Below are 112,596 nucleotides of genomic sequence, written 5' to 3'. Positions count from 1 at the left end.
ACGCCGCAGGGGCGGGGCAGGGGGCGGCTGATCTTTGTGCTGGCGCTGGACCGCATGGCGATCGAGGAGGCGGGCCCGAACTGCGTGCGCCTCGCCGCCGAAATTCACGACCAGCTGCGGCACAAAGGCGGCGAGGTTCCGGTCGCCGCCATAGCCGCCGCGCTTGACGTAGTCGAGATCAAGGAAGCCCCGTTAAAGGGTTTCGAGGGCGCGCTGATCGCGCCCGACGACCGCAACTTTGGCGCTATCCTCATCAACAGCAACTCGTCGCTGAGCCGGCGACGGTTCACGCTCGCACATGAACTCGGGCATTTCCTTAATTGCTGGCACAGGCCAGAGGACCCCGCGGGGCGGTTCGCCTGCTCGCGAGCGGATTTGGCGACGAGGCGCCCAAAGTCGTCCGCTTCCGCCCCGCGCCGCGTCGTGCAGGAAGCCGAAGCCAACCGTTTCGCCATCGAACTGCTCGCCCCGCCGCGGTTGATTCGCCCCTATCTGCGCGGCGTTCCCGATCTCGCGAAGGTGCTTACTCTGTCGGATGAGCTCGGCCTCAGCCGCGAGGCCGGCGCCCGCCGTTACGTCGAGCTTCACGCCCAACCGTCCGTTTTGGTGTTCAGCGCCGCTGGCGTGGTCCGCTACGTCGAGAGGAGCCCCGCCTTTCCGTTCGTTTCGTGTCGTCCGGGGCAGCGATTGCCCCAGCTCCCGTCCCCGGCCGATGCGAGCGGCCTCTCCGCCCACGAGGAGGCCGACTCCCTCGATTGGTTGGCGCGACCCGGTCGCGGCGCCTTGATCGTTCAGACGCTGAGCCAGCGCAACGGCTACGCGATTACGCTGCTCGCCTTTGATGCGGCCGAATCCGGCGATGATGAGGAAGAGATCTGAGCCTTGGCCCTTGGGGCCGCAGCGCGTTCCTTTTTATCGCCGGCTCCGCCGTCGAACTCCAAACGGTCGTCATTCGCTGCGCATTCGCTGAAAACGCCGATCGCGTCCCTGTTGGGCCATTGTCTTTCCCTGATTGGCGCAAATTAATTCCCTGCTCCGTCGAGTAGGGAATTTGTCGAACAACGCCATGATTTTGCTAAGAAAAAGGACGATCGAATCCGTCGTCGCAAGGGCTGATTTCGACAATATCCCTGTATTTTCCCTGTAAACCAGGACCGGGTCGGCTGAGACCGGTTCGCACAGGACTGCGTCGTCCGCCACTTATAATACATAACTTATTGATTTTACACAAATAACGCTTCATTAATTAAGATTCAACCCACATTATATCCCACAGTCTGAATTGGATCTTATCGACTGTTGCGGTGATCGTATCCTGTTTCCTAAACCGTAGGTCAGGGGTTCGAATCCCTTCCGGGACGCCAATATTTTCAATGGGTTATACGATTTATTTTGCCGAAAGCGGATCGCCACATCGCAGCGAAAGCCACAACGTGTCAGACCGAAGCATGTTGCCGGCATCCTAAGATCGCGAATTCATTCATGCGTGATCGGGCTCATCTTCGATGCTATTTCCACAACGCGTTCAATGGGCGGGCTGTCCCGTTTTTTGTGACTGCACATAGTTCATAAACTGAGCAAAGGCCTTTTCCCGATCAAGCGGCGACAAGGTCTTAAGACGTGACGTTGCAGCATAATTTTCGATGAATCGCTCGAACGCCGCCTTCAGTTCTTCAGAAGAGTGGTTGGCTGACACTCCGTCGGTCTGCAAAGAGGCGACACTTTGATGCGCCGCCAGCCAGTCGGCCGCCGGCTTGAACCGCGTCCAGCTGGGAATTTCGGCGGAAAGGTTAATTTCGCTCCACTTAGGATGTCTGGCGGCGCTGTGGAACTGATCAATCTTCCCGAAGAACTCCTGCACGAATTTGGCGAGTTTTTTATACCGCTGGGAATCTTCCGGCCATGCATAGGCCACGAGCAACGCTCGATTCGCGACAGTCGGTACGGACTGCCCCTCGGCAATCAAATTCGGATACTCTTCATGCGTCAGCTCAGCCGGCAGATAATAGGAGGCTATCGCACTTAGATCATGATCAGGCAGGCTCTCATGGTCGAGGGACAGAAAGTGAAACTTGTCCTCCTTCTTTACTTTTGCCAAAGCGGCCTGCGGCGCGCCCGACAAAACAATCATTGCGGCGATGTCGCCGTCTTCCAATTTCTTGATCGCCTCATCGTTATCATAATTTGTCCGTTCAACATCGATTTTCAACGCATTGAAAATGACTTCGGCGCTGACCTCCGTCTGGCTCGCCCTGAGATTGAAATTTACCTTTTTGCCCCGCAAATCGTCATAGCTTCTTATCTCGTCCCTTGCGAGCACATGAAATTCCGAGTTGTAAAGTTTGGTGATATACTGAATCCGCTTCTCTATGTTCGCATACAGATACGGATCTTTTTTCTTAACCAGGCGGAGATTGTCTTCATCGACCACGCCCATGTCGATCCCCTTCAGAAACAACACATCGTCTACATTCTGAAGTCCACCGACGCCCAGGACCGGCAAAACGCGTAAACCGTTGGGCCGCAAATCGTTCACGACATTGCGTATGTCCTCTGCAAAGCGGGCGCATGTGCAGGAGAGACCAGAAACGACGACCGTGACTGCGATATCATTTGTCTCGCGCTTTTTTTGTTCATCGCCAACAAATCCTTTTTCGGCTTGTGCGCACTGGAATGGCGCCAGCAAAAAAAATAGACATATCAACGCATTTCTTGCCGATTTCCGCGCGACGTTCATTACGTTTTCCTCGCCTTGGCGATGTACAGGACTTCGTGAAATTTAATCTGCTTGCGACGCCGGTCGATCTGTCCTCGAACTGAAAGTGCCAAGACACGCGCCGCAGAGCATGTCACTCCGGTTTCCTCGCAAGCATTTCTAATCTTTGCGACGCATCCCGCGACCCGAGTGCTTTGGCTTTCTCATACCAGTGGCGAGCCATGGCTATGTCTGGAGATAAGCCATGCAATGAGAGTTTCTTCAGCGTTTCGGGATCGTAGGTCCCAGCGAGCGCCAAGGCTGCACGCTCATCTCCAGCCTCGGCTGCGCGCTGCAGAACCAATCGCGCTGCCGCAAAATCGCCGCTGGAGATCAAATCATTTCCCCGTTTGATCAACGCAGCGATTTCTTGGGGAGCGATTTGATGGATCGACGCACTTTGGGGGTTAGGCTCCGAGCCTTGCGCTTGGCTTTGCACACTAGAGCTCGGGACCTTTGCCTCCACCCATTTGAAGGGCAATCGCCGAGTCTCCGCTAAGTTTTGAATCAACGCCACAGTGACGACCATTGTCCCAACAAAATGAGGGGGGGGTAGAATAAGGGCATTTTCGATATCTCCCGCGTAGAGCCACCATTTGCCATCGCTTATCGGACGGCCGGTCGACAAGGTCGTTCCTTCCACTAGGCCTTCAATTATCAATATGGTGGATTCATCAGAATTGCGAACGGACACGCCCAGCGGAATGGCGGCGTCCATCGGCCGGGGGGGCGCCTCATTAACGAGTAGCTCTGGCGTCGCGACATTTACAGGCGCAGCCATTGCGCTACTCAAGAACAGCGACGAGACAATGCTCAATTCGCCGTTACTCTTGTTCGCCCCACTCGAGCACATCGCCCCGGGGTTGCCGACAAAAAGGAACGCAAGTCCCGCCGTCACCGCTATAGCCATCGTCGGACGCCCCAGAATCCCGAAGGGCGATCGAGCTCCCGGTTCAGGCAAAGTCTTCGAAGTGCGTATCGGCGCCAATGGACTCGGCTTACGAAAGCTTTCAAACGCCAAAATTTCACTGGAAGGGATGATATGTTGTTTGATCTTGTAAGGCGGATCGCCATGGAATTTGTCTGATCCTGTCAAGCGCGTATCCTACCCTGTTTCCCGAACGGTTTTCTCATTCCAATCGGGCGCATTAAACGAACGCTCGTCAGGGTCGATTGGTCGATTCCGTGTGCATTTTCTTAAGCGCTTTCAAATAGCCTAGGAATAGCTCTCTGATTGAATAGCCTTTTGCTTATTATAGATTATTACGGATATCCGGCACACCGCTTTCCCTAATTCCGGAAGCGCGGGGGGGCTAGCTCCCCTTAGTCACCTTGTCTTTGGTCACTTTGTACCATACGCCGAAAGTGGGCAGGAGGTATAAACAGCGCCAGACGACCAACTTGATGGCAACGCGGTCAAGCCGGTCTGCGCGCTCGACTCGCTCTTACAGCCAGAAGACCCATCGCGAAAGCGCAAGAGTCCACTATTCGTTCCCATAATTGCGATCCAATAGGGTTGGCCCGCAGATACTATCGCGCCTGGAATTGAAACAGCGTTCCAGGTTGCCGCTTTAAGCGCGGTGGCGCTACCTTGTGCAATCAACGCCCCGGGGTGACCTGCGGAATCGGCATAAAGCCCGGCAACCAATTTTGTCGCGGTTGATGAGGCGTCGAGATAGATCGAAAGAGATCCTACGGTTCCAGAAGCAATCGCTGTGGTCTGGAACGCCTCAGCCGTGCCCAAGCTATTGTCGTCAAGCTGAGACTCGACCTGCTGATCCCCCATGAGCACGTTAGGCGGCGGCGGCGGCGGCGAGGTTGATCCCTGCGCAAAAGCGCGGACGGTGCCGCCATCCGAAGCTCCAAAACCGTTCCAAGAGGCCGTATAAAGAACGCCATTTGCCACCATCGGCGCGACGAAGGTGGCGCCGCCGGCGATCGCGGAGCCGCTGTTCCAGATCTCACTCCCGCTTGTTGCGTCGTAAGCGTGGATGCTGCCATTGAGCCCCGATCCAACGAACACCACGCCATTGGCGACCGTTGGTGGCGACGGCGGCTGATTATCCGCTGTCAAAACATTAGTCCCGTCAACGCTCCAGGCCGCTTGAAGATTGCAACTCGGCGGTGAGCTTATAGTTAGGCCGACAACGCCTGCATTGATATGATGGCCCGCGCTGTCCGTGATGCCTGGCCCTCCGTCGGTAACGAACAGCATGTTCCCCGATGGCCAATAAGCCGGGACACCGGTTATGCCGCCCTTGCCGGGGCCGTCAAAGGCATCGTTGAGCGCGAGAGTCTGAAGGGGTGCAGCGTGTGCAAGCGTTTCGCTGTTCCTGGTTGAGAGGTCATCGGCCGTTAACAAATGGACATGTCCGTCTTTATTAACGGCCGCGGCGAGGGTCGGGCAGCCAGGCGGCTGATAAATTATGGGAGTTGCGCCAAAATCCATGTCGCAGGGACCAGGGTCTCCCGGACATGGGGATGGATGAGGCGGCTCAAACGAGCCGTTAAGCGCTAGACTGCTGCTTAAGGATAACATGCGGGCGGCGTAGGGCGTGTACCCTTCCGTAAGGTCCACCGCTGAAGTGGCCGCAAAGACGCGCCCCGTGGAGGGATCGACGGATACTCCGCCGTAGCCCCAAATTCCGCCTCCGCCATTTGGTACTTGAATGCTCGGCACCACCTTGAAAATATTCGCTATGACGGGCGGAACGGACGCCGTTGATTTCGATACATCAACCTGTATGACCCGTCCCCACCAAGGCTGTGTATCCGGCCCGTCGCTGGCTGTCACAATGTACAAATTGCTGCCAACCAAATTAAGTCCGCCCCAAACCCTGTTTGTTGCCACATTATCCGTGATCACCTGGACAGCGGGGCTGGCTGTCGTGCCGTCGGCGAGAGATAGAGTCCTGAGGGCGCCGTTGTCGGTCACGGCGTAAATGCGGCCAGCCACCCGATCGATCACGGGCGTTCCATTAATCCCAAAGCCGCCGGGAATACTTCCGGGGTTTGAGGGCGCTCCAAAATTCATTCTCCATAGCTGGGCGCCATTGCTTGCATCGAGCGCGTAGATCGAATTGCCGGCGGTCGCTACAACGATGAGATCATGCATCGCCCCAACAACCCGCGCCGCACTGACAAAAACAGGCTGCGCAGTCACCTTGCCGTCGACGACTGCCGACCATTGCAACGCAAGATTTTTTACGCTGGCAGGCGTGATAAGCGTCTCACCCGCTGCATTGCCACTGCGTTGCGGATCGTGACCGTAAGTTAGCCAGTCGCTGCCTGCAGGCGGCGGCGTTGATGAGTTCACGCTGAATGTTACCGGGACCGTTACGGGCGAACCTTGCGCGCCTGCTGCAGCGATCGTGATGTTTCCTGAGTAAGAGCCTGCCGCCAGTGCGCCAACTTTAGCAGAAACGAGCGTCGTCGCTGACGGAGGAGCCGATCCGCTGCCAGGAGAGATCGAAAGCCAGGCTGAATCGGATGTTGCAGAAAAAGTCAGGGCTCCGATGCCGGTATTATTGATGGTCAGAGATGTCGGTAGCGGATCGGAGCCTCCCGCAACCGCGGTAAAAATGAGCCCTGAAGGGGATACTGACAACACTGGCTGGCTAGCCGCCGCGCTGGACCCATATGCAGAAGCCGGCGAGCTGCTCCACACATTACCGGTGGACCACGTCAACGGTAATGTGGTGAGGTTCCTTTGGCTGCTGCTTTCAGATCGGCGGCCATTTTCGCCGCTGTCACGGAACGCCAGCGTCCCTGAACCTGATGGACCGAGAATTGCGATCCAATACGTGACGCCCGCGGTCACACTGGCGTTCGCCACAGGGATCGTGTTCCAGGTCGACGCCACCGGCGATGAAAGGGTCCCTTGTGTTAGCAGATTTCCAGGCGTCCCGTTTTTGTCAGCATAAAGTCCCACAACGATGTTTTTAGATTTCGAGATTGCATCGACGTAAACGGTAAGCGAAACGACAGTCCCCGACACAGAGGCCGTGACCATGAAAGCTTCCGCGGTGCCCGACGTGTTGGAATCGATCGACAACGCCGTCTGTTGTGCGCCAATCAGAATTGTCCCTGCCGCATGGACAGGCGACACGGCTATATTAATCAACGTTGCCGCTATGAGGAGAATAAAGCTTCCGCTGCCCGTTACAGGCCGCTTCGTCGATAACCACGACCATTTCATATCATCCCCCCTTCGGATTGGCTGATCCAGGGCCTCAGCCGTCCGCTAGTTGGACTAGGTCTTGAAGAGTTCTAAACTACAAATATGTCGCCGACAGATTTGAGGTTGGCGCGAGTCACAAGTATTCTGCGACTGTTTCAGTCTCCTGACAAGCCCATGAATTGATGGTGGTGTGCATGAAGGCTCACAAATATACGCTGTTATCGGACATATAAAGTTTATTTCTAATATTTCTACAATGCACCCTGGTGCTCAAGCGTTCTTATCCGTCTGACGCACGCCCATTCCAACGCCTTTTTTCGCTGTTAAACCTTAAGATTCAATCCTTGGCTGTTTATTGGCTTTTATCACCCTATAAACACTCGCCACACCAATTCCAAGCTTATCCGCTATAGCTTCTTTGGTAAGACCATCCGTGACCAGCGCACAAACTTCCGCAGCCTTTGCCCTAGCCGTAGGCTTTCGACCCAAATATTTTCCCGACGCTTTGGCTTTGACGATTCCTTCTCGTTGTCTTTCGAGCATAATCTCCCGCTCGAATTGAGCGATTGAGCCCAAAAGGTTGAGCATCAGCTTGCCCGTTGGCGTCGCGGTGTCCAACCCGAGGCCGAGGATGCGAAGCGCGACCTCCTTCTTTTTAAGCTTGGCTACGATCAGGCCGAGGTGCGCGACGGATCGAGCCAAGCGATCGAGTTTGGTTAAGCCTTGCGGCCACCCGTCCTTCATGATCCCATGGCTCCTGTTCCGACTGGAACGTGATCCAATTCGGGCGTTTGCGAAGGTGGTCGCCGCCATGCCGTCCGCGGAAGGGCCGCCGGTCAAGGCGCCCCGCGGGGCTCAATCCGTTGGGCCTCCTGCCGACAGCGCGCGGCTATTACCGCTACGCCGGGTCGTTGACTACGCCGCCCTGCAGCGAGACGGTCGAATGGATGATTCTGAAGCAGCCCCTCGAAGTCGACGCGCAGGACATCGAAGCCTTTGCCAAGCTCTATCCTCACAATGCGCGGCCGGTGCAGAAAATCAACCGCCGCTTCGTGCTCCGATTTGTTTGATGCACAACCGGTCGGCGCAACGTCAGGCAATTACAGTAGCGGGAGCCAGTTCCAACCACTTCAGTTTTCGAACAGCCGCGTGGGTTCGCCTGCGCGGCTTTTTTTTAGTCGGCCGGCGGCGGTCAGGCGGACGTTTCAGCATTGCCAGAAGCGCGAAACGGTTCCAGATTGGATTGAATAGACTGCCATCGGGGTATGACGGTTGAGATAATCTAAAATCCTTCGGGCTGAATTATTCCAGGGGGGCACTGTTATGGCCGATGACGATAACGACACCGATCCGCCGGTCGGCAAGATTTGGATCGACGAAAACACACCCACGAATCCGCCCGAGAGCGTTAAACGGTACGTAACGGTCGCTAGGCGAGGGAACGTCTCGACGCCGCAGCAGGATTACCCGGGCGAGGTGTCGACCAGTTTTCAGTTCGGTCTTCTGTGCAAGCTCTGGTCGTGGACGCCAATCATCGACAGCGCCGGCACGAAGGGCAAGCCGATCAAATATTTCAATTGCGCAATGGACCAAACCCGGCTGATTCCCGCACGCTGGAACCCGCAAAAGCCTCTGCCGGACAATGTGTTGGTGGGTCCCTACCTTGAGCAGATTCACGTGCGCATGGGCTTCTCCGATCCGCGCGCGATTTTGGCGGAAAGCCAGCCCGATACCGACCGGATCGGCGGATCTATATCTAGTTCAATTAGCCGCAGCTTCAGCGGCGGCTTCTTCGGGTACATCCCGACCGCCAGCGTCTCGGGGACTGTGTCGCACTCATCGACGGTTAGCATGCGGGATTTTGCGGTCACGAACAATTCGCTCCAGCATCACAGCGATCACATTGTCAGGCTGTCGATGCTGATTGGGCCGCAAGCCGGTCCCTACAAGGACTGGAGCAGCGTTCAAACCGGGGGCTGGTCATGGAACGCCAGCAACGACTCGCTGCCTGCGCTGGCGACCAGCGACGTTCCGTTGAACATGCAGGGCTTGTGGGAGTTACCTGGAGATTCGAACGACGTGCTGGACTTCGAGGTCTTGGTGGACTGCACCTTCGTCATGCTCCCGAACTGCCGGGAGGGCTGGGCGATCACATCGCCCGCCACTCGGTCGCCGCCGAGCGAAGTCGCGCAGCAGGCACAGAACCGATGGGGGGATCCCGATACTGTTCTCGACGTAAAAACGGAGTTTGACTGCCAATGGAGCCGGGTGATCAGCGTCCCCTTAAAGAATGCCGATCCGCGCTGAAAATCGCTAACGAAAAATGACAGGAGGCCGTCATGGGACACATCCCCGCCAGCGCCATTCTTCATCAATTGCATCTCGCCCGAGAAAGAGATCCGAACTTTGGCTTTCGGGAGGTGCCGGCGACCCGCTCAGGCGAGTATGAAATCTTCTGCTCGACCTTGGATCCCATGAACGGGACCCGGACGTTGACGGAAATAAAGACGACAGACCGCAACCCTCAGACGAGAGAGCCGATGTTCCTCGCATCCACCGTCCAGAAGTTCTTCCTGGATGCCAAGGTTGCGGTCGAGCCAGACTTCTTGAAGCTCTTGCTGAGCGAGGTCGCGAGGGGTGACCCCAACGGCGTGGATCCGTACGCCAATCCCTATGACCCAGAAGAGCCGCCGACCTTTTGGGCGCCGGATCCGCCGGGCGACGGGCAGGTCAATTTGGCAATCCCGCGCGAAAAACCGTAAGGATTTTGGAAATGATCGCGCGGCTCTCTGACCGTCGCGACTTCGGCGCCCAACCAAAAGCGCGCTGTGTTTTCGTGCGGTGCGGCGCAGGCGGATGACGCTGCGGAATGCGGTCACGAACGGCGGCTCCGGCCGCCTGCGGTCCGTGAAAGCGGGGTCGCTGAAGAACGAGAATTCGGAACGGGCGGTCCCGCTGCATCCCGCGATCATCGAAAGCGGCTTCTTGCGATTTCTGAACGCAGCACGCTCGGGGCCCATGTTCCCCGGCCTTGCTGCTGATCGATTTGGAAACCGCGGCGGCAATGGGACGAAGGTCATTGGGCGATGGGTGCGGGGTCTCGGCTTGACCGACGAACGGCTTTCGCCGAGCCATTCCTGGCGACATCGGTTCAAGACCCACCGATTATGAAGCAACCGTATTTCAAGGCGCCCGAGCTTAATCACCGCAACGCGCCCGCCCATGCCATAAACAGAACGGCCGTTTACCAAATGGAGGCCCGGTAGCGGACCGTCGCAAAACCACCCGTTTGAGACCTTCGAGGCAGCCAATCCGCTCGTATATCGCGATCTTCTGCGAACTGCTGTGCCTCACCGTCTATGTCGTTAATAGGGCAAAAGTGTATAGAGGTCACACTGTGGAGCGTCTCGTCGGGTGCCGAGTTTGCTCGAATACGAGATCCAACCAAAACACTTGGATTTGATTTTGCGTTCATTTTTGACAAAGTCTTTTAACAAATAGCGTCTTGCGGCTTTGAGATTCGCTTTCAAGGTCCTATTCCGAACATCTAGCTTTCTCCAGATCGCTTGAAGTTGAGGGGCGATTGAAAAAAATTTATTAGCGTAAGCCGGGTCAATTATGAGGACAGCATGTATGTGTGGGCAGGCCTCAGGGTGATCCACATAGAATCTAGCTCTTTTCCTTTTAAATCGGGTCGAAGGTAGGTCCAGAGAAAAGCAATCGTATGCGGACGATACTTCCACTTCCCAGGTCGGTCCAAATTGTTAATCAACTTACGGCACAGCATAGAGTAAAATTTTTCAAACTTTTTTAAACAGTCCTCCGGACGTGTTGATCGTCGGCGATGCACAATTTTGAATTGCATAACCATCGCGCGATAGGCCGCGAAAAATGAATTTTCGTCTCGCTTGAAAAGAATTGGGCATTACGCTATAAAATAGCACAAAAATACAGGTCTCCGCACCCCAAGACGTGGACGTTCTTGTAACACTTCTGGCGAAAAGGGAGCCCAAGATGGCGAGTTATTTGCAGACGTATGATGCGACGCCGGCAGCCGAGCGTTGGCGTCTCGTTCGCGGTTGGATGCATAACGAGCCATGGGCCTTCTATGCCGAGCTTCGCAAAGATCGTCCCATCCTCGTTATGCCGGAAGTGACGCTCGCGACCCGGTTCGACGATTGCGCCGAGATCCTCCGCCGGCATGATGTTTTCAGTGTCGCTCTGTATAAGCCGAAACAGGGCGATTACTTCATGGCCCAGGACGATACGGCGGTCCATTGGCGCGAAAAATCGATCATGCGCGCCATTCTCGATTTCGAAGACATTCCAGCGATACGGACCTTCGTAGCCAGTAAAGCCGCAGAGCTCCTGGCGAGCGCCGGCGGCTCGATGGAAGCGGTCGCCGGCCTCACCCGAGCCGTGCCCCTGGCGCTCGTTCAGGAATGGTTTGGCTTCGAACATGTCGATCCGGCGAAATTGTGCAAATGGTCCTACTGGAGTCAGATCGACACTTTCTGGAACCAGCCCTTTGACGCGATTGCATGGTCCGATCCGGCCAAGGTCATCGCCGAGCGCGAAGCCGCGGGAAAGGAAATGGTCGTTTATCTGATCGAACTGGTTGCGATCAGGGAGGGCAAGCTAAAACTCGGTCTTGGCGGCCACGATCCCGTCACGCGGCTGCTGGAGCTGTCATCGTCCGGGGCGGTCAAATTCGACTTGCGGCGGGTCATCGAAAATGTCGCAGGATTGCTGATTGGCGCGGTGGAGACAACCTCGCACGCCGTCGTCAATGCGCTCGATTTTCTGATCAGTCGTCCCGACGACCTCGCCAAGGCTCGCGCCGCCGCGCTCGGCGAGAATACGGCGGCCGTTGACGGCTATGTCTTCGAAGCAATCCGGTTCAGGCCTGCATTTCCTTATTTTTTCCGCACGTGTGAAGAGGACGCCGTCCTTGGGCGTGGCGAAGCCTACGAAACCGCCGTCCCGAAGGGAACAACTGTCCTGGCTGTAACCCAATCAGGCATGTTCGATCCGAAAGCGATGTCTCACCCCGATGAATTCGACGCCGGCAGAGGGTTGGGCAATCAATTTCATTTCGGCCTTGGTCTACATGAATGCCTCGGGCGCGCGATCGGGCGCGTGATGATCCCGGAAATCGTGGCGCAAAGCCTGCGGCTTTCCGAACTCACTGTAGGCTCCGTTGATCGCAAGGGCGGACCAGTGCCGGAATCCTGGGATTGGCGCTGGAAGAATTGATATTCTTGCGGCGCATTCGTCTGCTGGAAACATTTCGGTCATCGTCAATTCTTGATGGGTTGCTCTCTCTGCCCGTTGGGGAGAAGGGCTGACAGAGAGGCGCTCATCCGCAGCTTTTGATCGAGGCCGGCAAAAATGCATTTCAAACTCGGGGGGACTGAAATGAGAAAGCAGTGCTTGTTGCTTGTGTCGCTTCTCACGACCTGCTTCGCGTGGACGGGGCCGTCGGCGGGAGACGAAATCGTAAATGTTGAACAGGGCTGGAGCCCTGCTGATAAAGCGGCGTGGTATCGCTTGACGCAGGGATCCCGGCTGTTGCCGTTGAGCTGGTTGCGGGCCCTCGAACAGCCTGAGTCTGAAAAGCCGTTTCTCGATGCGGAATTTATGGCGGCCTTCCGCTATATCGGCGGCTCGGGCGCATCGGATTTGCCGATGGGCTTCGTGATCGACGATCAAGACGATTCACAGCTGACGACCACCAGGCTTCGCTGGAGGGAAGGGCAGACGGCGAGAGAGCCGTGGGTCGGAATGAATTGCTCCGCCTGCCATTCGAACGAGATCACCTACAACGGCAAGCGGCTGCGGATCGAAGGCGCGCCGACGCTCGCCGATTTTCAATCCTTCCGCGAGGCGCTCTATAAGTCGCTGGATCAGACGTGGGTCGATGACCGAAAGTTCGCCCGCTTCGCCAAGAAAGTCCTTGGCGACGAAAGCGGGAATTCGGACCTGTTGCGTGGGGAATTGGCGAAACTTGTCGACGCCGAAGCGAAACTGCGATCGGCGAATTCAACGCCGCTGCGCTACGGATACGGACGCCTCGACGCTATTGGAAACATATTCAACAAGGTCGCGACGATCGCCAACGCGCAGGCGCAGACCTTTCACGCCTCCGACGCTCCTGTGAGTTATCCATTTTTATGGAACATCGCCCAGATGAATCTGGTGCAATGGAACGCGTCCGCGCCCAACGGACCTGTGCTGGGCGGCGTCGATCTCGGCGCCCTTGGCCGCAATGGCGGAGAAGTGATCGGCGTTTTTGGCGACGTTCAAATCAAACCTTATCCGATCGCGTTGCTGCAGCCGGGGTATATAACCAGCATCAATTTTTCCAACCTCGATCAACTCGAGGAACTCGTGCGGCGTCTGAAGCCTCCCGCTTGGCCAGCCGTATTTCCCGCAATCGACGAGACCAAGCGGGCTTCTGGCCAGAAAATTTTCGTCCAGCAATGCGCCAAGTGCCATTCGCATCTTGATCGCGAGGACATTTCGACGCCGATCAAGGTTGGCACGACCTTGCTGAAGGGGGCCGATCCCATCGGAACCGATCCCTGGATGGCGTGCAACGCCTATGCGAACACCGCAAAGACCGGAGCGATGTTTCTGACTCCGCGAGGTTACCTCACGCCGCCGGGCCAGCCGACGCTGATTCTCGGACGCGCGGCGCCTGAGTTCGACATGCTCGCCACGGCCGTTGTCGGCTCCATCGTCGGCTATGCCGGGCGATACAGGGACCTTGTCATGCAGGTCGGACAGAAGGTGGCTGTTGAAATGTTTGATCGCAAATCGACGCCTCGTGATTTCGCGATGCCGGAAATCAATCTGAAGAATCTCGTGCCCCAGATCGCGCCCGCCACGATTGATCGCGACAAGAGGGACATGCTGAAGCGGTGTCTTGCGGACGACAGTCCCATTCTCGGCTACAAATACCGGCCATTGACGGGTATTTGGGCGACGCCTCCCTACCTCCACAATGGCTCGGTTCCAACGCTCTATGATTTGCTTCTGCCGCCGAGCGAACGGCCAAAAAGCTTCAATGTGGGAACGCGGGAATACGATCCGATGAAAGTCGGTTTCAAGACTGAACCCTCGTCCGAAAACAGTTTCGTCTTCCAGGCGTTCGACGAAGAAGGGAAGCCGATCCAGGGTAATCTCAATACGGGCCACGATTACAACAACGCGGGTTTGTCGGACGCCGACCGTCAAGCTCTTGTGGAATATATGAAGGGTCTGTGACGACCGGGCGGGCGGGCGCCGGCCGAAAGCGAATGGTTTTGTCTGGCGCGCCGGACGGTCGCCGGCATAGCTCGCGGGGGTCTCAGGGACGCAGAACGCTCCGGCGCGCGGTCTATGACGATCGCGGCGCCGCTGCTTGGCGCTTGATCGCAAAAGAGCCGCGGCGGCGCTCGATCGCAAATGGCCGGCCGATTTGTAAGCCGCCGAGGCTTGGAAGGCGGCGGTTTTTGTGCGATACACAAAAACTGAACCGAGGCCGCAGGCGGAGCCGGATTTGGCTCTCGCGGCTGCGGCGCGGCCGAACCCTCGCGAAGCCGAGCCTCCAGGAACTCGAACGAAAAAGCGGGTTCAGAAAAGTTTTCCATGACAGGTTCCAGACCCATCATGCTCAAATCGCATGTCCGCTCCGGGAGACCCCCATTCGAGCGGATCGCGCTTCTCCTTCAGGGCGGCGGCGCTTTGGGCTCCTATCAGGGCGGGGTCTATCAGGCCTTGGCGGAAGCGAATATCGAACTGGACTGGGTGGCGGGCATTTCGATCGGGGCCATCAATTCGGCTCTGATCGCCGGCAACCCGGCCGAAAGACGCGTCGAGCGGCTGCGCGAGTTCTGGGAGATCGTCAGCACCTCTCCCATCGGTCTGCCCAGCTCAAAATCGATCGCGGTCAAGGGCGAGTTCGCGCGGCGCATCGCCGGCCAATTGTGCTCGCTCGGCGTCGTTCTCGACGGCGCGCCCGGCTTCTTCAAGCTGCGGTTTCCGCCGCCATATCTGTTACCGTCGGGAGCCGAAGAGGCGCTGAGCTATTATGACGTCACGCCGCTGAAGGAGACTCTCGAGCGCCTGGTCGATTTCGACCTCATCAACGCGCAATCCATTCAGCTCAGCGTTGGCGTGACGAATGTCCAGAGCGGAAACTTCGTCTATTTTGACAATACGACCCAGAAAATCCGGCCGGAGCACATCATGGCGAGCGCCGCGCTCCCACCGGGTTTTCCGCCGATTGAAATCGAAGGCGAATATTATTGGGATGGCGGCATCGTCTCAAACACGCCATTGCAATGGGTGCTCGACGGGTCGCCGAGGAAAGACACTCTCGCGTTTCAGGTCGATTTATGGAGCGCCCGCGGCGACCTCCCGCGCGATCTCGTCGAGGTTGAACTGCGGCAGAAGGAAATCCGCTTCTCCAGCCGGACGCGGCAGGGGACCGACGGTTTCAAGAAAGCCCAAATCCTGCGCCGCGCCGTAGGGCGGCTTCTGCAGCAGATCCCGGGAGAACGGCGCAACGAGCTCGAATTGCAAATTCTGGAGCGGGAAGCGGACGAAAAAGTCTACAATATCGTTCATCTCATTTATCGCGCCCAAAACTCCGAAGGTCCGGCCAAGGACATCGAATTCTCCCGCCCGACGATGGAGGAGCATTGGCGCGCGGGTTATAACGACACTGTCCGCACGCTGCGCCATCCGGAGGTGCTGGAGCGCCCCCAGAGCGAGGATGGCGTTTCAACGTTTGATTTGTCGAGAGACGGACGCGACTGATTCATTCAGCGCGGAACTGCGCTTCCTTGGTCTTGGCAAAGGCCAGCGAAAACGTTTGGGCGGGGTCGGGAGGGGTCATGAAAGAGAACGAAGTCCGCAGCCGGGCGTTTGCGATGCCGCTGACGAGTCCGGCCTATCCGATTGGCCCGTACCGTTTCGTCAATCGCGAGTTTCTCATCATCACCTACAGGACCGATCCGCAGAAACTGCGCGAACTGGTTCCCGAACCGCTTCAGGTCGAGGAGCCGCTGGTCAAGTTCGAATTCATCCGGATGCCGGATTCGACCGGATTTGGCGATTATACAGAGAGCGGCCAGGTCATTCCGGTGTCCTTCCAGGGGCGCAAGGGCGGCTATAGCCATTGCATGTTCCTCAACGATCATCCGCCGATCGCGGGCGGGCGCGAATTGTGGGGTTTTCCGAAGAAACTCGGAACGCCCAGCCTGAAAAAGGACATCGACACCCTCGTCGGAACCCTCGACTACGGCTCGCTGCGGATCGCCACGGCGACCATGGGATACAAGCACGCGCAGGCCGACCTCGCGGCGGTGAAGGCGTCGTTGCTCGCGCCAAATTATTTGCTGAAGATCATGCCCTGCGTCGACGGCTCGCCGCGCATCTGCGAGATCGTCGAATATTATCTCACCGACGTCGACCTGAAGGGCGCCTGGACAGGCCCGGGCGCGCTCACGCTGACCTCGCACGCTTTGGCGCCGCTGGCCGAACTGCCGGTCCTCGAAATCGTGTCCGCGACCCATATTCTGGCCGACCTCACGCTCGCGCTCGGCAAGGTCGTGCACGATTATCTGGCCTGACCCCCGACCTGATTTTTAAAAAGGACAGCCCATGCGTTTGAAGGATAAAGTCGCCGTCGTCACCGGCGCCGCCAGCGGCATCGGCAAGGAAATCGCCATTGTGTTCGCCCGCGAGGGTGCGAAGATCGCCATCGCCGATCTCAATCTAGGCGCGGCCGACGCCACCGCGAAGGAACTCGATCCCACGGGCGAGCGCGCGATTGGCGTCGGGATGGACGTCTCCAACGAGGCGGAGGTGGATTCCGGAATCGCCAAAGTGATCGAAAAATTCGGCGCGCTCGACATTCTCGTCAGCAATGCCGGCATTCAGATCGTCGCGCCGATCGTCGATTTCGAATTCGCCAAATGGAAGAAGCTGCTCGCCATCCATCTCGACGGCGCCTTCCTCACCACGCGGGCCTCGCTGCGCCAGATGTACAAGCAGAAAAGCGGCTGCATCATTTACATGGGCTCGGTCCATTCCAAGGAAGCCTCGGTCCTCAAGGCGCCCTATGTCACCGCCAAGCACGGCCTGATCGGCCTCTCCAAGGTCGTCGCCAAGGAAGGCGCGGCGCATGGCGTGCGCTCAAACGTGATCTGTCCAGGGTTCGTCCGTACGCCGCTCGTCGACAAGCAGATCCCGGAACAGGCGAAGGAACTCGGCATCACCGAGGATCAGGTGATCAAGAACGTCATGCTGAAGGAAACCGTCGACGGCCAGTTCACCACCGTTGAGGATGTCGCCGAGGCGGCGCTGTTCTTCGCCTCGTTCCCCTCGAATGCGCTGACGGGGCAATCCCTGGTGGTCAGCCACGGCTGGTTCATGGAATAAGAGGTTCGAACGCCGGGGATCGGCCGTTTCGCGAAGGAAACATCACGTTGAACCGCAAGCGCCTCGCCGCCCTGATGTTCTGCCTTGCTCTCGGAGCCGCATCCAGCGCCGGGGCGGGGCCATGCGGGAAGGCCATCGCGACGTTCGAGGCGCAAGTTCGCGCCGCGCAAACCACTCCCGGCGCGGGTCCGGGAGGTGTTCAGTCGCTCGCGGCCGATGAGGAACATCAGCCGACGCCTGAATCCTTGAAACGCGCCGAAGCGAAGGCGCAGCGCGGCTTCGAGGCGGTGCTGGCCCGCGCCAAAAAACTGGACGCCGAGGGCAAAAAGACCTGCGCGGAGGCTCTGACCGACGCCCGGCTGATCTATTTCCAGTGAGCCTGCGTTGATTCGATTACGGCGGGCGGCTCGATTTCGGAGGAGCGCTCATCTCCGGGAAAGAGGAAGTTGTCCCCGCGGGCTCGTTCCGTGTATCGGCAGGTTCAACGGTCAGTTCGACCGTATGCAAGGTCTCGTTCCAGTCCCCCTCCTCGCCTGAGGTCGCAAACGAAAAAACGTATTGACCGGGAACCAATTTGACAATCGGACACAAAAAATCGGCTTTATGGGAACCTTTTGGAAGAGTAATCGGATATATAATCTCATGCAAAGGCAACACGAACTCGCCGACAATATTCTTGTTTTCTATAACTAATATTAATGATATTTGAATATCACGTTTCAATTTCTTATAGCTCGCTGTAAATTCAACTCCTAAGCTTCGATTAGCAGAACAACAATCTGTAACTTTAGAATTAATAGCCTTTTCTTTTTGGTCGCAAGCGTTGTCGTTGTTTTGTCGACAAGCGTTGTCATTTTTGTTTTGTAGATAGGAACCGTTCCAACGCCGAAGGCGCCCAGCTATAATTGCTCCATCGCGAAAATAACTGTTAAGATCACTATATTGAAAGCATTCATTCTCTTTTATTTCAGGACTAGAATAAAAGTCGCCGAAATTTCCTGTACTAGATTTGTGCGCAGATATAAGAAGGCGCCAAGCCTCATGTTCAAGAGATTCCCACAGTGGATAATCGCCCGGTGGTCCTAAGTCGTCTATTTCTTTTCGAATCGAATTATTGTTAGATTCATTCTTAGGAGGTTCTTGCTTAGGAGGTTCTTGCAACACATCGAAAACAATAAGAGCGGCTCTCGCGGCATCAAAACCGCAAGCGATACTTAACGATTCGCACGCGAGATTTCTTATTTGATTGATACTTAATAGCGCAAAAGCTCCGACGACGAGACCAAATATGGCGACGCAGAGCGTCAGGATGTTGGCCCCAAAAGAGAGCCACGCGGCGAGTAGCGCCGACTTTTCCCGGTCCATCAACCCATTCCCGTAACCAGCCCCGCCTTCTCCTTAAGGGGCACTCTTGGGGCGTGCTTCACAAAGGGAAACTGGCGCGGATGACCTCGTCTTCCGCTAAAAAGTCTGCATCAACCTTAGGTTTTTGACAAGCAACAGGCGTCGTAAGTGGAGTTCCGCAGGTTACGGCGAGCCGAAAAATCTCCGATCCTCAACATGCGGAGACGTTTCCGTCATCAAGGCACACATCTCCCTATGATTTCAAACGAACGCGTGACAGAGGGTCGTGGGAGGCGCTTGGGAACAGCCGTGACCGCGTGCGCGGCAATGGCGCTTTGCTTCAATTCGGCGTAAGACGCAGGTTCAAGCTCGGGGCGCAGGCTTTTTGCGTCCTTCCACGGCTATGGCCGCGCTGTCACCGAAACAAAGGCATTCCTCAACTTGACCATTCTCTCCGCAAGCCCTGCGCTCGCGCGCGCTCTCGAGGAGCGCAATTATCACGACGCGACGCCGGTGCAGGAGGCGGTGCTTGAATCCGGCGCCGCCGAACGCGATCTCCTGGTCTCGGCGCAGACCGGCTCCGGCAAGACGGTCGCCTACGGGCTGGCGCTCGCCGCGACCTTGCTCGGCGACGCCGAAACGCTTCCGCCGGGCGCCGAGCCGCTGGCGCTTGTCGTCGCGCCGACGCGCGAGCTTGCGCTTCAGGTCCAGCGCGAAATCGAATGGCTTTATCAATATGCCGGCGCCCGCGTCATGTCCTGCGTCGGCGGCATGGAGCCGCGCCGGGAGCGCCGCGAACTGGCGGCGGGCGCGCATATCGTGATCGGGACGCCGGGACGCCTGCGCGATCATCTGGAGCGCGGGGCCCTGGATGTGACCAAGCTCAAGGCCGTCGTGCTCGACGAAGCCGACGAAATGCTGGACCTCGGGTTTCGCGAGGACCTCGAATTCATTCTCGAATCGACCCCGAAAGAACGCCGAACCCTCCTCTTTTCGGCGACGATGCCGAAGGCGATCGCGACGCTCGCGAGGCGCTACCAGCGTGAGGCGATGCGGATCGAGGTCGCAGGCGGCGAGAGCGGCCACGCCGATATCGAATACCGCGCCATCCGCGTCGCTCCGAATGAAATCGAAAGCGTCGTGGTCAATCTGCTGCGCGTCGCCGAGGCGCCGAGCGCGCTGGTGTTCTGCAATACGCGCGAAGCCGTGCGCCATCTCCACGCCACCTTGCAGGAACGCGGATTTTCCGCCGTTCTCCTGTCCGGCGAGTTGAGCCAGAACGAGCGCAACCACGCGCTTCAGGCCCTTCGCGACGGGCGCGCGCGGGTCTGCATCGCCACCGACGTCGCCGCGCGAGGGATCGACCTTCCGAGCCTCGCCCTGGTTATTCACGCCGAACTGCCGCACGATGCCGAGATCCTCCAGCATCGCAGCGGCCGCACGGGGCGGGCGGGCCGCAAGGGCGTCAGCGCTCTGCTCGTTCCCAATTCCCGCAAGCGGCGGGCGGAGCAATTGCTGGCGGGCGCAGGGGTTCAGGTCGCCTGGAGCGGCCCGCCGACCGCGGAGGAAATCTGCACACTCGATCAGGAGCGTCTGCTTCAAGATCCGTTGCTAACGGGCGACGGCAACGAAGACGATCTCGTCATGGCGCGGGCGCTTCTCGCCGAGCGCAGCGCCGAGGATATCGCCAGCGCCCTCGTGCGCGTCTACCGCTCGCGGCTTCCGCTTCCGGAGGACGTGCAGGATCCCGGGTTTGGCCGCGACCGCGCCGCGCCTGAGGCGGGCAAACGCGCGCCCAGGGAGACTAGGGACTCGCCGCGGGCGCGGGGGGTCGCCGGAGGAGGCGTCTGGTTCCGCCTCGACATCGGCAGAAAGAAGAACGCCGACCCGAAATGGCTGCTGCCGATGATCTGCCGGCGCGGCAAGATCACCAAGCAGGACATTGGCGCGATCCGCATCTTCGAGCGCGAGACGACGTTCGAGGTGTCGGCGGCCGCCGCGGGGCAATTCGCCAAAAATGTCCGCCGTCCCGACGGCGATCCCATCCTGATCGAGCCCGTCGGAGCGGCGCCTGCCCCCGGACAGACGGCCCATGCGGAACCCCGGCGCCAGCATTCGTCCGGGGAGCGGCCCCTGCGCGCCGAGAACGCCGCCGGAAAGAAGCGCAAGGCGCGGTAAGGGCGCCCGTGCGAAGCGGCCAGAGTGAGCGCATGACAGGCGGCGCCAGAGCAATCTGCCTCTATATTGACGCGGACGCCTGCCCGGTGAAGGGCGAGGCCTACCGGGTCGCCGAACGGCGCGGCGTCAAAACCTTCGTCGTGGCGAACAGTCCGATCCTCGCGCCCAAACATCCTTTAATCGAACGGATCGTCGTCCCAAGCGGTCCCGACGCGGCCGACGACTGGATCGCCGGGCGGGTCGCGCGGGGCGATATCGTGGTGACCGCCGACGTTCCTCTCGCCGACCGCTGCGTCAAGGCGGGGGCGGATGTGATCGCGCCGAACGGACGGGCGTTCACGGAAGCCTCGATCGGGATGGCTCTCGCGACCCGCAATTTGCTCGACGGCCTCAGATCTCAGGGCGAGACCACCGGCGGCCCAAAACCGTTTTCGCCCCGCGACCGCTCGGCCTTTCTGCAGGCTCTCGATCTCGCGATCGTCCGATTGCAAAGAGCTGGGTTCGGATCTTGCTAGAGCATATTCCGATTGGTGAGAATCAATCCAAACGAGAAGAATATGCTCAAGCTTTGACTCTGGAGCGATTTCTGATCGATCGCATGACTTCATGCGATCGGAAAGCGCTCAAGCATATTCCGATTGGAGTGAATCAATCCAAACGAGAAGAATATGCTCAAGCTTTGACTCTGGAGCGATTTCTGATCGATCGCATGACTTCATGCGATCGGAAAGCGCTCAAGCATATTCCGATTGGAGTGAATCAATCCAAACGAGAAGAATATGCTCAAGCTTTGACTCTGGAGCGATTTCTGATCGATCGCATGACTTCATGCGATCGGAAAGCGCTCCAGGCCCAACCGAACAAGAAAATCGCAATCCATATCGGTAATCGCGTCTCACCTATGGAGTTTCTGGCCGATGCAGGACTTGACGCCCGAAGGGCTGCGGCTGTTGGATGGCGTCGCTCAGCGCCATGGGGTAAGCCGCGAGGCGGTCGTAACCTTGCTTCGGGCGCTCGCGCAAGGCGGCGGATATCAGGCCCAGTTCAATCATCCCGATCTCGGCGGAATGGGACAATGGTCCCAGGGCGGGATGATCATGGTTGGCGACATGTTCAATCAGGGGCTCAAATACCGCGTCGATCAGCTCTGTGGCGAATTGTCGACGCTCCTGCGCAATCAGCCGATGTTCAGCGTCGCGCCGGGAAGTTCGCAAACGCAAAGTCAGGGCGCCGCCGGTGTCAGTCTGTTCGTGCCGGGGCCGAACTCGTCCTCGGGCCAATGGTGGCCGGGCGATCTTGGCGCGCCGTCGTCGACCGGCGCCCAAAACGATTTACGCTACGCCTGCTTTCCGGGTTCGCGCCGCCTCGCCATCCGGCAGGGCGACCGGGTCAGCGTCTACGACACCGGCGACCATATCGTCAGCGGCTTCTCCCAGCAGCAGGGCGGCGATCAATCTCTGACGTTCACGAGCCAATACGGGCTGGTGCGCGTCGCCGATCTGCCTTTGGCGTCTCCCGCGAGCGTCCATGCGCCGGAACCTCCCGCGTCCGGTTTGGCCGAGGCTGCTCCCTTGCCAAAATCCGCTCCCGTTCCGCCTGATTTCGAACCGACTGCGGTCGCCGCCCCACTCGCCGCCGCAAGACCGCCGGAACCGCAACAGAGTTCAGCCGACGACATTCTGACGACCATCGAACGGCTCGCGGACCTTCGCCAGAAAAACATCCTGACCGAAGAGGAATTTGCGGCGAAAAAGGCGGCGCTCCTCGCCCGTCTCTGAGCGGCCGCCGCTTGGCGGGATTTGCCGCCGCTTCGGCGCCGGGATAAAAGTCCGGCGGCCCGGCAGTCCTCAAGGACCGTTGTTCGGAGCCCCAACCGGGAGGAGACATGAGCGACGGCGCGCAGTTCCGCACGCCCGCGTCTGACGCGCGGCAAATCTCCCCGACGCGGCGGAGCTTTGTTCTCGGCGGTTTCTGCCTCTGCTGCCTGCCGGGCGCCGGCCCCGGCGCGTTCGCGGCGGAAGGCCCCTGGCCCACCGAGGAGATCGCGGAGGGGATTCATGTCCGGCGCGGCGTCGACGAAGACGCGACAAAGGCGAACGCCGACGCCATCGCCAATATCGGCTTCATCATTGGCCGCGACGGCGTGCTCGTCACGGATCCGGGCGGAAGTCTGACGGACGGCGAGCGTTTGCGCTCCGCGATCCGGGCGAAGACCAGCCTTCCGATCCGTTATGTCGTGATGAGCCACATCCATCCGGACCATATCTTCGGCGCAAGCGCGTTCAGCGGCGACGATCCGGTCTTTATCGGGCATTACCGTCTTGCCGAAGCGCTGCAACAACGGGGGGCCTATTATCGCGGCGTTCTTGCGGAAATTCTCGGCGAGGATCGGGTCGGCTCCATCGTCGCGCCAAAGATGGAGGCGCGCGGAAAAAGCGAGATCGACCTTGGCGACCGCGTCATCGAGATCAGCGCCCATTCTCCGGCTCACACGTCGACCGACCTTAGTCTGCTCGATCGGAAAACCGGGACGCTGTTTCCCGCGGATCTGCTTTTTGTGGGGCGCGCGCCCTCGCTCGACGGCAGCCTCCAGGGCTGGCGCGACGTCCTCGCCGATCTGAAGCAAACAGGCGTCCCGCGCGCCGTTCCCGGACATGGTCCGGCGTCAGTCGCCTGGCCTCAGGGCGCCGCCGCGCTCGATGGCTACCTCGCCGTGTTGCAACGCGAAACAGAGGCGGCGGTCGAAAAAAATATCGGCATCGACGCGGCGGCGAAAAGCGTCGCCCAATCGGAACGCGCCGCATGGAAACTTTTTGACGACTACAATGGACGCAACGTCATCGAAGCCTATAAGGAAATCGAGTGGCGATGAGTTCGCCCGGCGAGAGGAGTCGCGAATGACACGATTTTGTTTGGCGCTGGTCCTCTTCGCCGCGATTGCGCCTGCGGCGATGGCGGCGGACGACGAGACCGCCAGGGCCGAACGCTGGAACGATCTGCGCCAGAGCTTTTTCGGTCAAAGGCCAATCCTCGAAGGATCGGATAAAATCAGTCTGGACGCGCCCGACCGCGCCATGGACGCGGCGCTCGTTCCTGTGACGATCAATGTGGCGAATCCCTCGCAGGTCAAGGCCGTCTATCTTCTGATCGACGACAATCCGGCTCCTCTTGCGGCTCATGTCGCATTCGGGCCCGCCGGCGATCCGCGCAGTCTGAAGCTGCGCGTGCGCGTCAATCAATACACCTACATCCACGCTGTCGAGGAAACCTTGACGGGCGAACTTTTCGCGACCCGCCGGTTTGTGAAGGCCGCCGGCGGATGTTCGGCGCCGGCGGGATCCTACGATCCGGCGGCTCTCGCCGACATCGGCAGGATGAAACTGCGCGCCTCTGAGCAATCGTCCGGCGATGGTTCGGTAGAGGCGCAACTTCTCGTCCGCCACCCGAATTTCAACGGCATGCAGATGGACCAGGTTACAAGACTCTACACGCCGGCGCGTTTCCTCAAGACGATCGAGGCGACCTACAACAACGAAATTGTCTTCCGCCTCGAAACCGATATCTCCATGGCGACGGATCCCGCCATCACGTTCGGAGTCAGGACGAGTCAAAAGGGAAAGCTCGCCGTCAGCGCGCGCGACAGTTCGGGGGCGCTGTTCGAAAGCAGTTTCGATCTGGGTCCGCAGGGAAGCTGATGACCATTCGCAAGTTCGAATCCCTTGCCTCTGTGGCGGCGCTGCTGACGTTCTGCGCGGCCGCCTTCGCCGCGGCGCCCGAACCAAACGATTACTGGTCCGGACCCATGCAAGGCGAGACGCCGGCGACCCTGACGGGCGGCCGCGTCCTGCAAACACAAGACATGGCTGCGCTGATCGCGGCCGGAGGCCTCGCTCTGATCGACGTCGCGGAAGCTCCGCGCCGACCCGACACTCGTGCCCCCGGCAGTGTCTGGACTCCTCCGCCGCATCGCAATATTGCGGGAAGCATCTGGATTCCGGGGGCGGGAGCGGCGCAGCTGGATCCGCGGATGAACGAGTTCTTCCGGCTGCGGCTGGCCAAGGCGGCTGACGGCGATCTCGATCGTCCGCTGGTTTTTTATTGTCATCTGCGATGCTGGGGAAGCTGGAATGCGGCGAAGCGCGCGATCGGCTACGGCCACCGCGCCGTCTATTGGTATCCCGAAGGCGTGGAAGGATGGCAGGACAGCGGCCGCACGCTGGCGCCCGCGGAACCCGAGACGCCCCTTTTGTGACCGAGCGGCATGGACTATATGTCCTCCGACAAACCGGCTGCGGCGTCAGCCTCAACAAAAGAAAAATTGAAAAATGGAGACGTCATGACGCTCTCCTCCGCTCAAGGATCCGATATGAACCGCAAACTGTTCTTCTGCGCCGCTCTCCTTGTTGGAGTCGCCGCGACGCCGGTCAAGGCCGACGCGAGCAAAACGGAGGCCGCCACGACGGCGTTTCTTTCGGCTCTGACGGCTCTTGACGATGCGATCCAGCATTTCAGGGATCTTGTCAAAGAGACGAAGCTCCTCCCGCAGGACATCGATCCCATTTGCATGGCGCTGAACCCTGACCCTAACGAGCCCGCGAACGAGGACCAGCCGACGCTTTCCGATTTGCTGGGCAAGAGCAATTTGCCTAACGCCAAGGCCAAGGAAATCTGCGCCGCGCTGACGGCGGAGCGGGGATTTATCGAAAAGGCCAGGGCGGCGAATATCGGAGCCGCCACCGAATGCGCCACCGACCGCATTCCGGCCTGCGACAAGATCAACGAAGTTCTCGCGGCGCAGTCTCGCAAGCGCGCCGAGGAGCAGTCGTCCGCGCAGCCTTAACCCGACGCCCTCTTTCAGATGGTCTTGTCCGCGTCGGGCTGGTGCTCCGGCGCGGCGGACGCGAACGCCGCGACCTCCCGCGCCGCCGCGTCGACATCGACGATGCGCGGGTAGGGCGAAAGATCGAGACCGAACCGGCGCGCATTATAGACCTGGGGCGTCAGGCATATGTCGGCGAGGGTGATTTGGTCGCCGATCGCGTGCCGGCCGGCTATCGCCGTCAACCGCGCCTCGATGGACGGGAAACCGCGCGCAATCCAGCGCCTGGCCCAGGCGACGCGGGCGCCGCTGTCCACGCCGTAATCCTTGGCCAGAGTTTCGAGCACGCCGACATTGCCGAGCGGATGAATGTCGCAGGCGATCGTATAGGCGATCTCGCGGCAGACCGCCCGTAATCTCAGGTCGGCCGGCATGAGCGGCGGATCGGGATAGGCCTCGTCGAGATATTCGATAATGGCGAGCGACTGGGACAGCGTGAACCCGTCCGGATCGCGCCAGACCGGGACGAGACCAGCCGGATTGAGCGCCCGGAACGCCGCGTCATGCTGGGCGTCCTCGCGCAGATGCACGAAAGCCCGCCGGGCGGTGATCTCCTTGAGGTTCAGCGCGATCCGCACTCTGTAGGACGCGCTCGATCGCCAATATTCAGAGAGTACGGAGTCCGTCATATCGCCTCGCTCAGGACGCTGATGGATGAACGGTCTGTTCGATGGCCCCGAAGATGGATTGTCCATCGAAATCCTTCATTTCGATACGAACGCAATCGCCGGAGCGCAGGAAGGGCGTCTTGACCGCGCCCTCCGTCAAGATTTCGAAGGTGCGCAGTTCGGCGAGGCAGGAATAGCCGCGCCCGCCCTGGCCGACCGGCCGGCCCGGACCGCCCTTGGCGTCCCTGTTTGAGACCGTTCCCGAACCGATGATCGTTCCCGCACAGAGCGGTCTTGTCTTCGCCGCATGGGCGATGAGAGCCGGGAAGTCGAAGGTCATGTCGAGGCCAGCGTCCGCAAGGCCGAACGGCCTTCCGTTGAGGCTGACGAGCAGGGGCAGATGGACGCGCCGCCCGTCCCAGGCCGGTCCCAGTTCGTCTGGCGTCACGGCGACCGGAGAAAACGCGGAGGAGGGTTTCGACTGCACAAACCCGAACCCCTTGGCGAGTTCGTCCGGGATCAGGTTGCGCAAGGAGACGTCGTTCGCCAGCATGACGAGCGCGATGGCGGATTTCGCAGCAGCAGCGCTCGCGCCGGTAGCGACATCGCCGGTGATGACCGCAACCTCTCCCTCGAAATCAAGTCCCCAGGCCTCGTTTGCGAGCGGCATCGGCGCCCGGGGAGCGAGGAACGAATCCGAGCCGCCCTGGTACATCAGCGGATCGGTCCAGAACCGCTCGGGCATCTCGGCGCCGCGCGCCTTGCGCACCAGTTCGACGTGGTTCACATAGGCGGAGCCGTCGAGCCATTGGTAGGCTCGGGGAAGCGGCGACAGCGCGTCGTGCTCGTGAAAGCGAAAGTCCGGGATCGCGCGAAGCTCGAGTTCGGCGGCCAGAGCCCGCAGCCGGGGTTCCGCATCGGACCAATTGTCGAGCGCATGTTGCAGCGTTGGCGCAATCGCGCGCGCGAGCGTCGCGCGGGTGAGGTCGCGGGAGACGACGGCGAGCGAGCCGTCGCGGCCCTCGGCCTTGAGACTCGCCAGTTTCATGTCGGCTCCCGCTTTGCCGGGTCAAAATGTTTTTCGAGGCCGCTCCAGCAGTCCGGGTAATCGGGCTGCAGGGTTTCGAGTTCGGCGGCGTAGCGGGTCAGGTGCTGCGGAAATCTCGTCTCGAACATGAAGGCGAGCGTATTCGTCAGTTTGACCGGCGCCAGCGCGGCTGTCGAGGCCGCCTCGAACGCCTGTGTGTCGGGACCATGCGGCAGCATGCAATTGTGCAGCGACATTCCGCCCGGCGCGAAGCCTTCCGCCTTGGCGTCATATCGCCCGTAGATCAGGCCCATGAACTCGCTCATGATATTCATATGATACCACGGCGGCCGGAACGAATGTTCGGCGACGAGCCAGCGTTCCGGGAAGATCACGAAATCGACGTTCGCCGTCCCGGCCTCGCCCGAGGGCGCGGTCAGCACCGTGAAGATCGACGGATCAGGGTGGTCGAACAGGATCGCGCCGACCGGCGAGAATGTGCGCAGATCATATTTGCAGGGCGCGTAATTGCCGTGCCAAGCGACGACGTCGAGCGGAGAATGATCGATCTGCGTTTGATGAAAACCGCCGCACCATTTGACCGTGATGCGGCAGGGCGTCTCCTTGTCCTCGTAGGCCGCGACCGGAATCTTGAAATCGCGAGGATTGGCGAGGCAATTGGCGCCGATTGGCCCGCGTTCGGGAAGCCGGAATTTGGCGCCGTAGTTCTCGCAGACATAGCCGCGCGAAGGTCCGTCAACGGGCGCGGCCTTGAACTTCACCCCGCGCGGAATGAGCGCGATATCGCCGGGGCCGGCTTCGATGAGGCCGAATTCGGTGGCGATGGACAGGCCGCCGGTTTCGGGAACGATCAGCAATTCGCCGTCGGCGTTGTAGAAATATTCGTCCGTCATCGGTTGCGTCGCGGCATAGACATGCGCCGCCATCCCGGTCTGGGTGTTGACGTCGCCGCAGGTGGTCATGGTTTTGAGGCCGGTGAGGAAGGTCAGCGCCTCAGTGGGAATCGGCGAGGGATTCCAGCGCAATTGCCCCAGCGGCAGGGCGTGATCGACGTGATGGGGCGCCGTTTTCCAATAGGGCAGGTCGATCTTGTGGAAGCGGCCGACATGCCGGACCGAGGGGCGCATCCGGTAAAGCCAGGAGCGCTCGTTCTGGCCGCGCGGCGCGGTGAAGGGCGAGCCGGACAATTGCTCGGCATAGAGGCCGTAAGGGCAGCGTTGAGGCGAGTTCTGCCCCTGCGGCAGAGCGCCTGGCAAAGCCTCGGTCTCGAAATCGTTGCCGAAGCCGGACATATAGGCGGGAGATTTCATAGCCTCAGGCATGGCGCGCCTCTTTTGAGGAGCAGGATAAAGCATTTTGCCGGATGGTCGACTCACGGCGTCGGCCCGCATTTCTCACTGGGAGACCGGCGGAGGTAGCTCGAAAAAAAATCAGTGCCGGGGCTGCGTCGATACGCCAGGATTTCGTCGCGCAGACGTCTTTCCGGGAGGTGCCGGACGCGATTCTCCGGGATCACAAGGAAGAGCGACGCGTACATGCCGTCTAACATATTTTTTGTTCTTGAGCGGTCCGCTACGCCGTCAACACTCCCCTTCGAATCTGATCCTCCTCGATCGATTCGAACAATGCCTTGAAATTCCCTTCACCGAAGCCTTCGTCGCCCTTGCGCTGGATGAATTCGAAGAAGATCGGCCCGATGACGGTGGTCGAGAAAATCTGCAACAGCAGCTTCGGCTTTTCGCCCTCAACCACTTCGCCGTCGAGCAACAACCCGCTCGCGCGCAACTCCTCCAGCGGTTCGCCGTGGTGGGGCAGGCGCTCGGCGAGCTTGTCATAATAGGCTTGGGGCGGGGGCGGCATGAAGGCCAAACCTTTCGCGGCGAGGCTCCTGACCGTTTTGTAAGCGTCGTCGCTGCCGCAGGCGATGTGTTGGATGCCTTCACCCTTGTAGGCGCGCAGAAATTCCTCGATCTGGCTTTTGTCGTCGGCGGACTCGTTGATGGGAATCCGGATGCGTCCGCACGGCGAGGTCAGCGCGCGTGAGAACAGGCCGGTCTTTCGTCCCTCGATGTCGAAAAAACGAATCTGGCGGAAATTGAACGCGAATTTGTAGAACTCGCTCCAGCGGTCCATTTGGCCGCGATGGACGTTATGGGTCAGATGGTCGATGTAGGTCAGTCCGGCCCCGGTTGGCGTCGGATCCGGCTCGCCGATCCAGTCGAACTCATCCGCATAGGGCGAACCTTTGACGCCGAATCGATCGATGAAATAAATAAGGCTTCCGCCGACGCCGACAATCGCGGGCGCGTCGATGGTCTTTTCGCCGCGCTCGCCAAGATAGGACCGCGCGCCATGGGCGATGGCGTGAGCGAAAGCGTGGTCCGCGTCGACAACTCGCCACGCCATGGCGGGGGCGCAAGGCCCGTGCTGTCTGACGAATTGTCCGGCGAAACCATGCTCATCGGCGTTGAGGAGATAATTGACTCCGCCCTGACGGTAGAGGTCCACGGGGCGCGACCTGTGCCGGGCCACACGGGCGAATCCCATGCGCTCGAACAGGGATTTCAGTGCGTCGGGATTGGCGTCGGCGAACTCCACGAATTCAAAGCCGTCCGTGCCGGCCGGGTTGTCTGCGCTGATTCTGGCGGGCGGCGCGTCGTGCGGAAACGGACCCATTGCTCAGCTCCCTGGACGGGACCGAATAGCCCAGCCTCAATGGCGTGAAAATGAACTGGGCGACTAAAATCATATGGCCGCCCGTTCCGATTTTAAAAGAGGCCGCAAACACCAACCGCCTATTGTCGTCCCGCCACCTCGTCGATGTGGTTCAGCATGTCGGCGGGATCCTCATAGACCCGGTAGGCCCCCGCGCCCTGTAGTTCTTCCTGGCCGTAGCCGCCCGACAGCAATCCGATTCCCAAAGCTCGGGCGCGCCGGCTCGCCAGCATGTCCCAGACGCTGTCGCCGACGACCGTGGCCGTCGCGATATCGACGTTCAGCCGCTCGGCCGCGGTCAGGAACAGGTCGGGGTCTGGCTTGGCGTATTTGACCTGATCGCGGGTGACGACGGGAACGCGGTCGAGATCGACGCCGAGGCGCTCCAGGACCGGTCCGGCCGTCTCCAGACGCCCGCTGGTCGCGATGGCCCAGGGAATATCGGCCCTGGTCAGGTAGGTGAGCAGATCCCGGGCGCCGGGCAGGGGCTGCACGTCGGCGGAACGGACCTTGTAGGCTTTCGAATGGAGAGCCTGCAGGCGCGCGATGCGTTCGGCGCTGATTTCGATCCCGGTTTCGCGCAGCAGCATATGAGTCATCAGGCCGCCGCTCATGCCGACCTTGCGGTGGATCCGCCAGATGGAGAGATTGATGTTTTCGGCCTCGAGCGCTTCCCGCCAGGCCAGCACGTGATGGTAGACGCTGTCGACCAGGGTTCCGTCGAGGTCGAACAGAAAGGACGATTGCGAGCGCCGCAAAGGCGGGACGACCTCCACGCCCGCTACCACGGTAAATCCTCGCCCTTGTAGTTGAGGTATGCGTGGGATTTCGAACCCCAGCGGGCCTCGATGACGTCGACGATTCCCGTGGCGCTGGTGGCGACGTCGAGCGGCGCGGCGTCGCCACCCATGTCCGTGCGCACCCATCCCGGATGAATGGAGAGAACGGTGACGCCCGTATCTTTTAATGTAATGGCGAAGCTCCGGGTCAAGGTGTTGAGCGCCGCCTTGCTGGCGCGGTAAAGATCGTATCCGCCCGAGGTGTTGCCCGCCACGCTGCCGAGCTGCGAGGTCATGAAGGCGATGGTTCCGCCGGGCGCGACCTGGGCGGAAAAGCGCTTTGCTATTTTCACGGGCGCGATGGAATTGGTGTAGACGAGCCGCCCGATGTCCTCAGCCGTCGCCTCGTCCACGGATTGATGCGCGGGCCCGAAAATTCCGGCGTTGAGGAAGATCAGGTCGAATTTCTGCCCCGCCAGCCGGGCCGCCAGCGTCTCGACGGCGTTGGCGTCGTTCACGTCGAGAGTCTCGATTCTGATTCCGGTCGGATTGTCCTTTTCAAGCTGGACGAGACTCGCGGCTTTGGCGCGGTCCCGCACTGTCGGGGTCACGCGCCAGCCGCGCGAGGCGAGTTCCCGGACGAGGCCGAGGCCAAGGCCGCGAGACGCGCCGATGACGAGAGCGGATCTTGGCATGTGAAGTCTCCAAGGTGGAAGGCGGATGCACAAGGTGGAAGGCGACGCGACGGCGTGGCCATACTTATAATTCCGCGTCGCGAAAGAGGTTCATTGGTTGCAGACGAACCGATGCGGCCGCGCCCATCCTGTCGTTATGTTGGTCATGGTGGGCGCTTTCGTCGACATGCTTACAGCGAATGAGTGATGATAAGACCGATAGCGACGCCCGCGAGCGCGGCCGAGACGCCGATCAAAACTGTTTCTATCACCGTTCGCCCAACGGGCTTGCGTCCGATCCTTGCGCGCCCGACGCCAAGGCTGATCAGCAGCGCTAGAGTTATTCCCGACGAGATCCAGCGGGCGTTATGAACCGGCGTCAGGGCGAAAGGCACGATCGGAATCGCCGCAGACAGGAAATCGGCGACGAGCATCCAGAGCGCATGCGCAAGCGGACTTTGAACGGCGGTCGCCGCGGGGCTGGTCATCGCCGCCGCCACGCCTCGCAAAAGGGCCGGCTCGGAGCGCACAAAAGCGACAATGTCCGCGGTCTCGACGTCGTTCATCCCGACCGAATGCATCCGATCCGCAATCCGGCCGACGACAGCGTGCGGATCCTGTTTTATTTCAGCGGCGAGCAGCGCATTGAACGTCCGGGCTTCATCGAGGCTGGTTTCGACGTCGAGATATGTCCCCGCCATCATCGATACGGCGGCCGCGCACGCCCCGGACGCGCCCGCGATCAGAACCGTCTTGCTGTCGTTCGTGGTTGCGGCGACTCCGAGGACCAGTCCGAAAATCGAGACTGTTCCATCTTCCATGCCGAAGACGACGTCGCCGGCGCTGGCGGCCAGGGATTTCTTGAGTTTGTCAAAGCGGGAGAGTTCAGCCAAGCGAGCGTCCTCGGCGCGTCCGGCCCTTTGCGCCTCAAGCACAACTTTACGCCGGGACGCCGTTCTGGTCGAGGCTGTCGAGAATGGCGATGACCTCCGCGTCCGTCAGCTGCCTGAAATCACGGTAGAAGGCGCCGACTCCGGGGAAATAATCCTGTTCCTGAAGGCAATAAATCTCGTCGCATTCGAGAGCGAGATCCTGGAGGGTTTGTGGCGGCGCCACCGGAACGGCGAGGGCGATTCTGGAGGCTCCCTGCTGGCGCAGCGCGTTCAATGCAGCCCGCGCCGTCGCGCCTGTCGCCAGTCCGTCGTCCACCACAATGACGAAACGCCCTTTGGCGGACAAGGGCGGTCGGCCCTTGAAGTAGCTTTTGCGGCGGCGTTCGATGACGCCGAGTTCCACGTCGCGGATTTGAGCGATCTCGCCCGGCGTCACGTGGAGGCTGCGAACGATCTCGTCATTCAGGAGCAAGGTCGGCTTCGCTCCGTCGACAATTGCTCCGATCGCGAGTTCGGGCTGGCTGGGCGCGCCCAGTTTACGCACCAGCAACAGATCGAGCGGCGCGCGAAGCGCCTTCGCGATTTCAGCCGCCACCGGAGCGCCGCCCCGAGGAAGCGCGAACACGATCGGATGCTGCGCCTTCAGAGGCGCCAGGAGGCTCGCGAGCTGGCGTCCTGCGTCGGACCGATCCACGAACATGGCCGCTCCTCCAAATCCGCCCGGTAATCGATATTGATGTCGGGCATGACGCCGCCGGGCTCTGCTCGGTCCACCGCGAATTCATCTTTCGTCTGGTGGACGGAACGATAGCTCCCCTTGCAGGCAGGCTTAAACGTTAAAGAAGAAGAACGTTTACTCTCGGGATTCGTTCAAGATAAAGGCTTCATCCGATGGGTTGAGCCTTTGGGGCCATCGACGCCGCGGGGCGCGGCGATATGCGGGAGTGCCGACCGCGGCGAGCGAACGAGGACTGTCATGAGCGAGACTCCTGCCCGGAACGCGTCGGCGCCGCGGAGCGAAGACTATGCGCTGGTGCCTGGTTCGACGGGACCGCGAAGGGATTTCCGCATAACGGTCGGTCTGCGCGAGGGATGGGAGGCCGAGGGGAAGGTCTATGACGTATCCGAGGCGGTTCGCACGGCGCGCGCCTGGATGCGCCGCCGCGTCGCCGCGGGCCTGCCGGCGTTATCAGGGATGTTCACAAGGGCCGAGGTGACTTACGCCTGGCCGAAGCCGGACGGAACGGTTGGGTCGGATCGCGAACCGGTCGCGGTGTTCACCGGCGAGGCGGTCCACGCCTATCTTGGAGATCTGCCCGACCAGATTGTGGAGGGAATGCTGAACGAACTTGCGATCGAACTTGGCGTCGCCCTCGGACAGGAGCGCATCTACGTCGCGTTTTGTGCGCGGACATGGATCTTGGATGCGGGAGAGGAAGCCAGAGCTCCTCTCAAACTCTGACGGCGCGGCGCCGTCAGAATTGGCCTTTTCTGATCGACTCGTTCTGGAGCCGACCTACCGGCGGCGACGCGCATTCGGTTTACGGGCCATCGCAGCCTGCAGGCGATGAGTCGCCGCCCGGCGCATGAGGACGACGACCGCAATCGTCGCGAAAAGTCCCGCCGCCGGAACCGAAATCAGGATAGCGAACGCGAGTACGACAATGGCCGTGGCCAGAGCGGAGGCGGCGAGCATCGACGGCACGATAAACCCGAGCCAGTCTCCGCGCCTTTCCTCCAGAAACGAAGGAGTCCAGGCGGAGAAATGGACTTCGCTGATGGGCATATCAGGAGAAGTGAACTCTGCTTCTGAGTGTGGAGCGCCGTTCGAATTTGACTTCTGGTCCATGGTTCTGTTACCCGCCAAAGAATTGCCCGTCTGTTGCATTTGGGGGCTCGCAGCTAAACTGCAAGGCTTTCGCGGCCAGGGAAATTGATCCTTTTTTTGAGCGCAAGAGCATATTCTGAAGACTATGCTCAAGCCTTTAACTCTGGAGCGATTTCTGATCGATCGCATGACTTCATGCGATCGGAAAGCGCTCTAGCCGGTGTTGCGCAGACCGGCCGCAACGCCGTTGATGGAGATGAGAATTCCGCGCAACGTCTTGTCGTCATGTTCGCCGCTGCGCCACCGGCGGATGAGCTCGACCTGAAGATGATTGAGCGGCGCGATATAAGGGAACCGGTGCCGGATGGAGCGGGCCAGCGAGGGATTGTCCGCGAGGCGGTCTGTCGAGCCGACGATCCCATTGAGCGCTTCGACGGTGCGCTTCCATTCGTCTTCCAATGCTGAAAACACCTCGTCAGCCAGTTTGCGGTCGGGCACGAGGCCGGCGTATCGCTTGGCGATCGCCATATCCGCTTTGGCCAGCACCATGTCCATGTTCGACAGCAGCGCGCGGAAGAAGGGCCATTCGGCGTTCATGCGCCGCAGGAGAGCCATTTTTTCCTCGGGCGCGTCCGCTATGAAGGCCGCCACCGCTGAACCAAAACCAAACCAGCCGGGCAAGGTCAGACGCGCCTGCCCCCAGGAGAAGCTCCACGGAATCGCGCGCAGATCCTCGATTCGCCGGGTCGAGCGGCGCGAGGCGGGCCGGGAGCCGATGTTCAATTCAGCGATTTCGGCGATGGGCGTCGCCGCGAAAAAATAGTCGACGAAGCGGGGATTGTCGTAAACCAGCGCGCGATAGGCTTTCATGCTCGCTTTCGAGAGCGCTGCGGCGGCGGCGAGGAAATCCTCCGAGGCCGCGCGCGCGGGCGGCAGCAGAGTCGCCTCGAGGGAAGCCGCGACAAGGGCTTCGAGGTTACGGCGGCCAATGCCGGGATTGGCGTATTTGGAGGCGATGACCTCGCCCTGTTCGGTCAATCTGATCTGGCCGTTGACCGTGCCGGGGGGCTGCGCAAGGATCGCCTGATAGCTCGGGCCGCCGCCGCGGCCGACGGTGCCGCCCCGGCCGTGGAAGAGGCGCAGCGTCACGCCCTCGTGCTGCTTGAACAATTTCGCAAGCGCGGTCGAGGCTCGGTAGAGTTCCCAGTTGCTTGTGAAAAAGCCGCCGTCCTTGTTGCTGTCGGAATAGCCGAGCATGATCTCCTGATGCGCGCCTGATGCGCGAATGAGGCTGGCGACGCCTGGCAACGCGTAAAACGCGCGCATGATGGCTTCCGCATTGCGCAAATCCTCGATCGTCTCGAACAATGGCACGACCATCAATTGAGCCGAGGCTTGCGCGTCGCCGAGGATTCCGTTCATCATCCCGCATTCTTTTTGCAGGACAAGCGCTTCCAGAAGGTCGCTGACCGTTTCGGTATGGCTGATGATGTAGTGCCGAATCGCCTGTTCGCCGAACGCTTTGCGCAGATCGCGCGCGGCTTCGAAAATGCTGAGTTCTTCCTCGGTCCGCTCGGAATAATGGACGCTCGAAATACGGAGCGGACGCGGGTCGCGGAGCATCGAAAGCAGAAGCGCCTGTTTTTTCGGTTCGTCGAGCTGCGCGTAGGCCGGCTCGATCCGCGCGACCGAAAAGAGTTCGGCCAGGGTTTCCTCGTGCCGGTCCGAACTTTGACGCAAATCGACTGTGGCGAGATGAAATCCGAAAACCTCGACGGCGCGGCGCAGGGGCGCGAGACGGGAAGGAATCAAGGCCGATCCGTGATTGGCGCGCAGCGAGCTTTCTACGACGCCAAGATCAGCCTGCAGTTCGCCCGCGTCCTGATAGGGCTCGCCGGGCGCGACGGCGTGCCGAAGCGCGCTCGTGCCCGTGAGAGTCTGCAGGTTCGCGGCCAGCCGCGAATAGACCCCGATGAGCGCGCGCCGGTAGGGCTCATCCTCGCGGTGAGGATTTTCGTCGCCCGACCGGTCCGCGAGCGCTTCAAGCTCGGGCGTGCAGCCGACGAGAAGCCGCGAGATCGAAAGTTCGCCGCCCAGTTGATGGATTTCGGTCAGAAAGTGCCGCAGCGCAGTCTCGCACTGCCGTTTGACGGCCAGCGTCAGCGTTTCGGCGTTCACGTTGGGATTGCCGTCGCGGTCGCCGCCGATCCACGATCCCATTCGGAAGAACGGGGCGATCTCGGCGCCGTTCAGCCGGTCCTCGAGATCGTTGTAAAGACGCGGAATCTCCGTCAGGAACGTCGTCTGATAAAACCCGATGGCGTTTTCGATCTCGTCACGCACGCTGAGGCGCGAGTAGCGCAAGAGCCGCGTCTGCCACAATTGCGCGATGCGAGCCCGCATCAATGTTTCGTTTTGTTTTCGCTCGCGGTCGCTTCGCAGGCCCTCGCGTTCGGCGAGGAGGTGGGCGATCGAGCGTTCGGCGTCGAGCAGGCTCTTGCGCTGGACTTCCGTCGGGTGAGCCGTGAGCACCGGCGAGATGAGGCTGCGTCCGAGCGCCTCGGCGACCTCCTTCTGACCGACGCCGGCCCCGGCGAGCAGCTTGAAGGTCAGGGAAAGGCTGCCGGGTTCGCTGAGCGCCGAGCCGTCGTCCTCGTGGGCGGCGCGGCGGCGGATATGGTGCCGGTCCTCGGCGATATTGGCGAGATGGGCGAAATAGCTGAACGCGCGGATGACGGACATCGCCTGTTCCGAGGTCAAACCGTGCAGGATGTCGTCGAGCTTGCGTCCGGCTTCGGGATCAGCATCGCGTTCGAAAGCGACGCTGAGCCGGCGGATGCTCTCGATCCGGCCGAAGGTCTCATCCCCTTCCTGTTCTCGGATGGTGTCGCCAAGGAACTGGCCGAGCAGCCGGATGTCGTCGATCAGCGGACGCTCTTTCGCGGCGCCGTTCGTCGCCGGTGCAGCGCCATTCGTCGCAGGCGAAGCGCCATTCGTCGAAGGAGAATCAGAGCTGTTTGTCATCAAGGCCTCGTTTGGCGGCGCCGCGGCGGGGGGAGGGCGGGCGCGGCGATTGTGACAGAAATTTCGCACTGCACAAGCGGCTAGGGAACCCCCTTTTTCATCGTAATTTCAGGAAAAAGCGAATGTATTTTCTTCAGCTGCAAGGCGAATTGAGCGCTGACGCAACGGCTCAATGGTCAAGCCCGGAAAGCGCCGCGCTGCGTTTCCACAATTCGAGCGCCGCCTTTCGGTCCAACGCCGCAGCAGAGGGCGAAACGGAACGTCGCTTGTAAAAATACTGTCCGCTGACTCCCGCGGCCTCGGGCGAGGACGCCAGATAGACGATCGTGTCGGCGCCGTCCTCAGGCGAAATCGCCAGGAGCTTCGCAACGCCGGCGAAGCTGGAGATAAGTCCTCCGGCCTCGTCGGCGAATCTCGTCGCGACAAATCCCGGATGCAGGCAATTGACCGTGACGCCTGTTCCCTCGATCCGTCCGGCGAGTTCCCTGGTGAAGAGAATGTTGCAAAGTTTCGATCGGCAATAGGCCCTCATCGCGCCGTACCGTTTCGTCATCTGAAGATCGTCGAAATCGAGTCGCGCGCCTTGATGAGCCCGCGACGACGTGTTGATAATTCTCGCCGGAGCGGAAAACGCAAGGCGGTTGAGCAGCAATTCGGTCACCACGAAATAAGACATGTGGTTCAGCGCGAAGGTCAGTTCGAGGCCGTCTTCGCTCGTCCGCCGCGCGCCGAACAGGGCTCCTGCATTGTTGAGGAGCACGTCGATGCGAGGCTCCTGCGCCGCTATCGCGGACGCCGCCTGTTTCATTTCGGAAATACGGGACAGATCGGCGTAATGCGCTGTATGAGCGAGATCTGGCGCAGCTTGGCGCAGCAAGGCGAGGGTCGCCTCGGCGCGCGGTTTGTCGCGCGCGATAAGGACAATCCTCGCGCCCATCTTCGCGAGCTTCTCAGCCGCGACTTTCCCGATGCCGGAGGTTCCGCCCGTGACGACGACCGTTTTGCCTTTCATCTTGATTCGACTCCAATCGAGCGGCTCGGCTTCAACCGAGGAGGTCTGATCCGAAATCTTGTCGCCAGCGCTCGACGCGCGGCGCGGCGTTCAATCGCCGCCGGAAAGTTTTTCAGCCAACGCCAAGGGTTGAAGGAACGGACCTTAGCGAATTTGATCCGCACGGGCGAATCGAAGGTCTGCCGCTGGGGGGGAGGGGGGCGGCCCGTCGGATCTTGCGTTTATTTGCTGGCTTTAAGCCCGCCAATGATCAAAGGCCCAAAACGCGAAACAGCTTTCGCGCAGCGGCTATTTATAGCCTGGCAGGCGGCGCAAAACTTTCAAGCCGGCGTTCATGACGCGGGCGTATTGCGCCGCGCTCATGAAGGAGGGCGGAGCCAGCGGCAGCAACCGCTGGATCGCGATCGTTTGCGCGTCGGTGTATTTGAGGAGGCCGTGCGCGCCGTGTCTTCGGCCGACGCCCGAGGCCTTGAAACCGCCCATGGGCGCGTCGGTCGATCCCCACGCCGCCGCATAGGCCTCGTTGACGTTGACCGTGCCGGCCTCGAGCCTGCTCGCCGCCTCTCGTCCCTTGCGCGCGTTTCGCGTCCAGACGCTGAAATTGAGGCCGTAAGGGCTGTCATTGGCCCTGGCGATCGCCTCCTCGACGCCGTTGGTCCTATACAGTGAAACAACGGGGCCGAAGGTCTCCTCCGCATAGAGGATCATTCCGGGCCTCACCCCGGTCAGGATGGTGGGTTCGTAAAAATAAGGACCGAGATCCGGCCGATGGCGTCCGCCCGCGATGACCTTGGCGCCCTTGGCGAGCGCGTCGTCAACGTGACGCGTAATCGTGTCGAGTTGTTTCGCCGAGGTCAGCGAGCCCATGTCGGCGTCATAATCGAGGCTCGCCGAAAGCTTCATTCCTTGCGCCGCCGCGACGAAGCGCGGAACGAACGCGTCCCATAAGGCGTCGTCGACATAAATCCGTTCAATGGAAACGCACAGTTGGCCGCTGTTGGAGAACGCGGCCCGGGCGGCGCCCGGAACCGCCCTCTCAAGATCGGCGTCCGCGAGGACGAGAAGGGCGTTCTTGCCGCCAAGCTCCATCGAATAATCTATGAGGCGCTCGCCCGCCTGTTTGGCGACGCTCCGTCCGACCGCCGTGCTTCCGGTGAACATCACGAAGTCGCTCGCCTCGATAATCGCTCCGCCAAGTTCGGCGCCAAAGCCGGTGACGACCTGAAGGACGCCATGGGGCAGGCCCGCTTCCTCGAGAAGCTCCGCGGCCCACAGCGCGGAATAGGGCGTCCGCTCGTCAGGCTTCGCGAGAACGGCGTTGCCCGCCATCAGGGCTGGAAGCGCGTCGCCGACGCCGAGCGTCAAGGGATAGTTCCAGGGCGAAATGATGGCGGCGAGGCCCTTGGGATGACGATGCTCGAAGGTTTTGGTCAGGAGGGGAATGGCGCCCTGCCGGCGTTGCGGACGCAAAAGCCTGGGCGCCGCATGCGCGTAATAGCGGGCGACGAGGCAGGTATCGAGGATTTCCTCATAGGCGTGACGGCGGGCTTTGCCGTTCTCCAGTTGAATGAGATCTAGAACCTCATCCTGGCGCGCCAGCACTGCGTCGTGGAAACGCAGCAAGACCTCGGCGCGCTTTGCGGCGGGCGCGGCGGACCAAGCCGCTCCGGCTGCGCGCGCCCGTTTCGCCGCGGCCACGACATCTTCTTGTCGACAATGGGGAACGGAGCCGAGCGAGGCGCTGGTAAAGGGCATGGAGATGACGAGGTCATCGCGCGGTTCGACCGTGACGACGCGCCGCGACAGACGATCCAGAAAATTTCTCGAAACACGCGCCGAAAGCCGGCCGTCGTCTGGGGTGTCTTGAGGGCAGGCCGGTTCAGCCACGAAGGACACGCTCCCGAAAGGTCATCCCGGACTTTAGGGCGCAAACTTACGGTGAGCCAGCCCGGATGCGATAAAGCGCCGTCCATCTCTGGCGGCGCTTCGCTTTTTTTTGACCGGGCATTCTATTTCAAGAGCGGCGGGACTCAAATCCAAGAGCGGCGGGGCTCATTCCGCGCTGACCGAAAGTCGACGCGGCGCTTGAAGCTGCATCTGCGGTTGAGGCGATTTCGACGCTTCGATCGCCGGCGCGCGGCGTCTTGCATTCAGTTCATCGCAGGCCCTGATCCGGTCCACATGCCATGTCTCGTTCATAGAATCGTACTGGTGGTTTCTATAAGCCGACTCGCATTGCGCATGGCTTTCGGCCTGCGCATCGTCGCGCACGGCGCTCGCGTCCACCGGCTGAAGGGCGCATGTCGCGGCGCCTTGCGCGGGGATCTGGGCAGGGGGCAGGGAAAGGGACTGGGCGGCAGCGGCAGTTTCGGCGCGAGCGACGGATTGAGTTGAGGCGTGACGGCATTCCAGGGCGCCCTTGGTCTCAATGCAGTGATAAAATCCCGCTGTGCTGATCAGCGCCGCCAAAATCATGCCTTCCATGACGTCTGGTTCCTTCCCAAAAACAAGGGCGCTGTTCAAACGCCCCAGGCGGGCCACATCTTTGGCCGCGTCATTGGACTAGAAATGGCGATGACCAGGAAAAATGATGTGTGGCGGCGCACATCAAGAATTTCAGCAAGAACCAGGACGAAGGAGCGCTGTTGGACGTCGATCTCGCGCTACGAGAAAGAGCTCGCCCGAGCAGACCGGCGAAAGCGGGCCGTCAATGACGAACAAATCGACGCGCTCGAGGGGCTAATAAACCCGGTATTGTTTGGTGGAGCCAGACGGAATCGAACCGACGACCTCTTCAATGCCATTGAAGCGCTCTCCCAACTGAGCTATGACCCCAAATTTTTTTTGCACGTTCGACGCTTTTTCCGGGTTGGTCCGGTCAAAGGCGGCTTGAACAGGCGTCCAAGACCGCATTTCGCTCATCGCAACTGCCCGCTCCAGCGGCCAGGAGGCGTGGTATAGCCTCCGCGTCCGCGCTTCACAAGCAAAAGAATTAATGTTCCTCGTCGTCCTCCCGATCCCCGTCGATGAGGTCGACGACGTCGTCGCCGTCTTCCTCTTCCTCTTCGAGGAACGTGTCGTCCGCGACCTCGATTTCCACTTCGTCATCGACCGCGGCCACGATCTTGTCGTCTCCGGAATCGGCGTCTTCCAGCGAAACCAGTTCGGCCTCTGGCGCGGCCTCGCCATCATCATCGTCGGTGGCGGCGGCGCGGGCTGTACGGGACAGTGGAGCGGCGTGAAAAATCGTCCCGCATTTGGGGCAAGTAATCGGATTTTTATTGAGATCGAAAAATTTTGCGCCGCAATTCTGACACTGGTGTTTATTGCCGAGCTCTGGTTTCGCCACGAACCTACCTCTTGAAGGGGAGACGCGGCCATTTTGGGCCAAAGGCGGCGCTCCGGAACTTTGGGTCCGGTTAGTGCTGCAAAGCCCGCGTGTCAAATGGAAGTTGAACGAACCGCCGGTTTGATGACAGAGCGGGTCCGGCATGTTACGAGCGCTTGGAAATCCTCCGCAAACTCAACGAGCCCCGCTTGTCGTCAAGCAATTATACTTCCGGCGCGGCCGCCTCGTCAGCGGGGATGGGCCGCGATCCGAATCAGCTGAGCGCCGCTGCGGGCGCTCCTTTGCGCGGCCGCCTCAAACCCCCGGGCGACAAGTCCATTTCCCATCGCGCCTTGATCCTCGGCCTTCTCAGCGTGGGCGAAACCGCGATCGAGGGCCTTCTTGAGGGGGACGATATCCTGCATACGGCGGGAGCCTGCCGGGCGCTTGGCGCCACAGTCGCGCGGCAAGGCGAGGGGCGCTGGCGCGTCAAGGGCTGCGGAATAGGATCCCTGCTGGAGCCGCGCGAGACGCTCGACTTCGGCAATTCCGGCACCGGGATGCGGTTGATGATGGGGGTCGTCGGCGGCCACGCGCTGACCGCGCGATTCGATGGCGACGCTTCGCTGCGCAAGCGGCCGATGCGGCGCATCCTCGACCCGCTGATTCTGATGGGGGCCGAGGCTTTGTCGGAGGCTGCGGGCGGATGCTGTCCCGTCACCCTGAAGGGCTCCGGCGAACCCGCTCCGATCCACTATAGCCCGCCGGTCGCCTCCGCGCAGATCAAGTCGGCGGTCCTGCTCGCGGGACTGAATTCGCCCGGACGGACCATCGTCACCGAGACGGAGGCGAGCCGAGACCACACGGAAAAAATGCTGAAGCATTTCGGCGCGGCGATCGAGGTCGAGCCGCAGGGGGCGCATGGCCGCAAGATCATGCTGGAAGGGCGCCCCGACCTGCGTCCCGCGCCCGTGATCGTGCCTGCCGATCCCTCATCGGCGGCCTTCCCGCTGGTCGCCGCCACGATCGCGCCGGGGTCGGAGATCGTGATCGAGGCGATGATGATGAACCCCTTGCGCACGGGCCTGCTGACGACGCTGCTCGAAATGGGCGCCGATGTCGAAGTCCTCGATCGCCGGATCGAGGGCGGCGAGGAGGTCGGCGATCTTCGCGTTCGGGCCGCGGCCTTGCGCGGCGTCGACGTGCCTGCCGCGCGGGCGCCGTCGATGATCGACGAATACCCGATCCTCGCCGTCGCGGCCGCTTTCGCCTTTGGCGAGACGCGGATGCGGGGGCTTGGGGAATTGCGGGTCAAGGAATCAGACCGGCTCGCGGCGGTCGTGGCGGGCTTGCGCCAGGCGGGAGTCGAGACGGACATCATCGGCGACGATCTGATCGTCAACGGCTGCGGCGGGCAGGTCGAAGGCGGCGGTCTCGTGACGACGCATCTCGACCATCGGATCGCGATGAGCTTTCTTTGTCTGGGCCTCGCCTCGCGGCGACCCATGTCGATCGACGACGCGAGCATGATCGCAACGAGTTTTCCGGCGTTCAGGACCCAGATGGAGCGTCTGGGGGCGCGTTTTTCATGATCATCGCGCTCGATGGACCGGCCGCCTCGGGGAAGGGCACTCTCGCGCGTCGACTCGCCCGCCATATGGGTTTGCCGCATCTCGACTCCGGGCTTCTCTACCGCGCGACTGCGCAGGCTTTGATCGAGCAGGGCTGCGACCTTGCCGACAGCGCCGCGGCGGTGAAGGCGGCGCGGGGCCTCGCCTTGACCGATTTCGACGAAGCCGCGCTGCGCGGGCGAGACATGGCCGAGGCCGCCTCTGTCGTCGCGGCGATCCCGGAGGTTCGAACAGCTCTGATCGACCTCCAGCGCGGGTTCGCGGCCCGTCCCGGCGGAGCGGTTCTGGATGGCCGCGACATCGGGACGGTGATCTGTCCCGAGGCCTCGCCCAAGATTTTCGTCACGGCCAGCGTCGAGGCGCGCGCGATGCGCCGGGCGCTGGAGTTGAAGGGCCGCGGGGAGGCGGTCGATTACGCGTGCGTCCTGGAGGATATCCGCAAGCGCGATGAGCGCGACAGCAGCCGCGCCGTCGCGCCATTGAAGGTTGCGGCGGACGCTTTTGTGCTGGATACGACGAAACTCGATGTCGAGGCTGCGTTTGAAGCCGCGCTCGCCATTGTCAACTCCACTTTGGAAGACAAGAGAAACCTGGTCGCCCGGAGCGCCGGCTAGAGCATATTCCGATCGGATTGAATCAATCCCATCGACAAGACTATGCTCAAGCTTTTGACTCTGGAGCGCTATCGAAAGAACGGCGGCCTTCGGGCGGATCGATACGATGGCGGATCATTCGTCCCAGACAAACGTCCCGATCCCAACGCCGCCGCAAGGGTTGGCGGAGCGCAATGGTTCCGCGGCGGGCGGGAGTTTGATCTCCGAGCCAACGGAAACACGCCCGTCGCCTCCGCGAGGTGACGAATCCTGGGCGTGGATCGTCGCGGCGGCGCTGGTCTTTCATGGTTTGATCGGACTTTTTCTGGTGCTGGCCGACCGTGCGCCTGTCGAAAGCCCGTCGGTGAAGGAGATACCTGTCGAGGTCGTCGCAGCCGCGCCGGACCCCGCCAAAACGCCTCCTCCAGCGCCGCAGGAGCAAAAACAGCCGCCGGAGGCCGCCCAAGCCGAAAAAAATGCTCCGCAGAACGTCAAAAAGGCTGAGCCCGAGCCCGAATCCAAGACCGAGCCCAAGGCCGAATCCAGGCCCGCGCCTAATGAGAAACCGAAGCCGGCCGAGGAGCAAAAACGTCCTCCCGAACCAAAACCCAAACCAGCCCAGCGGGCGAAGACCGAATCTTCGGCTGCGGCCGGAAAAAGCGCCGCCCGCGATGCGGCGGCAGGCAAAGGCGCGGCTCAGGAGGAGAGCGAGCATTCCGCGCCGGGCGCCGCCAGGACCGCCCCCGCCGCTCAGCTTCCGTTCGACCTCGGACCGCCGATTTTTCACGCCGTCGCTGTGCCGATGCCGGTCGAAGGCGACGGTGAGTTGGTAAACTACAAGATTATCGTCTTTGGAATGCTCGAGCGGGTGAAGCATTTTCCCGACGCGGCGGCGGCGCGGGGGGCGCACGGCGCATCGGTCGTCGTCTTTTCACTCGATGATGCGGGCGGGGTGAAGAGCGTCTCGCTATTCCGGTCGAGCGGCGATCCCGATCTGGACGCCGAAAGCCTCGACGTCGTGACCCGCGCCGCGCCCTTTCCGGCCCCGCCGGCCGGCGCGCAACACGACTTCGCCGCGGAGATCACCTTCGGGATGCGGCCTTTGCCGGACCGCTGACGCCGGGGCCGATCCTGGCATTTGGCGTATCGGCGCAATTCGGGCGCGGTCCGATCCGGCCGCGCCCGAATATCCGTCAGATCAGGTCAAGTCGAACCGGTCGAGGTTCATCACCTTGTTCCATGCAGCCACGAAGTCGCGCACGAATGTCTGGCGCGAATCCTCGGCGGCATAGAATTCGGCGACAGCCCGCAGTTCGGAATTCGATCCGAAAATGAGGTCGACGGGGGTCGCCGTCCATTTGAGCTTGCCCGTCTCGCGGTCACGACCCTCATAGAGTCCCTCGGATTGGGTCGACTTCGTCCATTTCGTCGACATGTCCAGCAAGTTCACGAAGAAGTCGTTGGTCAGGCTTCCAGGCCGGCTTGTGAACACGCCATTGGGAGACTGTCCGGCGTTGGCGTTCAACGCCCGCATTCCGCCAACCAGCACGGTCATTTCGGGAACGGTCAGGTTGAGGAAGTTCGCCCGTTCGATGAGCATTTCCGTCGGCGAGAGACGGTTGTTCTTTCCGTAATAATTGCGGAAACCGTCCGCGGTCGGCTCGAGCGCCGCAAAGGACGCCGTATCCGTCTGCGCCTGGGAGGCGTCGGCGCGTCCCGGCGCGAAAGGCACCTGCACGTCGACGCCGGCCTGCTTGGCGGCTTGCTCGACGGCGGCGCCGCCGCCGAGCACGATGAGATCGGCGAGCGAAACCTGTTTGCCGCTCGATTGCGCGCTGTTGAAATCCTTCTGAACGCCTTCCAGCGTCTTCAGCACCTTCGCCAATTCATCCGGATTGTTGACCTGCCATCCCTTTTGCGGGTCGAGACGAAGGCGTCCGCCGTTGGCCCCGCCGCGTTTGTCGGTTTCGCGGAAGCTCGCGGCGGCCGCCCAGGCGGTTCTGATGAGTTCTGGGGCGGTCAATCCCGAGGTAAGGATTTTGGACTTCAGCTGTGCAACGTCCTGCGCGTTGATCACCGCATAATCGACGGCGGGAATCGGATCCTGCCACAGGAACACTTCCTTGGGCACTTCCGGGCCGAGATAGCGCGACCGCGGCCCCATATCGCGATCCGTCAGCTTGAACCACGCCTTCGCGAAAGCGATCTGAAACTGGTTAGGGTCCTTATGGAAACGCTCGGCGATCTGGCGGTAGCTCGGGTCAAACTTCAGCGCCAGGTCGGTCGTGAACATCACGGGCGGATGACGCTTCGAAGGATCCTGCGCGTCCGGCACAAGTCCCGCGGCGTTCGCGTCGCTGGGAACCCATTGTATCGCTCCCGCCGGGCTCTTGGTCTGCACCCATTCAAAGCCGAACAGATTGTCGAGATATTGCGTCGTCCAGGCGACGGGACTAGCGGACCACGCGCCTTCCAGCCCGCTGGTTATAGCGTCGTCGCCATGGCCTTTGCCGCATTTGTTCGCCCAGCCGAACCCTTGCTGTTCGATGGGCGCGGCCGCCGGTTCAGGACCAAGGCATTTTTCCGCGTCGTGAGCGCCGTGGGCCTTGCCGAAGGTATGACCGCCAGCGATCAGAGCCACCGTCTCTTCATCGTTCATCGCCATGCGGCCGAATGTTTCGCGGATGTCCTTGGCCGCCGCGATCGGATCAGGGTTGCCGTTCGGCCCCTGCGGATTCACATAGATGAGACCCATCTGGACCGCGCCAAGGGGACGCTGAAGCTCCCTGTTCCCGGTATAACGTTCATCGCCAAGAAACTTATGCTCGGGACCCCAATAAACCAGGTCGGGCTCCCAGTCGTCCTGACGTCCGCCGGCGAATCCGATCGTCTTGAAGCCCATGGATTCCAGAGCGACATTCCCCGTCAGGACCATCAGGTCGGCCCACGAAATCTTTCGGCCGTACTTCTGCTTGATCGGCCACAACAGCCGCCGTGCCTTGTCGAGGCTGGCATTGTCCGGCCAGCTGTTGAGCGGCTCGAACCTTTGTTGGCCGCCCGCGGCGCCGCCGCGTCCGTCAGCCACGCGGTAAGTGCCTGCGCTGTGCCAGGCCATTCGAATGAACAACGGCCCGTAATTCCCGAAATCGGCCGGCCACCACGGCTGCGACGTGGTCAACACCGCCGCGATATCCTTCTTGACGGCGGCGAGATCGAGCGTCTTGAAGGCTTCGGAATATTTGAAAGTGTCGCCCATGGGATTTGACGCAGCCGCATGCTGGCGAAGCGGCCTGAGGTCCAGATTGTCCGGCCACCAATCCTGATTTGACATCGGTTTTCCGTCAGCGCCGGCCGGGCGTGGCCCCAATGTCGGGGACGCCGCGGCCACCAAGATCGCCAGCACGGATATTGATTTTTTTATCATTGAAGTTCCTCCCTTGGGTCATTTCTGGGACGAGGGGACAGAGCTTATCGTGTTATGGCATGCCAAGTGAAGGGAGCATTGCGCGAGAAGGCGGGCGCCGCCGCTCCCCCATCGGCGTTTCGGCTTGTCCGGCGTGGCAAACCGGGTCAATATCACCCGGAACTAGACGACCCTCGGGAGGAAGAGGCTCTTCTGGCGCCTTTAGAGGCTCCGGCTCGGACATTGGTAGCCGCGTCGATCCTTAAGCTTGACGAAGCCGCCTCTTTGCCACGCTCAAACATTTGGCCACGCTCAAAAATTCGGCCACGCTCAAAAATTCGGCCACGCTCAAAAATTCGGCCACGCTCAAAAATTCGGCCACGCTCAAAAACTCGGCCACGCTCAAAATTTAAGACGCGCTCAAAAATAAGAGAAAGCATCATGAGCACACCTTCGACCACCCACAATGCGCCTGAGGCCGCGCGCCCCATGACCGGCGCCGAGAAGAAGGTGATTTTTGCGTCGTCCCTCGGCACTGTGTTCGAATGGTATGATTTTTATCTTTATGGCGCGCTCGCGAGCATTATCGGGGCGCAATTCTTCAGTCAGTTTCCCAAGCAAACCGCGGATATTTTCGCGCTGCTCGCCTTTGCGGCCGGGTTTCTCGTTCGGCCCTTCGGAGCGCTTCTGTTCGGGCGGCTCGGCGATCTGGTCGGAAGAAAATACACCTTCCTCGTCACCATTCTCATCATGGGTCTGTCGACCTTTCTTGTCGGCCTCCTGCCCAATTACAATTCGATTGGAATCGCCGCTCCAATTATCCTGATCGCCGCCCGTCTGCTTCAGGGTCTTGCGCTCGGCGGCGAATATGGCGGCGCGGCGACCTATGTCGCGGAACATGCGCCGCGCAGACGGCGGGGTTTTTACACGTCGTGGATTCAGACGACCGCGACGCTCGGACTGTTCCTGTCGCTCCTCGTGATATTGTTCACCCGGACCATATTCGGCGAGGCGAAATTCGCCGAATACGCCTGGCGCGTTCCCTTTCTGGTCTCGGTGGCGCTGCTCGGAATTTCACTGTGGATTCGTCTGCAACTGAACGAGTCTCCCGCCTTTCTCAAGATGAAGGACGAGGGTACGGGATCGAAGAAGCCGCTCAGTGAATCGTTTGGCAATTGGGCGAACGCCAAAATCGTTCTGCTCGCGCTGTTCGGCCTGACGATGGGGCAGGGCGTCGTCTGGTACGCCGGCCAATTCTATGCGCTGTTCTTCATGCAATCGATTTTGAAGGTCGATGGCTACACCGCGAACCTTCTCATCGCCTGGGCCTTGCTGCTCGGCACCGGGTTTTTCGTCGTATTCGGATGGCTGTCGGACAAGGTCGGACGCAAGCCGATCATCATGGCGGGCTGCCTGCTGGCGGCGCTGACCTATTTTCCGATCTTCAAGATGATCACGGCGAACGCCAATCCGGCGCTGCAGGCCGCCTTGAAAAACGTCAAGGTCACTGTGGTCGCAGATCCCGCTTCGTGCGGCAATCTCTTCAATCCGGTCGGCACGCGGGTGTTTACGTCGTCGTGCGACGTCGCCCGGGATTTTCTTGCAAGGAGCGCAGTCAGATATTCAAGGGCGAACGGGCCCGTCGGCAAGCCGGCGACGATCAGAATCGGAAGCGTCGAGATTCCATCCGTAGACACATCGAGCGCCGCCGATCCGAAGGCCGCCGCGGCGGAGTTCGGAAAGGCGGCCCTCGCGGCGCTGCAAGTCGCGGGCTATCCGAAAAGCACTGACCCCGGCATCGTCAAAATGGCCAATCCTCTCGACGTGTTACGTCCTCAGGTGGCGAAACTCATCGGTCTCCTGTTCGTCCTTGTTCTTTACGTAACCATGGTTTACGGGCCGATCGCGGCCGCACTCGTTGAGCTGTTTCCGACCCGTATCCGCTATACGTCGATGTCGCTTCCCTACCATATCGGCAACGGATGGTTTGGCGGCCTGCTGCCGGCGACCGCATTCGCCCTCGTGGCGCAAACCGGCGATATCTATTACGGGTTGTGGTATCCGATCATTTTCGCCTCGATCACGTTCGTCATCGGCGCCTTGTTCGTGCCGGAGACGAAGGACCGCGACATTTACGCCCAGGATTGAGTCGCCGGCGGAGGCTTGGTCCGGTCGCGCGCCCGATCCAGAATCGGCGCGGGCGGACGCCGGCTTTGTTCCTGCCAGGTTGGTTCCTCCAAGATTGGTTCCTCCTCCAAGATTGGTTCTGGTTCCTGGGTTCCCGCAGGGTTGATCAGCTTGCGGTTTCCTTTGCTCGCGCAGGTTCCTGGACTCGCGCAGGTTCCTGCAAGGGAACGAACACGTTCTCGGCCGTCCCGCTCATTTCGATGCAACGCCAGGTTGAGGGCCGGTGAGAAACGGAGTTCGGACCGCTGAACATTTCAAAGACGCCAACCGTCCGGAAATGCGCGATCTGACCATGCGTCACATTGACGAACGGCAGGAAGAAACCGAAGCGCTCTCCGCCTGTGTCGAAGCTCTGCATCAAGGCAAAAGACACGATCGTTCCAAGACCCGTGCTTTCAGACGAGATCTCGTTCGCGTTGAAGCTTTTCTGAAACGCCCCTGATTTGTAAATCAGCGCCGTAAAGGAAGGATTGCCGCCGATCGTGTAATCGACTTCCACGCCTAAGGCGCTCAAGATGAACTTGTTGGCCGTCAAGGGTCTCTCCCGTGTTGCTGCGATCTGGATCGTCGAAGCCGCTGAGAGGAGCCGGACTGGTTTGCGACTCGTCAAAGGCCGCCGCGGAGATCGCTCGAGCATATTCCGATCGGATTGAATCAATCCGATCGAGAAGAATATGCTCAAGCTTTTGACCCTGGAGCGATTTCTGATCGATCGCATGACTTCATGCGATCCGGAAAGCGCTCTGGTCTCCGCTAGCCTTCCAAGTCTGCTCGAAACGCTTCGGAGCCGCGTCATTCAAACAGATGACGGGCGAGCAACCAGATGATGACGGGGAGCCAAATCGACGACCGGCCTCGCCCTGGCGAAGCCGGTTGTCGCCTCAAAGTAAAAGAGGGGCGTTATTTTTCGGACCAGGGAATGATCGGCACGCTGCTGATGGCGTTCGCGGGGGAGCCGTTGATCAGCTTTGAGCTGATGGCCAGATACACCAGGGCGTTGTGCTTTCTGTCGACAAGTCGATAAATCCTGGTCGCCTTGAAAAAGATGCTGGTCTTTTCGGTAAACGCTTCGTCCTTGTCCCCAAGCGTCGAAAGATCGACCGTGATCGGGCCCGTCTGGCGGCACGCCACGGAGAAGTTGGACGGGTCTTCATTGAGGCCCAGAGGTTGGCCCCATCCACCTGCCCGCGCTTGTGAAATATGGCAGGTGACGCCCGAGACCTTCGGGTCTTCGAAGGCGGTGACGCACACTTTATCGTTCGGGGACAGCAAATTGAATGTCGTGCTGATGCATGTCAGTTCATCTCCGAGCGCAGAAGCCGGGATCGCCGCGGCGAGCGCAATGGCCGCAAGAAATAATTTCACTTTGGTCTCCATTTCCCGTCCTGTTGCGCTCGCAGGATCGATGCAAGGCGCCGGCCGATCTAAATTTATTTAACCGCAAGAGGCAATCCTCGACCTGAGCGTAAGTTCCCTCGCCAGTGCTGCGGGCGCGGCCGGCTTCGTTCGCGTCGGCCGATGGGGCAAAGCAGGGAGAGGCCAGCCCGGTTCGCTCTTGCCCGGCGAGTCTTGCCAAGCGAAGGGGAACCTTCGCGCCTCGGTAAGACAATTTGATGAAGCTGAAAATTTGACGAAGCTAAACGCGGGACGAATCACTGGTGAAACCGGCGATGCCGCGCGCGCGATGCAGGACCGGCTTTTTGGCCCTGAGACGGGCTATCGATCAGGCCGGTCCATGCAAGCGGGAAGCGTTACCGGCTTCCCGCTCGCCGGACGGTGTATCGACTCGCCGCTTTTGAGGGAGCATTGCCCTTCCCCCAAGACTTGACAACGCCACGAACAAAAGGGGCGACCGTGTCAATGCATCGACAGTGATATTATAGGGGCAAGGCAGGCGGAGAACTCTTAAGCTTTGCTTCTCTTTTTCTTATGTTTTTCTTAAGAACGAGGGCGCTCCCTCGGGGATCGCCCCCGGCGCGCCAAGGTCCATGCGTTTCACGTCCAAGCGTTTCACGTCCATCCGCTCAGGCCCGTGCGTTCAAGTCCGTGCGCTTGGTTTCGAGCAAAAAGGATCGCCTGCTCATTGGAGCGGAGAGGCGTATCTCTCAACGAGCGACGAACGCAGGGGGTCGGCCTCGTCAAACGTCGCGGCCAATGTCTGAATGATCGCGTCACAGCGGCGTCGGAAGACGACGGCCTTGTCGGTTTCCCCGACGCTTTCGTAAAATTCCGCGGCGGTTGCGCAGACGCGCCAGGCCGCGATCGGCATCTCGCCCACTTCGACGATGGCGATCGCCTTTGCAAGCTGACCCTTCGCCTGCTCCATATCTCCCTCGGCGACCGCGATCCTCGCCAATAGCCGATGGGACAAAGCCAGATAGGCGTTCTCCGGCGGTCGCGCGGCGGTTTCGGAAAGCTGCAACGCGTGCACCTTTGCGCGTGGCGTATCGCCCACCCCGAGCCAATATTCGGAAAGACTGTGGAAAAAGAACGGGTGGAACACCGATTCCATTGGAACGCCGTCCGTCTCGATTCTGCGCGTGATGGCCGTCAATTGATCGAAAGCGGCCGGATAGTCCCGCAAGCCGAGATGGATTTTTACCAGAATATTTCGGCCAAGGAAAAAATTGACCGGGTTTTCCTCCACCGCCAGATCAAGCGCTTCTTCGCAACGCTTCCTCGCGCCTTCGAAGTCGAGCGCTTCGGCATGCAGCCATGCGATCATCAGATGGCACATGCCGCTGACATGCTTGTTGGCGTTTCTTTCCGTCAAGGTCAGAGCGGCGGCGAGCCTCTGTTTCATTTCCCGCCATTCTCCAAGCTGAAGCAGGGAAAGGGCCAAAAACGTATTGTAAATGACGTAGAAGTAGACGTCGCCCCTGTCCTGCGCCAATTGCTGACACCGGTCCGCCGCGGCGAAACACTCCCGATAATTCGAGGTGATCAATTCGATGGTGCTCACGATGCCGCACCGCCTCATCTCCGTGCGCGGATCCTGCGACTGACCCATCATCTGCACCGCGACGCGACTTCGAGCCGCGTCTTCGTCGCGCCAACCCTTGAGATAAAGTCTTAAGCTCGACCAGTTCGCTTCAGCGAGGATCGTCAGCGTCTGGTCGCCCAATGTCCGGCTGAGGACAACGGCGCGTTCGGCGAGGTCGAGGCAGCGGCGCCGGTCGACCCAAACACAAAATCGGCTGAGATCCATCAGCGCCTTGACCTCGGCGAGCGGCTGATTGGCTTGCGCCGCGCAGGACGCGACGGCGGTGAGATCCTGGAGCGCGCCGCGAAGGTCGCCGGCCGAGCGCCGCGCCCAGCCGCGTTGCTGCAGCAGTTTCATCCGCAGCTCCAGGGGAGGCTCGCTCGACAGGCGCGAGACCAGGTCGAGGGCGCGAGTGACGTAAACGACGACTTCGCGGTTGCCGAAACGCTTGGCGGAGCTTTCGGCGGCCTCGCCTAGGTAGCGTATCGCCTTGGAGAAATCGCGGCCTTCCTCGAAATGAATCGCAAGAAGAGAGGCGACCTCCGCCGTCCTTGCGCCGTACCCGATCTCCAATCGCTCGCCAAGACGCCGATGCAGCCGGACCTTTTGTCCAGGCGCAAGTCGCTGCGAGAGCACCTCCTGAAAGAGCGCGTGCAGGAAAGAATAATGGCCGGCCACCGTGCCGTCAGGCCATTCGGCCACTCCGGCCTGGGCGATTACCTGGCCTTTCCTCGCGAGACGTTCAAAAACCTGCTCGACGTCCAGAGCGTCGCTCTCGAGCGCTCCCGCCACGAGGGCGGCGGAAAATTCCGCTCCCGCTGCGCTGGCCGCCTCGAGCGCCCGCTGCTCGACGGGGTCCAGTCGATCCAGCTGGCGCCCGATCATGGCCCGCAAATCGTGCGGAATACAGTCCTGGGAGACAAGTCCGTCGGGCGCGAGGCGCCATTTTCCATCGACTTCACGGATTTCCCCCTGGGCGACGAAATAGTCGACGAGAGAAACAACGAATAAGGGCTGTCCGCCGGTCCGCGCGTAAATTTGTTCGGCGACCGTTTCTCCCAAATTGACGTCGCCGAATCTCTGACCGAGATATTGTCTGACTTCCGCCAAGGACAGCTTTTCCAGCGCAAGTTCCGTGCAGCGCCCATGAATCTGGAGTTCTTGGTGAACAGTCAGGGCAGGGTGGCCGCCGACGACGACATCAACAGGACGATAGGTCGCAAGGACCAGGGCCGCCGACCGTTGCTGCCGTTGCGCGAACAGCGATAGGACGTCGAGGGTCGCGTAATCGCTCCAATGAAGGTCCTCGATAATGATGAGCCAGGGTCGTTCGAGGCTCAAGAATTCCACGAGTTCGCAGAACTCGCGAAGCATGCGCTCCCTGGTGGCTCCGAAAATCTCGTTCTGGAGGTCGGCGCGGTCATTTGGCTCGAGAAATCCGGTCAATTGAGCGAGCCACGTCGGGGCGATCAAGCGCAATGTCTTGACGAGGCCCGGACCTCCGGCGCCACGGCAGTGATCCTGCAACGCCTCGATCAGGGGCAGGAAGGCCTCGTCCGTGCCGAAGTGCTCGACGCACCGGCACCAAAGGAGAACGGGGCGGGCTTGAACCTTCCGCTCCACGAACATTTCGAGAAAAGTGGTTTTTCCGATCCCGGCCTCGCCCGTGATGAATGCGAGCTGGCGGTCGCCCGCCACGGCGAGTTCGAAATATTCGTCGAGGCGTTTGAGCGGACCGGCGCGTCCGACATGCCAGCGCGCGGGCGCGACAGTCTGGCGCAGCTGACGCTGAGGCTCAGGTTCGGGCTTTTCGTCGGCTTCCGCCTTCGGCTCGCCGCTGACAGGAGCGATAAAACGATACCCGCGTCGCGTCACCGTTTCAATGTAGCGCGGAGCCTTGGGGTCGTCGCCAAGGGCGATGCGCAAGGCGTTGATCGAAACGCTCAGGCTCTATTCCGTCACATGGAGATTAGGCCAGACCGCGTCAAGCAATTCGTCTTTGGTGACCAATTGGCCGTGGCGGCGCACGAGGCAGCAGAGAACATCGAAAGGCTTGGGCGGCAGCGAAATCCGATTGGCGCCTCGCCACAATAGGGCGTTCGCATGATCCAGACGGAATTCTCCGAAGGACAATGCCGTAGTTGCGTTCTCCATTTGCGTCCTCTGTTTCGATTTAATCGAAACTTAAGAAAAAATCAGCCCGCCCCTAAGGCGTTCCTAAAGACCCTGCGCACTTGAAGGATCAATGTGCTTTTCGAGGGGTCGCCGAATTCGGCGGCAAAGCCCCGTTCACGCCGTGTTTGTGCGCTTGCGCCCGACTTGTCCGCAAGAGTTTGTCCGGCGAGGAGATAAAGGGATGCAGATGATCTCGGCTCATACGCCAGTCTTTGCGATCGGTGACTCGCTCCGATCACATATGCACCAAGTCGACCAGTTGGGGAAGGTAATTGGATGTGCAGGATTTGCTGTGCTTCTGATCACATTGAATCGCCAAATCATATGCGCGAACGACGCGGCGGAGACCTTGCTCGCCGAAAATAATCTCCTACGCCAAAAACACGGTTGCCTTAACCTTGAGGACGCAATCGCCGCCAGAAAATTGCGCGCGCTTTTGGCGCCGGCCTCCAGTCCGCGCGGCGAAGGTTCGCCAAAGGGCTCCATCGTCCTGTATGATAAGTGCGGATACTCATCACTGATCATTCATGTGGTGCCGCTTGGGCGGAACGAGGAACATCGCAGTCATGATGAGGATGAGGCGGCCGCAGGCCTGTTCATCGTCGATTGCCGCCGCGGAACCACGGAACGCATTCGAGCTTTCGCTGATTTGTTCGCGTTGACGCCTGCCGAGGCGAAGGTTCTTGCGCAGTTGATCTCAGGAGACGGATTGAAGATTTCCGCTCATCGATTGAATATCGCCCAGTCGACGGCGCGGACGCATCTCGCCCACATCCTTGAAAAAACCGGCGTTCATCGTCAGGCCGAACTTGTCCGGGTTTTCTTCGAAACCACGATTCCCTGGGAAGAATACCGGTCCGCCACAGCACTCAGGCGAGCGCCGCTCGGAGCCGCGACGGCGCGGCGTAATGAAGAAAACGCCGGACCGCATTCGGATAGATTTCCTGCTACAGCGGCAGTTATGCTGTAGCTTCCACGACGGCATTTGTAACGAGGCGATGACGAAACGACTCCGCTACCGCAGCTTGATCTGCAGGGCAAATCCGATGAAGTGGGAATTTCCGCAAGATAGTTCCTGCGAGAGGAAACTTCCCGCAAGGGGAAAATTGCTTGCGAATTTCCGGCGCCGGCTTGAAAATATTGGCCGTCTCTCGATGGAAAGTGACGCAAGTTCATTTGAACGGCCAAGGCGGCGCCCTTGACCCTTGAGCATAGAGGGCGGCGGATGCTGAAAGCCTTCGTGATTCATCTGGCTCCACGGTATCCGTGGTTGTGGCGTTTCGTGAGCGGCGTTCCGTTTCTGAGAAAATGGGCGAACCGCGTCTTCATCCATCTTCTGACGAGCAGCGGGCCAGCCAGGCCATACGCCTATTCGCTTTGGGGGCCAAAGCGAAGATCCGAAACTGATCTCGAACCTTATGTTGCAGATTATGTGTCGTGGGTCGGGCTTGTCGATAGAAGCGTAACGGGACGCCACCTGTCCCCAAGCCCGGCGGCCAGCTCCGCCGAGCCTCTATCCTTGCCTGATCCAGACAAGGTCGCAGCTCTGTTCAAGCGGCGAGGTCCGATGATCCCTTGCCCGCGAAGCTCAATCCTCTTCGGCTTTTTCGCGCAATGGTTCACTGACAGCTTCCTTCGCACGGATCCAACCGACGCCAGAAAGAACACGTCTAATCACGAAATCGACCTTTGTCAGATTTATGGACTTAGCCCTTCCGACGCTTCGATTCTGCGCAGCCATGAAGGCGGCAAGCTGTTGACCGAAAGCTTGAACGGCCAGGAATTCCCCCCTTTGCTGTTTGAAAAGGACGAGGCCGGAACTCTCGGCGTGAGGGAGCGATTCAAAGATCTTTCCTACGTTAAAGACAAGAACAGCTTCTTCACCCGGTTCGTGAATGTTTCTGCGTCCAAATCACCCGCAGAATCTTCTGGACGGCAAGCGGCGACGGACAAGCAAAGAGAGTGTTTTTTCGCTTCCGGACTTGGAAACGCCAATTCCACGCTGTTCTACAGCGCCATCAACACGATATTCGTGCGTGAGCACAATCGCCTCTGCGACGAGATCTCCCGGCGGTATCCGGAGTGGGATGACGACAGGCTCTTCGAGACAGCCCGCAACGCCAATATCGCGCTTCTTCTGAAGGTGATCATTGAAGATTACATCAATCATTTGTCTTCGGCACATTTCCAGATCTTTACCGAGGTTGGCTTTGCGGAAACCCAACATTGGTACCGGACAAACCGCATCACCGCGGAATTCGATCTACTTTACCGGTGGCACCCGTTCGTGCCGGATTCGATCAGCTTGAACGGCGAAGAACGTCCGATCGAACAATTGCTTCTGGACAATGGCCCGCTCATCGCCCTGGGCGTAGAGAATGTGCTTCACGCCGCGGCGACCCAGCGCGCCGGCCGGCTCACGATCAGAAACACCACGCCATTTCTCAACAGCATGGCGGACAAAGCGGCGCTCGCCAAATCGCGGGCATGGCGTATCCGTCCCTACAACGAATATCGGGCGCATTTCGGTTTGCGGCCGGCGTCGACGTTCGAGGAGCTCACCGGGGATCAGGCTTTGGCCGCCGAGCTCAAAGCGATTTACACCGATGTCAATCAGGTTGAACTGATTCCGGGTCTTTATGCTGAGAAGCAGGAAGAGCGCGCAATCCTCGGCTCCCTGATGCTCTTCATGGTGGTCGTGGACGCCTTCTCGCAGGCCTTGACCAATCCGCTCCTCTCGCGGAACGTCTACGGCGAAAAATCTTTCTCCAGGGTTGGCCTGGAGAGTATCGAAACGACGTCGAGCTTCGACGCCATCGTTCAGAGGAATTCTTCGATGAAAGATCGCAAGGCGACGTTCGCCGCCGCGCTGGAGGCGCCGGGAGGTTATGGACCGCCGGTTCTGGGAAAGCTTGTTGACACGTGCGACTTCTTGTTCTTTAGCGGATGGGAGCGGTTTTTCCGCCGCAGGCAGAAAAGATACGCCAGCAACGTGTTCAGGATAAATCTGTTTCAGCCAACCATCGCCGTTCTTGATCATCGCGCCATCAAGGCGTTGTTCGCATCGGAAGATCTGGTGCAGGACATTCCTTCCGACAAATACAGATTCTCACTCCCGCTCCTTTCGTTGACGGGCGGCCTGCCGCCCGGCATGTATGAGTCTGGCGCCGCGCACGACGCGCCGAAATCATTCTACATAAGATTGTTGCAGAGGCGCTCATCCTCCCTCGCGGCGCAGTTCCATGAAACGATCGAGGAATTCTCGCAAAGATGGCTGTCGAAGAGCCAGTTCAGCTGGAGCGACGAGCTGGAGGACTTTTCCGCGGTCTTCCTGTTTCGGTGGATATTTGGCGCCCGTCCCGACCCCAAAAAGGTGCGGCTGATTTACAAACATATTTTCGGGCACCGGTTTGTCGCCGTCACGAGATACATTCCGTGGTCGAAATACGCGAAATCGAAAGCGCTCTACCCCGAGCTTCTCGCTTTTGTGAAATCCGCTCCTTTGTTCCGGGAGATTGTGGAGCTCGCCCGATTGGAGGGGCTGACGGATGAGGAGGCGGTGGCGAGGCAGCTTATGTTCCTCGTTGGGATGAACGCTTTCCTTGGGACTCAGAATATCCTGAAGTCGATCGTCGGGGAGCTTAGCTTGCGCCCCGAATTATGCGCCCGATTGCGCGAGGAGATGGCCGATCGGCTTGGGCCCGGCCAGCGGACGATCGACGATCTGAGCGTTCTGCGATCGCTGCCGCTGCTCGACAAAACCCTTCGCGAAATCCTGCGGCTTCATCCTCCCGTGTTTCTGATTTTCGGCCGGGCGACACGCGACCGAACGATTGAATCGGACTCGGGACTATTCGCCGTCGGCAAGGGCGAACTCGTCATGGGCGTCATTCCGTTCGCGCATCAGGACCCGGCGGTTTTTGACAATCCGAAGGAATTCAACCCTGACCGGTTCGACGACGAAAAGGCGTCCGAGCATCTGATCTGGCCGCGAGGCTCCCACGACGCCTCGGCCTCGCCAGGCAACAGGACTTGTCCCGGCAAGGATCTGGCCGTCGTGATCACGAAGCTGTTCTGCGTCGCTCTCCTGACGCGGTTTCAGTGGCGGTTGAAGGATCCGCAGCCGCGGTGGGATGATTTCAGGTTCGGGGCCGGCGTGGCGGCGCCCGTCGGAGCTTTGGACGTTGAATGGTTCCGTTCGGAGAGAAACGCGAAGCCGGCCCGCGGCGCCGTGTCCCCGCAGGCGCGCCCTGACGGACAATGCCCGTTCAAAGGGTCGCCGGTTCCAAGCAAGTCCGTTCCAGGCAAGACCGTTCCAGGCAAGACCGCGGCGGTCGACCAGTACGAGATCGCCCAGGATTGAGCAGGATTGAGCAGGATTGAGAATGTGAAGGCGAAGGTTCGTTTTTCCGTCGGTAGCGGTGAACATTCCGCGCCATTATAGATGAAAGCGCCGAGTCTCTGATAAATAGTGAGCCGGTTCCGCGTCAGCGGCGCCGAGGCCTGCTTGTTTTTGACCCCGCGCAAGCATAGGTTCACCGCTTACGCGGGCGTCGGGCCCGCAATTCCTGTAAGATTTCTTCAAGGAGGTTGGCGGCATGGGCAGTCTCTCGATCTGGCACTGGCTCATCGTCGGCGCTGTCTTTCTCGTCCTGTTCGGCGGCAAGGGCAAGATTTCCGACATTATGGGCGATGTCGCGAAGGGCATAAAATCCTTCAAGAAGGGTATGGCGGAGGACGATTCCAAGCCCGAGGCTCCCGGTTCGGTCGATTCGGTCCGCAGCCTCGATCATCAGGCGTCGGACCCGGTCAAGGTTTCCGAAACCCGCAAGGTCAGCTAAGCCCTGACTTCTGACATGCCCTGAAGGCGCGTTTCTCTTTCGCGCTCTTGTTCGCCGTTCGTCCGACGTTTCGAGTGACGCTTCCAGATGTTCGATTTCGACGCCGGCAAACTGATCATCATCGGCGTCGTCGCGCTGATCGTCATCGGGCCCAAGGAATTGCCCGGCGTTCTGCGCCAGATCGGGCGGATGGTCGCAAAGATGCGACGGATGGCGGCCGAATTCCAGGGCCAGTTCATGGACGCGATGCGGGAAGCCGACCTCGAAGAGGTAAAGGCCGACGTCGCGAAGCTCGCCGAAAGCGCCAAGGTCGATGTCGCGTTCAACCCGATGAGCGACATCAAAAGCCAGATCAGCGGGGCGATCGAGGGCGAGGCGAAAGCGCCGTCCGCCGGGATCGGCGCTGAAGCCCCGACTCTGCCTTCGCCTTACGACGACGGACCGCCGTTGAATTCGGTGGACCTGCCGCATTTGCCGCTTGCGGCCGCGGAAGGAGAGGTTTCCCCCGGCGACGCCGGAGCCGCGCCCCTCTCGCCAGATCCGCAGCCGGTCGCGCCGGCGGCGGGGCCAGGCGGGATCGAGGCCGAGATGAAGGCGCTGGCCAGCGCGCTCGAGGCGGAGATGGCCGCCGCGCCGGCGGCAGGCGCCGAGCCTCAGGCGCAGCCACAAGAGAAAGCGTGACTTTTCCGGCCCGCGCGTTCACTGAGGACGCGCAGCGGCGCCAGCCGCAAAATGGGCCATCGAGACGGGATTTCCATGAGCGACGCCGACATCGAGGCGACCAAAGCCCCTTTGATGGATCATCTGATCGAATTGCGCGCGCGTCTGATCAAGGCGCTCGTCGCATTCATTTTGATGTTCCTGATCTCGTTCTTTTTCGCCAAGGATATTTATAATGTGCTGGTGGCGCCGTTCGAGAAGGTGGCGGGGCCGGATGCGAGGCTCATCTACACCGCGCCGCAGGAATATTTCTTCACCCAGATCCGCGTCGCGCTGTTCTCCGCGGCTTTCCTGTCCTGTCCGGTGATCTTCTCGCAGATCTACCAGTTCGTGGCGCCGGGCCTCTACCGGCACGAGCGCAAGGCTTTTGCGCCTTACCTCATCGCCACGCCGGTTTTCTTCACCCTCGGCGCGCTGCTCGTCTATTTCGTCGTGATGCCGAACCTTCTGCATTTTTTCATCGGGATGCAGCAGGCCAAGGAGCCGGGCAGGGCGCAGATCGAGCTTCTGCCCCGGGTCAGCGAATATCTCTCGCTGATCATGACCTTGATCTTCGCCTTTGGCGTGACCTTCCAGATGCCGGTGGTGCTGACCCTGCTCGGGCGGATCGGAATCATCCATTCGGAATTTCTGCGCAATAAGCGGCGCTATGCGATCGTGCTGGTCTTCGTCATCGCGGCGATCCTGACTCCGCCGGATATTTTCTCGATGCTGGCTCTCGCGGCGCCCGCGCTCCTGTTGTACGAGCTGTCGATCGTCACGGTCGCAATGATCGAAAAAAGCCGTGCGGCAGAGGAAACGGACGATCCAAAGGCGGAACCATAGCTCTTCCTCTTTTGTTAACTTAAAGCGATTTCGAAGAGCCATTATGTACGATATCAAATGGATACGCGATAATTCTGTAGTATTTGATGAGGCTAGGCGCCGGCGCGGTCTGGAGCCGTTGGCCACTCATCTGCTGGCGCTCGATGAGTCGCGCCGCGCCGCCATCGGGAAATCACAGGCCGCGCAGGAACGCCGCAATTCCGCTTCGAAGGAAATTGGCCAGGCCATGGCCGCGAAGGATTCCGCGCGCGCCGAGGCCCTGAAGGCGGAGGTGGCGGAGCTGAAGGCGGGACTCGCCGCGTTCGAGGCGGAGGAAAAAGAGGCGACCGCCCTCCTTGACAAGGCTTTAGCGGAGATTCCGAATCTGCCGCTTGAGGATGTTCCGTTCGGCAAGGACGAGAATGACAATCCCGAATTGCGCCAGGTCGGCGAGCGGCCGCGCTTCGACTTCAAGCCGAAGGAGCATTTCGAGATCGGCGAAAGTCTCGGGCTGATGGATTTTGAGACCGCCACGAAACTGTCGGGCGCGCGGTTTGTCGTGAACAAGGGCGCGCTAGCGCGGCTGGAGCGCGCGCTTGGCGCCTTCATGCTCGATCTGCATACGGGCGAACACGGCTACACGGAGGTCAATCCGCCGATCCTCGTCAAGGACGAGACGATGTTCGGCACGGCGCAATTGCCGAAGTTTCGCGAGGATCAGTTTTCGGCTGTCAAAGAATTGAGTCTGCCGCCACAGATTGACCAGCTCGGCGACGAATATGATCTGGGAACCAAGTTGACGCCGCTTAATGCTCCGGTTCGGAAGGACACTCTCTGGCTCATTCCCACTGCCGAGGTGCCGCTCACCAACCTCGTCCGCGAATCGATTCTCGACGAAAAAGAGCTCCCGATTCGCGTCACCGCCTGCACGCCCTGTTTCCGCGCAGAAGCCGGATCGGCGGGGCGCGACACGCGGGGAATGATTCGCCAGCATCAATTCATCAAGGTGGAGCTTGTCTCGATCACGACGCCGGAAAACTCCCTCGCCGAGCATGAGCGCATGCTCTCCTGCGCCGAGGAAGTCCTCAAACGCCTAAAGCTGCCCTATCGAATCGTTACGCTCTGCACCGGCGACATGGGGTTTGCCTCGCAGAAGACCTATGACATCGAGGTCTGGCTGCCGGGGCAGGACCGCTATCGCGAGATTTCGTCCGTCTCGGTCTGCGGCGATTTTCAGGCGCGGCGCATGAATGCGCGCTACCGCCCTGAAGGCGCGAAGGCGACCCGATTCGTTCATACGCTTAACGGCTCCGGCGTCGCCGTTGGCCGCGCATTGGTCGCAGTGCTTGAGAATTACCAGAACGAAGACGGTTCCGTCTCTATTCCGGAGGCGCTCTGGCCCTATATGGGCGGACTGCGCAAAATAGAAAAAGCGTCTTAGGCGAAGATAAAGCGTTTCGGCGCCGATAAGGGGTTGACGCGCCTTCGCCGTCTAACTAAGTTCCGCCCACCTCAGACAGGCCGTAGGTTTTCTGCTTCGGAGCGTCTCGCTCTGAACCCACTGAAACCTAAACGCTGTCGGATCCACGACTGAGAAGTCACAGCTGGATACGAGCGGTTTCGCCCGGATCCTTTAGACGCAAGACCGCGGTTTGCGCCGCGGTCCTCTGCGAAGGGCCCAGCGCCAGAAGCCTTGATCGGCTGATGGCGCTGCTTTTTTGGCGTTTTTGTAACGCCGCTTAGCGCGCCCGGATTTGAGTTTCAAGGAGGCCAGGGCAGCCTGACCTTTACGATTTGACTTGTTTTTGGAAAGACCACGATGCCGACGATCAGCCAGTTGATCCGCAAGCCGCGACAGGACAAGACCTACCGGGAAAAAGCCCGGCATCTCGGGGCCTGCCCGCAGAAGCGCGGCGTCTGCACGCGCGTTTATACGACGACTCCGAAGAAGCCGAACTCGGCGCTTCGCAAGGTCGCTAAGGTGCGCCTCACCAACGGGTTCGAGGTCATCGGCTACATTCCCGGCGAAGGCCACAATCTGCAGGAGCATTCGGTGGTGATGATCCGCGGCGGCCGCGTCAAGGATCTTCCCGGCGTGCGCTATCACATCCTGCGCGGCGTGCTCGATACGCAGGGCGTCAAGAACCGCAAGCAGCGCCGTTCGAAATACGGCGCCAAGCGGCCGAAGTAGACCGCCGCGACACTGAACGCGGCAAGCTGAAAAGCTGAAGCAAACAAATTGAATTTGGACGGAGCCTAATCGATGTCTCGCCGCCATAGCGCTGAAAAGCGGGAAGTCATTCCGGACGCGAAGTTCGGCGATGTCATCCTGACGAAGTTCATGAACTCGATCATGTACGACGGCAAGAAGTCGGTCGCCGAGACGATCGTCTACAACGCGTTCGACATCATCAGCCAGAAGACGAGGGCCGAGCCTCTCGGCGTCTTCAAGCAGGCGCTCGAGAACGTCGCCCCCGCGATCGAGGTGCGTTCGCGCCGGGTCGGCGGCGCGACCTATCAGGTGCCCGTCGAGGTCCGCATGGAGCGCCGTCAGGCGCTCGCCATCCGCTGGATCATTACGGCCGCGCGCGGTCGCAACGACAAGACCATGGTCGACCGTCTGTCCGCTGAGCTGATGGACGCCGCCAACAACCGCGGCAACGCGGTCAAGAAGCGCGAAGACACGCACCGGATGGCGGAAGCCAACCGCGCCTTCTCGCATTACCGCTGGTGACAACCGCAAGCTTCGCGCTTGCACAAGCTTAGCGCTTGAAGGATTTTGACTATGCCGCGCTCTCATCCCATCGAGGACTACCGTAACTTCGGCATCATGGCCCACATTGATGCGGGCAAGACGACGACGACGGAACGCATCCTCTATTATTCGGGCAAGTCGCATAAGATCGGCGAAGTCCACGACGGCGCCGCCACCATGGACTGGATGGAGCAGGAGCAGGAGCGCGGCATCACGATCACGTCCGCCGCGACGACGACATTCTGGAACGGCAAGCGCCTCAACATCATCGACACCCCCGGCCACGTCGATTTCACCATCGAGGTGGAGCGGTCCCTGCGCGTGCTCGACGGCGCGGTTTGCGTGCTCGACGGCAACCAGGGCGTCGAGCCTCAGACCGAAACCGTCTGGCGTCAGGCCGACAAGTACAATGTTCCGCGCGTGGTGTTCGTCAACAAGATGGACAAGATCGGCGCGGATTTCTATCGCTGCGTCGACGACATCAAGACCAAGGTCGGCGGGCGGCCTGTCTGCATCCAGCTCCCGATCGGGTCCGAGATGGACTTCAAGGGCGTCATCGACCTCGTCCGCATGAAGGCCATCGTCTGGGAAGACGAAGCGCTGGGCGCAAAATACAATGACGCCGAAATTCCGGACAATCTGAAAGAGCAGGCGGCCGCCTATCGTCACACGCTGCTCGAGGCGGCTGTAGAACTCGACGATGACGTGATGGCCGCTTACCTCGACGGCGTAGAGCCCGATGAGGCGACCCTCAAGCGGCTCATTCGCAAGGCTGTCCGTCACATCATCTTCATTCCGGTCCTGTGCGGTTCGGCCTTCAAGAACAAGGGCGTGCAGCCTCTGCTCGACGCCGTCGTCGATTACCTTCCCTCGCCCATCGACCGCGAGGCGATCAAGGGCGTCGATGTGGAGACCGGCGAGGAAGTTCTCCGGCTGCCGCGTGACGAAGACCCCTTTTCCATGCTCGCCTTCAAGATCATGGACGATCCTTTCGTCGGGACGATCACCTTCGCCCGCGTCTATTCCGGTCACGTCGATTCCGGCACCACGGTGATGAATTCGACCAAGGACAAGAAAGAGCGCATCGGGCGCATGCTCCTCATGCATGCGAACAATCGCGAGGACGTCAAGGAAGCCTATTCCGGCGACATTGTCGCGCTTGCTGGCCTGAAGGACACGCGCACAGGCGATACCCTGTGCGACACCAACAAGCCGGTGATCCTCGAACGTATGGAATTTCCCGAGCCGGTCATCGAGATCGCGATCGAGCCGAAGTCAAAGGCGGATCAGGAAAAGCTCGGCGTCGCTTTGTCCAAGCTGGCGGCGGAGGATCCTTCGTTCCGGGTCTCGACCGACCAGGAATCCGGCCAGACCATTCTCAAGGGGATGGGCGAGCTTCATCTCGACATCAAAGTCGATATTCTGCGCCGCACCTACAAAGTGGACGCCAACATCGGCGCGCCGCAGGTCGCCTATCGTGAAAAGCTGACCCGCCGGGTCGAGATCGACCACACCCACAAGAAGCAGACCGGGGGCACCGGTCAGTTCGCGCGGGTCAAGGTGATCTTCGAGCCGAACGAGGCCGGCATGGGCAATCTGTTCGAATCCCAGATCGTCGGCGGCGCGGTGCCGAAGGAATATATTCCTGGCGTCGAAAAAGGCATCAACAGCGTCATGGGCTCGGGCATTCTCGCCGGATTCCCGGTCGTTGACGTTAAGGCGACCTTGATCGACGGCGCCTTCCACGACGTCGATTCCTCCGTGCTCGCCTTCGAGATCGCGGCCCGCGCCGCGTTCCGCGAAGCGCTTCAGAAGGGCGGCTCGGTTTTGCTTGAGCCGATCATGAAGGTCGAAGTGACGACACCGGAGGATTACACCGGATCGGTCATGGGCGATCTTCTGGCCCGCCGCGGCCAGGTCCAGGGGCAGGACATGCGCGGCAACGCCGTCGTGATCAACGCGATGGTGCCGCTCGCCAACATGTTCGGCTACGTCAACCAATTGCGCTCGTTCAGTCAGGGACGCGCGAACTACACCATGCAATTCGATCACTATGAACAGGTCCCCGCGAGCGAAGCCGCGAAGGTCCAAGCCAAATACGCCTGATCTGAGCAGACAGACGCCAGATCCTAGAGGAGCCGGACGATGGGCAAGGAAAAGTTTGAGCGGAATAAGCCGCACTGCAATATCGGGACGATCGGCCATGTCGACCATGGCAAGACGTCCTTGACCGCGGCGATCACCAAGGTTCTCGCCGAGTCGGGCGGAGCGACGTTCACCGCCTACGATCAGATCGACAAGGCGCCGGAGGAGAAGGCTCGCGGCATCACGATCTCGACGGCGCATGTCGAATACGAGACCAAGAACCGCCATTACGCTCACGTCGATTGCCCCGGCCACGCCGATTATGTGAAGAACATGATCACCGGCGCAGCGCAGATGGACGGCGCCATTCTTGTCGTTTCGGCGGCTGACGGCCCGATGCCACAAACCCGCGAGCACATTCTGCTCGCCCGTCAGGTCGGCGTCCCTGCGCTCGTCGTCTTTATGAACAAGGTCGACATGGTCGATGACGCCGAGCTTCTCGAGCTTGTCGAACTCGAGGTGCGCGAACTTCTGTCGAAATATGATTTCCCTGGCGATGATATTCCGATCACCAAGGGCTCGGCCCTCTGCGCTCTGGAAAACCGCAGCCCGGAAATCGGCCATGACGCCGTGCTGGCTCTCATGGAGACAGTGGACGCCTATATTCCGCAGCCGGAGCGGCCGATTGATCAGCCCTTCCTGATGCCGGTCGAGGACGTGTTCTCGATCTCGGGACGCGGCACCGTCGTCACCGGCCGCGTCGAGCGCGGCATCGTCAAGGTCGGCGAGGAAATCGAGATCGTTGGTCTCAAGCCGACCGTCAAGACGACCGTGACGGGCGTCGAAATGTTCCGCAAGCTGCTTGATCAGGGGCAGGCCGGCGATAACATCGGCGCGCTGTTGCGCGGCACTAAGCGTGAAGACGTTGAGCGTGGCCAGGTGCTGTGCAAGCCCGGCTCGGTCAAACCGCACACGAAGTTCAAGGCGGAAGCCTACATTCTGACGAAGGACGAAGGTGGCCGCCATACGCCATTCTTCACCAACTATCGTCCGCAATTCTACTTCCGCACTACTGACGTGACTGGCGTCGTGACGTTGCCGGAAGGCACCGAAATGGTGATGCCGGGCGACAATGTGACCATGGACGTCGAACTGATCGTGCCGATCGCGATGGAAGAGAAGCTGCGCTTCGCTATCCGTGAAGGCGGCCGTACAGTTGGCGCCGGCGTCGTCGCCTCGATCACCGAATAGCGCTCAAAAAGCGCGCGGATGTTTGAATGAAAGCTCCCAGGCTGGCGCCAATTCGGTCCGCCGTTCGGGAGCAGTGAGGGTCAGGGTAGGCTGGCGCGGGCGAAAGTCCGTCGCTGGCTGGCAGGGATTGAATTGATGAACGGCCAGAATATTCGGATTCGACTTAAGGCATTCGATCATCGAATCCTTGATTCCTCCACGAAGGAAATCGTTTCGACAGCGAAACGGACTGGCGCACAGGTGCGTGGCCCGATTCCGCTGCCAACGAAGATCGAAAAATTCACGGTCAACCGCTCGCCGCATGTCGACAAGAAGTCGCGCGAGCAGTTCGAAATCCGTACTCACAAGAGAGTGCTGGACATTGTGGATCCGACTCCGCAGACGGTTGACGCATTGATGAAGCTCGACCTCGCGGCGGGCGTCGATGTCGAGATCAAGCTTTAATAGCCGGGTCGCGGTCGCAATTGTTTTAAAAAGACGAACCCTTTGAAACGCGTTTGACGGTTCGGGTTCTGAAGGGGTGTTGAAGGATTTAACCATGCGGTCAGGCGTCATCGCACAAAAGCTCGGCATGACCCGCGTCTTCACGGACGTTGGCGAACATGTGCCGGTTACGGTCTTGAAGCTCGAGGGCTGTCAAGTGGTCGCGCATCTGACGAAAGAGCGCAACGGCTACAGCGGAGTTCAACTCGGGATCGGCCGAGCCAAGGTCAAGAACGTGTCAAAAGCCGAACGCGGGCGTTTCGCCATCGCGAGCGTCGAGCCGAAATTGAAACTCGCCGAATTCCGTGTCGAGGAAGACTCTCTCCTCCCGGTAGGCGCCGAGATCACTGCTGATCACTTCGTTGTCGGCCAGTTTGTCGACGTGACGGGCACCAGCACCGGCAAAGGGTTCGCCGGGCCGATGAAACGCTGGAATTTCGGCGGCTTGCGTGCGACTCACGGCGTTTCGATCTCGCATCGTTCGCATGGTTCAACCGGCGGCCGTCAGGACCCGGGCAAGACTTTCAAGAACAAGAAAATGGCCGGCCATATGGGCTCCGAACGGGTGACGACGCTGAATCTGCGTGTTGTCCAACTCGACAGCGAACGTGGTTTGATTCTCGTCGAGGGGGCGGTTCCGGGCGTAGCGGGCGGCTGGATCTTTGTCCGCGACGCGGTCAAGAAGGCCTTGCCGAAAGAAGCGCCGAAGCCGGGCAAGTATCGCTTGGCGAAGGAGAATACCGACGCAGCTGCTGGGGCTGACGCAACGGCGGAGGCAAGCGCGTGAAAATCGATATTACCACGCTCGAAGGCGAATCGACCGGTTCGATCGAACTCGACGATTCCATTTTCGGCCTCGACCCGCGTGAAGATCTCATCGCGCGAATGGTCCGCTATCAGCTCGCCAAGCGGCGCGCGGGAACGCATAAGACACTCGGCCGCTCGGAAATTTGGCGTACCGGAAAGAAGCTCTACAAGCAGAAGGGCACCGGTTCGGCCAGGCACGGTTCCGCTCGTGTGCCGCAGTTTCGCGGCGGCGGTCGCGCATTCGGTCCGGTGGTGAGGTCGCACGCGCATGATCTGCCAAAGAAAGTACGCGCGCTCGCTCTGAAGCACGCGCTTTCGGCGAAGGCGCAAGACGGCGGCATCATCGTTTGGTCGGACGCCCGTGTGGCTGAACCGAAAACCAAGGGACTGAAGGCGAGTTTCGCCAAGCTTGGCTTGTTGAACGCCCTGATCATCGACGGCGCGGAGCCGGAGGAGAACTTCTGCCTCGCCGCGCGGAACATTCCACAGATCGACGTTCTGCCGGTTCAAGGGATCAACGTTTATGACATTCTGCGTCGTGAGAAACTGGTTCTGACCAGGGCGGCGATCGATGCTTTGGAGGCGCGTTTCAAATGAGCCCGTCGAAACTCGCGCTCGAGGCGCATCATTATGACGTGATCGTCGCTCCGGTCATCACGGAGAAGGCGACGCTCGCCGCTGAAGTGAACCAGGTTATCTTCAAGGTCCGCAAGACCGCGACGAAGCCCGAGATCAAGGAAGCGATCGAACGGCTGTTCGACGTCAAGGTTATGAGCGTCAACACGCTGATCCGCAAAGGCAAAAGAAAAACCTTCAAGGGGACACGGGGGGTCCAGTCGGATCTGAAAAAAGCGGTCGTCACCCTTGCCGACGGCCACAAGATCGACGTCACAACAGGTCTCTAGGAATTCGATTCGAGGATTTGCGCAATGGCGCTTAAGACGTTCAAACCGATCACGCCGAGCCTTCGCCAACTGGTGATCGTCGATCGCAGCGATCTCTACAAAGGCAAGCCGCTGAAGCTGCTGACGGAGGGTAAGTCCTCGTCTGGCGGCCGCAACAACAACGGCCGCATCACGGTGCGTTTTCGCGGCGGCGGGCACAAGCAAACCTACCGGATCATCGATTTCAAGCGCCGCAAGCTTGATGTTCCAGCCAAGGTGGAGCGGATCGAATATGATCCCAACCGGACCTCGTTCATCGCGCTCATTCGTTATGCGGACGGCGAACAATCCTACATTATCGCGCCGCAGCGGCTCGCCGTCGGGGACGAGGTGGTGTCGAGCCTTCAGGCTGACGTGAAGCCTGGCAACGCCATGGCGCTGGCCAACATGCCGGTGGGCACGATCGTCCACAATATCGAGATGAAAATCGGCAAGGGCGGCGCGATGGTGCGGTCCGCCGGCACCTACGCCCAGGTCGTCGGCCGCGATCAGGGCTATGTCATTATCCGGCTCAATTCGGGCGAGCAGCGTCTCATTCACGGCCAATGTTTCGCGACGATCGGGGCGGTGTCGAACCCCGATCATATGAACGCCTCGATCGGCAAGGCCGGCCGCAGCCGGTGGCTTGGACGGCGCCCGCATAATCGCGGCGTGACCATGAACCCCGTTGACCACCCGCACGGCGGCGGTGAAGGCCGCACCTCCGGCGGTCGCCATCCGGTCACCCCGTGGGGTAAGCCGACCAAAGGTAAGAAGACCCGGTCGAACAAGTCGACCACGAAATTCATCGTGACCTCGCGTCACAAAAGCAAGAAGAAGGGCTGATTATGGCTCGGTCGATCTGGAAGGGTCCGTTCGTCGACGGCTATCTGCTTAAGAAAGCGGACGCCAGCCGAAGCTCTGGCCGCTCTGAAATCATAAAGATCTGGAGCCGCCGCTCTACGATTCTGCCGCAGTTCGTCGGTTTGACCTTTGGCGTCTACAATGGGCACAAACATGTCCCCGTTAATGTGACAGAGGAAATGATCGGCCACAAATTCGGTGAGTTTTCGCCCACGCGGACCTTCCACGGTCATACGGCGGACAAGAAAGCCAGGAGAGGCTAATCATGTCCAAAGAGAAAACCCCGCGCGCGCTTAAGGAAAATGAAGCGAAGGCCGTCGCTCGCATGTTGCGCGTCAGCCCGCAGAAATTGAACCTGCTTGCGCAATTGATCCGCGGCAAAAAGGTCGACAAGGCTCTCGCCGATCTCGAATTCTCCCGCAAACGCATCGCGTTCGAGGTGAAGAAGACCCTTGAGAGCGCGATCGCCAACGCTGAGAACAACCATAGCCTCGACGTCGACGATCTGGTTGTCGCCCAGGCTTATGTCGGCAAGGCCCTCGTGATGAAGCGCTTCAGCCCGCGGGCGCGCGGCCGGGCGGGACGGATTGAGAAGCCGTTTTCGCATTTGACGATTATTGTGCGCGAAGTCGGCGCCGCCCCCGCCGGGGCCTGAGGAGAAAACGATGGGACAGAAAGTCAATCCGATCGGCCTTCGGCTCGGCATCAACCGGACTTGGGATTCACGCTGGTACGCGGGGAAAGCCGAATACGGCAAACTGTTGCATGAGGACATGGCGATCCGCGAGATCCTCATGAAGACTCTGAAGCAGGCGGCCGTTTCGAAGATCATCATCGAACGTCCGCACAAGAAGTGTCGGGTGACGATCCATTCCGCCCGCCCGGGTGTTGTGATCGGCAAAAAAGGCGCCGATATCGACAAGATCCGCAAACTTGTGTCGAAGATGACGGACTCGGAAGTCCTCATCAATATCGTCGAGGTTCGCAAACCCGAGATCGACGCGCTTCTCGTCGCCGATTCGATCGCGCAGCAGCTTGAGCGCCGCGTCGCGTTCCGCCGCGCCATGAAACGCGCCGTGCAATCGGCTATGCGGCTTGGCGCGGAAGGCATCCGGATCAATTGTTCGGGCCGTCTTGGCGGCGCGGAGATCGCCCGTCTCGAGTGGTATCGCGAGGGGCGCGTTCCCCTGCACACCCTGCGCGCCGACGTTGATTACGGCACGGCGACGGCGCATACGGCCTACGGAACGTGCGGAATCAAGGTCTGGATCTTCAAGGGCGAGATTCTGGAACACGATCCGATGGCGCAGGACAAGAAAATGGCTGAACAGGACCATGGCGGCGGCGGCGGCCATGATCGTCGGCGTCGCGACCGCGACGCCGCCTGAGCGTCTTGTTGAATGTTTGAGAGTTATTGAATCATGCTGCAACCCAAGCGCACCAAGTTTCGCAAAGCCTTCAAGGGCCGTATTCACGGCGCCTCGAAAGGCGGCTACGAACTGAACTTTGGTCAATTCGGCCTCAAGGCGCTCGAGCCCGAGCGGATCACGGCGCGCCAGATCGAGGCGGCCCGGCGCGCGATGACGCGCCATATGCGCCGCGCAGGCAGGGTGTGGATCCGGATATTCCCGGATGTCCCGGTTTCGAAGAAGCCGACCGAAGTCCGCATGGGTAAGGGCAAGGGCGCTCCGGAACTGTGGGCCGTTCGGGTGGCTCCGGGACGCATCATGTTTGAACTCGACGGGGTTCCGGTTGAACTTGCTCGCGAGGCTCTGCTTCTCGCGGCGGCGAAACTGCCGATCAAGACGCGCTTCATCCAGCGCATCGCCGAATAGGAGGGCGCCGTCATGAAAGCGAAACAACGTTTGTCCGACCTCAAGGTGATGACCGAGGATCAACTCGAACAGGAGATTTTGCAGCTCAAAAAAGAGCAGTTCAATCTTCGCTTCCAGCGCGCCACGGGTCAGCTTGAAAACACCGCGCGCGTGCGGGTTGTGCGTCGTGATATAGCTAGAATGAAAACGCTCGCGGCGCAAAAACGCGGCCAGCCGGCGGTTTAGGTTCGAGAGCTCTAGTTCCGAAGAATAGGTTTGAAAGCATGCCGAAGCGAATTCTCCAGGGCGTCGTCGTGAGCGACAAGCAGGAAAAAACTGTCGTCGTGAAAGTCGAACGCCGGTTCACCCATCCTCTCTTGAAGAGAACGGTGAGGCGGTCGAAGAATTATCACGCGCATGACGAAACCAAGGAATTCAAGGTTGGCGATACGGTTTCAATCCAGGAGGCCAAGCCTATCTCGAAGCTGAAGCGCTGGATCGTTCTTCCCGCGGCCGAGAAGGCCTGAGGCCAGGTTTTATCTGGGAGGCGGAAGTCTCCTTCAGACGAAGTCCGGCGCGCAAGCGGCCGGAAACCGCTCTGAAAAGAAAGGTGTGATGCGATGATACAGATGCAGACCAATCTCGACGTCGCCGACAATTCCGGCGCGCGACGCGTGATGTGCATCAAGGTTCTTGGCGGTTCAAAGCGCAAATACGCCGGGGTCGGCGACATCATCGTCGTCTCGATCAAGGAGGCGATTCCGCGCGGACGCGTCAAGAAAGGCGACGTCATGAAAGCGGTGGTGGTGCGGACCGCGAAAGGCATCAAGCGCGCCGACGGTTCGGTGATCCGTTTTGATTCCAACGCCGCGGTCCTGATCAATAATCAGTCGGAGCCGATCGGCACCCGCATCTTCGGACCCGTGCCGCGTGAACTGCGCGCCCGCAACCAGATGAAAATCATCTCGCTCGCGCCGGAGGTGTTGTAATGGCTGCGAAGATCAAGAAAGGCGACAGGGTCGTCGTGCTTTCCGGCCGCGACAAGGGCCGCTCCGGTGAAGTGCTGCAGGTCAAGCCGAAGGAAGACCGCGCGGTCGTCCGCGGGGTCAACATGGTCAAGAAGCACCAGGCCCAGACCCAGCAGCAAGAAGCTGGCATCGTCAGCAAAGAAGCCGCCATTCATTTGTCCAACCTCGCGCTTGCGGATCCCAAGGACGGCAAGGCGACGCGGGTCGGGTTCAAGGTTCTCGACGACGGCCGCAAGGTTCGCGTCGCCAAGCGTTCTGGAGAATTGATCGATGGCTGACTCCAAAGCCGGGAAGGGCGGCGGGAAAACCGCCAAGGGCGGCGGCAAAGGCGGGAAGGATTCCGGCAAAGCCGCGTCGAAGCCCGAGGCGAAAACCGCGAAGAAGGCCGGGGGCGCCGAAGGCGCTCGTAGGGAGCCTGTTGCGTTCGCCACCGCGTCAGCGGAAGCGCTCGCCGCGCCGAAGGATTACGCGCCCCGCCTGAAGAAGTTTTACGAAGAGGTTGTCCGGCCGCAGTTGATCGAGGAGTTCGGCTATAAGAACCCGTTCGAAGTTCCGACGATCGAAAAGATCGTGCTGAACATGGGCGTCGGTGAGGCCGTGAACGACACTAAGAAGGTGACGATGGCGGCTGCGGACCTCGGTTTGATCGCAGGTCAAAAGCCGATTATCACCCGCGCCCGGAACGCGATTGCGACCTTCAAGGTCCGCGAGAACATGCCGATCGGCGCGAAAGTCACGCTTCGCAAGACGCGCATGTACGAATTTCTCGACCGTCTCGTCACGATCGCGCTGCCCCGGATCAGAGATTTCCGCGGATTGAATCCCAAGAGCTTCGATGGCCGCGGCAATTTCGCGATGGGCGTCAAGGAGCATATCGTTTTTCCCGAGATCGACTACGATCAGACGGAAAGCATCGTAGGAATGGACATCATCGTCTGCACGACGGCGAAGTCCGACGACGAGGCGCGCGCCCTGTTGCGCGCATTCAACTTCCCGTTCCGGCAGTGAGACGGACAAGTCTCAGACGCGGCGACCAGAGGTAGGTTTATGGCGAAGAAAAGCTCGATCGAAAAAAACAAGCGCCGGATAGCGCTCGTCAAACAATATTCCGCCCGCCGCAAGCGCCTCAAAGCCGCCGCGAACGACGAAAGCCTGCCGATGGAGGAGCGCTTCACCGCGCGGCTGAAATTGGCCGAACTGCCGCGCAATTCCGCAGCGGGGCGCATCCGCAACCGCTGCGAAGTGAGCGGACGTCCGCGCGCCTATACGCGTAAGATGAAAATGTCGCGTATCGCGCTTCGCGAATTGGGCTCGAAAGGCCTGATTCCTGGCCTTGTCAAGTCGAGCTGGTAGGAGGACGGATCATGGCGATGAACGATCCGTTGGGCGATATGTTGACCCGCATTCGCAACGCTCAGATGCGACGCAAGGGCAAGGTGCAGACCCCGGGCTCGAGGCTGCGGGCGCATGTTCTTGATGTGTTGCAATCCGAAGGCTACATCCGCGGCTATTCGACCACCGAATACGGCAACGGTCGCACCGAGTTTGAAATCGAGCTCAAATATTTCGACGGCGCCCCGGTAATCCGCGAAATACAGCGGGTTTCGAAACCGGGACGGCGCGTTTACGCCGCCGTTGACGGCATGCCGCGAGTGGCGAACGGGCTCGGGATCACCATCATCTCGACGCCCAAGGGCGTCATGGCCGACTATGCCGCGCGCGAAGCAAACGTCGGCGGCGAAGTCCTTTGCAAAGTATTCTAATTGGAGCGTCTTCCCGCGGGAAGAACGAGGAAACCTAAGTCATGTCTCGTATCGGAAAGAAGCCTGTGGCTCTGCCCGCCGGCGTCACGGCAAAGATCGAAGGCCAGGCCATCTTGGTAAAGGGCGGCAAGGGGACCTTGTCGTTCAGCGCGCCTGAGGACGTGAGCGTGACCTTGTCTGACAACGCGATCGACGTGGCTCCTCGCAATGAGACCAAGCGGGCTCGCGCGTTGTGGGGAATGACGCGGTCCATGGTCAATAACCTGGTGATCGGCGTTTCGTCGGGCTTCGAACGCAAGCTTGAAATTACGGGCGTCGGCTACAAAGCCGTCGTTTCGGGAAAGAACCTGCAGCTTTCTCTTGGCTACAGTCACGACGTGAATTTTCCGATCCCGGAAGGGATCTCGATCGCGGCGCCCAAGCCGACTGAAGTCTCGATCACCGGCATCGACAAGCGTCAGGTTGGGCAGATCGCGGCCGAAATCCGCTCCCTCCGGCCTCCCGAGCCCTACAAGGGCAAGGGTGTGAAATACGCCGGGGAATTCATCTTCCGCAAGGAAGGCAAGAAGAAGTAATATTGGTGAGACTGATAAGGATCGAGGAGCCAGGTCATGGCAAAAGATAATGCGGCGACAGCCCGGCGTCAGGCGAGAGTTCGCCGTTCGCTGCGCGCGCGCGCCTATGGCAAACCCAGGCTTTCGGTGTTCCGGTCGTCCAAGCAGATCTATTGCCAGGTGATCGATGATTCCGAAGGCAAGACCCTGGCCGCGGCCTCGTCGCTTGAGAAGATCAATCGCGAGGCTCTCAAGACAGGGGCGACCGTCGAAGCCGCAAAAATCATCGGCAAGCTGATCGCCGAGCGCGCGGTGCAGGCTGGCGTCAAGGAAGTCGTGTTTGATCGCGGTTCCTATATGTATCACGGCCGCGTCAAGGCCTTGGCCGAAGGCGCCCGCGAGGGCGGGTTGAGCTTCTAGACGGCTTCGAGGCCGCGCGGGATGGATGAAAGCGAATTGAAGATGGAACAAGCACATGGCGCGTGATGGTGAAGGCGGTCGCGGCCGCGACCGCGAGGAGCGCGACAGCGAATTCATGGATCGTCTGGTCCATATCAACCGCGTCGCCAAGGTGGTGAAGGGCGGCCGCAGGTTCGGTTTCGCCGCGCTCGTTGTGGTCGGCGACCAGAAAGGCCGCGTCGGCTTCGGACACGGGAAGGCGCGCGAGGTTCCGGAAGCGATCCGCAAGGCGACCGAATCCGCGAAGCGCTCGCTGATCCGGGTTCCATTGCGCGAGGGCCGAACCTTGCATCATGACGTCAATGGCCGGCACGGCGCTGGGCGGGTTGTTCTGCGGGCGGCGCCCGCCGGAACAGGCATCATCGCCGGCGGCCCGATGCGCGCCATTTTCGAGACTCTCGGCATGCACGATGTCGTCGCCAAGTCGCAGGGCTCGTCGAATCCCTATAATATGATCCGGGCGACGTTTGACGCTCTCAAAAGAGAGGACTCGCCCCGCACGGTCGCGGCGCGGCGCAATCTCAAAGTGTCCACGATCCAGTCGCGCCGCCTCGGCGGCGAAGCGGAAGCCTCCGGCGAAGCTTGAAGGAGCGAATGATGACGACTTCTTTAGCTAAGGTGACGGTCGAACAGACCAAAAGCCCGATCGGGCGTCCCGCCTCACAGCGTGCGACGCTGATTGGGCTCGGTCTGAACAAGATCGGACGCCGCGCCTCGCTTGAAGACACCCCGGCCGTTCGCGGCATGATCGCCAAGGTCGCGCATCTCGTCCGCGTCATTGAGGCGGATCAGACAGGAACAGAACGATGAAACTGAACGATATCGAGGACAACGCGGGTTCCTCGAAGTCCCGTATGCGTGTTGGACGCGGCATCGGCTCGGGAAAAGGAAAGACCTGCGGTCGTGGCGTCAAGGGTCAGAAAGCGCGCACGGGCGTTTCGATCAAAGGGTTCGAAGGCGGCCAGATGCCGTTGCACAGGCGATTGCCAAAGCGCGGATTCTGGAATCCTTTTTCCACCAACTATAACGAGGTGAACCTGGCGCGACTGCAGGAAGCGGTCGATGCCGGCAAGCTTGACGCGGGCGCTCTCGTGACGATCAAGGCTCTGGTGGCGGCTGGCGTCTGCTCCAAAACGCGCGACGGCGTGAAAATTCTTGGCGTTGGCGCGCTCACGGCGAAGCTGAACTTCGAAGTCGCCGCTGCGTCCAAAAGCGCGATCTCGGCGATTGAAGGCGCGGGGGGCTCGATCAGACTCCTGACGGTGGCTGCGGAAACCGAGGCCCCTGCGGACGCTTGATCACCATCCTGGCGTCCGGGGTTTCCTCCTTCGGGCGCATTCTATATATGAACGAGTAAAGTGACTTCATGCTCTGGCGTGAAGTCTCGTTTTGCAGCGGTCGGGAAGCAATCAAGCCTACCTGCCGAGCCGGCGGAGCTTAAGAACTAAGAAGACGAAGCGGAGCGGCGCGGTCTGAAGCGATGGCAGTAGCGATGCGTCCGGCCCTGATTGTCTGCCGGCGCGTTCTTCCGCCAAAAGTTTTGACTCCTTTCCAGACTCCGCAATTAACCGGACCGTGAGTGTTGAAAGCGACGTTCTGTCTGGGTCGAATGAACTATTCGGACGCGGACGCGTCCAGGGAGCGCTAAATGGTATCGGCGGCAGAGCAGCTTGCTGCAAATGTGAATTGGAGCGCGTTCGGCAAGGCCGAAGAACTCAAGAAGCGCATTTGGTTCACGCTTGGAGCCCTGATCATTTACCGGCTGGGCACTTACATCCCATTGCCGGGCATTGATCCGGCGGCGTTCGAGAAGAATTTTACCGGCAATCAGCAAGGCGTCCTCGAACTGTTCAATATGTTCGCGGGCGGTGCCGTTCAGCGCATGGCGATTTTCGCGCTGAACATCATGCCGTATATTTCAGCGTCGATCATCATTCAGCTGCTGACGTCGGTGTTCCCTACGCTCGAGGCGCTCAAGAAAGAGGGCGAGTCGGGGCGGAAGGTCATCAACCAGTACACACGGTATCTGACCGTCGTCCTCGCTGCGTTTCAGGCCTACGGGATATCGGTGGGGCTTGAGGGGCAACCTGGAGTCGTGACCGAACCGGGGATGTTCTTTCGACTCTCGACAGTCCTGACCCTGACCGGCGGGACCATGTTCCTGATGTGGCTTGGCGAGCAAATCACCTCACGCGGGATCGGCAATGGATCGTCGCTGATCATCTTCGCCGGAATCGTCGCTGCGTTTCCGTCCGCAATCGTCAACACCCTGGAGCTTGGACGGCAGGGCGCCATCTCAACCGGCCTTATCATAGGCGTGATGGTGATGTCGGTCGGCGTGATCGCCTTTATCGTCTTTATGGAGCGCGCGCAGCGGCGTTTGTTAATCACCTATCCCAAACGGCAGCAGGGCAATAAAGTCTATGAGGGCCAGACCTCATTTCTGCCGCTCAAGCTCAATACGTCCGGGGTCATTCCGCCGATTTTCGCCTCCTCGCTCCTGCTGTTGCCCACGACCATTGCGAATTTTTCGCAAAGCCAGGGCGGAACGGGCGTTCTCGCGACCATCACCAGTTATCTGGGTCACGGCCGGCCGTTATATCTCGTGCTTTACGTGACCTTGATTGTGTTCTTCGCGTTCTTCTACACGGCGATTGTGTTCAATCCCACCGAGACAGCGGACAATCTCAAGAAACATGGCGGATTTATTCCGGGCATCCGCCCGGGGGAAAGGACGTCGCAATATATCGATACGATCCTGATGCGGATCACGGTTCTGGGCGCGGGCTATCTTGCGCTGATCTGCCTGCTGCCGGAAATATTGATCTCCTATGCGGCGCTGCCGTTTTATTTCGGCGGCACTTCGCTTCTCATCGTCGTGAGCGTCACCATGGATACCGTGGCCCAGATACTCGGCCATCTCCAGGCTCATCAATATGAAGGCCTTGTGAAGAAATCCAAACTCCGCGGGAAGCGCAGATGAGGCTTGTGCTGCTTGGACCGCCTGGCGCGGGGAAGGGCACTCAGGCGGCGCGGCTGCAACAGAAGCACCGCATCCCGCAATTGTCTACGGGAGACATGCTCCGGGCGGCGGTAAAGGCGAAGACGCCTGTCGGTCTTGAGGCGAAGGCCGTCATGGACAGCGGAGGTCTGGTGCCGGACGAGACGGTCGTGCGCATCATCGCCGAGCGGATCGAGGAAGATGACGCAAAGGATGGTTTCATCCTCGATGGTTTTCCAAGGACGGTTCGTCAGGCCGAAGCTCTGGCTGAGATTCTCCGCGCGAAGACTATAAGCCTTGACGCTGTGATCGAGCTCAAGGTTGACCATGAGGCGCTTCTCGCGCGAATTCAAAAACGCGCGGACGAAACGCTGGCGGGCGGAGCCGCAGTCAGGGCGGACGATAATCCCGAGGCCTTCAAAATTCGTCTTGACGCCTATCACGCCCAGACCGCGCCCGTTTCCGCTTATTATGCGGCGAAAGGCGAGCTCTATGAGGTTGACGGCATGGCGCCTGTGGACGCCGTCTCAGAGGCGATCAACACGGCGCTGGATCGCGCGAAGCGGTCATCACGATAGCCTTCCCGAGGGCGCGCGCGCCAGGGAAGTCGAGCTCAGATGTAAAACATCAGATTCGCCTCGTCTCCTTCGGTGAGGGCGCGCATGTCGGCGAGCGTCCGGTTGTCGAGGACCAGCGCGATCGCATTGCGGGCTTCCAGCATAATGAGCCTTACGCCGCATTTTTTTTCGTCGGCGCAGTCGTCGCAGCGCCGGTATGAGGTGTTGCTGGCGCATTGGATTGGGGCGAGCGGCCCATCGAGGACGCGCACGATATGCCCGACCCTGATCTCATGGGCGGGCTTCGCCAAGGTATAGCCGCCGCCTTTGCCCTTCTTTGAATTGACAAAGCCAGCGTTGCGCAGTTCTCCCAGAATCGTATCGAGAAATTTCTTCGGGATATCGTTGGAAACAGCAATCTCGGTGACGAGAGTGGGTTCTCCAAGTGGACGTCCGGCCAGATGGACCATGGCCTTCAGCCCATATTTGCCTTTTTTAGTGAGCACAAATGACTCCGATGGAGAGCTTCGGTGCGCGAGCCGAAGGGCGGAACGCCAATGATCGCCATTGCTATACCACGGAAATCCCAACAGATATGAGATTTCCACAAAAATGATGGTCTTATCCCGTCTTCCTTACAAGTCACGTTTGAGCTGACTCCGGGAATGTAGAAAATTATCGCCAAGAAAGATCATCGGCTCAGCGTTCCGCTCAGGGCTTGTTCTGGCCAACCGGAAATGACAAAAGACGAGTCCGACTCGAAACAATAGTAAAATAACAGCGGCGAGAACGCTTGCGATTGGGCTGAAATGCAAACACACGAAAACGTCGCCAGCTTTCGCAAGATCAACCTTGGGTCAGACCGCAAATTCGGTTTGACGTTCGCCGCCATCTTTGCTGTTTTTGGCGCTCTCCCATTATTCCGCCATGAGTCGCCCCGATGGGCGCTGATCGTACTGTCCATCGCAATTCTTTGCGCCGCCGTGCTGCGGCCGGGTTGGTTGGCACCTCTGAATCGCGCATGGTTCAAGCTTGGGCTTGTGCTCAATAAAATTGTCGGCCCGATCGTCATGGGCGTTCTTTTTTTTGGCGCCGTCACTCCGTTCGCTTGGCTCCTTCGCAAACAGGGAAAAGACCTTTTGAGCCTTGAACGCAAGCCGGAGGCGGAAAGCTATTGGATCGAACGAGAACCGCCGGGCCCCGCCCGCGGATCACTGACAAAGCAGTTTTAGGAGAAACACATGTCGCTTTTTGCTGAGCTTTTCGAGTTTCTGGGCGCGCGCAAGAAATTCTGGCTGCTGCCTTTGCTGGTGATGTTCCTTCTCTTCGGCGGCCTTTTCGTTCTGAGCCAGGGCTCGGTCGTCGCCCCCTTCATCTACACCCTGTTCTGATCGGCCTCCTATGCTGGTCCTCGGGATTTCCGCATTTTATCACGATAGCGCCGCCGCCCTGATTCGCGACGGCGAGATCATCGCCGCCGCTCAGGAAGAACGCTTCACGCGAAAGAAGCATGACGCGAGCTTTCCGGCTCACGCCATCCGCTATTGCCTCGAAGAGGCAAGGATCGCGAACGGTTCGATTGACCGGGTCGCCTTTTACGAAAAGCCGTTCCTGAAATTCGAACGGCTGATTGAGACCTATCTCGCTTACGCGCCGCAGGGATTTGAGTCGTTTCGCAAGGCTATGCCGCTGTGGATCGGGGAAAAGCTGTTTCAACGCGATCTGCTCGTGCGTGAGCTTGCGGAGATCGCGCCCGGCCTCGGAGACAAGACTCTCCTGCGCTTCAGCGAACATCACTACTCCCATGCGGCTTCCGCCTATTATCCGTCTCCGTTTCAGTCGGCTCTGGTTCTGACGATGGACGGGGTGGGCGAATGGACGACGACCTCGGCTGCGATCGGCCAGGGGAATGATCTCAAGATCATCAAAGAGCTGCACTTTCCGCATTCGCTTGGGTTGTTGTATTCGGCGTTCACCTATTACACAGGCTTCAAAGTCAATTCCGGCGAATACAAAGTGATGGGCCTCGCGCCCTACGGCGAACCGAAATACGCCAAGGCGATCTTCGATCATCTGATCGACGTGAAGCCTGACGGGTCGTTCCGGTTGAATCTCGATTATTTTTCATATTGCACCGGCCTTACGATGACGGGCGCGAAGTTCGACGTCATTTTCGGGGGACCGCCCCGGAAACCCGACGAATTGCTCGAGCAGCGGCATATGGATCTCGCCGCTTCCATACAGGCGGTCACCGAAGAAATCGTCCTGCGCTTGACGCGTTCGCTTGCGGCGCAAACGGGCCTGCGCAATTTGTGCCTGGCGGGCGGCGTCGCGCTGAACTGCGTGGCGAATGGAAAGGTTCTTCGCGACGGGCGCTTCGACAACATCTTTGTTCAGCCGGCCGCAGGAGATGCGGGCGGCGCTCTTGGCGCGGCGCTCGCCGTTTATCACGACGAAACGGGCGCCGACCAGCACGCCCGGCCTACGTCGCAACCTGACGCCATGTCCGGCGCCTATCTGGGACCGAAGTTCGAGCAGGCCGATATCGAACGCAGGCTCACGGCCGCAGGCGCCGTTTTCGAGATCGTTGAAGAAGCCGAACTGATCTCAAAGACCGCCGCGGCGCTCGCCAGCGGGCAGGCGGTCGGCTGGCATCAGGGAAGAATGGAGTTTGGCCCGCGCTCGCTCGGGAATCGCTCGATTCTCGGCGATCCTCGTTCGCCGACGATGCAGAAGGCGCTCAACCTTAAAGTCAAATACCGCGAGAGCTTTCGGCCGTTCGCGCCTTCGGTCTTGCGCGAGCGGGTCGCCGATTGGTTCGAGATCAATTCGGATTCCCCCTACATGCTTCTGGTGGCCGGAGTGAAATCAGAACATTGCCGGAAGATGTCGAACGAGGAACAGGCTTTGTTTGGCATCGACAAGCTGAATGTGACGCGGTCGGATATTCCCGCGGTGACTCACGTCGATTATTCAGCCCGCATCCAGACCGTCCATCACGAGACGAACCCGCGCTTCCATGCCTTGATCAGCCAGTTTGAAAAGCTCACAGGTTGTCCTGTCCTTATCAACACAAGTTTCAACGTGCGCGGCGAACCGATCGTCTGCACCCCGGAAGACGCCTTCGCCTGCTTTATGGGCAGCGAGATCGAATTCCTCGCCGTTGGCGATTGCGTGCTGCACAAGGACCGGCAGAATCCCGATCTCGCCCTAGACTACAAGAACGCCTTCGAACTTGATTGATCTCGCTTGCGGCGTCGAACTCAGTCAGGGCCCTGTAGCCGGCAAGCTGTTCGCGCCCGATTGAATGCGCGATTCGGACAGCACGCCTGAAATGTTGTGTTCGATATAATCTTTAAGCAGAGCGGCCCGGAGCCGGTTTGCCAGCGGCGTTGGATGACCGTCACCCTGGATCTCGATCACGGCGCCCCGGCTTGCCTCCTGCACGAGTGAGGCGTCGACCACATACCCGCCGGTTTCTCGCAACCGATCGATCACCATCTCGTTGGTGAAACCCGTTCTGGCGAGATACGCATCCGCGACACGTATATACGGAATCAGAGTGGGCGCGCCGTATTTCGTTTTGGCGAGGCGGACGGCTTCTTTGAGGATGCGGATATAAAGCTCGACGTCATTGTGATTGATTTGGTTGACGATCGGAGACGCGAACGCGCGATACGCTGCGGAATTTTCGAACCATTCCCGGGTCCATAAGCGGGGTCCGGCGAAACATCGTCCCTGAAATGAAACGGCGTCGTCGAGAAGCGTGTAGCGAGGGGCGCTGGCTGTCCACGAGGCCTTGCACGACGTGCGTTCGGCATGGAAGGCCGCCGTCTGGAAGATGAAAAGCTTTGGATTCGCGCCGATGACATGATCGAACAGCCCTGTTTCTTCTTCGCGCAGAAATTGCGCGGGGCTGTAACCGCTGAAGCCGATATTGAGGACGCTCTGGCCAGCGTTCAGAAGGTTCGCGAATTGCTGTGGTAATGTATCTTGATCATTCACGCCAAGGCCGAATGTAAACGAATCGCCGAAAAAGACGATCGCAGGTCCACCCTTGGCCGCTCGCACCTCGCGTAGAAGGTTCGAATCGATCGTGTAATCGACTTTGAAGACATTGGCCTTGGACTTAGGATCTTTTTTTTCGTGGTGATAGACGCCTGGGTGTCCCGGCGCGACGCCGAGTATCGGATGGTTGGTGTAGAAACCCTCCGCGACGGTGTTCAATTCCGACGTTTCAGAAAATGCCGCTCCCGCTTCGGCCAGGGTCAGGGCGAGAGCGATGGAAGCGGCGACGATCACGCCGTCGCGCAGCCCGCGCCGGGTGAGCGTCGCAAGGACGGCGAACAGAAAAAAGACGGCGGTGAAGGTCAACAGCCGAAACCCCCGGAAAGGGTGGAACGCCTCGAGGCCGGCGATGACGGCCAACAAGATCGCGATCGCTGAAATTCGAAATAACATCGTTTTCCGGCCGGTCATGAATAAGAGCCTCATGTTTCTACGTTCGACTGGTTCAGTGATGATCGCCGATTCACCGCGAAACGAGGACGCCGGGCAAATTTTCGTCGATGTAGGATTTCAGCAGCGCCGCGCGCAGGCGGTTCGCAAGCGGAGTAGGGTGTCCGTCGCCCTGTATATTCAGGGGAAGGCCTCGCGTCGCCTCGTCCGTGAGCGCCGCATCGAGCACGTAAGCTCCGCCAGCGCGAAAGCGGTCGATGAGCGCTTGGTTGGTGAAGCCTGTTCCAGCAAAATAAGACTCCGAGACCGGAAGATAGGGGATGAGCGTGGGAACGCCGTACTTCACATTGGCCAAGCGGACAGCTTCGAGAAGAACCCGAATGTAGAGCTCGATATCGTCGTGCTTGACCCTGCTGAAAATCGGCGAGGCGAACACCCGGTAGGCCGCGGAGTTTCCCAGCCATTCGCGAAGCCAGAGCCTCGCCCCGCTGAGGCATGGGCCTCGGTACGCGACAGCGCTTCCGGCAAGATCGTAGCGGGGCGCATTTGCTGTCCATGAGGCGTTGCAGGACGTTCGTTCGGCGTGCCAGGCGGCGGTCATGAAGACAAACAGTTTCGGGTGCGCGCCGATGACCTGATCGAACAGTCCCGTTTCCTCTTCGCGCAGGAATTGTTGAGGACTGTAGCCGTTGAAGCCAAGGTTCAGGACGCTCTGGTCTGGCCCCAGCAGGTCTGCGAATTGCTGGGGCAGCGTATCGGAATCATTGACGCCAGTGCCGAACGTAAAAGAATCACCAAAGAAAACGACCGGCGAATCGCTCTTCGCGCCGCGAACGTCGCGGAGGAGGTTGGCGTTGATGGTGTAATCGACGTTGAAAATTGTGGCGCCGGTCGAGGTGTCTGTCTTTTCCGAATGAAAGCGTCCGGCGTGTCCTGGCCCCCAGCCGATTTCGGGTCTGTACACCGACCATCCTTCCGTCGTCACCAGCGATTGTTGCGGTTCGGACCTGATCGCCACGGCCTCGACGACGCAGAGGCCGAAGGCGATTGAAGCCAGGACGATGAGAAAATCGCGGCTGGCTCCGCGGCGAAGGGAAGCTGCGTCGCAGATGAGCAAAAAAACCAGGATGAAGGTGATCAGCCGGAAATTCGAGAGAAGATGCCGAATCGGCACGTACGCCTCAATCAAAGCGATGAGGACAATCAACACCGGAATTGCGAGGATGCGCAGCTTTAAAGAGATTTGTCTGGCCACAATTCCGCCCATTGGAAGCAGGGGAGCAAAAAGCAAGAAGGGGAACAAAAAGAAGGGCTCATACGATAGCCGGCATCGTGATGTCCAGCGGCGGGCGTCCTCCGGCTTTCTTGGTCGCCAGACCCGGGGGCGCTTATCCACAATTTCATTGCCGCATCGGCTTTTGCGGCAAGGTCAGAATGTTATCTTGAGCGGGGTTCCGTTGCGGGCGCGTCTGATTCTCGCGTATCGGGTCAGGGTCAAGACCGCTGCCGGCTCGCGGGGAGCGGAACTCGGAGGGTGGGTCTTGAACGACGAAAGTTTCGTATCTCCCCGATTGTTCGTCGAAGCAGGGTCATCGCAGGCCGAGACCCTTTCGCTTGTCGAAGTCTCGGGCCTTGTAAAATGGTTCGACGCCGGAAAAGGGTATGGATTCGTAACCCCCGATCAAGGCGGCGCGGACGTTTTGCTGCATGTCACCACGTTGCGTAAGGACGGTTTCGAACTCGCGCTCGAGGGCGCTCGCGTCGTCGGCGAAGCCGTCCGGCGCGCCAAAGGGCTCCAGTTCTTGAAAGTGATCTCGATAGACCTTTCGAGCGCCGCGCATCCTGAAATCCGGCCATCCGCTGCGCGGTTCGCCTCAGCGCCGTCGGGAGGGTTTGAGGTCGCCATCGTCAAATGGTTCAACCGGACCCGCGGATTTGGCTTCCTCACCCGCGGAGATGGAACCGGCGATATTTTCATTCATATGGAAACGCTCCGCCATTACGGGATCGGCGAAGTGCAGCCCGGCGAAAGCCTTCTGGTGCGTTTTGGCGACGGGCCGAAGGGGCTGATCGCCGTTGAGGTGCGGGCGCTCAACGCCGCCGCGTCGCGTTCGCATTGATCGAATTCCGCGGGACTTGTCTCGTCTCCACAGGACTTGCCTCGGCGGTCGATTGCGCGCTAATCGACTTCGAGCAGGCCTAAATTCCATTGGCGCGGCGGGATTTCGACGTGACACATCTTTTCAACCCGGCGGCGCGGGTTTTCATGGCGCTTTTTGCCCTGTTCCTGCTTGTGGAGACGGCGATCGTCATGCCGTCCGCCGCAATCGCCCAGAACCGCATCGTCGAAGCGCAGGGCGCGCTTGAATCTCGGGCCTGGCTCGAAGCTAAAGGCGGTCTTGAACCTCTCGAAATCATCACCTCGACCGGACCGCATGACTTTCTGGTCGAAATGGCCCGCACGGAAGGGCAACGCGAGCATGGCCTGATGTTCCGAAGATCTATGCCGCCGGATCGCGGCATGTTGTTTGGATTTGAATCGGAACGGCCCGTGACGATGTGGATGAAGAATACCTATTTGCCGCTCGATATGATCTTTATCGGCAAAACCGGGAAGGTCGTCGGGCTCGCGGAAAACACCGAGCCTTTGTCGGAAAAGATCATTCCTTCAGGCGCGCCCGCGTTTTCGGTCCTCGAAGTGAACGCCGGCGTCTCGGCGCGGATCGGTTTGAAAATCGGCGATCTCGTGCGGCATCCTCTTTTCGCGAAATAGTGTTTTTGCGAAAAGAGGATCCGTTTCAGCCTCGCAATGGTCCCGCGTCGTGGTTCTCCGGGGCCGCCTGCGGACAGCCGACCTTGTCCGGGCGGACGCTGCGTGATAGCGAGAAGCTCCTCGAGGCGGCGGGTCCATTTCGGCAGCCGGGGTATAGCGCAGTCTGGTAGCGCGGAAGTTTTGGGAACTTCAGGTCGCAGGTTCGAATCCTGCTGCCCCGACCAACGAGGTTCGATGGAATGCGGCGAGCGCGTGACCGGTCTGACGCAGGTTCGCCGCGTGGCCCCGATCACTTTGAAAACAGGAGCCCTTGAATGACGGCACGGATCTATCGGCCCGCAAGGACCGCGACACAATCGGGTCAGGCGCGCACAAAGCTTTGGGTTCTCGAATTTGAACCAGCGGAGGCGCGGGAGATCGAGCCGCTGATGGGCTGGACGAGTTCGGGGGATATGAAAAGCCAGGTGCGCTTGAAATTCGGGAGCAAGGAAGAGGCGATCGCCTACGCCCAGAAAAACGGCTTGACCTACCGGGTCGAGGAACCAAAACTTCATCCGCGAACGATTCAATCCTATTCCGACAATTTCAAATCCACCCGCCTCGGCCAATGGACACATTGAGCGTTTGCGCGACGGCTCGACCCCGTAGCTCAGCTGGATAGAGCAGCCGCCTTCTAAGCGGCAGGCCGCAGGTTCGAACCCTGCCGGGGTCGCCATTTAAATCAAAGAGTTGCACAAAAGTTATCGACTAATATTTTAGATGATTTTAACCTAGGGTAACCCCACGGGTAACGCTAAGAAAACGCCTCTCGGCTCACGAAATTGTGATGAAAAGCAACTTCGCTATTGCTTGGTTCAGCTATTCCTCGCGTTCGCACCACCCTGCGTGGCCGAGCCCGCGATCCACTACGCCCCGTCGGAAAACCTTGAGCGGATCGATGTCGGCTTGATCGATGGCGCACAGCGCGAGATCGACATGGCGGCCTACGTCCTGACCGATTGGCCCGTGATCGAGGCGCTGACCCGCGCGGCCAATCGGGGCGTCGCCGTGCGTATCATCCTCGACGGCGCCCAACTCGGCCAACGCGCGCCGACAGGCCCGTTCCAAGACCTCGCCGGAACGCCAACCGTGCAGATCCGTGTCAAGCCCGCGCACAAGCCGCCGATGCACCTGAAAGCCTATGAGATCGACGGCTCGACCTTGCGCATGGGCGCCGCGAACTTTTCCGCATCTGGCCTCAAAATGCAGAATAATGATTTGATCGTGATCGATAGCCCCGATGCAGCGATAAGCTTTAAGCGCAATTTTGAGGTGATTTGGAAAAGGCTAGAAACCTTAAAATGAAGCGGTTTATTTTAGTGGTTTCATTTCTTGTAGCAATGCAAGAAGTTACGCGAGCCTTGGCTTGCTCAGGTTGCGGCTGTCGTGGTGGCCCAGGCTATCGGGGCCCAGATGGAAAATGTGTCGGCTGGGGCAATATCGGCAAGGTGTGCGGCTCGCCGCCGACCAAGAATTGCGTCGCCGAAGGACCGAACACCGGGGCCGAGGATGCGGCCGAACACGAAGTGAAGGCGCACGAGTTGAAGAGACCGTAGGCGCACCACGCTTGGGCGGTGCCCCGTAAGATCAGGCTTCGACCACGGAGATCGATCCTTCGGACCGCCGTTCGCAAGGGGCGGCAAGTCGAAGGAATCGACGATCCCAATTTTGGGGAGGTTAATCTCGACGCTCTGGCTTGACCAGTCGAGGCCGATCTTCTGACGTAGCGCGCGCCATCGGCCGCCGGCGCGACTAATTCAGCCTCAACCGGCGATCATCATGTTTCTTCGCCGCAGGGATCTTGGCGATCGAAACGTCAGGTAATTCTCGAAGAATTGAACGTGTCTTCTCGAGACTCGTCTCAACCTGGTAACCCGCTGCCTCTGCAGCCTCAAGCTCACGCAGCCGCTCCCAAAGGACGTAGAAAATCCGGGCCTTCAAATTTATAATGGCGTCCCTCCAACAGAGTTCCCAGATTCGAGGATTCAGGACGCGAGAAGGTCGCGGATGATCGACTGCGCCACGGTTTTGAATTCGCCAAGATCGGCCAATGTCGCCTTCAGGCGGAATTCGGGAAGCGTCGTCGCCCGGATGCCTGCGAACCGTTCGATGGATTTATATGACTTATCGCCATCCGCTGTTTCGGCTTCCTGAGCCCTTGAAAGCGCTTTTCGGGCAGCCTGATTGTCTTCGTCCACCCGCACCGCCCTTTCGGCAATGGCGAGCCGACGAAGCGTCTTCGAGAACGCGACGTAGGTTTTCTCAACCTCAGCCAGCGCCGCAATCAGTTCAGGGTTGACATCCGTGGTTAGGTCCAACTTGGCCGCAGCGGCTGAGCGGAGGAATGCGCGGCGGGTGGAAGGCAAGTCGCGAGCGACTGCCGGAACGGTGTTGTTCGGCATTGTAGTTCTCCAAGATTTGAATCGAAATGTTTGCTCGACGGTCCAGTCGAGCGTTTGTTTAGTCGCCCGTCGTGACGGCGAAGGAGTCGCCATCGATCTGGATCACGGTCTTGCCGTGCTTGATCAGCGCGGAGAATTGCTCACCAGCCGAGACAAGGCGAAGGGTCCGGCCTGACGTTCCGACCTCGCCAGCGATGCGCTCGGCTTCGGCTTCGAGGCGCTGCATCGCCCGCCCCGCCATTGAGGCCGCGTGGCGGACGCCATGAAGTTCGCGAGACGCCGAGGCTATGGAAATGTCTGTGCTTTTCGGTTTGGACATTATGGCCATCCTTGAATTAAATACGCCAAGGTGATATAAATATCTCATGTTTGCCATAAGTCAAGAGGAAGCATCCATAATGAGTGATAGTGCTCAAGTTACCGGCCGACAAATTGCGGCGGCGAGAGCGCTTACAGGCATGGATCAAGCGACTTTGGCGCAGCGGTCAAAGATTTCGGTCCAGACGTTGCGGCGCATGGAGGCGGCCGAAGGCGCTCCGAATGGGTACGCGAACAATATCTTCGCCGTTATAGCCGCCCTTGTCTCCGCCGGCGTGATTTTCATCGACGAGAACGGCGAGGGTCCAGGCGTTCGATTAAAGAAGAGGCCATTGGCGGTCGCGGAAATTACCGAAAAGATTGAGGCGTTGGACCAGACGATCGCGACCCTCAACGTCGAAGGGGAACCCAGCCCCGAAACAGGCATGAATCAGTTACGGAAGGCGTTGGCCAAGAACCAGCGAACGAAGCTCAAGAACCGGCGCGCTATGAAAAGCGCAAAGCCAAAGTGAGAAAGGGAAGGCTAAAATGAGCAGGTTCCGCAACGCCCTTGCGCGGCTACATTATGCCAACATGAACGATGCAATGCGCGAAGCCTATGATTACGCATTAGCTCTAGACGTCGCGGCTGATTGATGAGACGGCCCCTCGCGACCCTATTGTTTGCAACGCAGATTGCGATGAGCCGCCACTTCTTACCATCGGTTTTGGCGTGCATTGCGTTTGCCTTACCGGCCGCAGCGAAAGCCGAAAAACACTTCAAAGAGTATCAAGGAGACCAACCGAGTAGACGCAAATCTAGCTTGCCCGCATTCGATGCCGTCGATTTTATCGTCGATGGCGTCGAACATCTTGGACAGGCGGTGGCGGTTACTGGTTGCTACCTAATTCAAGCCAATGACTGGATGTTTTTTTGCGCCGCCTACTCCACTGACAAGAGACATCTTGGCAACATTACGCTCGATAGCAAATCGATGAATAGGGAAAGTCTTAGACGTGCGCTAAACAATTGTAATGGAATAGACGCCGACGACGCTTGTTTCGTCGATGTCTACGGCGACGCCTACGACCCTTTAGCCCCGAGATCCGATCACCCAGAAACGCCACAACCTGAAGCTTGGTTGAAAAACGTCGTGATCAAATGGAAAGACTAACGAGAATCAAGGTGTGATCGTGAATCGAGTTAACAACCGCCATGGCGTGCCGGCCGCCAAAGCCCATGCGCTCAGGTGTGGAATACGAATCAAATTGAATAGGGCCTAGAATGAGAACGTCGATCATGTAATTTTGCAGCGGTTAATGATCTTCAAAGATGCGTTTTGATGATGAATTCCCGTCCGATGGAAGCCGGGAACTTCCCGCAAATCGTCAGGCTCGGGCGGCGGCTGCAACATCATCTTCCGAACGCCGTATTTGTCATAATCCCACATCTGGCCCGGATCTTTGAAATCAGGCAATGCCGACGCGCGCCCTGATGGGGCTGGCGCCTTCGGTTTTGTATAATTCTCAGCGGCCATTCATCTAAGTCCTTTAAACCGCAACCAGCCCAGCGTCGGGAGGCGTCCACGCACTCGCGCCGTCGTGATAAGGCGCCTGCGTCGGATGCGTCGCCTTCGCGACCATTCTGCGGGTTGTCGAACGATGTATCTCTTCGCCGTCGAGATACATTACGTTTTCAATCGTGGGGGATTGGTTCGCCCTGCGATATGGCGCGACGTGACGTCCGCCGCGGGATTCCTGCGGCTCGACATGCCATTTTTCCCAAGGCATCGGAAACTTAAGGCCAAACCGACCCGCGTTTTGATGCGCCCAGCCGAGATCGCCGCCAAGGTCCGCCGCGATGCCGCGCGTATGGTTTGAATGGCGGGCAACCCAATGGCCGGAACCATTTGAGTTTGCAAAAAGAGCATTTTGATGCGCTTGTGAGCGCCAGCCCGACTTGATCGAAAGAGAATGGCCAGACGCGTTGCCCGCCGCCATCATCGCGGCGAGGCGATGGCGAAATTCCGGGTTCATGTTGCTGACGCCGGCGCCGCCGGAAAGATCGGCGCTGCCGAGAGAGGCCTTATGAATCAGATTGGCGTCAATCCCGGACCCGCCCCCGCCGCCATCATAGCTATTTAGATGCAGTAAGCCGCCAATCGTGCTGCCAAGCGATGTGATCTTCCCCCAAAGCCATGCTAGCGATTCGCCAAACGCCTTGATGCTGCCGACAAGCTCTTTCCATGCGAAAGCGCCAAGCGTGCCGATAGCAATCGCGAGCGCCGGGATACCCAGCGGCCCGATCATCGAGGCGACCGCCGCCGTCACCATGATAGCGCCGAGCCCGGCAATCGCCCCGCCCAATACGCCAAACCCAATGCCCAAATTTTGAACCGTGTCAGGATGCGCGTTGGCCCACGCGCCGGTCTTTTCGAAGAATTCCGTCACGGATTTCATGATGGGGAGGGCGGCTTGCATCAGCGGCGCGCCGATCGACTGCATCATGCTTTCGAACTGGTTGCCGAACGCTTCCTTGACGCCCTTCGGGTTTTTCGAGGTGAAATCCTTGTACGCTTCCTCGATCGGCTTGACCTGCCCAGCGAGGCCCATATCTTTCATTTGCTGATCTAGGAATCCCTGATTGCCGAACATCTCGATGAGTTTCGACGAGTTGCGGTTCGGCGAGAACTTGGAAATCAGGTTCTGGAACGTCGCCTCGTCACCGCCGGCCATTTTCATCAAGGCCGGATAGATGACATCCTTGATCCAGCCCGGCAGATCGCCCGCATGCTCAAGCGAACCCTTCATGGCGCCCGGCGCGAGCTGGAGCCTTCCGCCGCCAAAGCCAGTTTTCGTCGTCTTGCTCAAATCAAGCAAGCCTGCATCGGCCATGACGGCCGCTTGCTGCTTGGACAGCGTGGACGCGCCCATTTGCAATTGCTGCAAGGTCATGGCGGTCGTGCCGGCGCCGGAGCCGCCCAAATCAGCAGCCAGAACGGAAAGAGGCCCGAGGGCCTTGTCGATATCGGCGTTCATGAACGCCGTGCCGCCGCGCCGGGCCAAAAGCTGGAAATCGTTCGCGGTCAGCTTTCCGCCAAACGCCGTAATGTACGAAAACGCCTTGTCCGTGAAATCCTTAAGCCGCTCTGGATTGGTCGAAATGCCCTTCATTTCCGCCGAGCGCAGGAGCTTGTAATATTCTCCGCTTGATTGCTTGCCCATCGAATTCGACAAGAGCGCGTCAACCATCAACGCGCGCGGGGCCAGCGCCGCCGCGCCCGACGTTGTGCCGGTGACAGCGCGCAGTTCGTTCGCTGTCTTGAGGTATTCGGCAGCCGTCGAAGTCGGGATGGCTTTCGCGATCTGATTGTAATAATCAGCCTGGAGTTTCAAGACCTCGTTCGCGGCCATGCCATTGCGCTGGAGCTTGTCTTGCTGGTCAAGCAGCTTGTCGCCGTAATCCGCGACGCCCTTAAGCACGGCGCCAATCCCGACCCCGCCCGCAATGCCCAACCCGCCAAAAATGAGAGCCGACGTGCGACTGAAACTGGACATCGTCTTTTCGAGGCGTGCAAAGGACCCTTCGAGATGTAGAACATCTTTTGCGAGCGCTGCGAGCCCCGCCGAGGCTCTGTTCTCAAGCGATAATCGAGTATATATCTCGTACACTTGCATGTAATTCTAGCCCCGTAGACGATCAATGCAGATCCGGTTGAAAACAATTGCCGCGGCGAATCCAAAGTTGAGTTCGGGCGGTTCGTCAGGCGCGCCGTCAGGGCGAACAACAAGCATTCGCAACGTTTCGTCTTTTGAAACGCTCACAACCAATATGCGCCAAGAGTGACCCGTCGATGGAGGCAGCGCAAGACCGCCCGAAATCGCGGCAAGTTCATAACCAAGGTCACCGTGCGACGATCGCATGATCGTCTCCACTTCGCCCTCCCCCGGCGCCCTGATGCGATAGTTCCGATTTGGGTTGCGCTTGAACCAAGCTCGGTCAACACTGATTACCTGGTCCATCACTTCAACCCTGCATCAAAATGGAACTGGAGGCGCACCCCATTGGGGACGCCTCCAGCAGCCTACGCCCGACCGCCCAGGGGACGGAGAGAGAACCCATCGGCCGAGCGCATAGATGGCGGAATGCCCGCGCCAAATATAGCGCGGTGCTCTCGACGTTAAAGCCGCCGCCATGACTGTCTGACGCCCCCAGGACGCCAGCCTTCTGCCTACCAACGGGGCGGAGGAAACCGCTAAATAACCAAACGCCGCCGTCGATTGGCAAAACTTTTTTCATCCGGTCACACCTGCCATTGTCGCTCGCATATGTTCCGCTCTGACCTTGGCGCGCAGGTCGGCGTTGTCTTTGTGCGAGTATAGATAGGTGTAGCTGCCCGCATACGTTTGCCCCGGATGCGCCCGCATGTGGTCGACAGCCAGACTATGGAGTCGAGCATGAGCCGGCCCTATGAATTCGGGTTCCGGATCGGACGGCGCGTCCTCAACTTTGATCGTCGGGCGCGTGGCGCGAATGGCGTCGCGGATGGGATTCTCGATGAAGGCTTCGCCCTGGATCGCCGCCAAGGGCTTGCCCGCGGCAACATTTCGCTCCTCAAGCTTCACGCGTTCGCGTAGCTCGCGGTTTTTCGGGTCCGAGAATGCTAGAGCATAGGCCTGTTCAAATGTGAGCGTCCCGTTCGCCGCGAGCATGGCGTCGCGGGCAAGCCCTTCGATCTCCAGCCCAGCGGGACCCCTCCGCGGCACGAAGTCCTGCTCTGGCGTCGCAGGAGGTGGCATTTCGCGACCGGGAGCGACTTTCAACGCGGAATACATCCGCTGTCCTATCTCATCATCCGTAATTGTTCGCGTAAATGCTTGCTCCATGGACTCGTTTGGTCCGCGTAAACGCTCAGCGCGCTTCGAAAGCGCAGTATAGATTTCGTGCTTTTGATATGTCATGTCACGCCGCCTTTGTTGATTTGTTCAGCCGCGCTGACGCCCGCATTCGGACATGGCGCGACCAGCCTTCAATAACGTCCCGAAAGTCGCGGCGGGCGTGCGGGGGCAGATGTTCAATCCGCAAATCGGTCGGCATCAAAGCCGCCTTCATCGCGGACTGCATGTTGGTTTTTACGAGCGCATAGCTCGTCGGAGCGTAGCCGAGCAACTCCAGCCGCCGGAAATCGTTCGTCAACTCGCTGTACTTCGCAATGAATTTGTCGAGCGCCTGCTGTAGCTGGTCGCCCCTCTTGGCGAAATCATCCAACAGCGCCAGCGCTTGCCGGGCCTTCTCGCGTTCCGACTCGGCGGCCTCAGCTGTTGTCGCAAGATCAACCCGACGTTTCGCTTCACTCACCGCAACCTCAATGGAGCGAATTTCCAAGCTCGCCGCCGACGCCTTTGAATTGAGCGCGTCAAGGGTCTTCCGAGCGCCAGCGTCATCGCAATGCGCTGCAAATGAAACACCCACGATCTCAACGTCGATCCCCGCAGCCTTCTTCCGTGCAGCCTCCAGCTTTTCGTTCAGGTCGACCAATATGGCCCGCGCCTCGTCAATCAGAGTAGTCATGTGTGCTTCTCCATCATCTGGGTAACTTCCAACCGAATTGACCGCCGACGGCGTTAGCTTGCGGTGAGCCCATCGGCCAGCCTCCCGGCGGCGAGGTCTCTTGCGCGGCGTCGGCGGCCGTCAGACAAAACGCGGCGGCGAGTTCGGCCCGGCTTGGGCCGACGATTGGCGGGTGAAAACTCACCACGGTCTGCCAGGAAATTTGCAAATCCGTCAGCGCATAGACCGCCGCATCGAGGCGATCAGGACTGTTGGCCGAGCCGGGTTCAAACGAGCAAAGTTCGTCTTCCAACTCAGGAAGACAACCGACAATATGCGCACGATGTTGCTCGAACAGAGCCGAAATCGGTTCCGCACGAGTGATCTTGCCTCGCGATGCATGAACAAGACGAATCGGGATTGTCCGATCTACCGCCCGCAGCGTCGTCTCGACCATCATCCCGCCTTGATTGCTCTCCGCGACAATCCTGTCTGCGCGATGGCTCCGGTAGGCTGCAACCGCTTTTGTCGCCCATTCGATCGGGGAGTATCTGCCGCTTAAGTCTTGCAGAATGTAGCCCCTGCCGTCATCGCCGAGGCCAGCGACGACGATGCCCGTCAAATCACTGTTCGCGCCAACGGAAGTCGCCGGGTCAATCGCGACCACGATACGCCGCATCGGCGGCTCCGACCCTTTTTGAATGCGCGTTGCCTCAAGCAAGTCGCGGTTCCAGAGAGCGCCTTGGACGTCGCTGAGAATTTCTCCACCGAGTTCCTGCCGGCCGAGACGAGTTCCTTCATATCGATTGACGATAGCGGTTAGGAACGTCGGCGCCAGATTTGCGGCATTATCGGCCGTGCGCCCGCGCGTGAGAACAACGTCCTGGCCTGCACGCGCCACCAATTGCTTGAGAATTTTCAAAGGTCGCGGCGTCGTGGTGATCATCGCGCGCGGACGCTTGCCGAGCCTCAAGCCGAACATCATCATGTCCCACGTGGCCTCGACGTTCTGCCAAGCCGCGAATTCATCGCAGAGGGCCGCACCATGCTGCGGGCCGCGCAACCGGTCGGGCTCTTCCGACGAAAATGTCGTGGCGATCGCGCCGTTCGGCCACGTCAGACGCCGCTTCGACGGCTCCCAAATTGGCCTATTCCAGGATGGAGATGTCGCCAGAATTCCTGATTCGCCTTCGACAAGGACGTCGCGGCTGTCAGCGGCCGTCGGCGCAATTAGCGCAATGCGTGAAACTCCGGACTCGACTTGCGCGCGAACCCACTCCACGCCGCTGCGTGTCTTGCCAGCGCCACGCCCCGCGAGATAGATCCAGATCGTCCAGTCGTCGCCAGGTGGCGGCAATTGTTCCGGACGCGCCTTCGCCGCCCAGTCGTCGCCGAGCGCATCGGCAAGCCGCGCAAACATCGTGTCAGACATCGCCGCACACCTCGCTCAGAACCGCAGCGGTGGCCGCAGACTGGCGCCGGACATCATCGGCCATGGTAGTGGCGGGAATCACCTCAGCCGCCTTCAGCGCCTTCGCCTGAATCGTTTTGGCGTCATTGCTGGAGTGTCGGGCGTCGAGATCGTGAAATAGCGAAATGATATCGGCCCGGGCCTCGGGATGACGGGCGCAGACCTTCAGCAGCCCGGTTTGCAATTCCATGAACGGTTGGCTGTTTAAAATTTGCGTGTTGTTTTGGATGTTGATTGTCGTTGCCGCGAAGTCGCGAACTTCGCCCGTGATCCGCCCGATCTCGCGCATGGTCTCGATCATGCGGCCGCTCAATCGATCGACCTCGTAGGGCTTATTGGCCTGCGCCGACCGATCCAACGCGTTCATGACGATCGACCTGGTGATCGTCAGATAATCGAGTACCGTCCGGCTCTCATCCGCCGCAGCGTTCGCAAGGTCTGCGATTTTCGCCGGCCCTAGCAGGTACCCAACCTTAGCTTCGTCGCTGACGTGATTTTCGCAATGTCTCCAAATTGCGTCTCTATGGAAGCCGAACTGCTCCGCAAGCTTGTCGAGGCTCACGCCAGCCGTGCGCAACGCCTCAATCCTGACACGCTCATGATGATGGCAGACCCCGCAACGCACGCGCGGCTTGAACGCCTTGGCCTCGCGCTCGCGCTTCTCCGCCGCATGTTCAAAGTAGGGCTCGCCGGATTTGAAGTGACCGCGAGGGTTCTGCTTCATCTCATGCCCGCCGCGCATTTGCATCCAAAGCGAATCCCACATTTCGCGAAAAACCATCGCGTTTGTTTACCCTTATGCTACCCGAAGCCGCCAATCGTCAACGATGATAACTCAATGCTTTGTTTCTATTTGATCTATTGTCCCATAACGTCTTGTGATGTCCTGATTGGATATCAAAAGAAGATGTGGATAAGAGCAATTCGCTGAGTGGATCGCGACATCGGGAGGCCCGTCGTTCGATCACTGTCGCCAGCCTCACAGACGAGGCCAACTGTTTACCGGAAGGCCCTTTGGGCTTAGCCGAGGGGCTGCTTGGCTCAATGCGCCTTCCCGACAATCTTAAGCGCAGCCGAATAGCCCCTATCGCGCGAGTGGAAGCGCATCGTCCGATAAAAGCGCCCCAGGTGGGCTGAAAAAATCCGCCCTGTTTCAACCCCAGACCGTCGAGAGGAACAAAAGGAACAAAAGGAACATTGTTCCGAGGTGTTCCGGGGGGGAACAAAAGGAACAAACACCCTAGGGGTGTGTTCCTTTGTTCCTCCACCTGTTCCCCCATCAAACGGCCCATGCGTAAGGCTCCCAAACCGCAACCTGTTTTGCGGCGACGAGGGCTTCGTGAGCCCGCTGGAATGCTAGTCTCCGGGCCCGAGGTTCGTCCGAACCTGCGACACCCTGCCGATAGGCATAGTCGCGCCATTGGCTGACCGTGACGGTTTTGACGCCTGCCGGAATGTGATTTGATACGGGTGGAATCGCGCCGAGTTCGCCGATGGCCTCGCGCAGAGCCGCCAGAGCTATTTTGCCGCCTTTGGTGAGTTTGATCGCTCGCTCTTTCTTCGGCTGCGCCTGTATAGGCTCGACCACGCATGATCCAAACGGCTCGCCGTCCTCATCCAAGCCGAGATTAACAAACCGAAGCTCGAAACCGCCTATTGGCCCCTCTTCGCCGTCTCGAGCTTTTGCGAGGCAAAGTGAGCGACTATCAGATTCGCCAGTGATCTCGTCTCGGTCCGCGAGGACTGACAGCACAACGTCGGCGCCCCCACGAAACGCGCTTGATCCGCGCAGACCGGTTGCACTCGCTTTCCCATAATGGTGGACGGGGACAATGAGCGTTCCGAGTTCGTCTCCGATTTGGCGCAACACGCGCATCGCGGCGTTGACTTGCGCGGCATCGTTTTCATCTTCGAGGCCGAAGGCTGCGCCGATGGTGTCGATAAATACGACTCCAAGCCGCACACCGTGTTCGTCGCGAAATTGGACCCCCAGCGCTTTCAAGCCGCTGATCGTTTGCTTGATCACGGCGGGATTGAGGAGGTTTTCGCTTATTGCACGCCAGGCGATTGGAAGCGGCGTAGCGATATTCATGGCATGCTTGGCAGCGTCGAGACGCCGTTGAATTCCGCCCGCGCCTTCTGCGGCCAGGATGACGCTGCCGACGCGCTCCTTGATCCTCCGGCCAAAGAAGTTTGTATCGCTTGCAAGACAGGCCGCGACATGGATTTCGACGAAGGTTTTTCCAGCGCCGCTTTGGCCGCCGAGGAAGCATATTCCTTCTGCTGGAACCAATCCTTTGATCAGCATTCGCGGCGGATCAGCGGAGCCCTGCCCGTCGAGGATAAATCGAACCGGCGCGACGTGCCCGTTGCGCAATGGGATGCCTACGGGCTCGCCGAAATCCAAAAGCGAATCCAGGTAGGCCTGATCGGCCGGCCCATTCATTCACGACCGCCTTTCGAAGACAGCGGCTGATCAACGCGTTGCTTTACAATTCTGATAGTTAAGCAGTCCCATACCTCGAACGACGTTAGAACATCGTCGAGCGAAAAGGCGACAACATGCGGAATGCCATGCCGGACGCACCACAGTCTGAACTCATCCTGAGATTCGGACAGTCTTTCGCCGGCGCGCTTGAGTTCGATCGCGTGGAAACGGCTGTCCGGCGCAATCAACACAAAATCGGGCCAACCAGCCTTTACGCCCATTTGCTTGAGCTTGCCGGCCGTTCGCTTATCCCGGATCTCTCCGCTAGGAATATGGCTCCAGCGCCACTCTGGCCTGGCGTGATCGCGAAGAACCTTGGCGACCGACATGTGAAGAACGATTTCCTTCGGCCGCGGCGCCGGAGACCTTCGGAGGCGCGGTTTACGACCTTCAGCGAGAAGCAAGAGGGGTGGAATCGTCATTCAACCACCCCCGGCTTCTTTGCCGCGGCGAGCTTTTCTTTTTCAGCAACAAGCTCCTTGAACGTCATGCGGACAGCATTGACGCGCCCGATGAGGCTTCGGAGCGCGTATTCGAGACCAGCATCGTCGCCCATCCAGGAATAGGTCTGCGCAAGTTCGGCTTGGATCCCAATCCAGCCAGACTCTTCGTGGATGAATTCGCGCGCGTTGATAATTTTGTCGCGGCTCACCGCCTCTGGATTGCGATGCTTCTGGAGGGTGGTGCTCATCCACGCCTCCCGCAGTTGAAAGCGAATTCGCTGATCAGCCGAGCACGATCAGGCCTTACGCCGAAGCGCGAAGCCAAAAAGCGCTGTTGCAATTCGAGGGAAGAGGGCTTATTTTCCGAACTGTTCCAGCCGCCAAGCATGAACCTTTCGGACCCGGCCGCCACCCCATGGCGCGCCGGGTCTTTGCTGTTTGAGGCCATCGATCAAACGTGCTCCCCAACAGAGAGGCGCGCGCGGTTCAATTTCCATGCTTCCAGCTCTACGCGCCGAAAGTACCATCGGCCTTGAATTAAGAGCGGCTTAGGGAAGTTTAGGTTCGGATAATCCACCCACCGCGCGAGCGTGCGGCGAACGACGCCGAGTTCGGCGGAGACAACAGCAGCGGGGACGAGCGAATCAGAGGTACCCTTCGCCGTGATGGCGGAATGCGCACTGTTTAATGACTGTGTGTGGGAGGTCATGGTTTTGTCCCGTGTCAAGAATGGTCGGGACAATGATGCCGCTAACGGTCGCGAAAGTCTTGGGAACGGATTTACAAAGATTTCCCAGTTTTGGAATCAATTACTCCGCAAAGCCATATATGTCCCTCGTGAATGAGCCGCCGCCACTCGGCCTCATCAGGTACGACTGCGAAACCGTCTACGCCGACCTTTACGCCCATGAATTCGGAAAGAAATGTAATTTCGTTGCCTAGCCAGCGGCTCGGGAACCGCACGCGCAGTTTCCGCCCCGTGTCTCCTTTTCCGGAGTTCCAAGGCGTGTTTTTTTCAATTGTTTTTACCCACTTGGGGTACTGTTTGCGCAGCCTCTCAACTACCGAGTCGAATTCCTCATCAGCGCCTCCGATCACATTTCGGGCGACTACGAATTGGGTGGCGGAACGTAGCGGGTACCCCTCTTGTTTTACCCACATATGTATCTGTGGCATTGCCCACCAGTCGCGGGCGTAACCGTCATTCTTTATCTTGTTGACTACAGTCTCCTTCACGCCTTTGCGATGGAATCCATGAGTGAATCCATAGCCATTCATCGCCAAGGCGGCTCCCTTAAAGATTTGATCGCCAGTCGCCCCATATAGAAAATTGAGGGTGTCTTGAATATCGATGCAGTTCAGCGATGGAACAGACGTAGCCTCTAGCTTTGTCACTAGATCCACTACAGAATGACGTTTCTTTCGGCCGCGCTCCCATGCTTCTCTCAACTCTACTTCTGACATTTCACAGAGATTTACGAATTTAGAATCTGCTCTGGATACATCAATCATTCCAAAGAGAGACGCGATTTCAAGGTCGTCTCTCCAGTTTGAGGTGTTGCTCCGCCGTGCCGCCATAGCTTACCCCCGCGCCGTCGTTAAGGCGGCGACATTTCCCGCCGGCTCGCCGTTAACCAGGGTCTCAACGAACCGCCCCCAAGTCTCAAGCGCGACCCGCTTTTCATCGGCGAATCCGTGGCGCTGATAAATTCCAACGATTCCAGCGAAGCTGCCGGACCGATGATTTAAAATCTTCTCGATGACGGGAATCGAAACGCCGAGCCGCGCCATGCCCGTCGCAGCGGTCCTCCTTAAATCATGAAAGGTCCAATGCGGCGCGGCGGGTAGCGCGGCGCCGAGATGCGCCCTCGCTTTGCTAAAACCAGAAACCGGGGTTCTTCCGTTCGTCGTGAAGACGAAATCGCTCGCGCCTCCAATGCGGGGCAAGCCTTCCAAGATAGCGAGCGCTTGCGGCGACAGCGGAACCTGATGCGCCTGCCCATTCTTGCAGCGCTCCTTGGGTAAAGTCCAAGTCCTGGTGGTAAAGTCCAGTTCGCTCCAACGCATTTCGGAGACTTCGCCGAGGCGTTGGCCCGTCAGGATCAATAATTGAATAATCCGTCCGAATGGCCAGCCCAATCCTTCTGCGGCCAGCCACACGGCCCGAAGTTCCACATCGTCAAGCACCCGGTCACGGCTTCGCTCGGGCGACGGGGAGCGTATCCCCAAACAGGGCGATGCTTCGATTATGCCGCGCTCGACGGCCCAGCCGCACATCCGGCGAAAGATTGCCAGCACGCGATTGGCAACGATCGGGGCAGGGCGGTCCACGATGGAATCCAAAAGTTCGTGAATGTCGGCCTTGCGGATTTCCGAAAGCTTCCGTCCCCTCCAGGAGGCAATGACTTCCTTTCGCATCATGCGCTCAGCCTCGCGAGCCCAGCTTGGACGCATGCTTGCTTTGATATGCCGCGCAATAAATTGCTCTGCGACTTTTTCTACGAGATCATGATCGAGGGGACTTTGCTTGGCTGCTTTTGCAAACTGCTTCGCGGCCGCAGGATCTTCGCCTCCCGCGACCTTAACGAGAGCCTTGGCCGCCAAATCGCGAGCGGCCTTAAGGCTAAGTGCTGGGTAAGTCCCAAGCGTCATCTTGCGGCTTACGCCGCTCACGCGGTACCGGACCGCCCAACCGGCCTTGCCGGACGGCTGCAATATGTAATAAAGGCCACGAACGAGACCGTCAGGGACTTCCTTTCGGGCTTCGCCGGGTCTTATCGTTTCGAGGGTTCGAACAGTGAGCGGTTTCGCCATGGAATGCCCCGGGGTAATATGGGGTAACGAATCAAACCTGTCTTAACTTGTTACCCCGCGTCCGAGACATGGCCGGACTTTTACGCATTTACAAGGGGGCGAAGATGAGATTACGCGCACAAGACGTCCCGATTGTCCTGGTATGTCTGGCTATAATTTCAGACTTCTAAGCGGCAGGCCGCAGGTTCGAACCCTGCCGGGGTCGCCATCCTCCCGAAAAGCGTTTCGGGCGATTTCGCCTCGCGCCGGGCTTTTTCGTCGCAGGAAGCGAACAGGCAAATTGAGGGGCTTTTACGAATTTTTCGCCGGCGGTGGCATGGCGCGGGCTGGGCTCGGACCGCGCTGGACCTGCCTTTTCGCCAATGATTTCGACGCCAGGAAGGGTGTCGCCTATCGCCTGAACTGGGGAGCGCGGGAACTCCACACAAAAGACATCGCCGAGATCAAAACGTCGGACCTCCCGGCCGATCCGGCGCAGCTCGCATGGGCGTCGTTCCCCTGCCAGGATCTCTCCCTCGCGGGCGCCGGAGCCGGATTAAAGGGCGAGCGAAGCGGGACCTTCTACGCTTTCTGGGCCTTGATGGAATCCCTGATCGCGGAGGGCCGCGCGCCTGATATCATTGTGCTGGAAAATGTCGGCGGCGCATTGACGTCGCATGGCGGCCGCGATTTCACGATCATTTGCGACCGCTTGAACGCCGGAGGCTATTCCTACGGCGCGCTGATTGTCGACGCCGCGCTTTTCGTGCCGCAATCCCGGCCGCGTCTTTTTTTCGTCTGCGTCCGCAAAGGCCTCGGCGCGCCGCAGGGCCTCATAATGTCCCGTGGCCTCATGGCCGCGCCGTCGATCTGGCATCCGGCCAATCTGCAAAAGGCTTATTGCGGACTGCCCGAGCGATTGAAGGGCTCATGGATCTGGTGGTCGCCGCCGGCTCCTCCGCGCCGTAATTCCATCCTCGCCGATCTGATCGAGGAGGAGCCTCTGGGGGTCCGATGGCGGAGCGAGGCTGAAACCGTCCAGCTGCTGTCCCTCATGAGCGCGGTCAATTTACAAAAAGTCGAGATGGCGAAAGCGGAGTCCAGGCGGGCGGGGCACCGTGTCGCCGGTTGCGTCTACAAACGCACCCGCGTTGATCCGGGCGGCGCAAAAATCCAGCGCGCCGAGGTCCGCTTCGACGACATCGCCGGCTGTCTCCGAACTCCGGCGGGAGGATCGAGCCGGCAATCGATCATCATCGTCGAGGCCGATAATGTGCGCTCGCGTCTTATGTCCGCGCGTGAAACAGCCCGGCTGATGGGGCTGCCGGACGATTACATTCTGCCCGGAACCTATAACGAGGCCTATCATTTGACCGGCGACGGCGTCGTCGTTCCCGTTGTGCGGCACCTCGCGGAGCACCTGCTGGAGCCGATTTTGGAAGCGATTTTGGAGGCGAAGACGTCATCCGCATCGCCGGTGGCGCATCTCAATAAGGCTTCGAAAGGTCTAACTCCGGCGACATAGCGGACATTCGATGATGGGAGAAAAGCCGCCGGGCGATGTTTAAGGCCGGACGATTATTAAGATGGAAGATTCGCGTTCTGACCTTTTGAAGCGCCTTGATTCAAGCGCTGGCAGCCAAATTCCCGTTGAGCCGAAGGGGAGGGCGTTCGTTCAGGAGGCGGCGGCTGCGCGATAAGTAAGCATGCGGGATCGTGCGCTCTGCGCAATGTCATCCCAGTTTTGGCGTCGATTACGTGCGCGCCTGCGGTGATCGCGTTTGACTGTTTCAACAGGCCGTAGTTTGAGCGGCACGTTGAGCCTGTAGACATGATCATCGCATTCGGCGGCGTCGAACTTTTCCCACAACGCCGTATAGGAGTTTCGAAAGCTCGTATCATAGTTTTCATGATAAGCTATCTGAGAATCGTGGGCTATCCCAAACACATTTTCGAATCCGTTTGCCATTGCGATCCCACAAATTGCAGAGAGGCAAAACAAATGTGGCGCATTATGTTTGAAACCAGAGTCGAATATGGTCCGCTCTGGGACTTGGTCCGTTTGATTTCTTGATATAAGGAGCGTTTCTTGCGGCTGTAATCTGAAGAGAGTTGTATTTACATAGCAAAATGACATTCGGCAAAGTCTGACGCCATTTACAGACAAAATAACACTCAATTCACCTTCATAAAGATTATCATCCGTTGCTATTAGAACAATTGTAAAGCGGTTGTTTGGCGTGATATGATCCCAAAGTGTCACCCCGCCCAAGAGATAAGCGTCTCTAATATAAATAGAATTAAAATTACTCCTCTCGAATTGATAATGTCGGAGCGCGGTATTAAGTCTCTGTGATAATGTAAGTTTTTTTGAAAGATAATAGTTATGCGTGAAAAAATACAATGGATCAAAATCATTGTGCTTTCTGGATATTTCAATGATAGTTTCCATTGTAGAATATTTTAATAGTTTTGCTGGGAAGGCGATAACACGTAAAGCGTGTAGGGCTCTTAATAAGCAATACAGATGACGTTGTTTATGTCTGGGGTTTGCGCATACTGTCAAAATTGATCTTAAGATTAAAATTAAAGCTAGGTACGCCGACTCTACCGTTTGTAGTCGAATCGTTGGGCAATTCATCGATACCGCCCCCAGATGGACCCAGATTCCGCCGATCGCAGCATCAATCCCCATCTCCGCGTGAAAACACCTCGCCAAGCCTATTTGTTAAAAGCCAGGTCTGTTTGAAGCCGGGCCTGTTTGTTAAAAGTTGGGCCTGTTTGTTATAACAAGCATAGGTTGTGTTGGTTCCTAGCAATGTTTGCGCCCTTATCCAGCGCGCGTGAGTTTGTCGCGGATCGGCGCGACTTCTGGGCAGGAACTCTTGTTGAAACCGAAGATCATCCAAATTCCAGATGCGATCCGCAGCGCCACGATGCGCGCGGTGAAATCAGCCAATACGAAACCGGAAATGATCGTGCGCTCGCTGGCGCATCGCCTCGGGTTCCGTTTCAGGCTTCACTGCAAGGCGCTCCGGGGCTGTCCGGATCTGGTGTTCGCCGCGCGCCGCAAGGCGATTTTCGTCAACGGCTGCTTCTGGCACGGGCATGACTGCCGGCGCGGGGCCCGGACACCGAAAACTAACGTCGTCTACTGGCGGACGAAGATCGCCAACAACCGCCGGCGGGACGCCGCCGCGCAGGCTGATCTTGCGGCCGCGGGCTGGGCCGTTCTGACTGTCTGGGAATGCGAGACGCGCAGTCTGGAGACCTTGCGAACTCGGCTCTTAAGCTTTCTTTCTTGAAATTCGCTTGACATTTAGGCCCAGTCGCCCCGTTCGGGCAATCTGGAGTCGAATTCCAGGGATCTGTTGTAAAATTGCACATCACATTGAAATTTAACATTATTATTGCGTTTCAATAGTCGTTTTCGTCGCTTTGAGCGCTATGGATCCGCCAAATTCCAGTCGGCTCCCGGTTTGTTTCCATGCATAGTTCAAGCGTCGCCGCAGCCTTAAGGCTTAGGCAACCAAGAGATGCCAAACTGTCCGTTGGACGGGCTTCGGGTCTTAAACCTATCCGGCGCCGCACCTTTGGTGAGGCGCGCTGAAGCGAAGGAATCGGTTATGCGGGCGAAACTGTTTTCTTGTTTCTCATCGCATCGCTTTACCAATCTGATCATCCGTTCTTTCGTAGACAAGGCGCCGCAACGCAGCCTCTTCGTGGCCGGCGCGTCCGGTTTCCTGGCCCTGAGCCTTGGCGGATGCGCCCAGCAGCCGGCGCTTCAGCGCACCGCACATTCCAAGGAATATTTTCCCTCCTCGATCTATGGCCGGGCCAGCGAGCGCGTCGTCGCCATCGGAGAGCCTGCGCCGCGCGGGGGCGGCGTCTACCTCGTCGGCCATCCCTATTCGGTCGCGGGCCAGACCTATTATCCCAGCGAAAAGAAATACGCGGCTGTCGGAAACGCCTCCTGGTATGGCGACGCTTTCCACGGTCGCCGCACCGCAAATGGCGAAGTCTACGATTGCGAGGGCATTACGGCGGCCCACCCGACGATGCCTCTGCCGAGCTACGCCCGCGTCACCAACCTCAGAAACAATTATTCCATGATCGTCCGCGTCAATGACCGCGGTCCGTTTGCGTCCAATCGGATCATGGATGTGTCGCGGGCCACGGCCGACGCGCTCGACTTCCGTAGATATGGCACTGCGAAGGTCAAGATCGAATATGTCGGCGCCGCCAGTCTCGCCGGCTCGGACGACCGCCAATTACTGGCGACCTTGCGGAACGACGGCCCGGCCTCGCTCGACAACGTTGACGGCGCGACCATGGTGGCCGAAGCCAGGCCGCAGCGGACGGCCGCCGCTGAGCCCGCTCCCGTAAAAGCCAGCCTGGAAGAAGCCGTATCCGCCGCCGATGACGACGCGCCCGCCGCCGCTTCATCAGGCTCCAGCCGGCGCTTTTACGCCGGCGCCATACCGACGCCGCCCGCCCGTCCGTTCGATCTTGGCACAATTCCCGGAGCGGGCGTGAAAATCGCTGCGCGCATGCGGCAGACCGGATCGCGTTGAGCGTTTCAAGAACCACGCCGACGTCGCTGTCTTTACCCTTTTCGAATGTTTGCCTTGAACCTCGATGCGCGCCGCGCCAATATCGCCGGGCGGGCAAACATGAGGTCAGACGATTTTAGCTGCAGCGGGATCTGAAACCAAAAGGCGCGGATCTGACGGCGTGGGACGGATGAGCCCGGCCGTACTCGCCGGGTGTTCAACGTCTGCGGATTCAACCCTCGCGGTTCAGTCCGTGATGAGTCGGATCGGGATCGCGCTGATCGTCGTTGGGTTGTCAGCCGCATGGAGCGGCGCGCGCGCTCAGGCGGTCCAGACCAACATTCCTCACGCCATCCTGATCGATTCGGACACGCGCAGCGTTCTTTTCGAAAAGAACGCCGACGAACCTGTCGTGCCTGCGTCCACGGTCAAGGTGATGACGGCGGAAATCGTCTTTCACGAAATCACGGCGGGCCGCATCAAGCTGGACGATGAACTTCCGATCAGCGAGAACGCGTGGCGTTACGGCGGCGCGCCTTCGCGCGGTTCCAGCATGTTCGCTCCCTTGAACAGCAAGGCGAGGGTGGAGGATCTGATCCGTGGGCTGGTGATCGTCTCGGGCAATGACGCCGCGATCGCTCTTGCCGAAGGCGTCGCCGGATCGGAAGGCGCGTTCGCCACCCTGATGATGAAGCGGGGCTCCGAACTTGGCCTGACGCATTCGACCTTCACCAATCCGTGGGGCCGCGACGATCCGGAACAGAAAGTCAGTCCGCGCGATATGACCACTCTCGCCAATCACGTCATCCAGACATATCCCGATTTCTACAAATACTTTGGCGAAAAAGAATTCACCTTCAACAAAATCAAGCAGACCAACCGCAATCCGCTTCTCGCCATGAGCATCGGCGCCGACGGGCTGAAAACAGGAAATATCAACGCCAGCGGCTACGGTTTGATCGGCTCGGCGGTGCAAAACGGGCAGCGCCTCGTTCTGGCGCTCTATGGGGCGCCCGACGCCAAGTCGCGAGCGGAGGAGGCGCGTAAACTATTCCTTTGGGGGTTCCGCTCCTTTGAGGCGAAGACGATTTTCGAGCCGGGCGAAACGATTGGAAACGCCAAGGTCTTTGGCGGCGAGGAGTCGAGCGTTCCGCTGGTCGCGCAGGGGGCCGTGAAGGTCCTCGTTCCCCGGACTCCCGGCGAAAAACTCACCGCGAAAGTGGTTTACAAGGGACCGTTGATCGCGCCAGTCGCGAGCGGAAGCGACGTCGCGCGGCTTCAGGTATTCCGGGGGGCGACGCAAGTTCTTGATCTGCCTCTCCAAACCGCCGCCGCCGTCGCCGTCGGGTCGCTGCCGCGCCGGGCGATGGACGCGGGGCTCGAATATGGCGGCGACCTTTTTCGCAAGTTGATCAAGAAGCAATGATCCCGGAAGCTCCGGAGTTCGCGTTGCCTCAATCGAAAGACGCCTTGCAGTCGCGGCGGGGCGCGCTCATCACTCTGGAGGGCGGCGAAGGCGTGGGCAAATCGACGCAGCTTCGCCTGATTGTCGATCAACTCAGGCGGGCGGGGTTCGAGGCGATCGCGACTCGCGAGCCGGGCGGGTCGCCAGGCGCCGAAATTTTGCGTCAAACCCTCCTTTCAGGAGTTCTGAAGCCGCTCGGATCCGCGGCCGAAGCGCTGCTTTTTGCGGCGGCGCGCATCGACCATATCGACGTCACCATAGAACCAGCCCTGGCCGCGGGCGTCTTTGTCGTGTCGGACAGGTTCTCGGATTCGACGCGCGCCTATCAGGGAGCGCTCGGGAGCCTCGATCCACGCTTCCTGCGCGCGCTGGAACGGATCACATTGGGCTCTCTGCGCCCGGACCTGACGCTTGTTCTGGATTTGCCCGCGCAGACGGGTCTGGCGAGGGCCGCGCGGCGGCGCGGACCCGAAGAGGCGAGCGATCGGTTCGAGGGCGAAAGCCTTCGGTTCCACGAAAGCCTGCGCGCCGCTTTTCTAGAGATTGCGACGGCGGAGCCGGAGCGCTGCGTCGTGATCGACGCCGGGCAGCCCGAGGCCGCCGTGACGCGGGCGATCTGGGACGCGATTTCTCTGCGCCTTCTTAAAGGACGCGTTCAAGAATCAGCCGATTCGTCGGTTCACGGGATATTTTCCCAAACCGCGTCCGCGCTCGGCGACTGCGCCGAAGGCGCTCCAGTCCATGGCGGCTAAATCATCTGCGGCCGGCGCTTCGGATGAGCTGCCGGAATCCGATCGTTTCGACGCCGCGCCGCACCCGCGCCAAACCCTTCAGTTTTTCGGCCACGACGACGCTGAAAGGGAGCTGTTTCAGCTTTATGCGTCGGGACGCATGCCGCAGGCCTTTCTCATCGGCGGCCCAGAAGGCGCCGGCAAGGCGACTCTCGCGTGGCGCCTCGCCCGTTACCTGCTTGCATATCCAGACCCCGCGCAATTTGACGCTGACGCCCGCGCCGGGCTGTTCGTTCCGGAAGACCATCCCGCCGCGCGCCAGACCGCCTCGCTCTCGCATCCGGATCTGTTTTTGCTCCGCCGCGCCTGGAACGAAAAATCAAAAAAACTCTTCAGCGAAATCCGCGTCGACGACGTCCGCCGCGCCAGTCACATGTTTCACCGGGCTGCCGGGCGAGACGGTTTTCGGATTTGCATCGTGGACAGCGCCGAGGACCTCAATCTCTCCTGCGCCAATGCGCTGCTGAAGCTGATCGAGGAGCCGCCGCCGCGTTCTATTTTCCTGATCGTCGCGCACAGGCCCGGCCGCGTCATCGCCACCATCCGTTCGCGCTGCCGCAAGATCGTCCTGGCGCCTCCCGGCCCCGACGATTTGGCTCGAATCGTCAGGTCTCTCGGGCCGCCCTGGTCGCTGGCCGACGACGGCGATCTTTCGCGAGCGATCACGCTCGGGCATGGCTCGCTGCACACTGTCTTGCGGCGGTTCAGCGGGCAGGGCCTCGCCTTCGACACGCAAGTGTTGCGCATGCTCGACCTGCTTCCAGAAATCGACTGGCGTGAGGTTCACGCCCTGGCCGACCGGATTGCGCTTCCGGGTTCCGACGACGATTTCGAATCGATGCTCGGATCCGTCTTCGACTGGTTGCAGGGCCGGGTGCGCGACAGCGCCAGTTCGGGCGAGGGCGGGCAAGTCCGTCGGCTTGCGCCCTACGCGGAGGTGTGGGAAAGAGTGAACGAGGCGGTGCGCGAGACCGAAACGTTCAATCTCGACAAACGTCCGCTGGTCATGTCCATTTTCTCCGGCCTGGCGGCTGCTTCCCGGACTTCCGCGTCACCGTAAAGCTTCGCCGGGGCGTAGCGCACCTGTCTGGATTTACTGTCCATGCCCGCATCGACGTCCGCCGAACAGGCTTCGGCCAGGCCGAAATTCTACATCACGACCGCAATTCCCTACGCCAACGGCGCGCCTCACATCGGACATGCCTACGAACGGATCGCGACGGACGCGATCGCCCGCTTCAAGCGTCTCGACGGGCATGACGTTCTGTTCGTCACGGGCATGGACGAGCACGGGCAGAAGATGCAGCAGACGGCGGCGCGCGAGGGGCTGACGCCGATCGAACTTGCGGACAGGACGGCGGCGCAATTCGCCGCGATGGGGCAGGCGCTGCTTGCGCCGGCCGACGACATCGTGCGCACGACGCAGCCGCGTCATCATGCCGCCGCCCAGGAAATCTGGAACCGGATGGCCGCATCCGGAGATATCTTCCGCTCGAAATATCCCGGCTGGTATTCAGTGCGCGACGAGGCGTTTTTCGACGAATCCGAACTCTCCGAAGGCCCGAACGGCGCGCGCCTCGCCCCGACCGGCGCGCCGGTCGAATGGGTCGAGGAGGACAGCTATTATTTCACGCTTTCGGCCTATGCGGACCGTCTGCTCGATCTTTACCGGACGCAGCCGGATTTTGTGACCCCCGAAAAATATCGCAATGAAATCATCGCCTTTGTCGAACGCGGTTTGACCGATCTCTCGATCAGCCGCTCGACCTTCGACTGGGGCGTTCCGGTGCCGGGCGACCCCGACCACGTGATGTATGTCTGGGTCGACGCGCTGACCAATTACCTCACCGCCACCGGATTCCCGGACGTCGCCGCTCCGCGGGCGCACTTCTGGCCGGCCGACGTCCATGTGATCGGAAAGGACATCACGCGCTTTCACGCGATCTATTGGCCGGCGTTTTTGATGTCCGCGAACCTGCCCTTGCCCAGGCAGATCGTCGTGCACGGGTTCCTGTTCAACCGCGGCGAGAAAATGTCGAAATCCGTCGGCAATGTGATCGATCCTTTCGCGCTCGCCGAGCATTACGGGGTCGATCAGTTCCGCTATTTCCTGCTGCGCGAAGTGCCGTTCGGGCAGGACGGCAATTATTCCCATGAGGCGATCGTCAATCGAGTCAATGCGGATCTTGCCAATGATCTCGGCAACTTAGCGCAACGCTCTCTTTCAATGATTCAAAAGAACTGCGACGGTCGCACGCCTGTTCCTGGCGCGTTCAGCGAGGCGGATGCGGCGCTTTTGTCGGCGGCCAAAGACCTGGCGGGAAAGTCCCGGACCGCGATGCGCGACTTCGCCTTGCATTTGATCCTCGCCGACATCTGGCGGGTCGTCGCCGACGCAAACCGCTATTTCGCCAGTGAAGAGCCGTGGGTCAAACGCAAGACGGACCCGGCCCGGATGGAGACAATCCTCTATGTTACGGCCGAGGTTCTGCGCATCGTTGCGATCATGGCGCAGCCCTATATCCCCCAAGGGGCGGGGAAGCTGCTGGATCTGCTCGACGTTGCGCCGGACGCGCGGACTTTCGCCCGGGCCGAGGGGGAGGCGGGTTTGACGCCGGGCGCGGCATTGCCGCCGCCCGCGCCGATTTTTCCGCGTTACCTGGAGGCGGATGCGCCGTCGGATCGAGAACCTGTATAATTTGATGAGCCATCCCCCAAGGAAACTTTGAGAAAACTCGAGCTTGAGAATACCCTCTTCGGCTCAAGGTCCTGCGTCGTTCGCGCGAGGGCCGTGTTCGCGAGGCTTGAAAAGAGGTCAGGTTTCATTCATCGAGCTTGCTCATGCTGATCGACTCACATTGCCATCTCGATTTTCCCGATTTCGCCGCCGAGCGCGACGCCGTGGTGACTCGCGCCCGCGCCGCGGGAGTCGGGCGAATGATCACGATTTCAACCAGAATTGAACGGTTCGGGGAAATCAGCGCCATCGCCGACGCTTATCCGGATGTCTTTTGCACGGTCGGCGATCATCCGGACCATGTTCATGAGGGCGCTGAGGCGAGCGTCGAACAATTGCTCGACTTGGCGCGCCATCCCAAATGCGTCGCCATCGGCGAAGCCGGGCTCGATTTCCACCATGATCGCGCGCCCCGGGCGCTCGCCGAACGGGTGTTCCGCACCCATATCGCCGCCGCCCGCGAGAGTGGGCTTCCTCTGGTGATCCATTCCCGGCAGGCCGATGAAGAGATGGCGGCGATCTTGCGTGATGAAATAGGGAAGGGGGCGTTCGCGGCCGTGATGCATTGCTTCACCTCCTCCGCCGCGCTGGCCGAAGCCGCCTTGGAGCTCGGGCTTTATATTTCCTTTTCGGGGGTTTTGACGTTCAAGAATGCGGAGGAACTGCGCCGGATCGCAGAATTTGCGCCGGTAGACCGTATTCTTGTTGAAACCGACGCGCCTTTTCTCGCTCCGGTTCCCCACCGCGGCAAGCGGAACGAGCCGGCCTTTGTCGCCGACACCGCGAAGGTTCTCGCGGAGGTCAAGGGGATTGAACCCGACCGGCTGGCGGCGGCGACAAGCGCCAACGCGTTTCGGCTGTTCGCCAGAATGCCCGGCGTTCCGGCCGCATGAACCTCAAAATCACAATCCTCGGCTGCGGATCTTCGGGCGGCGTTCCGCGCGTCGGCCAAGGCTGGGGCGCGTGCGATCCTGGAAA

115 protein-coding genes, 3 tRNA genes and 2 pseudogenes (2 of these 120 cut by a window edge) are annotated in these 112,596 nt (G+C 59.7%); 77 read left to right on the top strand and 43 right to left on the bottom strand.

The genetic code is table 11. The features are described from left to right. Both BM177_RS07985 and BM177_RS07980 read left to right on the top strand, forming a co-directional pair. Window positions 1-31, top strand: partial view of a helix-turn-helix domain-containing protein gene (locus BM177_RS07985; RefSeq protein ID WP_091680816.1) — the end only. Its footprint begins 308 nt before the window's first position; the window shows 31 of its 339 coding nt (coding positions 309-339); its start codon lies beyond the left edge, outside the window; the stop codon is at window positions 29-31. Window positions 32-36: 5 nt separating this feature from the next. Further along, window positions 37-879, top strand: a complete 843-nt coding sequence (locus BM177_RS07980) for an ImmA/IrrE family metallo-endopeptidase (RefSeq protein ID WP_139223559.1) — start codon at window positions 37-39, stop codon at window positions 877-879. A 646-nt stretch (window positions 880-1,525) separates the two neighbouring features. On the opposite strand, the gene BM177_RS07975 is transcribed toward BM177_RS07980, so the two are convergent. From BM177_RS07975 to BM177_RS07960, 4 genes are all read right to left on the bottom strand, one after another. After that, window positions 1,526-2,737 carry a TAXI family TRAP transporter solute-binding subunit gene (locus BM177_RS07975; protein WP_091680811.1) on the bottom strand — a complete coding sequence of 404 codons (1,212 nt, stop codon included), beginning with the start codon at window positions 2,735-2,737 and terminating at the stop codon, window positions 1,526-1,528. A 112-nt stretch (window positions 2,738-2,849) separates the two neighbouring features. After that, window positions 2,850-3,851 carry an SEL1-like repeat protein gene (locus tag BM177_RS07970; RefSeq protein WP_139223558.1) on the bottom strand — a complete coding sequence of 334 codons (1,002 nt, stop codon included), beginning with the start codon at window positions 3,849-3,851 and terminating at the stop codon, window positions 2,850-2,852. Between the two features lie 246 nt (window positions 3,852-4,097). Beyond that, window positions 4,098-6,953 (bottom strand): outer membrane protein assembly factor BamB family protein, encoded by a 2,856-nt coding sequence (locus BM177_RS07965; protein ID WP_091680805.1) that lies wholly within the window; start codon window positions 6,951-6,953, stop codon window positions 4,098-4,100. Between the two features lie 312 nt (window positions 6,954-7,265). Further along, entirely contained in the window at window positions 7,266-7,679 is a 414-nt protein-coding gene (locus tag BM177_RS07960) for a recombinase family protein (RefSeq protein WP_210185891.1), read from the bottom strand. A 34-nt stretch (window positions 7,680-7,713) separates the two neighbouring features. Between BM177_RS07960 and BM177_RS20550 the strand changes: the two are divergent. The 10 genes and pseudogenes from BM177_RS20550 to BM177_RS07910 form a co-directional block, all read left to right on the top strand. Beyond that, window positions 7,714-8,005 (top strand): annotated as a pseudogene (locus BM177_RS20550) (carbonic anhydrase family protein); the annotation flags it as partial. 253 nt (window positions 8,006-8,258) lie between these two features. Then, a complete protein-coding gene (locus tag BM177_RS07950; RefSeq protein WP_091680803.1) occupies window positions 8,259-9,242 on the top strand; it encodes a hypothetical protein in 984 nt (327 codons plus the stop codon). A gap of 32 nt (window positions 9,243-9,274) precedes the next feature. Next, window positions 9,275-9,697 carry a hypothetical protein gene (locus tag BM177_RS07945; protein ID WP_091680801.1) on the top strand — a complete coding sequence of 141 codons (423 nt, stop codon included), beginning with the start codon at window positions 9,275-9,277 and terminating at the stop codon, window positions 9,695-9,697. Window positions 9,698-9,791: 94 nt separating this feature from the next. After that, entirely contained in the window at window positions 9,792-10,106 is a 315-nt protein-coding gene (locus BM177_RS07940; protein ID WP_091680799.1) for a site-specific integrase, read from the top strand. An 843-nt stretch (window positions 10,107-10,949) separates the two neighbouring features. Continuing rightward, window positions 10,950-12,191 (top strand): cytochrome P450, encoded by a 1,242-nt coding sequence (locus BM177_RS07935; RefSeq protein WP_091680796.1) that lies wholly within the window; start codon window positions 10,950-10,952, stop codon window positions 12,189-12,191. A 162-nt stretch (window positions 12,192-12,353) separates the two neighbouring features. Further along, a complete protein-coding gene (locus BM177_RS07930) occupies window positions 12,354-14,204 on the top strand; it encodes a di-heme-cytochrome C peroxidase (protein ID WP_139223557.1) in 1,851 nt (616 codons plus the stop codon). Between the two features lie 363 nt (window positions 14,205-14,567). Further along, window positions 14,568-15,740: a DUF3734 domain-containing protein gene (locus tag BM177_RS07925; RefSeq protein WP_091680791.1), complete on the top strand. Its 1,173-nt coding sequence runs from the start codon at window positions 14,568-14,570 to the stop codon at window positions 15,738-15,740. Between the two features lie 77 nt (window positions 15,741-15,817). After that, a complete protein-coding gene (locus tag BM177_RS07920; RefSeq protein ID WP_091680897.1) occupies window positions 15,818-16,555 on the top strand; it encodes an acetoacetate decarboxylase in 738 nt (245 codons plus the stop codon). Window positions 16,556-16,586: 31 nt separating this feature from the next. Next, window positions 16,587-17,366, top strand: coding sequence for a 3-hydroxybutyrate dehydrogenase (locus BM177_RS07915; protein WP_091680788.1), 780 nt, complete (start codon window positions 16,587-16,589; stop codon window positions 17,364-17,366). 47 nt (window positions 17,367-17,413) lie between these two features. Further along, on the top strand, window positions 17,414-17,743 hold the full coding sequence (locus BM177_RS07910; RefSeq protein ID WP_091680786.1) for a hypothetical protein: 330 nt from the start codon (window positions 17,414-17,416) through the stop codon (window positions 17,741-17,743). Window positions 17,744-17,759: 16 nt separating this feature from the next. On the opposite strand, the gene BM177_RS19470 is transcribed toward BM177_RS07910, so the two are convergent. Further along, window positions 17,760-18,731: a hypothetical protein gene (locus BM177_RS19470; RefSeq protein WP_139223556.1), complete on the bottom strand. Its 972-nt coding sequence runs from the start codon at window positions 18,729-18,731 to the stop codon at window positions 17,760-17,762. Between the two features lie 420 nt (window positions 18,732-19,151). Here BM177_RS19470 and BM177_RS07900 point away from each other — a divergent pair, with 420 nt between their 5' ends. From BM177_RS07900 to BM177_RS07870, 7 genes are all read left to right on the top strand, one after another. Beyond that, complete coding sequence (locus BM177_RS07900) at window positions 19,152-20,888, top strand: DEAD/DEAH box helicase (protein WP_091680781.1); 1,737 nt, start codon at window positions 19,152-19,154, stop codon at window positions 20,886-20,888. A gap of 32 nt (window positions 20,889-20,920) precedes the next feature. After that, complete coding sequence (locus BM177_RS07895; RefSeq protein ID WP_091680778.1) at window positions 20,921-21,403, top strand: YaiI/YqxD family protein; 483 nt, start codon at window positions 20,921-20,923, stop codon at window positions 21,401-21,403. Between the two features lie 402 nt (window positions 21,404-21,805). Further along, the gene (locus BM177_RS07890) at window positions 21,806-22,666 is read left to right on the top strand and encodes an SHOCT domain-containing protein (RefSeq protein ID WP_091680776.1); all 861 of its coding nucleotides are present in this window, start codon (window positions 21,806-21,808) and stop codon (window positions 22,664-22,666) included. Window positions 22,667-22,773: 107 nt separating this feature from the next. Beyond that, complete coding sequence (locus BM177_RS07885) at window positions 22,774-23,760, top strand: quinoprotein relay system zinc metallohydrolase 2 (protein ID WP_091680773.1); 987 nt, start codon at window positions 22,774-22,776, stop codon at window positions 23,758-23,760. A gap of 25 nt (window positions 23,761-23,785) precedes the next feature. Beyond that, window positions 23,786-24,583, top strand: a complete 798-nt coding sequence (locus BM177_RS07880; protein WP_091680771.1) for a quinoprotein dehydrogenase-associated SoxYZ-like carrier — start codon at window positions 23,786-23,788, stop codon at window positions 24,581-24,583. Beyond that, entirely contained in the window at window positions 24,583-25,140 is a 558-nt protein-coding gene (locus BM177_RS07875) for a rhodanese-like domain-containing protein (RefSeq protein WP_091680768.1), read from the top strand. Before BM177_RS07880 ends, BM177_RS07875 begins: the two co-directional genes overlap by 1 nt. A 114-nt stretch (window positions 25,141-25,254) precedes the next feature. Beyond that, the gene (locus tag BM177_RS07870; protein WP_139223555.1) at window positions 25,255-25,728 is read left to right on the top strand and encodes a hypothetical protein; all 474 of its coding nucleotides are present in this window, start codon (window positions 25,255-25,257) and stop codon (window positions 25,726-25,728) included. 14 nt (window positions 25,729-25,742) lie between these two features. On the opposite strand, the gene maiA is transcribed toward BM177_RS07870, so the two are convergent. The 8 genes from maiA to BM177_RS07830 form a co-directional block, all read right to left on the bottom strand. Further along, window positions 25,743-26,396, bottom strand: a complete 654-nt coding sequence (gene maiA, locus BM177_RS07865; RefSeq protein ID WP_091680764.1) for a maleylacetoacetate isomerase — start codon at window positions 26,394-26,396, stop codon at window positions 25,743-25,745. 10 nt (window positions 26,397-26,406) lie between these two features. Continuing rightward, on the bottom strand, window positions 26,407-27,423 hold the full coding sequence (locus BM177_RS07860) for a fumarylacetoacetate hydrolase family protein (RefSeq protein ID WP_091680762.1): 1,017 nt from the start codon (window positions 27,421-27,423) through the stop codon (window positions 26,407-26,409). Next, window positions 27,420-28,778 carry a homogentisate 1,2-dioxygenase gene (hmgA, locus tag BM177_RS07855; RefSeq protein WP_091680895.1) on the bottom strand — a complete coding sequence of 453 codons (1,359 nt, stop codon included), beginning with the start codon at window positions 28,776-28,778 and terminating at the stop codon, window positions 27,420-27,422. Before hmgA ends, BM177_RS07860 begins: the two co-directional genes overlap by 4 nt. A 217-nt stretch (window positions 28,779-28,995) precedes the next feature. Further along, a complete protein-coding gene (gene hppD, locus BM177_RS07850; RefSeq protein WP_091680760.1) occupies window positions 28,996-30,099 on the bottom strand; it encodes a 4-hydroxyphenylpyruvate dioxygenase in 1,104 nt (367 codons plus the stop codon). 119 nt (window positions 30,100-30,218) lie between these two features. After that, window positions 30,219-30,926 (bottom strand): HAD family hydrolase, encoded by a 708-nt coding sequence (locus tag BM177_RS07845; RefSeq protein ID WP_244532198.1) that lies wholly within the window; start codon window positions 30,924-30,926, stop codon window positions 30,219-30,221. After that, window positions 30,920-31,612: an SDR family oxidoreductase gene (locus BM177_RS07840; RefSeq protein WP_091680757.1), complete on the bottom strand. Its 693-nt coding sequence runs from the start codon at window positions 31,610-31,612 to the stop codon at window positions 30,920-30,922. The genes BM177_RS07845 and BM177_RS07840 overlap by 7 nt, the downstream gene beginning before the upstream one ends. A gap of 170 nt (window positions 31,613-31,782) precedes the next feature. Further along, complete coding sequence (locus tag BM177_RS07835; protein WP_139223554.1) at window positions 31,783-32,484, bottom strand: VIT1/CCC1 transporter family protein; 702 nt, start codon at window positions 32,482-32,484, stop codon at window positions 31,783-31,785. Window positions 32,485-32,530: 46 nt separating this feature from the next. After that, window positions 32,531-33,184, bottom strand: a complete 654-nt coding sequence (locus BM177_RS07830; protein WP_091680752.1) for a phosphoribosyltransferase — start codon at window positions 33,182-33,184, stop codon at window positions 32,531-32,533. Between the two features lie 276 nt (window positions 33,185-33,460). Here BM177_RS07830 and BM177_RS07825 point away from each other — a divergent pair, with 276 nt between their 5' ends. Further along, complete coding sequence (locus tag BM177_RS07825; RefSeq protein ID WP_091680750.1) at window positions 33,461-33,946, top strand: hypothetical protein; 486 nt, start codon at window positions 33,461-33,463, stop codon at window positions 33,944-33,946. A gap of 54 nt (window positions 33,947-34,000) precedes the next feature. On the opposite strand, the gene BM177_RS07820 is transcribed toward BM177_RS07825, so the two are convergent. From BM177_RS07820 to BM177_RS07790, 7 genes are all read right to left on the bottom strand, one after another. Continuing rightward, window positions 34,001-34,333 carry a hypothetical protein gene (locus BM177_RS07820; protein ID WP_139223553.1) on the bottom strand — a complete coding sequence of 111 codons (333 nt, stop codon included), beginning with the start codon at window positions 34,331-34,333 and terminating at the stop codon, window positions 34,001-34,003. A 192-nt stretch (window positions 34,334-34,525) separates the two neighbouring features. Next, a complete protein-coding gene (gene ppc, locus BM177_RS07815) occupies window positions 34,526-37,336 on the bottom strand; it encodes a phosphoenolpyruvate carboxylase (protein ID WP_091680889.1) in 2,811 nt (936 codons plus the stop codon). A 169-nt stretch (window positions 37,337-37,505) separates the two neighbouring features. Then, entirely contained in the window at window positions 37,506-38,348 is an 843-nt protein-coding gene (locus BM177_RS07810) for an SDR family oxidoreductase (RefSeq protein ID WP_091680746.1), read from the bottom strand. Between the two features lie 288 nt (window positions 38,349-38,636). Further along, window positions 38,637-40,235, bottom strand: a complete 1,599-nt coding sequence (locus BM177_RS07805) for a succinic semialdehyde dehydrogenase (RefSeq protein WP_091680744.1) — start codon at window positions 40,233-40,235, stop codon at window positions 38,637-38,639. 165 nt (window positions 40,236-40,400) lie between these two features. Beyond that, a complete protein-coding gene (locus BM177_RS07800) occupies window positions 40,401-40,832 on the bottom strand; it encodes a hypothetical protein (RefSeq protein ID WP_139223552.1) in 432 nt (143 codons plus the stop codon). Window positions 40,833-41,107: 275 nt separating this feature from the next. Continuing rightward, window positions 41,108-41,183, bottom strand: a tRNA-Ala gene (locus BM177_RS07795). Window positions 41,184-41,340: 157 nt separating this feature from the next. Continuing rightward, window positions 41,341-41,697, bottom strand: coding sequence for a TIGR02300 family protein (locus BM177_RS07790; RefSeq protein WP_091680740.1), 357 nt, complete (start codon window positions 41,695-41,697; stop codon window positions 41,341-41,343). Between the two features lie 236 nt (window positions 41,698-41,933). Between BM177_RS07790 and aroA the strand changes: the two genes are divergently transcribed. The 3 genes from aroA to BM177_RS20545 all read left to right on the top strand — a co-directional run bounded on the left by aroA (window position 41,934) and on the right by BM177_RS20545 (window position 45,017). Next, on the top strand, window positions 41,934-43,268 hold the full coding sequence (aroA, locus tag BM177_RS07785) for a 3-phosphoshikimate 1-carboxyvinyltransferase (protein ID WP_091680887.1): 1,335 nt from the start codon (window positions 41,934-41,936) through the stop codon (window positions 43,266-43,268). Then, on the top strand, window positions 43,265-43,921 hold the full coding sequence (gene cmk, locus BM177_RS07780; RefSeq protein WP_091680738.1) for a (d)CMP kinase: 657 nt from the start codon (window positions 43,265-43,267) through the stop codon (window positions 43,919-43,921). The genes aroA and cmk overlap by 4 nt, the downstream gene beginning before the upstream one ends. Before the next feature lie 106 nt (window positions 43,922-44,027). After that, complete coding sequence (locus BM177_RS20545) at window positions 44,028-45,017, top strand: energy transducer TonB family protein (protein WP_091680735.1); 990 nt, start codon at window positions 44,028-44,030, stop codon at window positions 45,015-45,017. An 81-nt stretch (window positions 45,018-45,098) separates the two neighbouring features. Here the strand turns inward: BM177_RS20545 and katG are convergent, their stop codons facing one another. After that, window positions 45,099-47,231, bottom strand: a complete 2,133-nt coding sequence (gene katG / locus BM177_RS07770) for a catalase/peroxidase HPI (RefSeq protein ID WP_280140537.1) — start codon at window positions 47,229-47,231, stop codon at window positions 45,099-45,101. Window positions 47,232-47,744: 513 nt separating this feature from the next. Between katG and BM177_RS07765 the strand changes: the two genes are divergently transcribed. Then, window positions 47,745-49,451, top strand: coding sequence for an MFS transporter (locus BM177_RS07765; RefSeq protein WP_244532197.1), 1,707 nt, complete (start codon window positions 47,745-47,747; stop codon window positions 49,449-49,451). 145 nt (window positions 49,452-49,596) lie between these two features. Here the strand turns inward: BM177_RS07765 and BM177_RS07760 are convergent, their stop codons facing one another. From BM177_RS07760 to BM177_RS07745, 4 genes are all read right to left on the bottom strand, one after another. After that, window positions 49,597-50,025: a hypothetical protein gene (locus BM177_RS07760; RefSeq protein WP_139223551.1), complete on the bottom strand. Its 429-nt coding sequence runs from the start codon at window positions 50,023-50,025 to the stop codon at window positions 49,597-49,599. Window positions 50,026-50,390: 365 nt separating this feature from the next. Then, window positions 50,391-50,855, bottom strand: coding sequence for a CreA family protein (locus tag BM177_RS07755; RefSeq protein ID WP_244532196.1), 465 nt, complete (start codon window positions 50,853-50,855; stop codon window positions 50,391-50,393). A 715-nt stretch (window positions 50,856-51,570) separates the two neighbouring features. After that, window positions 51,571-54,399: an ATP-binding protein gene (locus tag BM177_RS07750; RefSeq protein WP_175492529.1), complete on the bottom strand. Its 2,829-nt coding sequence runs from the start codon at window positions 54,397-54,399 to the stop codon at window positions 51,571-51,573. 24 nt (window positions 54,400-54,423) lie between these two features. Beyond that, window positions 54,424-54,627 (bottom strand): winged helix-turn-helix domain-containing protein, encoded by a 204-nt coding sequence (locus tag BM177_RS07745; protein WP_091680722.1) that lies wholly within the window; start codon window positions 54,625-54,627, stop codon window positions 54,424-54,426. 202 nt (window positions 54,628-54,829) lie between these two features. Here BM177_RS07745 and BM177_RS07740 point away from each other — a divergent pair, with 202 nt between their 5' ends. The 33 genes from BM177_RS07740 to BM177_RS07575 all read left to right on the top strand — a co-directional run bounded on the left by BM177_RS07740 (window position 54,830) and on the right by BM177_RS07575 (window position 79,378). After that, window positions 54,830-55,618: a helix-turn-helix transcriptional regulator gene (locus BM177_RS07740; protein ID WP_175492528.1), complete on the top strand. Its 789-nt coding sequence runs from the start codon at window positions 54,830-54,832 to the stop codon at window positions 55,616-55,618. A 228-nt stretch (window positions 55,619-55,846) separates the two neighbouring features. Continuing rightward, a complete protein-coding gene (locus tag BM177_RS19980) occupies window positions 55,847-59,011 on the top strand; it encodes a cytochrome P450 (protein ID WP_175492527.1) in 3,165 nt (1,054 codons plus the stop codon). Window positions 59,012-59,246: 235 nt separating this feature from the next. Continuing rightward, on the top strand, window positions 59,247-59,489 hold the full coding sequence (locus tag BM177_RS07725; RefSeq protein WP_091680713.1) for a twin-arginine translocase TatA/TatE family subunit: 243 nt from the start codon (window positions 59,247-59,249) through the stop codon (window positions 59,487-59,489). A gap of 87 nt (window positions 59,490-59,576) precedes the next feature. Continuing rightward, window positions 59,577-60,170, top strand: coding sequence for a Sec-independent protein translocase protein TatB (gene tatB, locus BM177_RS07720; RefSeq protein WP_139223550.1), 594 nt, complete (start codon window positions 59,577-59,579; stop codon window positions 60,168-60,170). A 75-nt stretch (window positions 60,171-60,245) separates the two neighbouring features. After that, entirely contained in the window at window positions 60,246-61,034 is a 789-nt protein-coding gene (gene tatC, locus BM177_RS07715; protein ID WP_091680711.1) for a twin-arginine translocase subunit TatC, read from the top strand. A 43-nt stretch (window positions 61,035-61,077) separates the two neighbouring features. Beyond that, window positions 61,078-62,454 (top strand): serine--tRNA ligase, encoded by a 1,377-nt coding sequence (serS, locus tag BM177_RS07710; RefSeq protein WP_091680709.1) that lies wholly within the window; start codon window positions 61,078-61,080, stop codon window positions 62,452-62,454. A 378-nt stretch (window positions 62,455-62,832) separates the two neighbouring features. Continuing rightward, window positions 62,833-63,204, top strand: coding sequence for a 30S ribosomal protein S12 (gene rpsL / locus BM177_RS07705; RefSeq protein WP_091680707.1), 372 nt, complete (start codon window positions 62,833-62,835; stop codon window positions 63,202-63,204). Between the two features lie 72 nt (window positions 63,205-63,276). Then, on the top strand, window positions 63,277-63,747 hold the full coding sequence (rpsG, locus tag BM177_RS07700) for a 30S ribosomal protein S7 (RefSeq protein WP_091680705.1): 471 nt from the start codon (window positions 63,277-63,279) through the stop codon (window positions 63,745-63,747). 51 nt (window positions 63,748-63,798) lie between these two features. Continuing rightward, window positions 63,799-65,874: an elongation factor G gene (fusA, locus tag BM177_RS07695; protein ID WP_091680702.1), complete on the top strand. Its 2,076-nt coding sequence runs from the start codon at window positions 63,799-63,801 to the stop codon at window positions 65,872-65,874. A gap of 39 nt (window positions 65,875-65,913) precedes the next feature. Further along, a complete protein-coding gene (gene tuf / locus BM177_RS07690; protein WP_091680700.1) occupies window positions 65,914-67,104 on the top strand; it encodes an elongation factor Tu in 1,191 nt (396 codons plus the stop codon). Window positions 67,105-67,239: 135 nt separating this feature from the next. Then, window positions 67,240-67,548: a 30S ribosomal protein S10 gene (rpsJ, locus tag BM177_RS07685; RefSeq protein ID WP_026606368.1), complete on the top strand. Its 309-nt coding sequence runs from the start codon at window positions 67,240-67,242 to the stop codon at window positions 67,546-67,548. 94 nt (window positions 67,549-67,642) lie between these two features. Next, a complete protein-coding gene (gene rplC, locus BM177_RS07680) occupies window positions 67,643-68,374 on the top strand; it encodes a 50S ribosomal protein L3 (RefSeq protein WP_091680697.1) in 732 nt (243 codons plus the stop codon). Continuing rightward, a complete protein-coding gene (rplD, locus tag BM177_RS07675) occupies window positions 68,371-68,991 on the top strand; it encodes a 50S ribosomal protein L4 (protein WP_091680695.1) in 621 nt (206 codons plus the stop codon). Before rplC ends, rplD begins: the two co-directional genes overlap by 4 nt. Further along, window positions 68,988-69,299 carry a 50S ribosomal protein L23 gene (locus BM177_RS07670; protein WP_091680693.1) on the top strand — a complete coding sequence of 104 codons (312 nt, stop codon included), beginning with the start codon at window positions 68,988-68,990 and terminating at the stop codon, window positions 69,297-69,299. The genes rplD and BM177_RS07670 overlap by 4 nt, the downstream gene beginning before the upstream one ends. A 24-nt stretch (window positions 69,300-69,323) precedes the next feature. Next, window positions 69,324-70,163, top strand: a complete 840-nt coding sequence (rplB, locus tag BM177_RS07665; protein ID WP_091680691.1) for a 50S ribosomal protein L2 — start codon at window positions 69,324-69,326, stop codon at window positions 70,161-70,163. Between the two features lie 2 nt (window positions 70,164-70,165). Beyond that, on the top strand, window positions 70,166-70,444 hold the full coding sequence (gene rpsS, locus BM177_RS07660) for a 30S ribosomal protein S19 (protein WP_091680688.1): 279 nt from the start codon (window positions 70,166-70,168) through the stop codon (window positions 70,442-70,444). Between the two features lie 2 nt (window positions 70,445-70,446). Beyond that, the gene (rplV, locus tag BM177_RS07655; protein ID WP_091680686.1) at window positions 70,447-70,836 is read left to right on the top strand and encodes a 50S ribosomal protein L22; all 390 of its coding nucleotides are present in this window, start codon (window positions 70,447-70,449) and stop codon (window positions 70,834-70,836) included. A gap of 10 nt (window positions 70,837-70,846) precedes the next feature. After that, window positions 70,847-71,569 carry a 30S ribosomal protein S3 gene (gene rpsC, locus BM177_RS07650; RefSeq protein WP_091680881.1) on the top strand — a complete coding sequence of 241 codons (723 nt, stop codon included), beginning with the start codon at window positions 70,847-70,849 and terminating at the stop codon, window positions 71,567-71,569. A gap of 33 nt (window positions 71,570-71,602) precedes the next feature. Beyond that, window positions 71,603-72,016, top strand: coding sequence for a 50S ribosomal protein L16 (gene rplP / locus BM177_RS07645; protein WP_091680684.1), 414 nt, complete (start codon window positions 71,603-71,605; stop codon window positions 72,014-72,016). 12 nt (window positions 72,017-72,028) lie between these two features. Then, the gene (gene rpmC, locus BM177_RS07640; protein ID WP_091680682.1) at window positions 72,029-72,241 is read left to right on the top strand and encodes a 50S ribosomal protein L29; all 213 of its coding nucleotides are present in this window, start codon (window positions 72,029-72,031) and stop codon (window positions 72,239-72,241) included. Between the two features lie 38 nt (window positions 72,242-72,279). Continuing rightward, on the top strand, window positions 72,280-72,522 hold the full coding sequence (rpsQ, locus tag BM177_RS07635) for a 30S ribosomal protein S17 (RefSeq protein WP_091680680.1): 243 nt from the start codon (window positions 72,280-72,282) through the stop codon (window positions 72,520-72,522). A 93-nt stretch (window positions 72,523-72,615) separates the two neighbouring features. Then, entirely contained in the window at window positions 72,616-72,984 is a 369-nt protein-coding gene (gene rplN, locus BM177_RS07630) for a 50S ribosomal protein L14 (protein ID WP_091680678.1), read from the top strand. After that, window positions 72,984-73,301 (top strand): 50S ribosomal protein L24, encoded by a 318-nt coding sequence (rplX, locus tag BM177_RS07625; RefSeq protein WP_091680676.1) that lies wholly within the window; start codon window positions 72,984-72,986, stop codon window positions 73,299-73,301. Before rplN ends, rplX begins: the two co-directional genes overlap by 1 nt. Window positions 73,302-73,500: 199 nt before the next feature. After that, a complete protein-coding gene (gene rplE, locus BM177_RS07620; RefSeq protein WP_091680879.1) occupies window positions 73,501-74,031 on the top strand; it encodes a 50S ribosomal protein L5 in 531 nt (176 codons plus the stop codon). Between the two features lie 39 nt (window positions 74,032-74,070). Continuing rightward, window positions 74,071-74,376, top strand: a complete 306-nt coding sequence (gene rpsN, locus BM177_RS07615) for a 30S ribosomal protein S14 (protein ID WP_091680673.1) — start codon at window positions 74,071-74,073, stop codon at window positions 74,374-74,376. 11 nt (window positions 74,377-74,387) lie between these two features. Further along, window positions 74,388-74,786, top strand: a complete 399-nt coding sequence (gene rpsH, locus BM177_RS07610; protein ID WP_091680671.1) for a 30S ribosomal protein S8 — start codon at window positions 74,388-74,390, stop codon at window positions 74,784-74,786. A gap of 41 nt (window positions 74,787-74,827) precedes the next feature. Then, window positions 74,828-75,361 carry a 50S ribosomal protein L6 gene (rplF, locus tag BM177_RS07605; RefSeq protein ID WP_091680669.1) on the top strand — a complete coding sequence of 178 codons (534 nt, stop codon included), beginning with the start codon at window positions 74,828-74,830 and terminating at the stop codon, window positions 75,359-75,361. A gap of 36 nt (window positions 75,362-75,397) precedes the next feature. After that, window positions 75,398-75,760: a 50S ribosomal protein L18 gene (rplR, locus tag BM177_RS07600; RefSeq protein ID WP_091680667.1), complete on the top strand. Its 363-nt coding sequence runs from the start codon at window positions 75,398-75,400 to the stop codon at window positions 75,758-75,760. A 55-nt stretch (window positions 75,761-75,815) separates the two neighbouring features. Next, window positions 75,816-76,385, top strand: coding sequence for a 30S ribosomal protein S5 (gene rpsE, locus BM177_RS07595; RefSeq protein WP_091680665.1), 570 nt, complete (start codon window positions 75,816-75,818; stop codon window positions 76,383-76,385). A gap of 11 nt (window positions 76,386-76,396) precedes the next feature. Continuing rightward, window positions 76,397-76,609, top strand: a complete 213-nt coding sequence (gene rpmD / locus BM177_RS07590) for a 50S ribosomal protein L30 (RefSeq protein WP_091680876.1) — start codon at window positions 76,397-76,399, stop codon at window positions 76,607-76,609. After that, window positions 76,606-77,097: a 50S ribosomal protein L15 gene (gene rplO / locus BM177_RS07585; RefSeq protein ID WP_091680662.1), complete on the top strand. Its 492-nt coding sequence runs from the start codon at window positions 76,606-76,608 to the stop codon at window positions 77,095-77,097. Before rpmD ends, rplO begins: the two co-directional genes overlap by 4 nt. A gap of 350 nt (window positions 77,098-77,447) precedes the next feature. Continuing rightward, entirely contained in the window at window positions 77,448-78,782 is a 1,335-nt protein-coding gene (gene secY / locus BM177_RS07580) for a preprotein translocase subunit SecY (RefSeq protein ID WP_091680659.1), read from the top strand. Further along, window positions 78,779-79,378, top strand: a complete 600-nt coding sequence (locus BM177_RS07575) for an adenylate kinase (protein WP_091680658.1) — start codon at window positions 78,779-78,781, stop codon at window positions 79,376-79,378. The genes secY and BM177_RS07575 overlap by 4 nt, the downstream gene beginning before the upstream one ends. 35 nt (window positions 79,379-79,413) lie before the next feature. Here the strand turns inward: BM177_RS07575 and BM177_RS07570 are convergent, their stop codons facing one another. After that, the gene (locus BM177_RS07570) at window positions 79,414-79,863 is read right to left on the bottom strand and encodes an RrF2 family transcriptional regulator (protein WP_091680873.1); all 450 of its coding nucleotides are present in this window, start codon (window positions 79,861-79,863) and stop codon (window positions 79,414-79,416) included. A gap of 303 nt (window positions 79,864-80,166) precedes the next feature. Between BM177_RS07570 and BM177_RS07565 the strand changes: the two genes are divergently transcribed. The 3 genes from BM177_RS07565 to BM177_RS07555 are packed head-to-tail and all read left to right on the top strand — an operon-like array spanning window position 80,167 to window position 82,600. Beyond that, entirely contained in the window at window positions 80,167-80,589 is a 423-nt protein-coding gene (locus tag BM177_RS07565; RefSeq protein WP_091680656.1) for a hypothetical protein, read from the top strand. A gap of 9 nt (window positions 80,590-80,598) precedes the next feature. Beyond that, on the top strand, window positions 80,599-80,748 hold the full coding sequence (locus BM177_RS19975; RefSeq protein WP_091680653.1) for a DUF5989 family protein: 150 nt from the start codon (window positions 80,599-80,601) through the stop codon (window positions 80,746-80,748). Between the two features lie 10 nt (window positions 80,749-80,758). Beyond that, window positions 80,759-82,600, top strand: a complete 1,842-nt coding sequence (locus BM177_RS07555) for a carbamoyltransferase family protein (RefSeq protein WP_091680651.1) — start codon at window positions 80,759-80,761, stop codon at window positions 82,598-82,600. Window positions 82,601-82,624: 24 nt separating this feature from the next. Here BM177_RS07555 and BM177_RS07550 read toward each other — a convergent pair whose 3' ends face one another. Together BM177_RS07550 and BM177_RS07545 are read right to left on the bottom strand one after the other, a co-directional pair. Further along, window positions 82,625-83,836: an SGNH/GDSL hydrolase family protein gene (locus BM177_RS07550; protein ID WP_091680648.1), complete on the bottom strand. Its 1,212-nt coding sequence runs from the start codon at window positions 83,834-83,836 to the stop codon at window positions 82,625-82,627. Between the two features lie 52 nt (window positions 83,837-83,888). Further along, complete coding sequence (locus BM177_RS07545) at window positions 83,889-85,070, bottom strand: SGNH/GDSL hydrolase family protein (protein ID WP_244532195.1); 1,182 nt, start codon at window positions 85,068-85,070, stop codon at window positions 83,889-83,891. Window positions 85,071-85,257: 187 nt separating this feature from the next. Here BM177_RS07545 and BM177_RS20540 point away from each other — a divergent pair, with 187 nt between their 5' ends. The 6 genes from BM177_RS20540 (at window position 85,258) to BM177_RS07515 (ending at window position 87,932) form a co-directional block, all read left to right on the top strand. After that, entirely contained in the window at window positions 85,258-85,935 is a 678-nt protein-coding gene (locus BM177_RS20540; RefSeq protein WP_425284379.1) for a cold-shock protein, read from the top strand. Between the two features lie 110 nt (window positions 85,936-86,045). After that, entirely contained in the window at window positions 86,046-86,588 is a 543-nt protein-coding gene (locus BM177_RS07535) for a DUF192 domain-containing protein (RefSeq protein WP_244532194.1), read from the top strand. A gap of 147 nt (window positions 86,589-86,735) precedes the next feature. Further along, a tRNA-Pro gene (locus tag BM177_RS07530) sits at window positions 86,736-86,812 on the top strand. A 90-nt stretch (window positions 86,813-86,902) separates the two neighbouring features. Then, window positions 86,903-87,208 carry an ETC complex I subunit gene (locus BM177_RS07525; protein ID WP_091680643.1) on the top strand — a complete coding sequence of 102 codons (306 nt, stop codon included), beginning with the start codon at window positions 86,903-86,905 and terminating at the stop codon, window positions 87,206-87,208. 18 nt (window positions 87,209-87,226) lie between these two features. Then, a tRNA-Arg gene (locus BM177_RS07520) sits at window positions 87,227-87,303 on the top strand. 170 nt (window positions 87,304-87,473) lie between these two features. After that, window positions 87,474-87,932 (top strand): phospholipase D-like domain-containing protein, encoded by a 459-nt coding sequence (locus BM177_RS07515; RefSeq protein ID WP_091680641.1) that lies wholly within the window; start codon window positions 87,474-87,476, stop codon window positions 87,930-87,932. Between the two features lie 680 nt (window positions 87,933-88,612). Here the strand turns inward: BM177_RS07515 and BM177_RS07500 are convergent. Then, a complete protein-coding gene (locus BM177_RS07500) occupies window positions 88,613-89,029 on the bottom strand; it encodes a hypothetical protein (RefSeq protein WP_091680633.1) in 417 nt (138 codons plus the stop codon). Between the two features lie 58 nt (window positions 89,030-89,087). Beyond that, on the bottom strand, window positions 89,088-89,348 hold the full coding sequence (locus BM177_RS07495; RefSeq protein WP_091680630.1) for a hypothetical protein: 261 nt from the start codon (window positions 89,346-89,348) through the stop codon (window positions 89,088-89,090). A 154-nt stretch (window positions 89,349-89,502) separates the two neighbouring features. Here BM177_RS07495 and BM177_RS21105 point away from each other — a divergent pair, with 154 nt between their 5' ends. Further along, on the top strand, window positions 89,503-89,859 hold the full coding sequence (locus BM177_RS21105) for a hypothetical protein (protein ID WP_425284378.1): 357 nt from the start codon (window positions 89,503-89,505) through the stop codon (window positions 89,857-89,859). A 168-nt stretch (window positions 89,860-90,027) separates the two neighbouring features. Then, window positions 90,028-90,501 (top strand): hypothetical protein, encoded by a 474-nt coding sequence (locus tag BM177_RS07485; RefSeq protein ID WP_139223549.1) that lies wholly within the window; start codon window positions 90,028-90,030, stop codon window positions 90,499-90,501. Between the two features lie 123 nt (window positions 90,502-90,624). Here BM177_RS07485 and BM177_RS07480 read toward each other — a convergent pair whose 3' ends face one another. The 12 genes and pseudogenes from BM177_RS07480 to BM177_RS07420 all read right to left on the bottom strand — a co-directional run bounded on the left by BM177_RS07480 (window position 90,625) and on the right by BM177_RS07420 (window position 102,093). Beyond that, the gene (locus tag BM177_RS07480) at window positions 90,625-90,864 is read right to left on the bottom strand and encodes a hypothetical protein (RefSeq protein ID WP_091680624.1); all 240 of its coding nucleotides are present in this window, start codon (window positions 90,862-90,864) and stop codon (window positions 90,625-90,627) included. Window positions 90,865-90,877: 13 nt separating this feature from the next. Continuing rightward, window positions 90,878-92,884, bottom strand: a complete 2,007-nt coding sequence (locus BM177_RS07475; protein ID WP_091680622.1) for a M15 family metallopeptidase — start codon at window positions 92,882-92,884, stop codon at window positions 90,878-90,880. Between the two features lie 738 nt (window positions 92,885-93,622). Next, on the bottom strand, window positions 93,623-94,162 hold the full coding sequence (locus BM177_RS07465) for a hypothetical protein (protein WP_091680617.1): 540 nt from the start codon (window positions 94,160-94,162) through the stop codon (window positions 93,623-93,625). A 127-nt stretch (window positions 94,163-94,289) separates the two neighbouring features. After that, window positions 94,290-94,898 carry a hypothetical protein gene (locus tag BM177_RS07460; RefSeq protein ID WP_091680614.1) on the bottom strand — a complete coding sequence of 203 codons (609 nt, stop codon included), beginning with the start codon at window positions 94,896-94,898 and terminating at the stop codon, window positions 94,290-94,292. Window positions 94,899-94,911: 13 nt separating this feature from the next. Continuing rightward, window positions 94,912-96,297 (bottom strand): DNA-packaging protein, encoded by a 1,386-nt coding sequence (locus BM177_RS07455; protein WP_091680865.1) that lies wholly within the window; start codon window positions 96,295-96,297, stop codon window positions 94,912-94,914. Between the two features lie 4 nt (window positions 96,298-96,301). Next, a complete protein-coding gene (locus tag BM177_RS07450; protein WP_139223548.1) occupies window positions 96,302-97,096 on the bottom strand; it encodes a hypothetical protein in 795 nt (264 codons plus the stop codon). Window positions 97,097-97,627: 531 nt separating this feature from the next. After that, window positions 97,628-97,936, bottom strand: a complete 309-nt coding sequence (locus BM177_RS20535; RefSeq protein ID WP_244532193.1) for a hypothetical protein — start codon at window positions 97,934-97,936, stop codon at window positions 97,628-97,630. A 273-nt stretch (window positions 97,937-98,209) separates the two neighbouring features. Beyond that, window positions 98,210-98,656 (bottom strand): annotated as a pseudogene (locus BM177_RS21100) (AAA family ATPase); the annotation flags it as partial. 134 nt (window positions 98,657-98,790) lie between these two features. After that, window positions 98,791-99,165, bottom strand: coding sequence for a VRR-NUC domain-containing protein (locus tag BM177_RS07440; RefSeq protein ID WP_175492526.1), 375 nt, complete (start codon window positions 99,163-99,165; stop codon window positions 98,791-98,793). An 89-nt stretch (window positions 99,166-99,254) separates the two neighbouring features. Continuing rightward, on the bottom strand, window positions 99,255-99,527 hold the full coding sequence (locus tag BM177_RS07435) for a hypothetical protein (RefSeq protein ID WP_091680603.1): 273 nt from the start codon (window positions 99,525-99,527) through the stop codon (window positions 99,255-99,257). Between the two features lie 532 nt (window positions 99,528-100,059). Continuing rightward, entirely contained in the window at window positions 100,060-100,857 is a 798-nt protein-coding gene (locus tag BM177_RS07425; RefSeq protein ID WP_139223547.1) for a hypothetical protein, read from the bottom strand. Between the two features lie 3 nt (window positions 100,858-100,860). Beyond that, window positions 100,861-102,093: a tyrosine-type recombinase/integrase gene (locus BM177_RS07420; RefSeq protein ID WP_091680595.1), complete on the bottom strand. Its 1,233-nt coding sequence runs from the start codon at window positions 102,091-102,093 to the stop codon at window positions 100,861-100,863. Window positions 102,094-102,373: 280 nt separating this feature from the next. Here BM177_RS07420 and BM177_RS07415 point away from each other — a divergent pair, with 280 nt between their 5' ends. Then, the gene (locus tag BM177_RS07415) at window positions 102,374-103,597 is read left to right on the top strand and encodes a DNA cytosine methyltransferase (protein ID WP_091680593.1); all 1,224 of its coding nucleotides are present in this window, start codon (window positions 102,374-102,376) and stop codon (window positions 103,595-103,597) included. Between the two features lie 150 nt (window positions 103,598-103,747). Here BM177_RS07415 and BM177_RS07410 read toward each other — a convergent pair whose 3' ends face one another. Further along, window positions 103,748-104,713 carry a DUF535 family protein gene (locus BM177_RS07410; RefSeq protein WP_244532205.1) on the bottom strand — a complete coding sequence of 322 codons (966 nt, stop codon included), beginning with the start codon at window positions 104,711-104,713 and terminating at the stop codon, window positions 103,748-103,750. A 247-nt stretch (window positions 104,714-104,960) separates the two neighbouring features. Between BM177_RS07410 and BM177_RS07405 the strand changes: the two genes are divergently transcribed. The 8 genes from BM177_RS07405 to BM177_RS07370 form a co-directional block, all read left to right on the top strand. Continuing rightward, a complete protein-coding gene (locus BM177_RS07405) occupies window positions 104,961-105,377 on the top strand; it encodes a very short patch repair endonuclease (protein ID WP_244532190.1) in 417 nt (138 codons plus the stop codon). A 321-nt stretch (window positions 105,378-105,698) separates the two neighbouring features. Further along, window positions 105,699-106,646: a septal ring lytic transglycosylase RlpA family protein gene (locus BM177_RS20910; RefSeq protein WP_091680861.1), complete on the top strand. Its 948-nt coding sequence runs from the start codon at window positions 105,699-105,701 to the stop codon at window positions 106,644-106,646. 235 nt (window positions 106,647-106,881) lie between these two features. Continuing rightward, window positions 106,882-108,051: a D-alanyl-D-alanine carboxypeptidase family protein gene (locus BM177_RS07395; RefSeq protein ID WP_091680588.1), complete on the top strand. Its 1,170-nt coding sequence runs from the start codon at window positions 106,882-106,884 to the stop codon at window positions 108,049-108,051. A gap of 23 nt (window positions 108,052-108,074) precedes the next feature. Further along, complete coding sequence (tmk, locus tag BM177_RS07390) at window positions 108,075-108,842, top strand: dTMP kinase (RefSeq protein ID WP_244532189.1); 768 nt, start codon at window positions 108,075-108,077, stop codon at window positions 108,840-108,842. Then, on the top strand, window positions 108,832-109,941 hold the full coding sequence (locus tag BM177_RS07385) for a DNA polymerase III subunit delta' (protein ID WP_091680583.1): 1,110 nt from the start codon (window positions 108,832-108,834) through the stop codon (window positions 109,939-109,941). The genes tmk and BM177_RS07385 overlap by 11 nt, the downstream gene beginning before the upstream one ends. A 42-nt stretch (window positions 109,942-109,983) precedes the next feature. Next, window positions 109,984-111,579: a methionine--tRNA ligase gene (gene metG / locus BM177_RS07380; protein ID WP_091680580.1), complete on the top strand. Its 1,596-nt coding sequence runs from the start codon at window positions 109,984-109,986 to the stop codon at window positions 111,577-111,579. A gap of 143 nt (window positions 111,580-111,722) precedes the next feature. Beyond that, entirely contained in the window at window positions 111,723-112,511 is a 789-nt protein-coding gene (locus tag BM177_RS07375; RefSeq protein ID WP_091680577.1) for a TatD family hydrolase, read from the top strand. Beyond that, window positions 112,508-112,596, top strand: the beginning of a protein-coding gene (locus BM177_RS07370; protein ID WP_091680574.1) for an MBL fold metallo-hydrolase. 721 nt of this gene lie beyond the right edge of the window; the window shows 89 of its 810 coding nt (coding positions 1-89); its start codon is at window positions 112,508-112,510; the stop codon falls past the right edge of the window. Before BM177_RS07375 ends, BM177_RS07370 begins: the two co-directional genes overlap by 4 nt.

It is taken from the genome of Methylocapsa palsarum, assembly GCF_900114285.1.
GTDB lineage: Bacteria > Pseudomonadota > Alphaproteobacteria > Rhizobiales > Beijerinckiaceae > Methylocapsa > Methylocapsa palsarum.
This window is presented reverse-complemented; position numbering and strand designations above follow the sequence as displayed.

Excerpts from the sequence above, each read along its gene's own strand:
- BM177_RS07975 (WP_091680811.1), bottom strand. The coding sequence starts at position 2,737 with ATGAACGTCGCGCGGAAATCGGCAAGAAATGCGTTGATATGTCTATTT.
- BM177_RS07965 (WP_091680805.1), bottom strand. The coding sequence starts at position 6,953 with ATGAAATGGTCGTGGTTATCGACGAAGCGGCCTGTAACGGGCAGCGGA.
- BM177_RS07960 (WP_210185891.1), bottom strand. The coding sequence starts at position 7,679 with ATGAAGGACGGGTGGCCGCAAGGCTTAACCAAACTCGATCGCTTGGCT.
- BM177_RS07950 (WP_091680803.1), top strand. The coding sequence starts at position 8,259 with ATGGCCGATGACGATAACGACACCGATCCGCCGGTCGGCAAGATTTGG.
- BM177_RS07945 (WP_091680801.1), top strand. The coding sequence starts at position 9,275 with ATGGGACACATCCCCGCCAGCGCCATTCTTCATCAATTGCATCTCGCC.
- BM177_RS07940 (WP_091680799.1), top strand. The coding sequence starts at position 9,792 with ATGACGCTGCGGAATGCGGTCACGAACGGCGGCTCCGGCCGCCTGCGG.
- BM177_RS07935 (WP_091680796.1), top strand. The coding sequence starts at position 10,950 with ATGGCGAGTTATTTGCAGACGTATGATGCGACGCCGGCAGCCGAGCGT.
- BM177_RS07930 (WP_139223557.1), top strand. The coding sequence starts at position 12,354 with ATGAGAAAGCAGTGCTTGTTGCTTGTGTCGCTTCTCACGACCTGCTTC.
- BM177_RS07925 (WP_091680791.1), top strand. The coding sequence starts at position 14,568 with ATGACAGGTTCCAGACCCATCATGCTCAAATCGCATGTCCGCTCCGGG.
- BM177_RS07920 (WP_091680897.1), top strand. The coding sequence starts at position 15,818 with ATGAAAGAGAACGAAGTCCGCAGCCGGGCGTTTGCGATGCCGCTGACG.
- BM177_RS07915 (WP_091680788.1), top strand. The coding sequence starts at position 16,587 with ATGCGTTTGAAGGATAAAGTCGCCGTCGTCACCGGCGCCGCCAGCGGC.
- BM177_RS19470 (WP_139223556.1), bottom strand. The coding sequence starts at position 18,731 with ATGGACCGGGAAAAGTCGGCGCTACTCGCCGCGTGGCTCTCTTTTGGG.
- BM177_RS07895 (WP_091680778.1), top strand. The coding sequence starts at position 20,921 with ATGACAGGCGGCGCCAGAGCAATCTGCCTCTATATTGACGCGGACGCC.
- BM177_RS07890 (WP_091680776.1), top strand. The coding sequence starts at position 21,806 with ATGCAGGACTTGACGCCCGAAGGGCTGCGGCTGTTGGATGGCGTCGCT.
- BM177_RS07885 (WP_091680773.1), top strand. The coding sequence starts at position 22,774 with ATGAGCGACGGCGCGCAGTTCCGCACGCCCGCGTCTGACGCGCGGCAA.
- BM177_RS07880 (WP_091680771.1), top strand. The coding sequence starts at position 23,786 with ATGACACGATTTTGTTTGGCGCTGGTCCTCTTCGCCGCGATTGCGCCT.
- BM177_RS07875 (WP_091680768.1), top strand. The coding sequence starts at position 24,583 with ATGACCATTCGCAAGTTCGAATCCCTTGCCTCTGTGGCGGCGCTGCTG.
- BM177_RS07870 (WP_139223555.1), top strand. The coding sequence starts at position 25,255 with ATGAACCGCAAACTGTTCTTCTGCGCCGCTCTCCTTGTTGGAGTCGCC.
- maiA (WP_091680764.1), bottom strand. The coding sequence starts at position 26,396 with ATGACGGACTCCGTACTCTCTGAATATTGGCGATCGAGCGCGTCCTAC.
- BM177_RS07860 (WP_091680762.1), bottom strand. The coding sequence starts at position 27,423 with ATGAAACTGGCGAGTCTCAAGGCCGAGGGCCGCGACGGCTCGCTCGCC.
- hmgA (WP_091680895.1), bottom strand. The coding sequence starts at position 28,778 with ATGCTTTATCCTGCTCCTCAAAAGAGGCGCGCCATGCCTGAGGCTATG.
- hppD (WP_091680760.1), bottom strand. The coding sequence starts at position 30,099 with ATGGGTCCGTTTCCGCACGACGCGCCGCCCGCCAGAATCAGCGCAGAC.
- BM177_RS07840 (WP_091680757.1), bottom strand. The coding sequence starts at position 31,612 with ATGCCAAGATCCGCTCTCGTCATCGGCGCGTCTCGCGGCCTTGGCCTC.
- BM177_RS07830 (WP_091680752.1), bottom strand. The coding sequence starts at position 33,184 with ATGTTCGTGGATCGGTCCGACGCAGGACGCCAGCTCGCGAGCCTCCTG.
- BM177_RS07825 (WP_091680750.1), top strand. The coding sequence starts at position 33,461 with ATGAGCGAGACTCCTGCCCGGAACGCGTCGGCGCCGCGGAGCGAAGAC.
- BM177_RS07820 (WP_139223553.1), bottom strand. The coding sequence starts at position 34,333 with ATGGACCAGAAGTCAAATTCGAACGGCGCTCCACACTCAGAAGCAGAG.
- ppc (WP_091680889.1), bottom strand. The coding sequence starts at position 37,336 with ATGACAAACAGCTCTGATTCTCCTTCGACGAATGGCGCTTCGCCTGCG.
- BM177_RS07810 (WP_091680746.1), bottom strand. The coding sequence starts at position 38,348 with ATGAAAGGCAAAACGGTCGTCGTCACGGGCGGAACCTCCGGCATCGGG.
- BM177_RS07800 (WP_139223552.1), bottom strand. The coding sequence starts at position 40,832 with ATGGAAGGCATGATTTTGGCGGCGCTGATCAGCACAGCGGGATTTTAT.
- aroA (WP_091680887.1), top strand. The coding sequence starts at position 41,934 with ATGGGCCGCGATCCGAATCAGCTGAGCGCCGCTGCGGGCGCTCCTTTG.
- cmk (WP_091680738.1), top strand. The coding sequence starts at position 43,265 with ATGATCATCGCGCTCGATGGACCGGCCGCCTCGGGGAAGGGCACTCTC.
- BM177_RS20545 (WP_091680735.1), top strand. The coding sequence starts at position 44,028 with ATGGCGGATCATTCGTCCCAGACAAACGTCCCGATCCCAACGCCGCCG.
- katG (WP_280140537.1), bottom strand. The coding sequence starts at position 47,231 with ATGTCAAATCAGGATTGGTGGCCGGACAATCTGGACCTCAGGCCGCTT.
- BM177_RS07765 (WP_244532197.1), top strand. The coding sequence starts at position 47,745 with ATGAGCACACCTTCGACCACCCACAATGCGCCTGAGGCCGCGCGCCCC.
- BM177_RS07745 (WP_091680722.1), bottom strand. The coding sequence starts at position 54,627 with ATGGAGAACGCAACTACGGCATTGTCCTTCGGAGAATTCCGTCTGGAT.
- BM177_RS07740 (WP_175492528.1), top strand. The coding sequence starts at position 54,830 with ATGCAGATGATCTCGGCTCATACGCCAGTCTTTGCGATCGGTGACTCG.
- BM177_RS07725 (WP_091680713.1), top strand. The coding sequence starts at position 59,247 with ATGGGCAGTCTCTCGATCTGGCACTGGCTCATCGTCGGCGCTGTCTTT.
- tatB (WP_139223550.1), top strand. The coding sequence starts at position 59,577 with ATGTTCGATTTCGACGCCGGCAAACTGATCATCATCGGCGTCGTCGCG.
- tatC (WP_091680711.1), top strand. The coding sequence starts at position 60,246 with ATGAGCGACGCCGACATCGAGGCGACCAAAGCCCCTTTGATGGATCAT.
- serS (WP_091680709.1), top strand. The coding sequence starts at position 61,078 with ATGTACGATATCAAATGGATACGCGATAATTCTGTAGTATTTGATGAG.
- rpsL (WP_091680707.1), top strand. The coding sequence starts at position 62,833 with ATGCCGACGATCAGCCAGTTGATCCGCAAGCCGCGACAGGACAAGACC.
- rpsG (WP_091680705.1), top strand. The coding sequence starts at position 63,277 with ATGTCTCGCCGCCATAGCGCTGAAAAGCGGGAAGTCATTCCGGACGCG.
- fusA (WP_091680702.1), top strand. The coding sequence starts at position 63,799 with ATGCCGCGCTCTCATCCCATCGAGGACTACCGTAACTTCGGCATCATG.
- tuf (WP_091680700.1), top strand. The coding sequence starts at position 65,914 with ATGGGCAAGGAAAAGTTTGAGCGGAATAAGCCGCACTGCAATATCGGG.
- rpsJ (WP_026606368.1), top strand. The coding sequence starts at position 67,240 with ATGAACGGCCAGAATATTCGGATTCGACTTAAGGCATTCGATCATCGA.
- rplC (WP_091680697.1), top strand. The coding sequence starts at position 67,643 with ATGCGGTCAGGCGTCATCGCACAAAAGCTCGGCATGACCCGCGTCTTC.
- BM177_RS07670 (WP_091680693.1), top strand. The coding sequence starts at position 68,988 with ATGAGCCCGTCGAAACTCGCGCTCGAGGCGCATCATTATGACGTGATC.
- rplB (WP_091680691.1), top strand. The coding sequence starts at position 69,324 with ATGGCGCTTAAGACGTTCAAACCGATCACGCCGAGCCTTCGCCAACTG.
- rpsS (WP_091680688.1), top strand. The coding sequence starts at position 70,166 with ATGGCTCGGTCGATCTGGAAGGGTCCGTTCGTCGACGGCTATCTGCTT.
- rplV (WP_091680686.1), top strand. The coding sequence starts at position 70,447 with ATGTCCAAAGAGAAAACCCCGCGCGCGCTTAAGGAAAATGAAGCGAAG.
- rpsC (WP_091680881.1), top strand. The coding sequence starts at position 70,847 with ATGGGACAGAAAGTCAATCCGATCGGCCTTCGGCTCGGCATCAACCGG.
- rplP (WP_091680684.1), top strand. The coding sequence starts at position 71,603 with ATGCTGCAACCCAAGCGCACCAAGTTTCGCAAAGCCTTCAAGGGCCGT.
- rpmC (WP_091680682.1), top strand. The coding sequence starts at position 72,029 with ATGAAAGCGAAACAACGTTTGTCCGACCTCAAGGTGATGACCGAGGAT.
- rpsQ (WP_091680680.1), top strand. The coding sequence starts at position 72,280 with ATGCCGAAGCGAATTCTCCAGGGCGTCGTCGTGAGCGACAAGCAGGAA.
- rplN (WP_091680678.1), top strand. The coding sequence starts at position 72,616 with ATGATACAGATGCAGACCAATCTCGACGTCGCCGACAATTCCGGCGCG.
- rplX (WP_091680676.1), top strand. The coding sequence starts at position 72,984 with ATGGCTGCGAAGATCAAGAAAGGCGACAGGGTCGTCGTGCTTTCCGGC.
- rpsN (WP_091680673.1), top strand. The coding sequence starts at position 74,071 with ATGGCGAAGAAAAGCTCGATCGAAAAAAACAAGCGCCGGATAGCGCTC.
- rpsH (WP_091680671.1), top strand. The coding sequence starts at position 74,388 with ATGGCGATGAACGATCCGTTGGGCGATATGTTGACCCGCATTCGCAAC.
- rplF (WP_091680669.1), top strand. The coding sequence starts at position 74,828 with ATGTCTCGTATCGGAAAGAAGCCTGTGGCTCTGCCCGCCGGCGTCACG.
- rplR (WP_091680667.1), top strand. The coding sequence starts at position 75,398 with ATGGCAAAAGATAATGCGGCGACAGCCCGGCGTCAGGCGAGAGTTCGC.
- rpsE (WP_091680665.1), top strand. The coding sequence starts at position 75,816 with ATGGCGCGTGATGGTGAAGGCGGTCGCGGCCGCGACCGCGAGGAGCGC.
- rpmD (WP_091680876.1), top strand. The coding sequence starts at position 76,397 with ATGACGACTTCTTTAGCTAAGGTGACGGTCGAACAGACCAAAAGCCCG.
- rplO (WP_091680662.1), top strand. The coding sequence starts at position 76,606 with ATGAAACTGAACGATATCGAGGACAACGCGGGTTCCTCGAAGTCCCGT.
- secY (WP_091680659.1), top strand. The coding sequence starts at position 77,448 with ATGGTATCGGCGGCAGAGCAGCTTGCTGCAAATGTGAATTGGAGCGCG.
- BM177_RS07575 (WP_091680658.1), top strand. The coding sequence starts at position 78,779 with ATGAGGCTTGTGCTGCTTGGACCGCCTGGCGCGGGGAAGGGCACTCAG.
- BM177_RS07565 (WP_091680656.1), top strand. The coding sequence starts at position 80,167 with ATGCAAACACACGAAAACGTCGCCAGCTTTCGCAAGATCAACCTTGGG.
- BM177_RS19975 (WP_091680653.1), top strand. The coding sequence starts at position 80,599 with ATGTCGCTTTTTGCTGAGCTTTTCGAGTTTCTGGGCGCGCGCAAGAAA.
- BM177_RS07555 (WP_091680651.1), top strand. The coding sequence starts at position 80,759 with ATGCTGGTCCTCGGGATTTCCGCATTTTATCACGATAGCGCCGCCGCC.
- BM177_RS07550 (WP_091680648.1), bottom strand. The coding sequence starts at position 83,836 with ATGACCGGCCGGAAAACGATGTTATTTCGAATTTCAGCGATCGCGATC.
- BM177_RS07525 (WP_091680643.1), top strand. The coding sequence starts at position 86,903 with ATGACGGCACGGATCTATCGGCCCGCAAGGACCGCGACACAATCGGGT.
- BM177_RS07500 (WP_091680633.1), bottom strand. The coding sequence starts at position 89,029 with ATGCCGAACAACACCGTTCCGGCAGTCGCTCGCGACTTGCCTTCCACC.
- BM177_RS07495 (WP_091680630.1), bottom strand. The coding sequence starts at position 89,348 with ATGTCCAAACCGAAAAGCACAGACATTTCCATAGCCTCGGCGTCTCGC.
- BM177_RS07485 (WP_139223549.1), top strand. The coding sequence starts at position 90,028 with ATGAGCCGCCACTTCTTACCATCGGTTTTGGCGTGCATTGCGTTTGCC.
- BM177_RS07480 (WP_091680624.1), bottom strand. The coding sequence starts at position 90,864 with ATGGCCGCTGAGAATTATACAAAACCGAAGGCGCCAGCCCCATCAGGG.
- BM177_RS07475 (WP_091680622.1), bottom strand. The coding sequence starts at position 92,884 with ATGTCCAGTTTCAGTCGCACGTCGGCTCTCATTTTTGGCGGGTTGGGC.
- BM177_RS07465 (WP_091680617.1), bottom strand. The coding sequence starts at position 94,162 with ATGTATTCCGCGTTGAAAGTCGCTCCCGGTCGCGAAATGCCACCTCCT.
- BM177_RS07460 (WP_091680614.1), bottom strand. The coding sequence starts at position 94,898 with ATGACTACTCTGATTGACGAGGCGCGGGCCATATTGGTCGACCTGAAC.
- BM177_RS07455 (WP_091680865.1), bottom strand. The coding sequence starts at position 96,297 with ATGTTTGCGCGGCTTGCCGATGCGCTCGGCGACGACTGGGCGGCGAAG.
- BM177_RS07450 (WP_139223548.1), bottom strand. The coding sequence starts at position 97,096 with ATGCAAATGCGCGGCGGGCATGAGATGAAGCAGAACCCTCGCGGTCAC.
- BM177_RS07440 (WP_175492526.1), bottom strand. The coding sequence starts at position 99,165 with ATGTCGGTCGCCAAGGTTCTTCGCGATCACGCCAGGCCAGAGTGGCGC.
- BM177_RS07435 (WP_091680603.1), bottom strand. The coding sequence starts at position 99,527 with ATGAGCACCACCCTCCAGAAGCATCGCAATCCAGAGGCGGTGAGCCGC.
- BM177_RS07425 (WP_139223547.1), bottom strand. The coding sequence starts at position 100,857 with ATGGCGGCACGGCGGAGCAACACCTCAAACTGGAGAGACGACCTTGAA.
- BM177_RS07420 (WP_091680595.1), bottom strand. The coding sequence starts at position 102,093 with ATGGCGAAACCGCTCACTGTTCGAACCCTCGAAACGATAAGACCCGGC.
- BM177_RS07410 (WP_244532205.1), bottom strand. The coding sequence starts at position 104,713 with ATGAATTGCCCAACGATTCGACTACAAACGGTAGAGTCGGCGTACCTA.
- BM177_RS20910 (WP_091680861.1), top strand. The coding sequence starts at position 105,699 with ATGCGGGCGAAACTGTTTTCTTGTTTCTCATCGCATCGCTTTACCAAT.
- BM177_RS07395 (WP_091680588.1), top strand. The coding sequence starts at position 106,882 with ATGAGTCGGATCGGGATCGCGCTGATCGTCGTTGGGTTGTCAGCCGCA.
- BM177_RS07385 (WP_091680583.1), top strand. The coding sequence starts at position 108,832 with ATGGCGGCTAAATCATCTGCGGCCGGCGCTTCGGATGAGCTGCCGGAA.
- metG (WP_091680580.1), top strand. The coding sequence starts at position 109,984 with ATGCCCGCATCGACGTCCGCCGAACAGGCTTCGGCCAGGCCGAAATTC.
- BM177_RS07375 (WP_091680577.1), top strand. The coding sequence starts at position 111,723 with ATGCTGATCGACTCACATTGCCATCTCGATTTTCCCGATTTCGCCGCC.